The following is a 111,802-nucleotide window of genomic DNA, read 5'->3' on the forward strand; positions in this document are numbered from 1 at the left end:
CTGTTCGGTCTGAGCGGCGCACTGATGGCGGGCGACGGCGCGCTGGCGGTGAAGTACGCCGACCACGCCGAACGCACCTTCCCCAAGGCCGCGCCCGAGCGCAGCAAGGTGTTGTCGCGCGCCCGCAGCCTCGTGGCCCTCGCCCGTTTCGACCCCGACCGCGCGCTGGCGGTGGGCGCCGCCAAGGACGAGCCGCGCATGCTCGCCATCTATCGCCACTACGCCCGCGGCGAAGCGCTGGCGGCGAAGCGGGACGCCACGGGCGTTCGACATGAGGCGGCCGCCATCGCCGCGCTCGGCGCCCACGGCGCTACGCCGGCGGATCTCGGGGGCGAGGTGGAGATCGCCGAGATCTCCCAAGGCGTGCTGCTGGGGCGCGCCGCGATGATCGCGCGCAAGCCGGGTGAGGCGGTGGGCCACTTCGAACGCGCCGCCCTGGCCCAGGAGAAGGCCTTCCCCGTCCCGAAGAACTTCGACCCACCGCCCTGGTGGTATCCGGTGCGCCGCAGCCTGGCCGCCGCCTACCTGAAGGCCGGCAAGCCGACCGAGGCCGCCGCCGCCGCGCGCGCCAGCCTCGCCGAGTGGCCGCACGACGCCCTGGCCCTGCGCATCCTGGCCCAGGCCGACAAGGCCAAGGCGGGCGAGTATCGCGCCGAGGCCAGGAGGGCGTATCGCGGGGACTTGGCGAAGGTCCCGCTCGACCTCACCTAGTCGGCATGATCCTGCGCAGATGGACCGGCCGCATCCGCACGGCCGATGAAGCGGAGTACCGCGACTACATCGTCGGCACCGGCGGCAACGACTACACGTCGACGCCCGGCAATCTCGGCTGGCAGATGCTGTTCCGCGACCTGGGAGACGGCACCAGCGAAGTGACCACCCTCTCCTGGTGGAGCGACCTCGAAGTGATCCGCGGCTTCGCGGGCGAGGACTACGGGCGCGCCCGCTACTATCCGGAGGACGATCGCTTCCTGCTCGACCGCCCGCTGAACGTGGACCACTTCCGCGTCGCCGACGGGTCGCTGTTCGGCTAGTCGACCCGCGTCAGCACGCCCTTCGCGCCGGAATAGGTGGCGGTGTAGGCCAGCGCGCCCTCGGGCGTTTCGCGGAAGACCTCGCCTGCCCCGGGGGAGCAGGCGGCGGCGCTGCCGGCCTCGAACCTGTCGACGCTGAACTCCGCGCCCTCGGGTCGGACCGCCGCTAGGGTGATGTCGCCGACGCAGGGCACGTGCGGGACGCGGATTGTGCCGCAAGCCTTGCCCTCCCCACACCCCGCCGTGATCGTCAGCTCGATCCGTCGGCGCTCGCCGCCGTCCTGGAACGAGCCGACCCACGACCCGGCCCACCGCGCGGGATCGGGCAGCGTCGGCATCTCCGCCTTGGCGGGCGCCGCCTCCGCGTCGGGCTGCGCCTGCGCGGCGGGAACCTGGGCCTTGGCCGGCGCGTGCTGCCACCAGTTGGTCGTCAGGGTGACCACAGCGCCGATCGTCGCGACGGCGATCGCGCTGACGGCGGCCCAGGCGGCGGGACTCATGCCGCCACGCGGCGGGTCTCCAGGCGTGTCGGGCATCGCCGCCTCCTGCTTCCCCGCCACAGCACCACGATCGCGCGCCGCTCGCAACGTGAAGTGGCGCCGCCTCAACCCACCGTCGCCCGTTCGACGACGTAACCCGCCCGCAAGCCTTCGTTACACATCCCTCACTTGCCGCTCGCGGCGTCGCGGGGCAGCTTCCCACGCAGGGACGGGGGTGGAAGTCAGAGGGTCATGCTTTCCATCAAGGGTTTGACGCACGTCTATCCGAACGGGACGCGCGCGCTGGACGGCGTCGATCTTGAGATCGGCAAGGGCATGTTCGGGCTGCTGGGTCCCAACGGCGCCGGCAAGTCCACGCTGATGCGCGCCATCGCCACGCTGCAGACGCCGACGTCGGGTCAGATCCAATTCGGCGACATCGACGTGATCGCCCAGCCCGAGGCGCTCCGGCGCACGCTGGGCTACCTGCCGCAGGACTTCGGCGTCTATCCGCGGGTCTCGGCGCTCGACCTTCTCGACCACATGGCCGTGCTCAAGGGCATCGCCTCCAAGGGCGAGCGTAAGGACACGGTCGAGACCCTGCTGTCCCAGGTAAACCTGTGGGAGGTGCGCAAGAAGGCCGTCGCCGGCTATTCCGGCGGCATGCGCCAGCGCTTCGGCATCGCCCAGGCGCTGATCGGCCGGCCCAGCCTGATCATCGTCGACGAGCCCACCGCCGGCCTCGACCCCGAGGAGCGCAACCGCTTCCTGAACCTGCTGGCCGAGATCGGCGAGAACGTGGTGGTGATCCTGTCCACCCACATCGTCGATGACGTCTCCGATCTTTGCCCGCGCATGGCCGTCCTGGCCGGCGGCCGGATCCTACGCGAGGGCGCTCCCGCCGACCTGGTCCAGGGGTTGTCGGGCAAGGTGTGGAAAAAGATCATCGACCGCGCCGAGCTGGACGTCGAGCGCGAGCGCAACCAGGTGATCTCCACGCGCCTGGCCGGCGGCCGCACCGTCATCCACGTCCTGGCCGACCATGCTCCGGGCGACGGCTTCGAGCCCGTCCAGGGTGGGCTGGAGGACGTCTACTTCTCCACCCTCGCCGCCTCGCGCCGCGCGGCCTGACCGGAAGGCCCGCGGCATGTTCGGCAAGATCGCAGCCTTCGAGCTGCGCTACCAGCTTCGCCAGCCGATCTTCTGGATCGCCGGCCTGATCTTCTTCCTGCTGGTCTTCGGCGCCGTCGGCATCGACCGCGTCCAGATCGGCTCGGGCGGCAACGTCCACAAGAACTCGCCCCAGGCCATCGGCCAGATCGTCATGGTCATGACGGTCTTCTTCATGTTCGTCTCGACCGCCTTCGTCGCCAACGTGATCGTGCGCGACGAGGAGACCGGGTTCGGCCCGATCATCCGATCCACGCGCATCGACAAGTTCGACTATCTGTTCGGCCGGTTTACCGGCGCATTCGGCGCGGTCGCCCTGGCGTTCCTGTTCATCCCGGCGGCGATCCTGGTCGGTTCGCTGATGCCCTGGGTCGATCCGGAGACCATGGGCCCCAACCGCCTGGTCGACTACGCCTTCGCCTATGTCTGGTTGGCGCTGCCCGGCCTGCTGCTGACCAGCGCCATGTTCTTCACCCTCGCCACGGTCACCCGCTCGATGATGGGCGCCTACCTGGGCGTCGCGGGTTTCCTGGTGCTCTACATCGCCATGAACGTGGCCCTGCGGGATCCCGACCAGTTGCGGCTGGCCTCGCTGGTCGATCCCTTTGGTCTCGCCGCGTGGGAACTGTCGACGCGCTACTTCACGGCGGCCGAGTCCAACGCCCGCATGCCAGACCTGGTCGGCCCCCTGCTCTGGAATCGGCTGATCTGGATCCCGATCGCCATCGCGTTCCTTGGCCTGGCCTGGTTCACCTTCCGCTTCGAAGCCAAGGCGGCCCCCGTCCGCAGGGCCCACTCGCGCCCGGCGGAGACCGCCCCGCCCCCTCCCGCGCGCCGCCTGCCCGCGCCGCGCAGGGGCTTGGACGTGGCCTGGGCGCAGCTCGTCAAGCGGACCCGCTTCGAGATGGGTCAGGTCTTCAAGAGCCCGGCCTTCATCGTCCTCTTGCTGCTCGGCCTGTTCAACGGCCTGGGCGGGCTGATCTTCGGCGGCGAGCTCAGCGGCGCCGAGCTCTACCCCGTGACGCGGTGGGTCATCGACACCCTGAACGGCAACTTCAACTTCCTGGTGGTCATCGTCGCCGTCTACTACGCGGGCGAACTTGTCTGGCGCGAACGCGAGCGCAAGACGCACGAGATCGTCGACGCCACCGCGGTCCCGGACTGGGCCTTCGTGGTTCCGAAGACCCTGGCGATCGTGCTGGTCCTGGTCGCCATGTTGCTGGTCAGCTCGCTGGCTGGCGTGGCGGTGCAGCTCGGCAAGGGCTTCTTCGCCATCCAGCTGGAAAAGTACCTGTTCTGGTACATCCTGCCGAGCGCCGCGGACTGGGCGCTGATCGCCGTGCTGGCGGTCTTCTTCCAGGCCATCTCGCCCCACAAGTTCGTGGGCTGGGGCCTGATGCTGCTCTACCTGATCGCCACGCTCAGCCTCCCGACGCTCGGGTTCGAGCATAATCTGTATCTCTACGGCGGCCGGCCGGGCACGCCGCTCAGCGACATGAACGGCCAGGGCGACTTCGCTGGCTTCGCGGCCTGGTTCCGCGCCTACTGGACGGCGTTCGCCACGATCCTCTTGGTGCTGGCCTACGGCCTGTGGCGACGCGGGACCGAGACCCGTCTGCTGCCGCGCCTGAAGCGCCTGCCGCGTCGACTGCTCAGCCCCGCCGGCGTCATCGCCGCCGTTGCGATCGCCGCCTGGATCGGCCTCGGCGCCTTCATCTATCAGAACACCAACGTCGAGAACGAATATCGGACCAGCGTCGGCAACGAGAAGTGGCTGGCCGACTACGAAAAGGCCTTCCTCAAGTTCGAGACGCTGCCGCAGCCGTCGGTGACCGACGTCGAACTCGACCTCGACCTGCACCCGACCCAACCCAAGCTGGTCACCGAGGGCGTCTATCGCCTGGTCAACGACAGCGGGGTCCCGATCCGAGAGCTGCACGTGCGGCTCGACCGCGACACCAAGGCCCTGCAGATGACCGTGAACGGGGCCTCGAAGGTCCGCGCGTTCAACCGTTTCAACTACCGCATCTTCACCTTCGACCGGCCGCTGATGCCCGGCGAGCGCACCGCCCTGTCGTTCCAGACCGTCATGGGCCAGTGGGGCTTCAAGAATTCCGGCAACATGACCCGGATCGTCGACAACGGGACCTTCGTCGACAACTTCGAGTTCGCCCCCACCGTCGGCATGAACCGGGCGCGCCTGCTGCAAGACCGCGCCAAGCGCCGCAAGTACGGCCTGCCGCCCCAGCTCCGCCCGCCGAAGCTGGAGGACCGCGCGGCCCAGGCCCGGAACTATCTGATGAACGCCGACTGGGTGAATGCCGACATCCGCATCACCACCGACGCCGACCAGACGCCCGTGGCGCCCGGCTATCGCATCTCCGATCAGACCAAGGGCGGGCGGCGCACCATCCGTTTCCGCACCGACGCCCCCGTGCTTAACTTCTTCTCGGTGCAGTCGGCCCGCTACGCGATCAAGCGCGACGTCTACAAGGGCGTGGAGCTGGCGATCTATTACGACGCTCAGCACCCGTGGAATGTCGACCGGATGGTGAAGGCGCTGAAGACCGGCCTCGACTACTACCAGGCCAATTTCAGCCCCTACCAGTTCCATCAGGCCCGCATCGTCGAGTTTCCCGACTACGAGGCCTTCGCCCAGGCGTTCGCCAACACCATGCCCTACTCCGAGGGCATCGGGTTCATCACCGACAACACCAAGCCCGACAAGATCGATTACGTGACCTACGTCACCGCCCACGAGCTGGCGCACCAGTGGTGGGCCCACCAGATCATCGGCGCCGACATGCAGGGCGCGACCAGCCTGTCCGAGACCCTCGCCCAGTACTCCGCCCTTATCGTCATGGAGAAGACCTACGGCCAGGACGCGATCCGCAAGTTCCTGAAGTACGAGCTGGACCGATACCTACGCTCGCGCGGGGGAGAGCTGGTCGAGGAACTGCCGCTGATCCGGGTCGAGAACCAGCCCTACATCCATTACCGCAAGGGCTCGCTTGTCATGTACCTGCTGCGCGACCGGATGGGCGAGGCCAAGGTCAACGCCGCGCTCCGCCGCCTGCTGGCGCAGTACGCCTTCAAGGGCGCGCCCTACCCACGCTCGCAGGACCTGGTCGACGCCCTGCGCGTGGAGGCCGGGAACGATCCCGCGATGCAACAGCTCATCACCGACCTGTTCGAGAAGATCACCGTCTACGACCTCGCCACCAAGACGGCGTCCGTGAAGATGCGCGCCGATGGCCGCTATGACGTCGTCCTGACGGTTGAGGCGAAAAAGGCTTACGCCGACGGCAAGGGCAAGGAGACCCCGGTTGCGATTCCCGCCGGCGAGGTCTTCGACGTCGGCGTGTTCGACGCCGAACCGGGCAAGCCCGGATTTGGGCGCAGGAATGTCCTGGCGTTCCGCGCGACCACGCTGAAGTCGGGGCCGCAAACGATCACGCTCACGGTCGACAAGCCGCCGACGTTCGCCGGCGTCGATCCCTACAACAAGCAGATCGACCGCAACTCGGACGACAACGCAATCAGGGTCGGAAGCTGACCGCGCGAGCCCTTCAACGCGCGCTCATGCCGTCGCGGCCCGCGCGCAGCATCACGCCCAGGCCTCCGATGCCGAGCAGCATCAGCAGCCACGACACCGGCTCCGGGGTGCTGCGGCCGACGTCGGGTTCGCGCTTGGCGGCATAGGCCGCAGCGCCCATGTCCGGCCGGTCGCCCGGTGCGGCCGAGGTGGCGGCGCGCGCCGGGGCCGAAACCAGGATCGCCACGACGGCGGCGGCAGCGGCCAGCACGCCGGCGATGGTGCCCATCTTCATCCGAAAATCCCCCGATCCATTGCCGCGAGGATGCCTCGGCGCGGCCGTCCCAGCCTCCCCCGATCGGGGGCGCCTGTCGGGCTCCGGCGCCGTACGTTACGGCGATTTAAATTGCGGCCGGGGTCCGGCAGGCCCGACCTGTCCGCATGCGTACGCCAAGTATCCAGGCTCTCGCGGCGAGCTTCGCCCTGTTGCTTTCGTCGCCCGTTCACGCAACGCCCGCCGACTGCCACGTCGGGGCCTACCGGCTGTCCGACGGCCGGGTCATTGATGTGGCCCCGGCCGAGGACAAGCTGCGCTGGCGCGGCTTCGACGGATCGACCGGCCTGCTGACCCAGGGCCCGGACGGCGCATGGTCCAGCACTCTGGGCTGGACCGGCCGTCCCGATGGGGTCGCGGTGACCTTCTCGGACTGCGCGGCCGGCCAGATCGGCTTTGCGGGCGTCCGGGGCCAGCGCATCCCCTTCGACGTCACCGACACGAAGTTTCAAGGCAAGGGCGTCGAACTCGCCGGCCGCCTGATCCTGCCCAAGGGCGCCGGCCCCGTGCCGATCGTGGTGCTGGTGCATGGGGCGGAGCGCGACTCCGCCCTGGACGGATACGCCCTGCAAAGGCTGTTCCCGGCCGAGGGCGTCGGCGTCTTCGTCTACGACAAGCGGGGCACTGGCGTCTCGGGCGGCAAGTACAGCCAGGACTTCTGGCTCCTGGCCGACGACGCCGTGGCCGCCATGCGCGAAGCCCGCCGCCTCGCCGGACCGCGCGCGGGCCGCGTCGGCTACCAGGGCGGCAGCCAGGGCGGGTGGGTGGTCCCGATCGCCACGACGAAGGCCCCCGTCGATTTCGCCATCGTCAGCTTCGGCCTCGCGGTCTCGGTGATCGACGAGGACCAGCAGCAGGTGGCCCTGGAGATGGGCCTGAAGGACCACAGCGCCGCCGACACCGCCAAGGCGCTCGAAGTCGCCAAGGCCGCCGAGACCTATATCGCCAGCGGGTTCAGGCAGGGCTACGCCGAGTTCGACGCCCTGCGCGCCAAATACCGGGCCGAGCCCTGGTACAAGGACCTGCACGGCAACTTCACCTGGCTTGCGCTGCCCCACGACGAGGCCACGCTGCAGGCCATGGCCAAGGACTACGACTGGGGCACGCCCTGGCGCTACGATCCCATGCCCACCCTGCGGACCGTCACGACGCCCCAACTGTGGATCCTGGGCGAGAGCGACCTGGAGGCGCCCAGCGCCGAGACGAGCCGCCGGCTGAAATCCCTCATCGCCCAAGGCAAGGCGATCACGCTCGTCCTCAACCCGGGCGCCGAACACGGCATGACCGAGTTCGAGACCAAGCCCGATGGCGAACGGCTCTCCACCCGCTTCTCGCCCGGCTACTTCGCCATGATGCGCGACTTCATACGCAACGGCCGGATCGGCGCCTCTTACGGCCGCGCGGTGATCACCCGGCCGAAATAGGCAAGCGCGGCCTTGCCAATCCGGAACAATTACGGAACATTGGCCCGCCATGGACCGCCGCTTCTCCGTCGGGGACGTCTCCGCCCAGCCTGATCTCTGGCGCGCAAAGCCCGCGCCCTCGCCCAAGCCGCACTACGCCGGCCACCGCGAGCGGCTGCGGGAGCGCGCCGCGGCCGGCGGCCTTCCCGCCGTACCCGATTACGAGTTGCTCGAGCTGTTCCTCTTCCGCTCGATCCCACGCGGTGACGTCAAGCCGCTGGCGAAACAACTCCTTGCCCGCTTCGGCTCGCTCGGCGGCGTCCTGGGCGCCACGGCCGAGGAGCTGCGCACGGTCGCCGGGATCGGCGACGCGGTGGCCCTGGACCTCAAGCTGCTGCACGAGGCCACCCTGCGCACGGCGAAGGAACAGGTGGCGCGCCGGCCGGTGATCTCGTCGTGGAGCGCGCTGCTCGCCTATGTGAAGACCGCCATGTCGCACGAGACGCGCGAGCAATTCCGCGTCCTCTTCCTCGACAAGAAGAACCAGCTGATCGCCGACGAGGTGATGAACCGCGGCACCGTCGACCATGCGCCGGTTTACCCGCGCGAAGTGGTCCGCCGCGCCCTCGAGCTCTCCGCCAGCTCGCTGATCCTGCTACACAACCACCCATCGGGCGACCCGACCCCGTCCTCGGCCGACGTCGACATGACGAAGCAGATCGTCGACGCGGCCCGTCCCATGCGCATCGCCGTGCACGACCATCTCGTCGTCGGCCGCGACGGGACGGCCAGTTTCAAGGCGCTGGGCCTGATCTAGCGTCGGCGCTCCCGACACCGGCCCTGCATGGCGCGGACGGCGCGCCCTATTTGAACGCCGGTCCCGGCTTCACGCCCAACTTCTTGAAGATCATCGCCGCGGGGCAGAAGCCGGTGAAGGCCGCCTGGATCATGTTCACGCCCGCGAAGACGCTCAGCAGGATCCACCAGGGGTTCACGTATTGCGCCAGGGCGACGCCGGCCAGGATCACCAGCCCAGCAAAGACGAAGACAGCGCGATCGATCGTCATGGACATCTCCTTGCGGCTCAGTTCTTCAGCTTCCTGGCGCCCATCAGGTCGAGGGCCAGCTTCTCGAAATAGGTCTCGCTCTCGCCCCGCTTCACCTTCGCGAGGAAGTACTTCTCGAAGCCGACCTTCGCGAGATGGACCCAGCGGCCCTCGGCCGACCAGTTGACGTTGCGGGGCGGGATCTGAGGCTGGGCGATGAAGGCGACGCCACCGTCGCCGAAGTCGGCCAGGCAGATCGCGTTCCAGGTGGCCTCGTGCGTCGCCGGCTGGCCGTCCAGCAGGGCCTTCAGGTTCTGGGCCACGGCCGTGACCATGCTCTCGATCATGAACCCCGTCTTGGGCACGCCGACCGGCACAGGCGTCTTGCCGGCCGGGGGGATGGCGACGGCGACGCCCAGGCCGAACACGTTCTGGAAGGTCGGATTGCGCTGGTTCTTGTCGACGAGGATGAAGCCGCGGGGATTGGTCAGCCCGTCGATCCCCCGCACGGCCTCCACGCCACGGAACGCCGGCAGCATCATGCAGAACCCGAACGGCAGTTCATGGTGCGCCTTGACCGCGCCGTCCTCGGCGATCTCCTCCACATCGATCACGCCTGCCTCGGCCTTCGCGACCTTGGCGTTGGTGATCCATTTGATGTGGCGGTTGCGCAGCTCGCTCTCGAGCAGGCCCTTGGTGTCGCCGACCCCGTCCAGGCCCAGGTGGCCGATGTAGGGCTCCGACGTCACGAACGTCATCGGCACCCGGTCGCGCAGCTTGCGGCGGCGCAGCTCGGTGTCGAGGATCATCGCGAACTCGTACGCGGGCCCGAAGCAGGACGCGCCCTGGACGGCGCCCACCACGATCGGACCGGGGGTCTTGGCGAAGGCTTCGAACGCGGCCTGCGCCTTCTCCGCATGGTCCACATGACAGATCGACTGGGTGAAGCCGTCGGGCCCCAGGCCTTCGATCTCGTCGAAGGCGAGTTCCGGCCCGGTCGCGATGACCAGATAGTCGTAGCTCAGGCTGCGGCCGTCGTTCAGCTCGATCCGGCTCTCGGCGGGAACGACCCGCCGCGCGCCGGCGCCTTCATAGCCGATGCCCTTGCGGGCCATCACCTGAGGCAGTCTCACCTCGATGGCGTCGCGGCTTCGCCACCCAACCGCAACCCACGGATTCGAGGGTGTGAAGTGGAAGGTGTCGCCCTTGTTCACGACGACCACCTCGGCGTTGGAGCCGACCGCAGCCTTTATCTCATAGGCCGCGATGGTCCCGCCCAGACCAGCTCCCAGGACGGCGATTGCGGGCTTGCTCATGCGTTAACTGTGACCTTCCCGACGAATTCGGCCTTGCGTTGAGTCAAGGCAGCGGAACGGCGTCTCACCTATCGAACAGAGGCTTGAACGCAGCTTGTTATTTCATATATGCGCACTTACGCATATATAATGATGTGACGCCGCTCAAGCTCGAAGGAGACCTCACGATGTCCGCCCTGCACCCGATCCATGACATGACCGCCACCGAGGTGCGCGACGGCCTGGAGGCCGGCGACATCCTGCTCATCGACGTGCGTGAGCCTGCCGAATACGCCGCCGAGCGCATCCATGGCGCGTTGAACTACCCCCTGAGCACCTTCGACGCGGCCGCGCTGCCCGACCATGCGGGGCGCCGCGTCGTGCTGCAGTGCGGGTCCGGCAAGCGCTCGGCGATGGCCATCGGCCGCTGCCGCCAAGCGGGGCTTCGCATCGACAGCCATCTGGCCGGCGGGATCGCCGCCTGGCGCGCGGCCGGGCTGCCGACCATCGCCTTCGACCCCGCGACCGGCGCCGTCAGCGACGCGCGCTGATCACGCCATTCGTTCCTATGCGCCTGCCCTGGACCCTTCCCAGCCTCCTCGCCGCCCTCGCCCTCTCCGCGTGCGGCGGCGAGCCGCCCGTGCAGCCTAAGGCGGCGCCGGTCGCCGGAGAACGCCTCGTCATCCGCGCCGCGCCGACCCCGGACATCAAGGTTGTCGCCGCGACGGTCGGCACGCGGGACATGGCCGAGGCCCGCGCTCGGATCGGCGGCACGCTGGAGTCGCTCACGGTCCGCGAGGGCGATACGGTCCGCAAGGGTCAGCTGATCGCCCGCGTGGTCGACCGGCGCCTCAACTTCGAGATCAGCGCCGCGGGCGCCCAGGCCGCCGCCGCCGAGGCCGAGGCGAACCGCGCCCAGGCCGAGCTGACGCGCACCAAATATCTCTACGACCAGGGCGTCTACGCCAAGGCGCGCCTGGAACAGGCGGAGGCGGCTGCCCGCTCGGCCCAGGGCCTGGCCGCCGCCGCCCGCGCGCAGCGCAGCGCCAGCGCGGAGATGAGCGGCCAGGGCGCCATCCTCGCGCCGAGCGATGGCCGCGTCCTGCGCGCCGACGTGCCTGCGGGATCGGTCGTGGGCCAGGGCCAGTCGATCGCCACCCTGACCTCGGGACCTCTCGTGCTGCGACTGGAAATCCCAGAGGCCAGCGCGGGGCAATTGAGCGTGGGCGCGCCCGTTTCGGTCGTCGCCGACGATCTCCCCGGGGCCGGCGCCGCCTCCATCGTCCAGATCTATCCGGCGGTGACCGCCGGGCGGGTGACGGTGGACGTGACGGTGGCGGGCCTCACGGCCGAGCGCGTGGGCCAGCGCGTCCGCGTGCGGGTCCCGGTGGGCCAGCGCACGGCCATCGTGGTCCCGGTCCGGTTCGTCTCCCACCGCTACGGGCTCGACTTCGTGCGCGTGCTCGACCGTGCGGGACGAGCCAGCGACGTCGCCGTCCAGCTGGCGCCGGCCGCGGAGCCCGGCAAGGCAGAGGTGCTGTCGGGGCTCGCGAACGGCGACGTGATCCTGGCGGCGGCGCCGGCCGCATGAAGGGTCTCGGCCTTTCCGGCCGGCTGGCCCAGGCGACCATCGCCTCGCCGCTGACGCCGCTTTTCCTGCTCGCCGCCATCCTGGTGGGACTGCTCGCGGTCGCCACCATTCCGCGCGAGGAGGAGCCGCAAATCAGCGTGCCCATGGTCGACATCATTGTGGGCGCTCCCGGCTTGAAGGCGGAAGACGCCGCCGAACTGGTCGCCAAGCCCCTCGAGACGATCGTGAAGAGCATCGACGCCGTCGACCACGTCTACACCCAAGCCAACGACGACCAGGTGATGGTCACCGCGCGCTTCAAGGTGGGCCAGGACGCGGACTCGGCCGCCGTGCGCGTGCACGAGAAGGTCCGCGGCAACATGGACAAGATCCCGGTCGGGATTCCCGAGCCGCTGATCGTGACCCGCGGCATCAACGACGTGCCGATCGTCGTCCTCACGCTGTCTCCGAAGCCGGGAGCCGCCCGGCGATGGAGCGATCAGGCGCTCTACGACGTCGCCACAAAGCTTCGGACCGAAGTGGCCAAGGTGGACGAGGTGGGCCTCACGTTCGTCGTCGGCGGTCGCCCCGACGAGATCCGGGTGGAGCCCGATCCCGAGCGGCTGAACCTGCGAGGCGTGCCACTGGGCGCGGTTGTGGAGGCGGTCCGCCAGGCCAACCGCAGTTTCCCGGCCGGCTCGATCCGCGACCAAAGGCGCGCCCTGGACGTGGCGGCCGGGCGAACGCTGTCGTCGGCGGCCGACGTGGGCCTGCTGACCGTCACCTCGGTCAGCGGCGCGCCGGTCTACCTGAAGGACGTCGCCAATGTGATCCAGGCGCCACGCCAGGACCAGGCGGTGGTCCAGCGCTACGCCCGCGACGGTGGGACCTGGTCGCGGACACCCGCGGTCAGCCTCGCGGTGGCCAAGCGCGCCGGCGCCAACGCCGTGGTGGTCTCGGAAGCGATCCTGCAGCGCGTCGAGCAGCTCGAGGGCTCGCTCGTGCCAGACAGCCTCGATGTGACCGTGACCCGCAACTACGGCGAGACGGCGAACGAGAAGGCGAACGAGCTCCTGTTCCACCTGGCGCTCGCCACGGCCACCATCGTGATCCTCATCGGATTCGCCATCGGCTGGCGCGAGGCTGGCGTCACGGCGGTCGTCATCCCGACCACCATCCTCCTCACCCTCTTCGCGTCGAAGATGATGGGCTACACGGTCAACCGGGTCAGCCTCTTCGCCCTGATCTTCTCGATCGGGATCCTCGTCGACGACGCCATCGTGATGATCGAGAACATCGCCCGCCACTGGGCCATGAACGATGGGCGCACCCGCGCCACGGCGGCCGTCGAGGCGGTGGCGGAGGTCGGCAATCCCACGGTGGTGGCGACGCTGACCGTGGTCGCGGCCCTGTTGCCCATGCTGTTCGTCTCAGGGCTGATGGGTCCCTACATGGCGCCGATCCCGGTGAACGCGTCGGCGGCGATGGTCTTCTCGTTCTTCGTCGCGGTGGTGATCGCGCCGTGGCTGATGATCCGGTTCGCGCGCAAGACGCTCGCCGCCGGCCACGGCGACGGCGAGGGCGCGCTTGGCCGGCTCTATCGCCGCGTCGCAGGTCGGGTGATCGCCACCCGCCGCAGCGCCTGGCTGTTCCTGGGCGCGGTCGGGGTGGCGACCGTGGTGGCCTGCGCCATGTTCGCGACCAAGACCGTGACGGTGAAGCTGCTCCCCTTCGACAACAAGTCGGAGCTGCAGGTCGTGGCCGACCTGCCCGAAGGCGCAAGCCTGGAGACAACCCAGCGCGTGCTCGCCGCTGCGGCCGAGGCGGCACGCGGCCTTCCGGAGGTCGTTTCGCTGGAGAGCTACGCCGGAACCGCATCGCCCTTCAATTTCAACGGGCTGGTCCGCCACTACTTCCTGCGCGCGCGGCCCGAGATGGGCGATCTTGCGATCACCCTGAAGCCCAAGGGCGAGCGGAAGCGGGCCAGCCACGCCGTCGCGCTCGACCTGCGCCGACGGTTGGCCGCCCTGCCCCTCCCGCCGGGGACCTCCCTGAAGGTCGTCGAGGCGCCGCCGGGCCCGCCGGTGCTGGCGACCCTGATCGCCGAGGTCTACGGCCCCACGCCGGAGGTCCGGCGCGCGGTGGCGGCCGAGATCCAGAAGCTGTTCGCGCAGGTTCCCTACCTGGTGGATGTCGACAACAGCTTCGGCGAGCCGCGACCGAAGCTGCGGCTGGCGCCCGACCGCGAGCAGCTGGAATACTTCGGGCTCTCGGAGCGCGACGTCTTCGATTCGATCGGCACGGTGATGGACGGGGCGACCGTGGGCTATGCGCCGCGTGGGGGCGGCCGCCTGCCGCTCGAGATCGCGGTCCGACTCCCGCAGTCCGACCGCAGCTGGGGCGAGCGCCTAGCCTCCACGCCCGTCGCCGTCACCCAGGCCGGCGGGGCGCCGCGACTTGTGGAACTGGGCGAGATAGTGAGCGCGAAGTCGGAAGTGGGGTCCTATCCGATCTACCGTCGCGACGGCCGCGACGCCGAGATGGTCACCGCCGAGCTGGCGGGGCAGTACGAGGCGCCGATCTACGGCATGCTCGCCGTGGACAAGGCGATCCGCGAGCACGACTGGAAAGGCCTTCCGCAGCCGGCGATCCGACTGCACGGCCAGCCGCAGGACGAGAGTCGCCCGACGGTCCTGTGGGACGGCGAATGGGAGATCACCTGGGTCACCTTCCGCGACATGGGGGCGGCGTTCGGTGTGGCGCTCCTCGGGATCTACGTGCTCGTCGTCGCCCAGTTCAAAAGCTTCCGCCTGCCGCTGGTCATCCTGACCCCTATCCCGCTGACCCTGGTGGGCATCGTGCTGGGGCACGTCATCTTCCGCGCGCCGTTCACCGCGACCTCGATGATCGGGTTCATCGCGCTTGCGGGAATCATCGTCCGCAACTCCATCCTGCTCGTCGACTTCATCCGCCACAGCCAGGCCGCGGACCGGCCGCTGCGCGACATCCTGCTGGAGGCCGGGGCCATCCGCTTCAAGCCCATCCTGCTCACCGCGCTGGCGGCCATGATCGGCGCGGCCGTGATCCTCTTCGACCCGATATTCCAGGGCCTGGCGATCTCGCTCCTGTTCGGCCTGGCGTCCTCGACCCTGCTGACCGTGCTGGTGATCCCGGCCATATATGTGGTGCTGCGCGACGACGGCCGACCCGCGACGTCGCCCGCGGCCCCTCGCGGTTGAAATCACCTGCGCATATTCTACATCGAGCAGATATGAGCGCCCCCCTACCGCACGCGTCCCAAGCCAGCGTCCTGCAGGACTGCGCCGAGAGCGCCGCGCGCCTGCTCAAACTGCTCGCCAGCGAACCGCGGCTGTTGCTGCTGTGCCGGTTGCTCGAGGGCGAGAGTTCGGTGGGCGACCTGGCGGAGCATGCGCGGCTGGCGCCGTCCGCGGCGTCGCAGCACCTGGCGAAGATGCGGGCCGAGGGGCTGGTCCGCACGCGGCGGGAGGCACAGACGATCCACTACAGCCTCGACGACCCCGCAGCGGTGCGGATCCTGGCCACCCTCGCTGAGATCTATCGCAACGCGCCCGTGAGCGACTGACGGACGCACAGTCCCGCCAGGCGGACGGTCCTAGACCACTGCGCCGAAGGCCTTGCCGATCAAGGCCGTGGCGGCCAGGGCCAGCGCGCCCCAGAACGTGACCCGCAGCGTCGGCCGCCAGGGATCGGCGCCTCCGGTCCGCGCCCCCACCCAGCCGAGCACCGCCAGGAAAGCCAGGGCGGCGGCCGAGACGGCCGGGATCATCGCCTGCAGCGGCGCCATGACCACGACCGCGAGCGGCAGCGCGGCACCCACCGAGAAGGTCAACGCCGAGGTCAGCGCCGCCTGCACGGGGCGGGCCTGCGTATGCTCGGAAATCCCGAGTTCGTCGCGGGCGTGGGCGGCGAGCGCGTCGCCGGCATTGAGCTGCTCCGCCACCTGGCGGGCCAGGGCTGGCGTCAGGCCGCGGGCCACGTAGATGGCGGTCATCTCGTCCAGCTCCTGCTCGGGCGCGGTGGCGAGCTCCACCCGCTCGCGCGCGAGATCGGCGGCCTCGCTGTCGGCCTGCGAGCTGACCGAGACATATTCGCCGGCCGCCATGGACATCGCGCCTGCCACCAGTCCCGCGAGGCCGGTGAGGATGAGCCCGCCGCGGGCGGTCTCCGCCGCCGCCACGCCGACGATCAGGCTCGCCGTCGAGACGATCCCGTCGTTCGCGCCCAGCACGGCCGCGCGCAGCCAGCCGATCCGCGCAACCGCATGCCGTTCGACGTGCGTCTTCAACCGAGCCATTGCGCCTCCAAGGGGTCGGGCCGCCATCCGCGCAGGAAATCTCGCACGCGGCCGGACGGCAATCCGGCCCGAGCATGTCGCACCGCGCGCGCCAGCCCAACCGAAACCTGGCCGTGACGAACGCTATTCATCCTCGTCCTCGCGCCGCCCCCGGCCCTCGTGTTCGCCGTCCTCACCGTCGGCTCCCCGGTGGCAGCGGACGCAATTGTCGATGTCGCGGATGCCCTCCTCCCGGTGCTCGGCCGCCGTCCCCGCGGGCGTGTGGGCATGGCAACCGAAGCAACTGTAGCTCTGATAGCTGCGGTCCACATGACAGGTGGCGCACGGCGCATCGTGAGGCGGCGCCAGGCTGAAGTAGCGGCTGTGATCGAAGGTCGCCGGCGTCCAGCCACGCGTGCTGTGACACTGCGCGCAGGATGAGCCGGCCTCGCGATGGAACGGGTCCGTCGGCGCGGCGTGGCAATCCGCGCAGCGGGTCCTCAGATCCTGCCGCAGCAGCGCGTGGTCGAAGCGCGGCGCGAGGTTGCGGGTCAACCTCGGGCGGGGATGGTCCGTGTGGCAGGTCGCGCAGTCGCGGGTGGTCAGCGCGGCATGGAACGGCGGCCGGCTCCAGTGGATCGGCGCGCCCTTGGTCGTGCGTCGGCCGATGTCCCCGATGGTGTGACAGCGCTGGCAGCGCTCGCTCGCGACTCCGCGGAACGGCGCATGACAGGCGAAGCAGTCCTGCTGCAACGTGGCATGCGCCGGGATCAGGTCCCCAGGGCTGACCATTTGGTGCGGCAAGGCGAACACCAGCGCGATCACGATCGCGAGCGCCGCCCCGACGGCGAACCAGGCCCAGCGCGGCGTCAATGCCACCCCCAGAAGACGAAGACCGCGATGATGTGGGCGGTCGCGAGAACGGCGAAGGCCAGGGCGATCGGCAGGTGGACCTTGCGCCACTGACGGACGACGTCGACCGTCATGCTGTCCCAATGCAGCCGGGCCTGAATTTCCGCCTCGGTCGCGCCCGCCGTCTTGAGTTCGGCCCGGGCCGCCTTGAGGCGCTGCTGGGCGCGCTTGAGCAGGTATTTGCCCGTCAGGCCGCTGCCGACATTGATCAGCATCGCCGCTACGGCCAACCACGCAAGCAAGGCGTTGAAATGAACCCCGGCGTGGACGAGCACCAGGAAGGAGCCCGCCCAGGCGATCCGTTCGTGCAGGCGCAGCAGGCCGACGGGGTTTCCGGCCTGGATCACCCCTCGCTTGCGCAGGGAGTGAGCGAAGGACCCGAGGATCAGCACGACGCCGGGGATTCCGAGATATCGGCCGATCCAGACAAGGTTCAGCAGGTGGAGGACGCCGTCGGCCAGCAGCGCCGCGCCGACCAGGGCCGCAAAGCCCGCGAGGAACGGCAGCACCTCGCGGGCGAGTACGCCGGACCGTGACTCGGCGGGGGCGGCCAAGGCGCGCCGGCTACGACTTGCGGCTCTCGACCCAGAGCATCCGCTTGAGGGTCGCGTCGCGGTCGATGACCAGGTGCTTCAAGGCGCCGGCCACGTGCAGCGCGATGAGGGGCCAGAACAGCTTGGAGGCCGCGCCGTGCACTTCCTCGGCGAACTCGTGCAGCGCCGGCGCGCGCTGCGGGAACGGCGACGGCAGCGAGAAGAGGTCGAACACCTCGATCGCCCGGCCGGTGGACCAAACCGACAGCGGGCCGGTGACGATGAGGACGGCGATCATCAGCAGGAAGAGAACCTGCACCGTGGCGGCAACGAGCCGAAGGAGGCGCTGTCTCTCCAGCGGCGACGGCTTCGGCTGGCCGGCGCTCCACAGCAGCCGCGCCGCCAGGAACGTGAACAGCAGCACGCCCACCGAGACGTGCAGGTCCTGCGCGGCGATCTTCGCCGCACGGTCCGGCGCCTCTTCCATGCGCTCTCCGAGGAGATAGAGGGCGACCACGCCGCCCGCGCTGATCCAATGCAGGGCGATGGCGGCCCAGCCGTAGGCTTGGCGCGTGTTGGTGATGCTCATGACGGAGAAGTCTGGGGCGTAGGACCAAGCGGCGCCTTGATTGAGCGCAAAGCGCCGGTCGCGCTCCTATCGTCTCTGGAGGATCGCCGCCGAATAGAGGACCCGCGCCGTTGGGTCGCGGAACTGCAGCTCCAGCGCTTCAGGATGGAGCCGGAAGGCGGCGAAGCCGGGCTGGCCGAGGCAGAAGCGGGTCCCCGGGATCGGTCGCACCCTACCGCCCTCCGACCCAGCCCCCGAGCAGATGTAGTCGACCGCGCCGCGGCGGATGTGCTGCAGGTCGTGGTCGTGCCCGTGGAGATAGGCCTGCACGCCGAAAGCCTCGAGCAGCGGCGCGACCCGGGCGATGAGGACCGGTGAATCCCCGTGCGCGCCGGAGTAGATCGGATGGTGGCCCACCACGATCTTCCAGCGCGCCGTGGACCGCGCCAGCGCGTTGCGCAGCCAGGCGAGCTGGGGCTCGCTCTCCTCTTGCCACCAGTGCCCGCGGCACAGCTGCTGGACCCGCTCGTCGACGTTCAGGCCGTCGACCAGCGGCGACGTGTCGATCACGAAGAGATCGAGGTCGGGGACGCCCAGCACCGGCCCCGGCACGCGATAGTAGCGGTGCGGCATCCGCCAGCGGCGGCTGAACCGCGTGTAGGCCACCTGGGCGTCCGGCGCGCCGCGGTAATCGTGGTTGCCCAGTGCGGCATACCACGGCGTCTGCAGCGCGCGGTCGACGTAGACGGCCTCGAAGGAGTCCTTCCAGTGCGGGTCCCGCACCGACTCCACGCCGCCCGGATAGAAGTTGTCGCCCGCGGCGACGACGAAGCGACTGCGCACTTCGCCAGCCGCCGTCGCCAATCCGCGAGCGACGGTGGATTGCACGACATCCCCGCGCCGGCCCCAGTCGCCTAGGGCCACGAAGCCGCACGCCTCGGCGACACGGGCCGCCGCGAACGCGGGCGCGGCCCCCAGCGCGGTCAGCCCGCCCAGCAGGGCGCGGCGCGCGATCGGCGCGTTGCCGAACCCTAGCGGCGCCGCTAGGGCTGGCGCATGGCCAAGGACATCTGGCGCATTGGCGTAGGCAAGCTTGGCATCCAGGCGTGCGGGGGCAGTCAGGCCCTCGCCGCGGCCGAGATCCGGTGGCTCGATTCCGGCCCGCCGTTCACCTTCCTCGCCGACCCCTTCGGCCTTTGGCGGGACGGCGAACTGCACCTGTTCGCCGAGGCGTACGACTATCGCACCCGTCACGGAGTGATCGATCACCTGCGGCTCGACGCCGACCTGAACGTGCTGCATCGCGCGACCGTCCTGGCCGAGCCGTGGCACCTCTCCTACCCCTATGTCTTCGAGGCCGAGGGCGAGACATGGATGGCCCCCGAGGCCCACCGCTCCGGGGCGTTCACTCTCTACAGGGCCCGTCGTTTTCCCGAGCTGTGGGAGCCGGCCGGCCGCTTCGAGCTCGACAGCCCGGCCATCGACCCGACGCTCTTCCGTCACGAAGGCCTGTGGTGGATGGCCTATGCGCCGGTCGGCTCGCAGGCCGAGAAGCAGGGCCGGCTGCACCTCGCCTTCGCCGAGCGGCTCACCGGTCCCTGGACACCGCATGCCGGCAACCCGGTTCGCATCGATCGGTCGAGCAGCCGCCCGGGCGGGACGCCGTTCGAGCTCGATGGCCAACTCACCCTTCCGGTCCAGGATTGCGCGGCCACCTACGGCGGCGCCATCCGGTTCCTGCGGATCGAGGCGCTCACGCCCGACCGCTTCGTCTCCGCTGCGGGCGACGCCTTGCGCGCGCCGCCATCCGCCGCCCCGTTCCAAGATGGACTGCATACCCTGTCCTCCTGTGGGCCCTTCACCCTGCTCGACGCGAAGCGGGTAGATCGGTCGCCCGCCGGGCTTGCGATCGACGCGATGCGGCGGCTTGGCCGCTGGCGGCGGGCAAGCGCGCCATGACCTGAGCGCCGGCCTGGGCGAACGCCTCCGGCCCGAAGCGGTCCAGCACGCGAGCGCGCGCGCTTGCCCCCATCGTGGTCAGTCGTTCCGGCCGCTGGAGCAGCCAGATCAGGGCCTGAGCCAGCGCTTCGGGATCGTCGGGCGGGACGACCAGCCCCGTCTCCCCGTCCCGCACGCTGTGCGGCATCTCCCCCACGGCGCTCACCAGGGTCGGCAGCCCTGCCTGCATCGCCTCATGCACGGCGATGCAGAGACCTTCCGAGCGGGACGGGTGCACGTAGAGGTGCAGGCCGGCCAGGAAGTCCTGCGGGCGCTCGGCGAACCCCGCCAGGGTTACGCCCCGCAGGCCCAGGTCCGCGATCTGCGCCTCCAGCGCCGCGCGTTCGGCCCCCTCACCCGCGATCGCCACGTCGAACCTGGGGAGGTTGCAGATGCCCTGCGCCTGCACGCGGGCAAGGGCCGCCAACAGGACGTCATGACCTTTCACCGGATGCAGGCGGCCCAGCGTTCCGACGCGGATGGGCTCGCCCGACCGCCAGGATCGCGCCTGGCGCGCGTCGGCCTGCGCGGCGAACAGCGGCCAGATCGCCAGGCGATCCGGCGGCACGCCCAGGCGCTCCGCCGTGAGCTCGGCCACGCAGTGCGAGTCCGCGATCCACAGCGCCGAGCGCCGCTGCATCGCGCGGAGCAGGATCCGATTTGCGGGCTTCAGGAAGGCCGCGTGCTGCCAGCTCACCACCGGCACGCCCAGGGCGCCGCCCACGATCTGTCCCAGCAGGGTCGCGCGGGTCAGCGAGGTCCAGACCAGGTCTGGCCGCCAGTCCCGCAGGCGGTCCCGCAGCCAGCGGAAGGCCGCCAGGTGGTCCTTTTCGCCCCCGGGCCTCACGTGCACGGTCAGTCCCGATCGCTGCATCGCCTCGATCGCCCGCCCGTCGCGGCGGGTGAGCGCGAAGACCTCGACCTGGGCGCCGTGGTCGCGCATCAGGCGGGTGACTGCGGGAACCGGCAGGGCGGCCCCGCCCCCCTCCACCGAGTTGATCACATAGGCGATGCGCATCATGCCTCCGCGGTCTGGGGCCGGACTTCCGGGCCTTCCGTCGCCTGGACGAGCACCAGGGTCAGGAGGCCGACGATCAGCACCGCCTGCCCAAACGCCTGCGCGCCGGCTCCCGCCAGGCCGAAGATGTCGAGGAGCACGGGCAGAACCAGCACCATCGCCAGGCCCGCCACCGTGTTCGCCCAGGCCGACAGGCCCGGCCGCCCCAGCGCGGTGAGCGCCGCGCTGATCGGTGGCGCGGCGAGCTGGATCACGCGGGCGAGCGCCAGCCAAGCCATGATCGCGCCCGCCGCGGCGAAGGCCGGGCCGCCGATCAGGACGGCGACCTGCGCCCCGAAGGCCGCCAGGACGAGGCAAACCGGCGCCGCCGCCGCGACGGCGGTGAGGATCGCGCGCAGGACGACCCTCCGGACCTGATCGCCCGACGCGCCCGCGGCGACGACGTGCGCCAGCTCGGCGAAGGCGGCCTGCCCGAGAAGCTGCGCCGGCTGGGCGATCACGGCCGTCGCTCGCTGGGCGATGGCGTAGAGGCCGGTGGCCGCGGGCCCCAGCACCCAGCCGATGGCTAGCGGGGTCAGCCGGCCGGCGAGCTCGGAGAGGGTGACGTCGGCGTTCGCCCCAAGCATGAAGCGCCAGAGCCCCGCGTTCTCCGCCGGCACGTGGGCCAGGCCGCCGCGCAGGTGGCGGCGGGAGTGCCGCCCGCGAGCCGCCGCTAGACCCAGGCCCCACATGCTGACCCACTCTGCCAGGGCGGCGACCAGCCAGGCGACCAGGAAGCCGCGCAGGCCCGCATGGGCTATCGCGGCGGTCCCCGCGCCGACCAGGCGGACCAAGGGCGCCACGAGGCTGTGCGCGCCCAGGAGGTCGAAGCGCCCCTTGAGCTGAAGATAGCCCGCGGGCGTCGCCCGGACCGTCGCCAGGGCCGCCAGGCTGTAGGGCAACGCAAACACCACCGTGTCCCGCGGCCAACCGAGCTGCGGCCCGACCAGCGGCGCCAGGGCTGCGGCCGCCACGACGGCCAACGCCCCGCATGCAAGTTCGACCCCGCCCGCATAGGCCATGAGGCGTGTGAGGCGCGGCGCCTCGCCCCGCGCTTCGGCGTCGGCCCCGTAGCGCACCACCGCGTGCCAGCCCGGGAATTCCACGATTCCGGCCACCGTCATCACATAGGCATGGACCAGGATCAGCACGCCGTAGTCGGCGCGTCCCAGCGCGCGGGCGGCGATCACCATGTAGACCAGGCTGATCAGCCCCGCGGCCGCCTTGCCGCCGAGCAGTCGCGCCAGGTTGGCGTAGATGCGCTGCACGACGTTCGCGGGCTCAACCATGCGCCACGCGCAGCGCCGGCGCGGACGCCGCCCCTTCTTCCGCCCGCAGGCCGCAGAAACGCGCCACGGCGCGGGCGGCGCGGACGGACGAAGGCTCGTCGGTCAGGTCGAAGCTTTCTTCGACCATCGCCTGCTGGATCGCACGGTGGCGGAAGGCGTGGTCGGCCTGGGCGTTGGCGATCGCGTCGCCGAGCTCGCCCACCTCGCGGATCACCCGCCCAGCCCGCCAGTGCGCGAAGTTGGGGTCATCTTCCCAGGCCAGGCCGCGCGGGTTCAGGAAGATGCAGGGCCGCGGCGAGGCCAGGAATTCGTAGACCTGGCTCGAGGCGTCGCCGAGGTAGATGTCCGCCCGGTTCGTGTAGGCCATCGTGGTCGAGGCCCGGCTGCCCAGGTCGATGTGGATGTTGGGCGCGCGCAGATAGCGCTCGTCGATATGGCCCGGGCGATCGATCCGCAGCTTGTCGATGCTGAGGACGACACGTCGCTCGAACAGCATGACGTGCGGGGCGAAGATCAGGTGGTGGTCGTCGTGCTCCACGAACCAGTCGAGCACCTGCCGCCCGACACTGAACCACGAGGATAGATGCGGCGAGAGGTGAGGATTGTAGAGCACCACCGGCCGCCCATCCTCGATCAGCGGGTGGACGCCGCGCCCCGGCGCCGCGTCGAACTTGGGATAGCCGACGATCGAGATGGTCGTCGGATCGACGCCCGCTTCACCCACGAGTCGGTCGAAGATTTTCCGGCCCGAGACAAGCACGTGATCGAAGCCGGCGCTGGCCTTGTCGAAGCCCACCGCACGGTCGCCGGCGCCGTGCCGCGTATGCACGATCTTGAGGTCCTTCAGGCCCAGGCGGGTCTTCAGGATCAGCGAGGTCTTCTCGGCGACGACCAGCACGTCAAGGCTGCGGAAGAAGTCGAGGTTGTCGCCATAGACCAGCAGCTTGGTCGCTGGCAGCGCGCCTTCCAGCGCCACGCGGGCGAACCGGCTCAGCCGCCGTCGCAGGCCGAGCTCGACCAGCCGGATGCGCGGGCCGATGAGGCCCTCGCCCAGCCGGATCACCTCGGCGCTGAGGCGGGGGTTGGTGGTGGCGACCACGATCTCGGCGTCCACCCCGCTGCGCGCGAGCGCCAGGGCGATGGGCAGGCTATGCGCGACCTGGTGGACCTGGTCGTGGTTGAAGAGAAAGCCGATCCTCATGATCTACCGACGACGCGGCCGGCCCATCGCCTCAATCGCAGGCGACGGGCCGCCTCACGCTCAGCCCCTCTTCGCGCGGACCTGGGCGAGCAGCGCCGCCGCCTCGGCCCGGCGGCCTCGGTCCGACACCTCACGCCCAGGACGCGACGGCGCCGCCAGCGCCCGCTGCAGCGCCTTCTCGGCCTCGGCGTATTGGCCCTGGCGGAAGAGGAAGTCGCCGTAGAAGTAGTTGGGATCGAGGCCGGCGGGGTTCTGCGCCAGTCCCTTCTTCAGATAGGTCTGGGCCTTGCCCTTATCGCCGAAGCCCACCGGGAAGCCGGGCACCTGATAATAGAGCGAACCCAGGCTGGTGTAGATCGAGCCGTCTCCCAGGGCGTTGGGGTTGAGCTTCTCTGCCTGCTCAAGCGTGGCCCTCGCTTCCTTGGCGAGCGCCAGGCCGCCGAGGCCGCCCTTGGCGCCGGCCTCGGTGCTGAGCGCGATGGCTTTCCACACCAGCGGCTCGGCCCGCCCGGGGAATTGGCGCGCCACCGCGTCGGCCTGCGTCGCCAGAGCGGCGGCCTGGTCAGCCTTGGCCGGACCCCGCACCTCGTAGTTCACGTGATCCCAGCCGCGGGCGAGCGTCTCGACCCGTGTGGCAAGGTCGCCCGCCTGGGCGAAGGCGCCGCCAGCGCAGAACAGGCCGGCGGACAGGGCGAGCGCGGCGGACAGGCCGGTGAGTTTACGCATGGGGAGATCCTTCATTCGAAGAGCGCCGCCACCCGGCGGTCGCTGGAGGCGAGCGCCCGGTCGACGAGTCGCGGGGCGATGGCGTTGAGGCGCACGAACAGGGCTTCGGGAAAGCCCAGGTAGACGTCCTGCTTTCGGGCGGCGATGGCGTCGACGATCCGGCCGGCGACCCGGTCGGGATCGTCCATGGCCATCTTGGTCAGGGCCGCGAACTTCAGCACCTTGTCGGAGTTGAAGCCCGTCTTGACCGCTCGCGGCGCGACGTAGGCGACGTCGATGCCGCTGCCGCTCAGCTCCCGCCGCAGCGCTTGGCTGTAGGCGCGCAAGCCCGCCTTGGAACTGGAGTAGCTGGCGAAGTGCGCGAAGTTGATCGAGCCGAAGATCGAGCCCACGAACGCGATCTGCCCGCGCCGCCGCCGCCGCATGGCCGGCAACACGGCCTGCGAAAGCCGCATGGGCGCCAGCAGGTTGATGTTGAGCGTCCGCTCCAGCTGCTCCGGCGGCTCGGCCTCGGCGGGCCCAAAGTACTGCACGCCGGCGAGGTGGATCAGCCGGTCGCACGGCAGACGTTCCAGCTCGCGCGCCGCGGCGTCGGCGCCTTCGGGCGTGGACAGGTCGCAGGCCAGGAAGCGGACGCCCGCCTGAGCCGGGGCCTGGCGGTCGAGGACCGTGACGTCGGCGCCCTCGGCCCGCAGACGCGCCGCGATGCGGCCGCCGAGTTCGCCAGAGCCACCGGTGATGGCGACGCTTTCCCCGTCAAACCGCATGGGCGAGCTCCGGGGTGTGGGGGATCGACCGGAACATGTCGGCGAAGAGGCCGAAGACCCGCTTGGCCACATGGACGATCGCGGCCTGGTCCTTCGGGTCTTCCACGGTGTCCATGAGCTTGGCGAAGAAGGCCATGTGCTCCTGGTCCAGCGACCCGTGCGAGGTGAGGTACGAGAAGCACTCCGGCCCCAGGCCCAGCGAGGTGGCGACGGCGGACGCGCCGGCCGTCGCCAGGGCGATGCTGGTGCCTTCCAGCACATAGACCATCCCGAACATGCCCATCGGGTTCACCCGCGCGACGTAGTCGTAGGCGAACGCGACCATCAGCTCCGTCGATGGGGCCGGCGGGCCGGTGCGCACCGCCTCGGCGTCGCCGCCTGCGCGGGCGATGTCGTTCAGGATCCACGCCTCGTGCCCCGTTTCCTCGGCGATGTATTCGTCGAGCGCGCCGCGAAACGCGGCGTGGGCGCCGTCCATCCCGTCGCGCGCGCAGGTGAGCAGCGGCACGGTGTGGCTGACGTGGTGATAGGCCTGAGCGAGGTAGGCGAGGTAGGTCTCGCGGGTGATGCGGCCGCGGACGCCGTCGACCAGCTGGCGGACGCTGTACAAGGCCGTGCGCTCGTCGGCGGTCGCCCGCTCGAGCTCTTGGAAGAATGACATCGGGGATAGCCTCAAACGGGTTGTTCGATGAAGTCGCGGTGGGCGGCGTGCAGGACGTTCCGGCGCGGCCGGCCATTGGCCGTCACCTCGTCCCGGTCGCGGTCGAAGGGGGGTGTCGCGCGCCAGCGGCCGACCCGGGCATAGTCCGGCAGCCGGGCGTTCACCCGGGCCACCGCCTGGTCGATCGCCTCGGACGGCAGGCCGGCCCTCGACGGCGCCAGCAGCGCGCAAAGGCTGGTGGCCGCCTCGCCGAACACGGCAGCCTGGCCGATCTCCGGCTCGGCGAGCAGTTCGCTCTCCACCCACTCCGGCGCGACGTTGCGGCCGTAGGCGGTGATCAGGACGTTGGACTTGCGTCCGGTGATCCTGAGCCAGCCGTCGGCGTCCAGCTGGCCAAGGTCGCCCGTGGCGTAGGGACCTTGCTGCGGCGGCCCGCCCACGTAGCCCAGGAACGGCTGCGGCCCGACCACGATCTCGCCGTCCGCGGTCAGTCGGACCTCGAGATGCGGCAGGACCCTGCCGACGCTGCCGGCGCGATCGGCGTGCGGCGTGTTCAGCGCCACCACCGACCCGCACTCGCTGAGGCCGTAGCCTTCATAGGCCGGCAGGCCCATGCCGCGCGCGCCGGCGATCAGCTGGGGCGCCACCTTGGCTCCGCCCACCGCCACGAGCTTCAGGGCGGGAAGCTTTCGACCGCTCAGGAACAGCGTCAGCATCAGGCCGCGCAACAGCTCGGGCACCAGGATCAAGCTGGTGGCCTCCGCGCCGGCCGCAACATCGACGAGCCGCAGCAGGTCCGGTCTTTCACCGCCCCCGAAGCCCAGCTCGGCCAGCGGCCTCACGTCGTAGCAGCCGCCCGCCAGGATCGTCGGATAGAAGCCCGCCACGTTCTCCAGCAGCACGCCCAGCGGCAGCACCGCGAGATGACGGCCGGCGAAGTCCGCCCCGATCACCTCCACCAGCGACACCGCTACGTCCTCCAGCTGACGCTGCGACAGGCACACGCCCTTGGGCGTCCCGGTCGAGCCGGAGGTGTAGGTGATCTTAGCCGTGCCCCCGTGCAGGGCCCGCGGCGGCAGGTCCAGCCGCTGCAGCGCCAGCGCCTGCCCCACCACGGTCGCGATGGGGGCTGCGGCCGTGGCGGGGGCGCCGACCAGCAGGCATGCGCCCGCGTCGGCCAGCGCGTGGCGCCGCTGATCCGCCGTGAAGAACGGCGGGAGCGGAAGGCAGGCCCGGCTTAGCTTGGCGAGCGCTAGGTCGAGCACCACCCAGGCCGGGGAATTGTCCAGAGCGAGCGCGACCGGCGCGCCGGGGGAACAGTCCGCAAGCGCGTCCGCGAGCCGATCGGCGGCCGACGCGATTTCGCGGTCGAGATCGGCGCAGGTGAGGGTCATCCGGCCGTCGGTCAGCGCGGGGGCGGAGGGCGTCGTCCGTGCGCGCTGCGTGACGGCGTCGAGCACGCGGCTCATGCGGACGCCCTCGCCGCGCGGCGCGCCTGGCGCTCCATGCTTCGCGCGCGCAGCCGGTCCCGCAGCAGGGCCAGGGTCTCGCCGCCACCGACGCGGCCGGCGTACACCTTGGGCGCGCCGCTGTAGTAGCTGCCCCACGCGGCCGCGTCGTCGCCGAGGCGAGCCGGGTCGGCGTCAGCGATCTCGCGCAGTTCGAAGCCCGCCCGGCGGAGCGTCCGGGCCAGTTCGGGGCGCAACGTGGCCACCGCGAACCGCCGGCCCGCGGCGGCGGCCAACCAGGGCGGCAGGGCCTCGAAGAGCTGGATCGACCACGACGGATGGCTTGAGGCGAACGCGCCGATCTCGACGATGCCGTCACGCTCGGCCGGCCACCCCAGCGCCTCGCTCACGCCGGCCTCGACCGGCCCGTCCAGATAGCTTTCGAGGAACAGCGGGCCTTCCTCCGCGAACCGCAAGCCGCATGCCGCAAGGATCTCCCCGTCGGGCGCCAGCAGCCCGGCGATCATCGGATAGGTCGCGGCGATCCGGGCCCCGTACGCTTCGGCGAACCGCATGGCGACGAACGCCTCGAACGCCTGGCGCTGAACCGGATCAGCGCCCGCGCCCGCCAGCACGACGCGCGGCTTGGGTTGGGGCAAATGCACGACGTTCCCACCCGTTTCGCGGCGACAGCAAAGCTCACTCAACATCGGACCTCCGGTTGGCCGCCCCTTGCCAACCTGACGACACCCGCCGCCGACCTCCTCAATCGCCGTCGATGTTTTTGACGTCGCGCCCAGCGCGTGGGTTGCGCGGCGGCGGCGAATACCGGAACAGTCACGCTCCGACCGACCGGAGCCCCACGCCTCGCCATGGCCGATCCGCCGCCGCTGATCGCCGCCTATCTGCGGAAGCGGGCGGACCTCGTGCGCTTCTTCACCTTGCGCACCGGATCGGCCGCCGTGGCCGAGGACATCGTCCAGGACCTCTACGTGAAGCTCAGCGAGACCGAGGCGCCGGTCGACCTGCGCAGCCCTGAGGCGTTCCTCTATCGGATGGGCTCGAACCTGATGCTCGACCGGGCCAAGGCGCAGCGGCGCTCGGCCGCGCGCGACCACGCCTGGAGCGGCGCCGGCGATGGCCTCGAACCCGTCGCCCAGGAACCGCCGGCCGACGAGGCAGTGGCGTCACGCCAGCGCCTGCAGCGCCTGCTGGCCGCCCTCGACCGCCTGCCGCCGCAGATGGCTGCGGCCTTCCGGCTGCACAAATTCGACGGCCTCAGCCACGCCGAGGTGGCCGCGCGCATGGGCGTGTCCCGCAGCTCGGTCGAGAAATACATTATGGCCGCCCTGAAGGCGCTTTCTGCGGAGACCGAGCGATGAATTGCGGTTCCGCACCCGCAGTGTCGTCTATGGGCCAGGAGGTTCCCGTCACGCCATGAGCGACACGTCAGACACGACGCCGATCCCGGAGGCTGCGCGCGAGCGCGCGGCGTTCTGGCACGTGCGCCTGGCGTCCGACGAGGCGCAGGAAGCCGACTGGCTGGACTTCGAGGCCTGGCTTGCCGAAGCGCCCTCCCATCAGCGCGCCTATGCGGCGATCGAACAGGTCTGGAGCGATCTCGACGGGGCGCCCGCATCGGCCGCCACCAATGTCGCCGCCCTGCCTGCGCGTCCGCAGCGGCGCGCCTTCCTGCGGGTGGGAGCGCTGGCCGCCGGGTTCGCCGCCGCAGCCGTGATCGGCGTGACATATTGGGCGGACAGGCCGGACACCCAGGTCTTCGACACCGCCCCCGGACAGCGGCAGGTGGTGGCGCTGGCCGACGGAACGCGGATCACGATCAATGGGGGCTCGCACCTCACGGCCACGCTCGGCCGGCGAGAACGGCGGGTCGTCATGGCCGACGCCGAGGCGGTCTTCGACGTGGCCAAGGATCCCGACCGGCCCTTCTACATCGATGCCGGAGAGCGCGAGATCCGGGTGGTCGGCACCGAGTTCAACGTGGTTCACCACAAGGGCGATGTCTCCGTCGCCGTACGTCGGGGCATCGTCGAGGTGCGGCCGGCGGGCTCGCCCGGCGCCAAGCCCGTGGCCCGCCTGACCAAGGGCCAGGCCCTCGTCCACCGCAGCGGCCGGCCGGACGACGTGGTGCGCCCGGTGGATCCCGACGCCGCGCTCGCATGGACCACCGGCCGGCTGGTCTTCCAGGACGAACCGCTCGGCGACGTCGCCGAGACGCTCAGCCGCTACGTCGGGCGCCCGGTCTTGGTGGCCCCGGACGCGCGGGCCCTGCGCGTCACCGCCGTCCTCAACATCGGCCCCGAGGACGCCATGCTGGGCAGCCTCTCCGAGTTCCTTCCCGTGCGGGTCGAGCGCCAAGCCGGTAGTGTGCGACTCAGCCTGCGTCGCTAGACGCGCCGGACGTCGGGATCGCCATGAGGGGAAGGCCGCCGCGAGGGCGGATCGTCGGGCTCGCGGCCGCTGCGGGCCTTGGCCTGCCTGCCGCCGCGCAGGCGGCGGACGTCGCCTTCACGATCCCCGAGCAACCCCGGGAGGCCGCCCTACTGGCCCTGGCCCGCCAGGCCGGCCTGTCGCTGGGCTTCGCGCCGGAGGCCCATTGCGGCGGTCGGGTGGGCCTCAGCGGCCGCATGAGCGTCGACGCCGCCCTTGGTCGGCTGCTCGCGGGGTCCCCCTGCGTCGCCCGCCGGCCCGACGCGCGCACCATAGTGATCCGCGCGGCGCCCGCCATGGCCCCACACGCCGCGCCGGTCGCGGCGTCCGGGCCTGCGCCCGTGCGCGCCGCGGTCGACCTGTCCGAGCTGGTCGTCACCGCCGACAAGACCGAGCAACTCCTGTCGCAGGCGCCCGCCGCGCTGACCGCCGCGAGCGGAGCCGAGCTGGCCCGGGCCGGGGTGGCCGACGTCCGCGACCTCTCGCTGCTCGCCGCCGGCGTCACCGTCACCAACCTCGGCCCAGGCCGCGACAAGGTGATCCTGCGCGGCCTTTCGGACGGTCCGCTCACCGGCCACACCCAGTCCACCGTCGGGCTCTACCTCGGTGACTTGCGTCTCACCTACAACGCGCCGGATCCCGACCTGCCGCTGGCGGACATCGCCCGCGTGGAGATCCTTCGTGGGCCGCAGGGCTCGCTCTATGGCGCCGGCTCTATCGGCGGCGTCCTGCACATCGTGCCCAACGCGCCCGATCCGTCCGCCCGCCGCGCGGCCCTCACCGCGACCCTCGCCGGCACGGCGCACGGCGCCGCGTCGCACGAGCTGGAGGGCGTCTTCAACCAGCCTTTCGCCGACGGGGCGGCGGCGGTCCGCGCCGTGGCCTGGTCGGAGGAGAGCGGCGGCGTGATCGACGACGCCCGGCGTGGGCTGCGCGACATCGATCGGACGCGTCGCAAGGGCGTGCGTGTGGGCCTCCTGTGGCGGCCCGCGCCTGACCTCGACCTCGACGCGGTGGTGATCAACCAGAACATCGACACCCGCGACGCCCACTGGGCCGATCCCGCCGTAGGCCCGCTGTCGCGGGCCTCGGCCGTGGCCCAGCCGCACGACAACGACTTCCTCGCCGGGGCCCTGGGCGTGCACTGGTCCCCGGCGTGGGGAAAGGTGACCCTCTCCCTCGGCGCGCTGGACCACGACGTCGGCACCACCTACGACGCGGCCAGCGCGCCGCCCGAGCTGGCGCAGGCCGGCGCCCAGCCGCGCGCGTTCGCCGACCGCAACGAGATCCGCGCCCTGGTCGCCGAAGGCCGCGCGGCCTCGGTGGGATCGGGCCGATGGCAGTGGAAGGCGGGATTGTTCGCCTCGCGCGGCGATCAGCGGCTGGAGGGCCGGCTGGCCACGGTGGAAGGCTTCCCGGGCTACGCGGAGGATCGTCGTGACAGACTGAGCGAGGCCGCGGCGTTCGGCGAGGTGTCGTACGATCTGGCGCCGGAGCTCACCCTGACGGCCGGCGGTCGTCTGTTCCAGTCGCGGCTGCGCACCCGCTCCGAGATCACCTTGGGCGCGCCGGTCCGAGCCTTCCGTGGCGCGACCCGCTACAACGGCTTCGCCCCGCGCTTCGTCCTCGCCTACCGGCCGTGGCCGGGCCTCACCTTGTACGCCCAGGCGGCCGAGGGGTACCGGACGCCCGGCTTCAACACGAGCGGACCCGCCGGACAGGCGTTCGGCGAACCGGGCGGCGCTCAGCCGCTGCGCCGCTACGCCGGGGACGAGCTCTGGAGCTACGAGGCCGGCGGCCGCTGGCGCGCGCCGGGTCTGGGTCTCGCCCTGCGCCTGGCGGCCTTCCGCGCCGACTGGACCGACATCCAGGCCGACGTGTTGCTGCCCTCCGGCCTGCCGTTCACGGCCAACCTCGGCGACGGAAGCAGCCGCGGCGTTGAGGCCGAGGGCGCCTGGCGTCGCGGCCCGTTCGACCTGACCGGCAACCTCGTCTGGCAGGAGCCCGAACTCCGCAGCGCCGCGCCCGGACTGCCGGGGCGGAGCGACACCGGGCTGCCTGGCGTCCCGAAGCTGTCCTACGCCGCCTCCGGGGGCTACGTCGCCACGGTCGCCGAGAGGTGGACGCTCTCCCTGCGCGCCACCTACGCCTATGTCGGCCGCTCGCGCCTTGCCTTCGACACGGTCACGGCGCCCGAGATGGGCGGCTACGGCGACCTCCGCCTTTCCGCCACCCTGTCCGGCGCGAACCTCAGCGCCCGGGTCTTCGCCGACAACCTGCTGAACCGCCGCGGTGATACCCTTGCCTTCGGCAATCCCTTCCTGTTGCGCACGACCACCGTTTCGACGCCGCAGCGGCCGAGAACCGTGGGGCTCACTCTCTCCCGCACGTTCTGACCCGCGGCGCCTGCGGTTTCACCGCCGCGAGAAGGCTCCGCCTCACCGCCGCCCCAACCCTTGCGCAAAGCGGCGCGGCAGAGCCTGCTCGAACCCGCCAGGAGCGCCCCCGATGCCGACCGCGCCGATCACCGCCGACAGATGCGACCGCGTCCTGGTGCTCCAGGGCGGCGGGGCGCTGGGGTCGTACCAGGCGGGCGTGGGGCAGGGCCTGGCCGAAGCCGGCCTCATGCCCGGCTGGGTGGCCGGCATCTCGATCGGCGCCATCAACGCCGCCATCATCGCGGGCAATCCCATGGAGAAGCGGCACGAGAAACTCGAGGCGTTCTGGCGCCTCGCCTCCTCGGCCGCCCCCGTCACCCACGCTCCGGCCAACGAGCAGATCCGCGCCTACTGGAACGAGGTGGCGGCGGGCTGGGTCGCCGCCTTCGGCGTGCCGGGCTTCTTCACTCCCCGCGTCCCGCCCGCCTTCCTCTACCCGCCCGGCGCGCCCCAGGCGATCAGCCTCTACGACACCGCCCCTTTGCGGCAGACGCTGCTGGAGCTGGTGGATTTCGAGCGCCTGAACTCGCAGGAGATGCGCTTCAGCGTCGGCGCGGTGAACGTGCGCACCGGCAACTTCGCCTACTTCGACAACACCAAGCAGACGATCCGGCCCGAGCACATCATGGCCTCGGGCGCCCTGCCGCCCGGCTTTCCGCCCATCGAGATCGACGGCGAGCACTATTGGGACGGCGGCATCGTCTCGAACACGCCCCTGCAGTACGTCCTCGACGAGGCGGGCGAGCGCAATCTGCTGATCTTCCAGGTCGACCTGTTCAGCGCCCGCGGCGACATGCCCAGGACCCTGCTGGAAGCCGCCGAGCGCGAGAAGGACATCCGCTTCTCGAGCCGAACCCGGCTGAACACCGATGTCTACAAGCGCCTGCAGGACGCGCGCGCCGCGCTGCAAAACCTGATCGGACGCCTGCCGCCGGATTTCGACGGCGGCGACGACCTGAAACTGCTCAGCGCCTTTTCCCAGGAAAGCGCCATCGCCATCGTCCAGCTCATCTACCGCGCCAAGCTCTACGAAGGCAGCTCCAAGGACTACGAGTTCTCGCGCGTCACCATGGAAGAGCACTGGAAGGCGGGCCTCTCCGACGTGCGCCGCACCCTGCGCCACGACGGGTGGCTGACCCTGCCCATGAAGCCCGGGGTGATCACCTACGACCTGACGGGCGATGGACGGATCGACGTAAATCCGCCATGAGGCGATGGTGCACTGCACAATAACATCACCGGAGCCTCCCCCATGTCCCTGAAAGGCAAGACCGCCGTCGTCACCGGCTCGACCAGCGGCATTGGTCTGGCCATCGCCCGCGCCCTCGCCCAACAGGGCGCCAACGTGGTCATCAACGGCTTCGGCGACGCGGCGGCCATCGAGGCCGAACGCGCGAAGATCGAGGCGGATTTCGGGGTCAGGGCCGCCTACGACGGGGCGGACATGACCGACGGCGACGCCATCGCCGCCATGATCGCCAAGGCCGAGACCGACTTCGGATCCGTGGACATCCTGGTCAACAACGCCGGCATCCAGCACGTCTCGCCGATCGACGAGTTCCCGGTCGACAAGTGGAACCAGATCCTGGCCATCAACCTGTCGTCGGCCTTCCACGGCATGCGCGCCGCCATCCCGGGCATGAAGGCGCGCAAGTGGGGTCGGATCATCTCCACCGCCTCGGCCCACAGCCTGGTCGCTTCGCCGTTCAAGTCGGCCTATGTCGCCGCCAAGCACGGCATCGCCGGCCTGACCAAGACCGCCGCGCTGGAAGTCGCCACCCACGGCGTCACCGTGAACTGCATCAGCCCCGGCTACGTCTGGACGCCGCTGGTCGAGAAGCAGATCCCCGACACCATGGCCGCCCGCGGCATGACCAAGGAGCAGGTGATCAGCGACGTGCTGCTGGAAGCCCAGCCGACCAAACAGTTCGTCACCGTCGACCAAGTGGCCTCCCTGGCCGTCTACCTGTGCTCCGACGCCGCCAGCCAGATCACCGGCGCCAACCTCTCCATCGACGGCGGCTGGACGGCTGAATAGGCGTCAGCGCGCCGGCGGCCGGGCCTCGTAGACATAGAGCGTCCCGCGCCCGTCCTCGGGCAGAAGCCAGCCCCGCACGCCGCCGGGCGCGGCCTCGAACCAGGCCGGGTTGGAGGTCATGACCACGCCGGCTGCGCTCCGCGCCTGCACCGGCGCCTGCCAGAGCGGCCGCAGGTCCTTGAGGTCGATCAGTTCCATCCCGCCCAGCGTGGCCGGCGGATGTCCCGACCAGCCTCGGTAGTCGGCCAGGCCCGCGCACAGCATCCGGCCGCGACCCGCCCCGTGACAGTCCTGATAGTCGACGTAGTGCGCGCGATTGGGCATCGGGCCCCGGGTTCGCCGCGGGGTCAGCCCGTTTGCGCCGACCGTCCACTGGTAAAATGCCCGCCCGCCCCAGTTCGCCCCGGTCAGGCCACGCGCCGCCGGATCCCACGCGAGCGCCCCGATATGGTCGGAGACGCGGAACGCCTCGGTGGCGGTCATGGTCTTGGGATCGACGCGATAGACGATGGAGGGCCCGCCCGGCCGGTATTCCGCGACCGGGACCCAGAGAAAGCGGCCGTCGAAGTCCAGGCCGCCGGGGTGGTAGATCGCCCCCTCGCCCAGTTTCAGGCTCGCCAGCAGTTCGCCCTTGGCGTTCATCCGGAACAGCCAGCCCTGCCCCTTGCCCTGATCGCGGTCGAAGCCGCCCTGGGGCTGGGCGTAGCGGCGGCTGCGCTCCAGGATCTCGACCGAACTGACGAAGAACTCGTCCCCCACCCGCACCATCCCCTGGGCATGCTGCGAGTCGAAACCGATCGGGGTGGCCGAGACCTGGGTCCAGACGGCGTCACGGCCCAGGGCCATCACCGCCTCGCCGACCGCCGCGCGCGGGTCCGGACCGGCGGCGAGCGCCGGTCCCACCGCCAGCCAGCCGGCGACGGCGAGCAGGATGGGACGCAACCGGCTCACTCCGCGGTGAACGTCAGCCCCGCGTGCTGTTGCAGCCGGTCGACCAGCCGCCCTTGCAGCGCCGCCCCGGGCGTCCAGACGCCGCCCTTCACGTCCGGCGCCCGGATCAGAGCGATGGCAGTCTCGGCCAGCATCTTCGATGTGGAGCCGTAGCCCGGGTCCTTGTCGCCCTTCACAGAGGTGCGCACCGTGCGCCCGTCGGCGGCCACGCCCACGAACAGGACGTCGTAGTAGCCGGCCTCGCGCTCCTCCTTGGTCGGTCCCTCGCCCGGCTTCGGCCCGCCGCCGGGCAGGCTGCCCAGGTCGGTGAAGCCCGGCCCGCCCGAGCCCGGCGCGCCCATCACCATCTCGTCGTAGACGAAGTCCTTGCCGTACGGATGACCCATCAGCAGATTCGAGCGGTGGACGTTCTTGGTGTTGATCACCGCCATCATAAACGGCGCCACCGGCCCCACGTCCGGGTCTTCCTCGGGCTGATTGCCCGGCGGCTGGGGCGGACCCTCGAAGCCGGGCGTCAGCCCGAACGGGCTCATCATGATCGCCAGCAGCGACGGGTCCTTCTGGATCGCCGCCATGGTCGCGGCCCCGCTGGCCGCTGTGCCGCCCGACAGCCCGCCGCGCATGTCGCGCACCCGGCCCTTCACCCGCGGGACCACGCCGCCCAGCTTCGCCTTGGCGGTCTCCTGATTGAAGTAGACGCCCAGCTCGAACGGGATCGAGTCGAAGCCGCACGAGTGCAGGATGCGCGCGCCCGATGCCTTCGCCTCGGCGTCGTGGGCGTCGATCATCTGCCGCATCCAGTTCGGCTCGCCGGACAGGTCCAGGCAGTCCGTGCCCGCCTTCGCGCATGCCGCCACCAGTTCGGAGCCGTAGAGCTGATAGGGGCCGACCGTCGTGATGATGGCCTTCGCCCGTTTCACCATCGCCTCGAGCTGCGCGGGGTCGGCGGCGTCGGCGACCACCAGCGGCGTGTCCTTCGGCGCCCCGATCTCGTCGCGCACCTGCGCCAGCTTGTCGGCAGACCGCCCGGCCATGGCCCACTTCACCTCGCCGCCCACGCCGTAACGGCCGGCCAGGTGCTCGGCCACCAGCCGGCCCGTATAGCCGGTGGCGCCATAGACGATGATGTCGAACTCGGCGTTGGGGTTCATGGGCGCGTCCTCACTTTGCTGGGGCGGACCTTACAAATTTACATCGTTATCGCAACCGCCTCCGGTATGCAGACATACATGACACCCGAGCTCGGCATCATCGAGGGCTTCTTCGGCCGACCGTATTCCTGGGACGAGCGGGCCGACATGGTCCGCGCGCTCCAGCCGGTCGGCTACGGCTTCTATCTCTATGCGCCGAAGGCCGACGCCCACCTGCGCCGCCGCTGGCGCGAGCCCTATCCCGACACCGAACTGGACGCGCTCGCGGCCTTCGCGCAGATCTGCCGCGACACCGGCGTCCGCTTCGGCGTCGGTCTCAGCCCCTATGAGTTGTTCCTGGGCTTCGACGGTCCCGCCAAGGAGGCGCTGGCCACCAAGCTGGCGCAGCTCGACAGCCTGGGCCTCGACGACCTTGGCGTCTTCTTCGACGACATGAAGGGCGACCTGCCCGAACTGGCCGAACGGCAGGTCGAGATTGTCCACTGGATCGCCGAGCGTACCGCCGCGGGCCGCCTGATCGCCTGTCCCAGCTACTATACAGACGACCCCGTGCTGGACCGCGTGTTCGGCCAGCGGCCCGCGAACTACCTGGAAGACCTCGGCGCCGGACTCGACCCGAAGATCGAGCTCATGTGGACCGGCGAGGAAGTCTGCGCCCGCGAGTTCTCCCCCGGCCACCTGGCGCGCGTGGGCGAGCAGATGCGCAGGAAGCCGTTCCTCTGGGACAACTATCCGGTCAACGACGGCCCGCGCATGAGCCCGCACCTGCACCTGCGAGCCTTCACCGGCCGGCCGGCGTCGATCGCACCGCACATCGCCGCCCACGGCGTCAACACGGCCTCCCAGGCCGTGCTGTCGCGTATCCCGGCGCTGAGCCTGGCCGAGAGCTATCGCGACGGCGAGGCCTATCAGTACCTGGCCGCCTTCCGCCGCGCCGCCCAGGCGGTGCTGGGCCCCGAGCTCGCCGACGGCGTGGAACGCACCCTGCTCCTGCTGGAAGACACCGGCCGCGACGGCCTGAGCGAAGACCAGACGTCCCGCCTGCGCACCCGCTTCGGGGCCTTCGACCATCCGGCGGCCCGCGAGATCCTCGCCTGGCTCGACGGCCTCTACGCCGCCGGCGACGAGTTGCAGACGCAGTAGTGGCAGCCTTGGGGACGACACGGCGCACGCTGCTCGTCCGCCTCGGCCTGCTGGCGGCCGCGGGCGGAACGCTTTTCATGGTGCGCGACCGCCTGCCCTGGCCGCCGCTTGAGCTAAATTTCGCCAACGGCCGCGACACGCCCTGGCTCCCCCTGCCCGAGCGCGGCGGGCTGATCGACATCGCCGTGCAGGTGAACGGCGCGCCGATCCGCGCGGTGGTCGATTCCGGCGCCCAGTTCTCCGCCATCGACCGCGGCCTCGCCGAGAAGCTGGCCCTGCCCCGAACCGTGGCCGCCCCGATCCTCGCCTACGGCGTCAGCGGCGCGCCCAGCCTCACCCACACCGCCCGGCTCGACCTGGCTCTGCCCGGCCTGTCCATCCCGGGCCTGCGCGCCGCGGCCCTCGACCTGGCCTCGATTTCCACAGCCACGGGCCGCGACTTTCAGCTCCTGTTGGGTCGCGACGTGCTCCGTGGCCTGGTGGTGGAGGCGGACTTCCCCCGCGCCCGCGCCCGCTTTCTCACCCGCGAAGCTTGGCGGCCGCCTCGCGACGCCATCCACATCCCCCTGTCCAGCAAGGGCGGCGCGCCCATGGTCGCCATCCAGATCGAGGATCGCCCCCCCTTCGAGGTGCTGGTCGACACCGGGGCCAGCGGCGTCCTGGCCCTTTCCGCCAGCGCCGCCGAGCAGCACGGCCTGCTCGCGCCGGGCCGGCGTGTGACCTCGACCCATTCGGTCAGCCTCGGGGGCCTCAGCCTCGATCGCCTGGTGACGGCGCGGACCGTCCGCGTCGGCGGCATGACGCTTCATGACGCCGACGTGCAGGTCTACACGCCCACGGCCAACGCCCCGGCGCCCTCCGGCCTGCTGGGCGCGGGGCTCTTCCAACAGTTCCGCATGGGCCTGGATCTGGCCGGCGGCCGGCTCGCCCTCGTGCGGCCCGGCCTTATCATTGTACCGATGCCGGAACCCGCCGCCTGACCGTTCGTTGGGCTCCCCACAGCCTCAAGGGAGAGCCTCAATGAAACGCGCCTTTATGTTCGCCGCAGCCGCGGTCGCCGCCCTGTCCATGGCCGCTTGCCAGAAGAAGGACTCGACGGCCAATCCGGCGGAACCCGGCACATCGAACGAGGCCGTCAACGCCGCCCAGGACGCGACATCCGCCGCGGTCGGCGCCACCTCGGCGGCGACAGTGGGCCAACTGTCGACCGACGCCTTCGTCACCAACGCGGCGATCAGCGACATGTACGAGATTCAGGCCGGCCAGATCGCCCAGAAGAAGGGCCAGTCTGCCGGCGTAAAGGACTTCGGCAAGATGATGGTCACCGACCACACCGCCATGTCCAACGAGATGAAGCCGCTCGTCACCGCCGCCGGCAAGACGCCGCCGACCGGCCTCGACGAACGCCGCAAGGGCATGATCGACAACCTGAACGCCGCCTCGCCCGCCGACTTCGACGGCGTCTACCTCTCGCAGCAGGAGGCCGCCCACAACGAGGCGCTCTCGCTGATGCAGGGCTATGCCGACAACGGCGACGATGCGGGCCTCAAGGCCGCCGCCGGCAAGGCCGTGCCGAAGATCCAGGCGCACCTCGACCATGTGAAGAAGCTGCAGGCGGCGCCCGCCGCCCCGGCCAAGAAGTAACCGCGTCACCCTTGACGCAAGGCTTTGAACGCCCGTCGGCCCAGCCGGCGGGCGTTCGGCTATCCCGGCGCATCCCTGGGATGTAAGCCTCCGGCGTGGCGCACGCAGAACCCGAGTCTCCCGCTGAGCGCGTGTCGGCCGCCGCCGTGCCGGTTCTCTTGCTGCTCGTGTTCCTCAGCCTGATCGGCTGGGGCATCGTCATCCCCCTTCTGCCGTTCTTCGCCACCGCCTTCGACGCCAAGCCGTGGCACGTCACGCTGTTGTTCGCACTCTACTCGGCCGGCCAGTTCCTGGGCGAGCTGTTCTGGGGCCGGCTCTCCGATCGGATCGGCCGGCGGCCCGTGCTGCTGCTCACTGTGGTCGGCTCGGCGCTGGGCTACCTGGCGCTGGCCTATTCGCCGAACATCTGGGCGGCCATGGTCATCCGCACCGCCGCCGGCTTCTTCTCCGGCAACATGTCGGCGATCCAGGGCTACATGGTCGACGTCTCTCCGCCTGAAAAACTGGCGGGCCGGCTGGGCCTGATCGGTTCGGCCTTCGGCATCGGCTTCGTGGTCGGCCCGGCCCTGGGCGGCCTGCTCGCGCGGCCGGAGCTGGGCGCCGCGGGCTTCCAGCCACCGCTGCTGCTGGCGTTCGGGCTCTGCCTGATGGCCACCCTCGGCATCCTGGCCTTCGTGCGCGAGAGCCGGCGCCTGGGCGGCGCGCCGCCCGAGCGCGGCAATCCCTTCGCTGCCCTGGGCGAGTCGTTGCGCCATCCTGTCCTGGCCAGCGCGTTCGGCGTGATCGCGGTGGGCTTCTTCGCCTCGTCCGCCCTCTGGTCGGTGCTGGGGCTCTGGATGGACGCAAGGTTCGGCTGGGGACCGCGGCAGGTGGGGCTGGTTATGGCCGTGACGGGCGTGGCCTCGGCGCTGACCCAGGGCGTGTTCGCGGGGGTCGCCGTCCGCCGGCTGGGACCGGGACCGACGATGGTGGGCGGCCTGCTCTTCGCCTCGGTCTGCCTCATGGCGATGGCGGCCTCGCCTGCTGGCGGGTTCGCCGCGATCACCCTCACGCTGTCGATCCTGGGCCACGCGCTATGGCAGCCGGCCGCCACGGCGATCGTAAGCCGCGCCACCGATCCCGACCGGCAAGGCGCCGTGCTGGGCGCGGCCAGCGCCTCGGGATCTCTGGCGCGCGTGCTGGGCCCCATCTTCAGCGGGGCCCTGTTCTCGGGCGTCGGCCCCTGGGCGCCCATCGTCTTCGCCGCCACCTTCATGCTGCCCGCCGCCTGGCTGGCGCGCCGGGGCGTGCGCGCGCTGCAACAGCGCGAGCAGGCTGCCGCCGAGGTCGACGCCGCGCGCGATTAGTGCCTATCCTCCGCCCATGCCGGCGTTCGAAGAACCGGTTTGCTGGAGGAAACGGAAGATGACCCGCACGCTCGCGGCCGCCCTCGCCTTCACGGCGCTCACGGCCCTCGCCGCCATCCCGGCCGCCGCCCAGGCCCAGACCAGCCCGGCCTCCCTAGCCAAGGGTTACAAGGCGCCCCGCAACCATTGGGGCCAGCCCGATCTGTCCGGCAACTGGACCAACGCCACGATCACGCCCTTCGAGCGTAATGCGAAGCTGGGCGAGCGCCTGGCCTTGACGCCCGGCGAGGCGGCCGCGCTCGAGGGCGCCAACGCCAAGCTGAACGAGGACGGGGCCAAGCCGACCGACCCGAACCTCAAGGTCACGGACCTGCCTCAGGAATGCGGCCGCGGCTTCCGCGGCGTCGACTGCGGCTACAACAATTTCTGGGTCGATCCGGGCACCAAGCTGATCCGCTTCAACGGCGAGGCACGCGCCTCCGTGATCGTGGAGCCGAAAAACGGCCGGATGCCGGCGCTGACGCCCGCCGCCCAGAAGGCCGTCCAGGCCCGGCTCGGCAACGCCCGGGTGGGCAACTTCGACGGACCCGAGCGCCGGCCGCTGGGGGAGCGCTGCATCATGTCGTTCGGCTCGTCGGCCGGCCCGCCGATGCTGCCCAGCCTCTACAACAACAACTACGCCATCATTCAGAATGGCGACACGGTGATGATCCAGGTCGAGATGGTCCACGACACCCGACTGGTCCGCCTGAACGCCGAGCACGACAAGTCCGGGGTGCGCAGGTGGATGGGCGACAGCGTCGGGCGCTGGGAAGGCGAAACCCTGGTCGTCGACACCATCAACATGCGGCCCGAACAGACCCTGAGGGGCGGCGGCGGGGCCGGCAACCTGCACGTGGTCGAGCGTTTCACGCGGATCTCACCGCAGCAGATCCTCTACCAGTTCGAGCTGAACGACCCGGCGACCTACACGGCCCCGATTAAGGGCGAAGTGGCCTTCAACGCCACCAAGGGGCCGATCTACGAATACGCCTGCCACGAGGGCAACTACGCCTTGCCCGGCATCCTCGCCGGGGCGCGGGCCGAGGAGAAGCAGGGCCGCGAGATGGAAGGCAGCCGTGGCGCCGTCAAGGAAGAAGGCGCCGAGGGCGGCTAACCCCCGACGCCTTCTGATCCCGATCCGACGACGGCGCTTAGTGCGCCGCGCCGCCCAGTTCGTCCTTCACCGTGCGGGCCCCGGCCTCGGCGATGGCCGAGGCCTTCTCGCGCAGGGTCGCGCCCTCGCCGGCGGGGCCGGTCTGGCGATGCAGTTCGTCCTTCACCTGGCCATAGGCGCGCTGGGCCACGTCCTTGACGTCGTCCAGCGAGGCCTTCGCCCGGTCCGCCACCTTCGACCGCGCCGGGCCGAAGTAGCGACGCTCGGCCGTGGTCGACGGCAGGGCCGCGCCGATCGCCGCGCCCACCGCCAAGCCGATGGCGCCGATCACCAGCGGCTCGGTCTCCAGCGTGTCGTCGAAGCGCTGCCGCGCGACGCGTCCGTACTCACCAGCCTTCTCCTGCGCCAGGTGGGCATATTCGCCCGCCTTGCCGCGCAGGCCCGTGACGCCGTCGGCGGCCTGGTGCTGCGCATCCGACAGCTTGGCCTTGGCCTTCTCAGCGGTGTCGGCGAGCTTGGCCTTGGCGGCCTCCGCCTTGGCCTTCACCCGGGCGCGCAGGGTCTCTTCCTCGTCGTAACCCTCATAGGTCGGGTAGTAGCCCGAGCCCCGATAGCCATCGGCGGAGGGCCCGTGGCGACGCGTCTGGCTGATGGCCAGCCAGGCCACGCCCAGGCCGATCAGCGCGATCGGGATCGGGTTCTCACGGAGTTGCTCCACCGCCGTCGTCAGCACCTTGTTGCTCGCGCCGCCCATCATCCTCGTCGCCTCGTCGAACATTTCCTTGGGTTGCATCTTGTCCTTCAGGGCCTCGACCGTCTGGTCGATGCGCCCGCGGGCGTCTTCCACTTCGCGCTCCAGCTCTGCGGAGGTCTTGGTCATCGGGTGTTCCCCTTCATGAGTTCGGCGTCTTTCTTGAGCTGGCGGGTGGTGCGGTCCGGCTTCAGGCCGCCTAGCGAGATGGCCTTCATCCCGGCGCGGACGAGCAGGTAGCCGACCGCCGCCACACCCAGCCCCACGATCAATGCGGCCCAGATCGGATCCATGAACTTCGCCAGCGCCAGCACCAGCGCCTGCAACAGAACCAGCAGGGCTGCGATCAGCAGCAGGCCGCCGGCCGCGATGTCGCCCACCGCCTTTCCGGCGGCGTTCAGCTTCTCCGACACCTCGGCCCGGACCAGTTCCGATTCCTTCCGGACCAGGGCGGCCATGTCGCCGCCCAGCTGCGCGATCAGATCGGTCAGGCCTCGCGCCTCCCTGGGGGGTTCGGCGCCGTCCATGGCCTAACGGCTCCCGGTGTAGGGCGAGGTGATGGCGTCGGACTCGCCGATCCCCGAGGTCCCGTCATCGACCACGCCCGTCGGCGAAGCGTCGCTCGGCACGTCTTCCAGCGCGCCCAGGTTGGCGGTGATCGAGCTGTCGACCCCGGCGTCCTCAGGCGCGGCGGCTGGGCCGTCGTAGCTTTCGGCGTCGTCCTCGCCGAAGGTCATCGGCGCGCCGCTCAATGGCGTTTCCATCGCCGGTTCCGACGCCCGCGCGAAGCGGCCGATCGCCAGGCCCACCAAAACCGCGCCGCCGATGAAGGCCGCCGGGTTCTTCCGCCCGAAATCGCGGACCGCGTTCACCAGGTCGCCGGGCTCCTTGTCCGCCAGGTTGCGCGACAGGCTTTCCAGGCCGTCGGCCGCCTGCTGTACCAGCCGCGAGGCCGGGCTCTGGTCGGCGCCCGCCAGTTCGTCGCCCGCGCGGCGCACGGCGTTGGCGAAATCGCCCAGGGTCTTGGCGCCCGCCTGCGTCCCCTTCTGGGCCTCGGCCTTCACCCGCTCCTGGGCGGCGCTGGCGAAGGACTGCGCCTCCGCCTTCAGCGCGTGGCCGGCTTGGCCCACGAGTTCCTTCGCCTGGTCCTTGCGGCTGGTGGTGTCGCCGATCCCGGCTCCGAGGTCGCTCATGTTTCTCTCCGCATGCAGGCAAGCGGCGACCCGCTCGGGCCACCCGTTCGGGGCCTAAACGCAGCAGAGGCCGTTCGGTGGCGTACCGAAGGCGCGAAACCTCAGTTTTCCAACAAGATGTCGGGCGCCCGACTTTATTTGCGCCCGCGCCGCCACATCAGCGCGACGCCGATCGCGACGCCGACCGCCAGACCCGCGACGCCCATCGTCAGGGCTTCGCGATCCATGGCCGCGGCCAGGCGCTGGCGGGTGCGGCGCGTTAGCGTGCGAAGGCGGCCGCGGCCGTCGTCGTCGTAGCCTTCGTAGATGGCGTAGTGGCCAGCCAGGCCTTCGGGCTTCACATAGCGGTCGCCGGCCAGCTTCCGCGTGGAATCGTCGAACACACCCATCCGTCGCACCCTATCGTTCGGCGGCGTCTTAGAGCGCCACGCGCTGTCCTTGTCACCCGCCCATCGTGTCAAACCGAAGGCGGGCGCCGGAAATCCACTCTATACGGGATGTATGACGCGTACCTTTACCAGCCTAGCCCTCACCCTCTCATTCTTCGCGGGTTCTGCTGCGGCCCAGGAGATTTCCGCCCAGCGCCTGTCGGACATCACCCGCGAGCTGGCTTCGCCGGAGTACTTCGGCCGCGGGCCGGGCGGGCCGGGCGAGCCCAAGACGGTCGACTTCATCGTCGCGCAATTCAAGGCGCTGGGCCTCACCCCGGCGGGCGACAATGGCGGGTGGACCCAGGATGTGCCGCTCTATCGCTACCAGACCCAGCCTGGCGGAACCTACACCCTCGCCACGGCGCAGGGGTCGAAGTCGCTGCACGAGCAGACCGACCTGAGGATCGAGACCCAGCAGCCCGTCGAGCGCGTCCAGATCAAGTCCGCGCCCCTGGTCTTCGTCGGCTATGGCGTCACCGCGCCCGAACGGGGCTGGGACGACTTCAAGGGCGTGGACCTCAAGGGCAAGATCGCCCTGGTCCTGATCAACGACCCGGACTTCGAGGCGGCGCCCGCCGACGCCGTGGCCGGCAAGTTCGGCGGCAAGGCGGCCACCTTCTACGCACGGTGGGTCTACAAGTACGAGGAGGCGGTCCGACGCGGCGCTCTCGGCGCCCTGATCGTCCACGAGACCGCCGGCGCCGCCTACGGCTGGAACACGGTCGTGGCGTCGAACGGCGAAAGCTATGACGTGGTGCGTCCCGATCCCGCCAAGGACAAGCTGCTGCTTCAGGGCTGGATCCAGCGCGACCTCACGTTGCAGCTTTTCAAGGACGCCGGCCTGGACTTCGAGGCCGAGAAGGCCCGCGCCAAGACGGCCGCCTTCAAGCCCGTCCAGCTAAGGGGCGCGAGTTTCTCGGCGGACTATCGGAACAGCTTCACGCGCCTGAAGAGCCAGAACGTCCTGGCCAAGATCCCCGGCGCGAGGCGGCCGGCCGAGAGCATCCTCTACGCCGCGCACTGGGACGCCTATGGCGTCGATCCGGCCGACCTGACTGGCAAGGTGATCCGTCCGGGCGCCGTGGACGACGCCGTCGGGGTGGCGGGCGTGATCGAGACCGCGCGCGCCTTCAAGGCCAGCCCCGCGCCAGACCGCACAATCCTCTTCGCCGCATGGACCGGCGAGGAACGCGGCCTGCTGGGCAGCGAGTACTACGCCCAGCGCCACGAGACCGACCTCGCGAAGATGGTCGCCAACTATACGTTCGACGTCCTGCAGACCGCCGGACCCGCGCGCGACGTGGTCCTGGTCGGTTCCGGCCAGAACGAGCTGGAGGCGCACCTCGCCCAGGTCGCCGCCCGGCACGATCGCACCATCACCCCCGACCCCCGGCCCGAACGCGCCCTCTTCTACCGCGCCGACCACTTCTCGGTCGCCAAGCGCGGCGTGCCGACGCTGCTCTTCATGGGCATGAGCGGTGGCGCCGACCTGGTGAACGGCGGCAAGGCGGCCGGCGACAAGTGGGTCGAGGACTACACCGCCCGCTGCTATCACCAGACCTGCGACGTGTGGGCGTCCGACCAGGACTACCGGGGCGCGGCCGACGACGTCCAGCTCGCCTTCGAGGCCGGCCGCGATCTCGCCAATTCCAAGCGTTGGCCCGACTGGAACCCGACCTCGGAGTTCAAACCGATCCGAGCGAAGACAGTGAAGCAGCGGAAGTAGGGCTCCGCCAACCTGAAGCCTCCGTTCAGGCACGGTTCAGCCGCCCAGGCGTTAATCGAACCCGAATGGAGGCCAATATGCGTAAGCTTCTCACCACCGCCCTTGCCGCCGTGACGGCCGCGGGCGCCGTCCTGGCGACCGCCGCGCCGGCCGAGGCGCAGCGCTATCGTCACTACCGTCATCACAAGGACAACGACGACGCCGTCGCCGCCGCCGTCCTGGGCGGTGTCGCGGGCTTGGCGCTGGGCGCCGCGCTCTCGAACGGCGGCAGCCGCAGCCGCAGCTATTCCAGCGGCTACTATTCCTACGACCCGCGCTACGACAGCTACCGCGGCGGCTACTACGGCGATCGCGGCCACTACGGCAGGCCCTACGCCTACTCCGACCGCTCGTACCGGACCTGCATCAGCCGCGACCGGGTCTACGACCCCTACATCGGCCGCCGGGTGACGATCGAGCGCCGCTACGCCTGCTAGCCGACCACCACCCGCTCCTGCCCCCACCACAGCGGTGAGCGCGGCAGGTCGATAAACCGCCGCTCGTCCTCGAGCAGCATCGCGGCCGCCGCCTGGGCCTCCGGGCGGCGGCCGTTTTCGCCCATGGCCTCCAGGCTGTCGAACCACAGCTCGGCCACGCCGTCGAACTCGGGCGGCGCGTCGCGGCTAGCCCGCAGCCCCGCGCTGGCCTCGGCGGGCAGGCTGTGCATCTGCACGTAGCGGCGGATGCCCAGCGTTTCGGCCACGCTTGCGACCAGCGGCGCATGGGTCCCGTACCAATATTCCTGGAATTCCTGTCGGTTGAACGACGGAAGCCGAACCAGGCAGAACGTAAGCTTGATCATGGCGAAGCGCCTCCCGACGCAACCCTAGCAGGCGAACGGCGCTCGCCAGACTCCGCGGCTCAGGCTAGGTTCGCGCCACGTCGGGGCATGGCTGGAGGTCGGGGCGCGGACGATGTCCGAACAGCTCAAGAGTGAAAATGCGCGCCTGGCGGCTCGCGTGGCCGAGCTGGAAGCTCAGCTCGCGGACAAGCCCCCTATCGATCGCGCCAGCCTGTATCGTATGACCGACAACGCGCCGTGGGGCGTGATGGCGCTCAACGCCAACGGCGGCATCGACTATGCGAACCCGGCCATGCAGCGCTGGCTGACCAAGCCGGTCCCCGCCGTGGGCGAACCTCAATCCGAGACCATTGGCCCGACCCTCTTCGCGGTCATCGAGGAACCCCTGGCCCAGGCCCTGGCGGGCCAGGCGCGCGAGACGGAGCTGTCGATCCGCGACGTTGCGGGTCAGTCCCGCGACGTCCGGGTGTTCGTCGTGCCCCGCGGCGGCGGCGCGGCGGCGATCACCGGCGCCGTGGTCAGCATCTACGACATCACCGAAACCCAGGCGCTGGACCGTTCGGTCCGGGAAAACGAAGCGCGCCTGCGCCACGTCAACGCGGTCTCGCCGACCGCCAACTACATTTACGACTTCCAGGCCGGCCGCCCCATCTGGGTGGGGGGGCGCACGGAGCGGGTCTATGGCTACACGGCCGAAGAGCTGGAGGCCGGCGGCGGCGAACTCATCCGCGCCATGATCCACCCGGACGACTTTCCCAAGGTGGCCGAGCGCCTCAAGCAGCTCACGGCCGCGCCGGACGGCGACGTGCGCGAGTTCGAGCTGCGCATCCGCCGCCGCGACGGCAGTCCCGGCTGGCGCTGGGTCCTCGACCGCGCGGTGGCCTTCGAGCGCAACGCCGAGGGCCGGGTCACCGCGACCCTCAGCGCCGCCCTCGACATCGACGAGCGCAAGCGCGCCGAGGAGCGGCGCACCCTGCTCATCAACGAGCTGAACCACCGGGTGAAGAACACCCTGGCCTCGGTCCAATCGATCGCCCGTCAGACCCTGCGCTCGGGCCGCTCGGCCGAGGAGATGAGCGATATACTCACCGGCCGACTGATCGCGCTGGCGGGCGCCCATGACGTGCTGACGCGCGAGAACTGGGAGGGCGCGGGCCTGCGCAAGATCGTGTCGGTGGCGATGGCGCCCTTCGACGTGGCGCGGATCGCCACGTCCGGCCCGGATGCGCGGCTTGACGCGCGCGCAGCCCTGGCCCTCGGCATGGCCCTGCACGAACTGGCCACCAACGCCTCCAAGTACGGCGCCCTGTCGAACGAGACCGGCCAGATCACCCTCGCCTGGCGCCTGATGGAAGACCCTGATCGAGGGGTTCCGGCGTTGGAGCTCGAATGGCGTGAGACCGGCGGTCCACCGGTCGCGGCCCCGCGCCGCCGCGGCTTCGGCTCGCGCTTGCTGACGCAGGGCGTGCGCAGCGAGCTCAACGGCGCCGCCGAGATGGAGTTCACTCCCGAGGGCCTGGTCTGCCGGATTTTCGCGCGCCTCGAGGTCACCCCCTTCCTCGCCCTGGCCTGACGCGGCCGAACCACCAAAAACAAGGTTGACGCGCGCGAATCCAGTAATTACTAAACATACAACAACTGGACTTCACGAGACCTCGCCACCCGGAGGGCCCAGCGGCCGCCCCAGCCGCTTTCCGCCTCTTCCGCGACCCAAACCCTCCCCCCCCCTGAGTGCGGAGTTCCGGGTGGCGAGCCCCCAAACCTTTCTGGGTCAGACGCCCCAGAAAAGCTCCACTTCGAAAGTTTAGAGCGCGTCGCACGGGTTAGCCGGCTTCTGGGCAGACCTGGCGCGCTCAAGGGCCGGAGAACGACAATGCGCGTGCGGTACGCCATCCGCTGGTCGCGTCTCACCGAGACGGTGGCCATGGCCGCATCGGCGGCCGGCCTGATCGCGGTGATCGCGGGCCTGCTCTAGGTCGGCTAAGCAACCGCACCGGGACCGCACAGCATTTAACTACGGTAGTCTGGCGGGTGCGAGGCGAATTGCGGCTTCAAAGCTTGCGGAGACGCCGCGTGGCGATCCGGATTCCAGCGCCGCCCGCGGATGTTCACACGGTAAACGCAGGATTCAGTACGTCTGTCAGTCTTACCTTAAAGCCCTAAGCGACAGATTCGGGGTGAAACGGGCGCGTACTCCCCGCGCCGTCCCGTGGAGCCAAGCCGTGCCGGACAATCCGGGCGATACCAGCAGGCCTCTGAAGGTGCTGCACGTCGACGACGACCCGATGAACTTGCGCGTCGTTCAGGAGATCCTGGGCGCGTTCGGTCACCAGGCGGTCATGGCCTGCTCTGGCGCCGAGGCCCTGGAACGCCTGGCCCTCGAGCACTTCGACCTGATGCTGCTGGACATTCACATGCCCGGCATGACGGGCATCGACGTGATCGAGCGCCTACGCAGCTCGGACGGTCCCGAGCGCAATGTTCCCGTGATCGCGCTGACTGCCGACGTCTATTCGCGCCGCCCGGCCGAGTATGTCGCGCTGGGCTTCAACGACTTCGTCTCCAAGCCCATCCTGGTGGCCGGCCTGATGGCCACCATCAAGCGCTGCACCGCCGCCGCGCCCGCCGCCCCGCTGCTCAGCCGCGCCAGCTAGTCGCTGTCCGCCTCCAGCGGGGTCGCCGCCAGCGGCTTGGGAGGCCCGCTCAGCGCGGCCGCGAGCTTTTCGCGGTCGAGCTGGCCTTCCCAGCGCGAGACCACCAGCGTCGCCACCGCGTTGCCGATGAAGTTGGTCAGCGCGCGGCACTCGCTCATGAACCGGTCCACGCCCAGGATCAGGGCCATGCCCGCCACCGGCAGGCTGGGGACCACCTGCAGCGTTGCGGCCAGGGTGATGAAGCCTGCGCCGGTCACCCCCGCGGCGCCCTTCGAGCTGAGCATCGCCACGCCCAGCAGGAGCAGCTGTTCCTCCAGCGCCAGATGAATGCCCAGCGCCTGGGCGATGAACAGCGCCGCCAGGGTCATGTAGATGTTGGTGCCGTCGAGGTTGAAGCTGTAGCCCGTGGGCACCACCAGCCCGACCACCGACTTCGCCGCCCCCGCCCGCTCCATCTTTTCCAGCAGCGACGGCAGCGCCGCCTCGGAGGAACTGGTCCCCAGGACGAGCAGCAGCTCCTCCTTCAGGTATCGGATCAGCTTCAGGATGGAGAAGCCGTTCAGGGCCCCGACCGCCCCCAGCACCACCAGCACGAACAGGATCGAGGTGCCGTAGAAGGTGGCCACCAGAGCCGCCAGGCTGGCGATGCTGGCGATCCCGTACTTGCCCACCGTGAACGCAAAGGCGCCGAACGCCCCGATCGGCGCGGCGCGCATGAAGATCGCCACCAGCCTGAAGAAGGCCTCGGCCAGGGAGTTCAGCACCGCCAGCGCCGGCTCGCCCCGCTCCCCGATCATCGCCAGCGCCAGCCCGAAGGGGATGGAGAAGAACAGCACCTGCAGGATGTTGCCGCCGACGAACGCCCCCGCCACCGTCTCGGGGATCACGTCCATCAGGAAGCCCACGACGGTCATGTCGTGCGACTTGGCCGCGTAGGACTTCACCGCCTCAGCGTCGAGCGTGGCCGGGTCGATGTTCATGCCCGCGCCCGGCTGCACCACGTTGGCCACGATCAGGCCCACCACCAGGGCGAAGCTCGACACGGTGATGAAATAGGCGAAGGCCTTTGCGGCGACCCCACCGACCTTGCCGATGTCGCGCATGCCGGCGATGCCGGTGACCACCGTCAGAAAGATCACCGGGGCGATGATCATCTTCACCAGCTTGATGAAGGCGTCGCCCAGCGGCTTCAGCGCCTCGCCCGTCGCCGGCCAGACGTGGCCGATGAAGGCGCCCAGCGCGATGGCGACCAGCACCTGCACATAGAGTTGCGTCCAGAGGGGCCGCTTCACCGGCGCCTCGATCGTCCTGATGCCGGCCACCCGACTCCCCCGCTAGGTCTCGCCCCAACCTAGCGGGCGGCGCGCTCGGAAACATCCCCGCAAAACGAGTGGTCCACCTTTCGAAAACAGGGGATGTTGCCCCTGCGGAGTCCGCATCAGACGGACCCAGATGGGGAAGAGACCATGACCACGTTCGATCGGCGCAGCCTGCTGCTCGGGGCCGCCGCGGCGCTGACCGCCCTGCCCGCTTTCGCGAAGATCGCGGTCCAGCCGCCCGCGTCAGCGGGCTTCACCGCTGCGGGCGTCGCCGACCTGAACGCCCAGATGCACGCGCTCGTCGACCAGCAGAAACTGGCGGGCGTCGTCACCCTGCTGGCGCGCAAGGGCAAGGTCGTGAACCTGGATGCCTATGGGAAGCAGGACGCCGGCGCGCCCACGCCCATGGCCGTCGACTCGATCTTCCGCATCGCCTCGATGACCAAGCCCATTACCGGGGTGGCGATGATGCAGCTCTGGGAACAGGGCAAGTGGAAGCTCGACGATCCGGTCGCCCGGCACATCCCCGAATTCGCCAACCTCAAGGTCAAGACCGCCGCCGGCTTGGTCGACCAGACGAAACCCATGACCATGGCCCAGTTGATGAGCCACACGGCGGGCTTCGGGACCAGCGGGGTCTACGAGGCGGCTAAGGTCAACCTGCGCGAGACCGATCTCCAGGGCATGGTCGACAAGCTGGCCGCCCTGCCGCTCGTGAGCCAGCCCGGCACGGACTGGGCCTACGGTCCCTGCGTCGACCTGCAGGGCTATGTCATCCAGAAGCTGTCGGGCAAGTCGCTGGACCGGTACTTCCAGGATCACATCTTCAGTCCGCTCAAGATGCCCGACACCCAGTTCTGGGCCGATCCGTCGAAGACCGCGCGTGTGGTCCGTATCCACACCTACGACGCCGCGGGCAAGATCATCCCTGCCGACAGCCGCGTTCTCACCGCCCCGCCCCGGTTCCTGGCCGGCGGCGGCGGGCTCTACTCCACCGCGCCGGACTACTACCGCTTCTGCCAGGCCCTGCTGCAGGGCGGCGAGCTGGAGGGGGCCCGCGTCCTCAAGCCCGAGACCGTGAAGCTGATGCGAAAGTCGGTTCTGCAGCCCGGCGTCGGCGTCGACCTCTACGGGCCGGTGCAGAAGGGCCTGGGGTTCGGGATGGACTTCGCCGTCCACGAGCGGCCGGCCGAGAGCGGCCTGCCCCAGGGGCAGGACAGCTACTGGTGGGGTGGCGCGTTCGGCACTTGGTTCTGGATCGATCCCACCAACGACATCGTCTTCGTCGGCATGATCCAAAACGTGCGCGGCTCGGTGCCGGGCGGCGGCACGCCAGACGTGCGCTCCATCTCGCCCAAGGCCGTCTACTCCGCCCTCAGCGCGAAGGCGTGAGCGTCATGCGCCAGCTTCTCGCCGCCCTCGCTCTAGCCGCGCTGGCCACCTCCGCCATCGCCGCCGACACCTACAAGGCGTCCCGCAACGCCTTCGGCCAGCCCGACCTTGAGGGCGTCTGGACCAACGCCTCGCTTACCGGCCTCGAGCGCGGGCCTCAGTTCAAGACGCTGACCATCACCGACGCCCAAGCCCGCCAGGTCGAGCAGATGCGCGCGAAGATGATGGACGCCCAGAGCAGGCCCACCGACCCCAACGCGCCGCCGCCCAAGGCGGGGGACGACCCCGGCGGCTACAACGCCTTCTGGACCGACGCGGGCAGCCGCATGGGCCGGATCGGCGGCGAGGTCCGCACGTCGTGGCTGATCGATCCGGCCGACGGCAAGCTGCCCTACCGTCCCGAGGGATGGAAGCTCTACCAAGCGACCCTGGAAAAGGCTCGCAACACCTTCGACGGGCCCGAGGCGCGGCCCTTGGGCGAGCGCTGCATCCTAGGCTTCGGCTCCACGGCCGGCCCGCCGATGCTGAACGTGCTCTACAACAACCACTACCAGTTCCAGCAGGCCAAGGATCACGTGGTCATCGTGGTCGAGATGAACCACGACGCCCGCATCATCCGCCTCGCCGACAAGCGCCGGCCGCCGGCGCACATCCGCACCTGGATGGGCGACTCCATCGGCCGGTGGGAGGGCGACACCCTCGTCGTCGAAACCGTGGGCTTCAATCCCGGCGAGAGCCTGCGCCCCTACTTCGGCGCCAGCCTCTACCTGTCGCCGGACGCCAAGGTGACAGAGCGCTTCACCCGCATCGCCAAGGACCAGATCCTCTACGCCTTCGAGGTAGACGACCCGGCCGTCTACACCAAGGTCTGGAAGGCTGAGATGGCCCTGAACGCCGCGCCCGGTCCGGTCTACGAATACGCCTGCCACGAGGGCAACTACTCCCTGCCCGGCATCCTGGCCGGCGCCCGCAAGGCCGAGGCCGAGGGCCGCGCGCCCGAGGCGGTGGATCTGTCCGAGCACTAAAGCCAGTCCAGGTCGACGCGCCGGCCGCCGGCGCTGACGCCCTTGAGCCGCGCCTTGCCGTCGGCGCCGACCGAGACCACCGCGTAGCCGGTGGCCGGCCCATCGCGGGTCATCAGCATGATCTTCTGGATCGCCTCGGCCTGCTCCTGGTCGGCGTGCAGCCGTTCGGGTCCGAGGTTCAGGATTACCCAGGTGGTCTCCGGGGCGCCGCGGGCCAGGCAGTCGAGGTCGCCGCGCACCGCGATCTCCCCCAGTTTCAGCGCCCCCGCCCGGCTCAGCGCCGCGCCCGTCGCCTCGTGGTGGTCGCCGCGCCGGGTCAGGGCCACCCAGGCGTTTCCCCGCCGCAGGTAACCGCCCTGCCCCGGCGGGCACGGCGTCCCGGGGGGATACTCCGAGCGGAACTGGAAGCGGACATAGTGGCCGGTCAGCAGCTCGCGCGGGTCATAGCCGGTGATCGGCAGGACCACCTCCTGCCCGCCGTCGCGCGCCATGCCCTCGTGCACCACCAGGCCCACCAGGCCCAGCGCCAGCACGCCGGCGGCGGCCAGGATTCGTACGGGAAGTCCGGGCAGCCTCATGCCGCCTTCCTCCGCCGCATCGCCCACGCCACGCCCAGCGCCGCCAGCGCCGCCCCGCCGAACACCGCCGCCGAGGTCATCAGGCCGACGCCGAGGTTGAATAGCAGCGTCGCGCCGGCCGCGATCAGGCCGACCACGCCCGCCGCCGTGACGGGCGCGTGCCGGTCGTGGCGGCCCAACGCCACGATCCCGGCGGACACCGCCAGCCAGGCGATCGAATGGCCGACACCCTTGAGGCTGTCGCCAAAACCCGAGGCTCCGAACCAGGTCAGGGCTCCCCACGCGAACCAGCCATAGAGCACAGCCGCGGGGGCCTCGAACCGGTCGCGCAGGACGCGCGCCGCGGCCGCGCCGGCCGCCAGCACCGCCGACGCGCCGAGAAACAGTTGCTCCGGATGGCCGCGCATCGCGCCGTCGAAGGTCAGCACCGCCAGCACGCAAGCGATTCCGCTCACGTGCGCCAACGTCTGCGAGCGCCACCACAGCGCCAGGCCGGCGGCGAGCGGCGCCGCCGCGACCAGCCATCCGAACCGCCACGGCTCCACGCCTCGCCCTCCGCCGTCGGCGAAATCCCCGAAGCCGAGCAGCACCACGCCCACCGCTGCGGCCCATGGCGAGCGTCCAGCGACGGCCAGCAACGCCGCAGCCAGCCCCGCCGAACGCAGCGCCGCCTGCGGCTCGCCCACGATGTCGAAGATCTGCCCCGTCAAGCCGATGGCGGCGGCGAAGATCAGCGCCGCCACCGCCAGCATCACCTGCCGGGTCACGTCCCGCCCGCGCGCGGCGGCCCAGGCCGCTCCGCTCGCGGCGCCCAGAAAAGCCGCCAGGACCAGGATGAACCGGGCGATCCGCGGGATGTCGGACCAGTTCGCCGCGACGAAGACGATCACCGCGACGCCCGCCAGCAGGCCGCCCACGATGGCCAAGGAGGTCGCAGCGTCCAGCCGGCGACCGTCGCCGACCGTTTCGAGGATGGCCGCGCGGCTCTCGACCGGCACGAGGCCCCGGCCGATCCAGTCGTCAAGGTCGCGTTCCAGTCGCCGCCGGTAGCTCGCCATCACGCCTCCCGCGGGACGTAGAGTGGCCGGTGCGCCGTGCGGCGCCTAGTCCTTGCGGCCCTGGCCGCGGCCATGGTCGGGACCGCCGCCTCGTTCGCGCGCCGCGGCCGGCTGGGCATGTTGCCCCGCCGCGCGGGCCTGCTGCTGCGCCTGGCGCTGCTGGTGCGCCTGCTGTTCGCGTCGCGCCTGCCGCTGCCCGCGCTGCTGCTGGGCCATCTGCTGGCGCTGGGCCTGCTGACGCTGCTCATGTTGCGCGCGCTGCTGCTCGGCCGCCTGCTGCCGCATGTGCTGGCGTTGCGCCTGCTCGGCTTGCTGACGCTGCTGCTGCGCCTGTTGCCGCTGGGCGGCCTGCTGGTGCGCCTGCTCCGCCCTCGCCTGTTCGCGGCGCGTCTGCTCGCCTTGCTTGCGCGCTTGCTCGTGCTGCGTCCGCTGCTGCTGGGCGACCTTCTGGCGCTGCTCCTGCTGCGCCCGAACCTGCTGACGCTGCTGCAGCTCGGCGCGCTGGCGGATCTCGTCCCGCGGCTGGCGCTGCGCCTGCTGACGCTGTTGGCGCTGGGCCTGCGCCTGCTCGGCGAACCGCCGGCGCTGATCCCGCTGCTCGTCCGCCCGCACGGACGGACGCCGCCGCTCGTCCTCCTGCGCCTGACGCTGCCAGCCGCGCTCCGGCGCCTGGATGGCGGCGACCTCGCGGTGGTCGCCATCGCCGCGCCAACCCCGCGCGCGTTGGTCGCGTCGTTCGGCCTCGCGCTGGAACCGGCGCAGTTCGCGGTCCTGGTCGCGCTCGCGCCAGGCCCGCCAGGCGCGGTCTTCGCGCGCGGCCCGCATCCAGGGGTCGGCCGTGCGGATCAGCTGCGGCGCGCGCTGCGCCCACACCTGCTGGCTCACGGGCGCCCGCCGCGAGCGGCCCGCCGCCGCGCGCAGGTCGTGGCCACGCATCCAGTAGCGCCCGGCGGCAGGGGCGAAACGACGCGCGTCGTCCGCCGGCAGGTATCGTCCGCCAGAATCGAACACTGCGATTAGGATCCCGCCGGCGTCGTAGGCGTAGCCATAGCCGCCGTCGCGGACGAAGTACGGATAGTCGACCCCCGGCTCGTAATAGTAGTAGCGGTATCCGTCGTCCCAGGGCTCGGCGTACATCGCCCAGTCGTCCTCGGTCTCCCAGGCCAACGGCTCGATCCCGTCGTATTCGAAACCGTAGTCCGGCGGCGTGTCATAGACCGCGCGCTGCAGCCCATAGGCGCGCTCGGCCCAGGCGTAGCTCTCGTCCGGCGCGCGGTAGTCCACGCGCGCGGGCTCGGCATAGGGCAACTCGCCGGCCGCCGACAGCTCGGCCAGCGACGGCGGCTCGGGCGCGTCGACGCGACCGCCACGGTCGTCACAGGCCGCCAGCGTCAGGGCCATGGCGCCGGCGGCGGCCAGGCGCGCCTTGGATCCAAAGCGGGTCATAGGAGGCGTCTCCTCATTCCTCAGGATTCGCCAGCCTGTCCCTCGGGGGCTGAACGAGGTGATGAGCGGAAACGTCAGCGACGGTTCAGGGTTGCGGCCGCCATGCGGCGCAGCGCTGCTTTGGCGCGGGGGATTCCTTCGTACTCTACCAAACCGTTGCTTCGGAAATACACCGCGTTCGAAAAGCGACGGTATATGTAACCGGGCTTATTGACGTGACGTCCGCCATGCCGGACATTCGAATCCAAGCGCCACAAAGGCGCTGTTCAAAACGGGCTTGGGGGAAACATCAGAATGCTATCCAGCAAGAGCATGCTGCTGTCCTGCGTTTGCGCAGCGACAATCGTCAGTGGTTTGGCCGTTTCGACCGCGGCATACGCACAGGTCGCCGAAATCGAAGAGCTGGTGGTCACCGCGGAAAAGCGCGAGCAGTCCCTGCAGGACGTGCCCGTCGCCGTGTCGGCCTTCACCGACGAACGCCGCGAACTGGTCGGCATCAACTCGGTGCAGGACCTGACCAACTTCACGCCGGGTCTGGCCTATTCGACCAACAACGACCGCATCAACATGCGCGGCATCGGTCGCTTCACGAACAACCGCTCTTCCGAGGGCGGCGTGGCCATGTACTCGGACGGCGTCTACACCTCGTCGGTCACCCAGTTCGCCAAGTCCACGCTGTTCATCGACCGGACGGAAGTCCTGCGGGGCCCGCAGGGCACCCTCTACGGCCGCAACTCCATCGGCGGCGCGATGAACATCATCTCGAAGCGTCCGACCGACGACTTCCAGGCCGAGGTCCGGGGCAGCATCGGCAACTACGACACCTGGGCGACGGAAGCCGCCATCTCGGGCCCGCTGTTCGGCAACATCAAGGGCCGCTTGGCCGGCACCTACAGCTCGCAGGGCGACGGTTACTTCAAGAACCTCAATCCGAACGGCAAGGATGAGGGCGGCGTCGGCGACCAGTGGCAGATCGAAGCCCAGCTCCAGGGCGAGCTGGGTGACGGCAAGCTGGAATGGTGGGCGAAGGCCGAGACCGTCGAGTGGCACAATCTGGGCCGCGGCCCCGGCGGCCGCACGACCGCCCAGTACGGCATCCGCGACAACACCTCGCCGATCCAGGCCACCCTGACGCCGAACGCGGCCGGCTTCGGCCTGCCCCTGGCCCTGCCGGGCAACACCTGCCAGTTCTGCTTCGACACGGACGACGGCAACTACATCAATCTCGAGAGCAACACCTACGCCGCCAACGTCACGCTGCACCTCGACAATTTCGACATCAAATACATCACCGGCTTCACCTACTACGACTACCGGCTGCAGACCGACCTCGACGGCACCTCGCGCGCAGCGCCCTTCCAGCTGCCAGGCATCACGCCGTTGTACTATCCGCGGCGCAACAACCAGTACCAGGAAGAGGTCTGGTGGTTCTCGAACGAGCTGAACTTCGCGTCGACCTGGGATGGACCGTTCCAAGCCATCCTCGGCCTGTACCAGTTCCGCGAAGGTTCGAACTACACGCTGTCGGACGCCCGCTACGTCGACAATCCGCTTTTCAGTAACCCGACTCTGTTCACGACGAACCCTTCGCTTGCGGCCCAGCTTACGCCTGCGGCCCCGAACCCTCTGAACCGCTACGGCTACGGCAGTTCGGAGAACGTCAGTGAATCGTATGCCGTCTTCGGCCAAGCTGATTACCAGCTCACCGAAGAGCTGAAAGTGACGGCCGGGCTGCGCTACACCTACGACCGCAAGCGGTCGTTCGAGAGCGCGCGCCTGATGTGCCTTTACGGGGCCGCGTGCCCGATCAGCCGCGTCACCGGCCGGCCGGTGGATGTCACCGCAGTCGCCGCTCCGGGCGTCAGCTCCGACCCGTCCGTCTATCTGCCCGCCTACACCGACCCCACCACGGGCCTGCGCCACCGGGGGCTCAAGAACAACTGGAGCGGGATCACCGGCTCGCTGGGCCTGGACTGGCAGCCCGACCCCGACACCCTGGCCTATGCGAAGTACACGCGCGGCTACAAGGCTGGCGGCTTCAACTCGGGCACCACCACCCTGACGCCGAACGTCACGACGGAAGAAGAGACGATCGACGCCTACGAGGTCGGCCTCAAGAAGACCTTCGGCGGCCGCTTCCAGGCGAACGCCTCGGCCTACTACTACGACTACCAGGACATCCAGATCCCGATCTCCGGCCGCGATCCCGACACGGGCCTGACCGTCACCCGCTTCTTCAACATGCCGAAGGCGCGGATCGTCGGCTTCGAGCTCGAGACCATCTGGCAGCCGATCGAGAACCTCCAGCTGCTGGCGAACTACTCCTACCTCAACGCCGAGCTGCGGAAGGCCTGCTGCTTCCTCGATCCGGATGACCCGCAGGGCAGCGCCGCGTCCCAGGCCCAGGACCTGAAGGGCTCCAAGCTGCCCTCCTCCACGCCTCACCGCGTCACGGTGAACGCCAACTACACCTGGAATCTGGAGCCGGGCGACGTGTCGGCCTCGCTGACCTACGTCTGGAAGGACGCGACCTACTACTCGATCTTCAACGAGTACTATAACCGCGCCAAGGCCTGGGAGCAGGTCGACGCCCGGGTGCTCTTCAACGACAAGGACGACCGCTTCACGGTGATCGCCTACGTGAAGAACCTGTTCAAGTCCGAGGGCGTCAGCGGCATCGACGGCGACCGCCTCGATACCGGCCCGAACGGTCTCCGCCCCGGTGGCGACGCGTTCGTGAACCAGACGGTGTCCTACGTTCCCCCGCGGACGTACGGGCTAGAACTGCAGTACCGCTTCTAACCGCTCCTCGCGGTCGATCTGCGAACGCCCCGGCCTCACCGCCGGGGCGTTTTGCCGTGTGGGTCGCCGCGCCACCTGAAACAGTCGCGTAACGGCGCCGCAACAAGACGGCCCCGCGCCCTGCCTACCCGTCGCTCATCGCATCGCAGCAACGAGGGACGCATGCACGACGACGATCACGACCGGGGCCTGGCATTCGATCTCGAGGCTTTGCAGCGCCAGATGCTGGCGCGCCGGCGCATGCTGGGCCTCCTGGCTGTCGGGGGCGGCGCGCTCCTGCTCGATGCGTGCGGCGGCTCAGGCGAGGCGGACACGACGACGACGGCCACACCAACCACCACCACCACCACCACCACGGGAACCGGCGCGACGGGCACGGGCGCGACGGGCGGCTCCAGCTGCGCCGCCACACCTTCCGAAACCAACGGCCCGTACCCCGCCGACGGCTCCAACATGGCCAACGGCGTCCTGTCCAACATTCTCAACACCAGCGGCGTGGTCCGCGGCGACATCCGCGCCAGCTTCGCCGGCCTGTCGGGCGCGGCGGCGGGCGTGCAGCTCACGCTCACCATCAACCTCGTGAACACCAACGCCGCCTGCGCCGCCCTGTCGGACTACGCGATCTACCTCTGGCATTGCGACCAGAACGGCCAGTACTCGATCTACGACCTGCCGCAGCAGAACTATCTACGCGGCGTCCAGGCCACGAACTCGAGCGGCCAGGCGACCTTCACCACGATCTTCCCGGGCTGCTACTCCGGGCGCTATCCGCACATCCACTTCGAAGTCTACCGCTCGCTGAGCGCGGCCACGAACTACGCGAACCGCCTGCTCGTCTCGCAGTTCGCCATGCCGGCGGCCGCCTGCACGACCGTCTACGCTGCGGGCGGATACCCCAACAGCGCGTCGCGTTTTGCCCAGACCACCACGTCGAACGACAATGTGTTCGGCGACAACACCTCGGCCCAGATCGCCGCGATGACCCCGGCCCTCACGGGCAGTCCGACCGCCGGTTACGCGGGCTCGGTCACCGTCGGCCTCGCCGTCTAGCGGCAGCCCGCCACCACGCGCTCCAGGTCCTCCAGCCGCTCCTGGCGCAGGATCCGGCCGGCCGCCATCAGCTGATAGCGGTCGGCGGCGCCCGGCGCCTTGCGCAGCGCCGCGTCGGTGTCGGGATAGCGCGGCGGGCCCGGCAGCGTCTTCGGGACGCAACTCCTCGGGGCCGGCGGCGGCGGGGGCGGCGGCGGCGGCGGCGGCGGCTTCGGCACGACGACCACGGGGGCGGGAACCACAGGCGGCGGGGCGGGCGTCGGCTTCTCGCGGCGCAGCGTCTGGCAGCCGGCCAGCGCCACCGCCACGCCGGCCGCGGCCAGGGCCACCGCTTTTCGTCTCATGCGACTCATTTCTTCAAGTTCGATAGCACCGCGCGGTCGGCGCTTTCCATGCGCGCGCAGGCGTCGAAGCCTTCGGGCTGCTGCTCAAGCAGCCGCCGCGCACCCTCGGGCGTCTCGCCCGCCGCGGCGACCTGGGTCTCCGGCGCCCGCCTCGCCTCGCCGACCGCCTGACACGAGGCCAACTCCATGCGGAAGCTCGCCTCGGCCTTCTCTGACGCGTGCGTCAGTTCGGCGATCCGGGTCTCATAGCGGGTCCGCTCGGCGTTCCAGCCGGCCGCGGCGATACCGAGCGTCACGGCGAGCGCCAGCGCCGTCGCGATCGCGACGGCGCCCGTAAGGGGGCTCACGAGGATATGCCTCAGTCCTGCCAGCATGCTCCGTCCTCAAGCTCGGCTGCCCACCATTACGCAGCGTCGCTGTGGCCATTTCACGGCTGATAGAACCCGAGCCGCGTCCCCGCGTGGCCGGATCGTGCGTCACCATAACACAATCCGAGGTTTGTAATTCATGACTGGACGAGGTTTCGCCGAAGCTCGGAACATCCTTGGGCGCCGCCCATTGTTAAGCTCATGGGAAAATGGATCGCCATCCTGCTCGCCGCCATGGTCGGCCTTGCCGTTCTGGGCTTCCTGGTCGACGCGGCGCGCGTCATCGCCGGTGTGCTCTTCGTCGGCTGCCTGATCGTGCTCGCCGCCCGCTTCTTCATCCGCAAGCGCGGCTAGCGCGCCTCGGCCCGGCGCGCTGACTCCGACGAGCCCGGTCAGCCTGGTCGATTGGCCCGCACGAAGCAGCCCCGCCCGGCGGCCTTCAACGCCGCGCAGAACCGGGATGCGTCCGCGCCGTCGGCGAATCCCCCGACGACTGCGCGTCGCCAGGTCTTGCCGCCCACCTGCGCCGTCTCGATCCACGCCTTGCGGCCCGCCAGGCTGGGCTTGAGCGCCGCGAGCAGGCTCTTGATCTCGGTCTCGGACGGCGAGGCGCCGACCTGCACCACCGGACCGCCCCCGGACTCTGCCGCCGCCTGGGCTGGCCGCGTGGGCTTTGCCGGCTGGGCGGGGGCATGGGCCGTCTGCGCCGCCGGCGCGTCGAAGGGCCCCTTGAAGTCGGCTTGGCATGCGGCGCGCCAAGCCGCCTCCAGCGCGGTGCCCGCCTCGGGCGTCCGCCAGTCGGTCTCGGCCGGACGCAGCAGCTTGCGGTCGCCGAGCAGGTTGCGTTCCTGATAGCCCGTCGTCTCGCCCAACCGCACGCGGTGGCTCTCGCAATCGGCGTTCATCGAGACGTTCCACGACAAGGCCCCGGTGTGCGCCAGCGTCTCTGCGCTCAGCGCTTCCGCGCGGATCACGATCCGCGGTCCGGCCCCCGCCTCGGCGGGAAAGCTGGAGACCACCGACGTCAGGGCCTGCGGCGTCACCGCCACCACGCGGTCGGGCTGGATGTCGGTCTCGCCCTGCAGCCAGGCCAGCAGCGGCTCACGATCGAGCGAGGCTGGGAATTCGGCCGGCTCCTGCGCGGCCGCCGCGCCGCCGCTCGCCAGCCACACGACCGCCGCCACGGCCGGAACTACCCTGACCCTCATCGCCCTGATCCCCGAAGCAGTACTGGGGGCAAACTGTTCGCGAACCATGGCCGACACAAGGCCAGGGCATGCCCCGCGGATCACATAACGTTGCTATTCGAAACGTGCCGCCCGCCGGGCGCTCGCGGTGGAAAAGCCCCAAAATGGGTAAACAACTCTTGCCGTCCGCCGCGCAAACCCCAGCCGGGCCTCGAATCGGCGGAGTCTGGTTAACGGTTGCACAGCACGATCTGCTTCTCGCGACGAAACGGCTCCTCCCCCTCCCTGGCCGCTTCGCGCATGGGGAATTGAGGACGTGGGCAAGGGCTCGGACAGAACCTATCGGAGTCTACGCGGTCTGGAGAAGACGGCGTCCACCAGTCGCGTCTTGAACCTGGCCGCGCTGTCGGCGCGCAACGCGGGCAATCCTGAGCACGAGGCCTCGCCGTTCTTCGTCGCCTCCAGCCTCAACGGCGCGGTGATCGTGCGCCACCGGCTGCGCGACCAGGAGCGCGAGGCGTTCGACCGCATCCGCTACACCGCCACCAAGCTGATCATCCCGTTCGAGCGGTCCGACCTCGGCCTCGGCGGCCGTTCGGTGTTCGTCTCGGAACGCGGCTGGCTCGACGCCTTCGAGGAACTCCGCGGCGAGGCCCCCGATTTCCCGCGCGACGTGGCGGTGCTGGAAGCCATCGACGAGCTGCCCTCGCTCGACCCGTTCCTGCTGCGCGAGCACATGAAGCGCCGCGGCTTCGACATCAGCCCCACGCACTTCGAGATCTCCGCGCCCGACCTGGCCCGCATGCAGCGGTTCGTCGGCTCCGAGATCGCCAAGCTGATCGAGCTCGCCTACCGCGACACCGAGGGCCAGGAGGCCAACATCGCCCGTCTCGTCGAAGCGCTGCTGTCGGCGCGCACGGACGAGCGGCTCGAGCCGCTGCGGCTCACGCTGCGGCTGGAAAAGGAGAACTACAAGGAGGGCATCTTCGCCTGGAAGGGCTTCCTCTATTACAAGTGGGTGCTGAACACGCTCTGGGGCAACGTCCGCGACGTCTTCAGCGAACTGGGCCGCGTCCGGGTCATCGGCCCCATCGATTCCGAGACCGCCTCCGAACTCGAAGCCCTGAAGGTCCGCCTGCGGCAGAAGATGGAGCGGCAGGTGAAGTCGGTGATGCACCATCTCGGCGTCTACGACGACGTGTTCCAGCAGCTTACCGTCGAAGGCAACGCGCTGGCGTTCCGCGACTTCCTGCTGAAGTCGCCCGAGATGTTCCTGTCCCTGGGCGACGGCTGCGGCCTGGTCAGCCACATCGCCACCTACTGGCGCTATCAATTCCCGCGCGGCCGCCCCCTGGCCGCGAACGTGGTCCAACTCGTTGACACCCTCCAGGACTTCGAGCTCAGCCTGGGCTCCGATCTGCACGACGCCCAGGCGGCCTAAGCCAATCGACATTCCCTCCGTTCACCGCGCCTCGCGTTGAATGTCGGTGTCCTAGTCCCCCAGGGCCGCCTCCACGCGGCAGACCAAGCCTTCGGGTAGGAATTCCAGCCGCACGCTGCCGCCCAGTTCCTCGGCTAGGCCCTGTTCAAGCAAGCGCACGCCGAAGCCGCGTCGCCGGGGCGGCAGAACCGCCGGCCCGCCCATCTCGCGCCAAGTTAGGTCCAGCAGGCCGCCCGCCGTCGTCCAACGCACCTCGACCCGGCCGGCCGAGGTGGACAGCGCCCCGTGCTTCACCGCGTTGGTGGCCAGTTCGTGCATCGCCAGACCCAGGGCGACCGCCGTCTTGGGCTCAAGGTCCACCGATGGGCCTTCGACGGTCAGCCTGCCGTCGCCGCCGTGATGAGGCGCGACCGCCTCCGCGACGATCACGCCGATGGCAGCGGCTTCCCAGCTCTGTCGCGTCAAGACATCGTGCGCCGCGGACAAGGCAGCGAGCCGTCCTTCGAAGGCCTCGACCGCGTCCCTTGGCGTGGCGTTGGGTCGGAACGACTGCCGGGCGATGGCCTGCACGATGGCGAGGGTATTCTTCACCCTGTGGTTCAGCTCGTTGATCAGCAAGCGCTGGCGCGCCTCGGCCACCTTCCGCTCGGTGACATCCATGTTCGTGCCCACCATCCGGTTGGGCGCGCCGTCCGGCCGGTACAGGAACCGCGCCGCGCCCTCGACCCAGCGCACCGCCCCGTCCGTCCGTCGGATACGGAAGGCAAAGTCCATGGTCTCCTGGCGCGCCGCCATGGCCGCGTTCATCTCAAGCTCCATCCGCGACAGGTCGTCGGGAAGGACGTGCCCGCGCCATTCGGCGATGTCGCCCCCGAAGCTGCCCGCCGGCAGGCCGAAGACCACCTCCTCCTCGCGGCTCCAGACCACCTTCCCGCTGGGGATGTGCCAATCGAAGATGCCGATGCCGTGCGCCTCCACCGCCAGGTCCAGGCGCTGCTGGCTACGGCGCATGGCTCGCTCCGCGTCGGCCCGCTCGGTGATATCGTCGATGGCGACGCCGATGCCTTCGTCCGCCAGGGGCGCGATCCGCACCTCCACAGTCCGGCCTTCGCGCAGCGCCGAGGGGGCAGTGAGCCGACCCGGCCGGCGTTCGTTCATGGCCCGCTGGAGCAGCCGGCCGAACTCGCTGTCGCGATGCGGGAACAACGACCAGAAGTCGCGCCCCAGGATGTCCGCCCGGGTCATGCCGAAGAACTCCTCGGCCGCACGGTTGAAGAGGATCAGCCGCCACTCGCGATCCACGGCGTAATAGACGTCGCTGATGCTCTCCAGCACCGCTGCCAGCCGCGCGTCCGCCTGGGGGTCTGGCTTGGCTTTGCTCAAGGTCTTCTACGCCCGTCTGAAACTCGGCGCCGATCAAGCCACACCGCGATCCCTCCGTCACGACGTAACCTGGAGGGGCTTGTGGCCTTGCCTCCCGAGCGCCCATGATCGACTGTCAGGCGCAGTCGCCTTGAGGGTTTAGAGTCATTTCGGAATCTCCGGCGCGTCGTCAGGCGGCCCTCGACCGTCAGATGGCCGAGCTGCTCGACAGCATCGGCGATGGCTTCATGGCCTTCGACTTCGACTGGCGCGTCACCTACTGCAACCGCAGCGCCGAGGCGCATTACGGCCTGCGCCGCGAGGATGCGGTCGGCCGAATCGCCTGGAGCCTGGTGCAGCTTGGCGCGGACTCCGAGATGCGCAGCTTCCTTGAGCGCGCCATGGGGGCGCGCATCGAGGTCGAGGCCGAGGCCGAGTCCGAACTGCGGGCTGGCGTCTGGTTTCATCTGCGGGCGTTTCCCATTGAGGACGGCCTGGGCGTCACCTTCCGCGACATCACCGAACGCCGCGAGCGCGTGCGTCGCGAGCGCGAGCAGGCCGCGCGACTGGAACTGGCGCTGGCCACCTCGGGCTTTGGCGACTGGCGCTGGGACCTGGAGACCGACCTCACCGACATGTCCCCGCGCGCCGCGGAGTTGGTGGGCCTGGAGCCCGGCCCCACGATGACCTGGTCCGAGATGCTCGCCCACGTGCATCCCGACGACCGCGAGCCGGCGCGCCTGGCCGTCATCCAGGCCCTACAAAACCGCACGCCGTACGAGATCGAATACCGCGTCGTCCGGCCTACCGACGGGGTTGAGCGCTGGATCCGCATCCGTGCCCGGGTGCAGTTCGACGACCGCGGCGAACTGGCCGGCATGCTGGGGGTGCTGGCCGATATCACCGAGGCCAAGCTCGAGGACGCCCGCATCCGCGCCGACCGCGCGCGCCTGGCCGAGAGCGAAGCGCGGCAGCGGCTGCTCATCAACGAGCTGAACCACCGCGTGAAGAACACCCTCGCCACGATCCAGTCGCTGGCCCGGCAGACGCTGCGCCAGGGCGTGTCCATGGGCGAGGCCCGCGAGCGGCTGACCGAGCGGCTGCTCGCCCTCTCCGCGGCCCATAACGTCCTGACCCGCGAGAACTGGGAAAGCGCCGAGATCACCGAGATCGCCCGTGAGGCGGTGCGCCCCTACAACGAACCTGACGCGCCGCGCATCCACGCGGAGGGACCGCGCACCCGCGTCGCGCCCAACGTGGCCCTGGCGATCTCGATGGCGCTGCACGAGCTGGCCACCAACGCCCAGAAATACGGGGCGCTGTCGGCGACTCAGGGGCGCGTGACGCTGCGATGGACGGTCGACCCGTCCCTCGACACGGTCATCCTGGAGTGGCGCGAGGAAGGCGGTCCGCCTGTCTGCCCCCCAGTGTCGCATGGATTCGGCACCCGGCTGTTGTCCAGCCTCAACGCCGAGCTGGGCGCTGCCGCGGTCATCGAATACGCGCCAAGCGGCGTCGTCTGCCGCCTGCGGGCCCCCGTGGCCTAGATCGCCGCCCTGGGGCGGGCCAGCAACCGGCCCACGCGCTGCAGGAGCTGGGCGTGGTTGAACGGCTTGGACAGATAGTCGCGGGCGCCGAGTTGCACGGCCTTCGCCACGTCGCCGGCGTTGTTGCGGGCGGTCAGCACCATGGTCGGCGTCTTGCCCGTGAGCCCCTGGGCCTTCATGTGGGCCAGCAAGCCGAAGCCGTCCAGCACCGGCATGTTGATGTCCAGGATCATCGCCTCCGGACGGAATTCCGCCAGGGCGTGGATCGCCTCATTGCCGTTGCGCGCCGTGCGCGTCTCGAGCCCGGCGATGTTCAGTCGGGTCGTGATCAATTCCAGGATGTGCGCGTCGTCGTCGACGACCAGGACGCGGCGTGCGCGTTCAGCCATTTGCATGCGCGGATCCTCTTGCGGCCGCCCTCGCCCCTCCGTCGAACTGGGCGAGCGCGCTCGTAAGACGGGACATTCAGGCCACGCCCCATTGCGCGACGTCGGGCTCCGGCGCCCACTGCGTCGCAAGGGCGATGGCGGAGTACAGTTCCATCGGCTGGATCGGCTTGCGGACCAGCCCGTCGAAGCCGTCAAGATCGCCCTCGCCCTCCAGGTCGGCGTCGGCCGTGAAGGCCAGCACCGGCACGTCTTGGTTTGGCCCTGAAGTCTGGCGCAGTCCCTTCAACGCCGCGCGGCCATCCATCACCGGCATCCGCAGGTCCATCAGCACCACGTCGACCGGCAGCAGGTTCAGCTGGGCCAGCGCCGCGGCGCCGTCGCACGCATCCGACACCTCGGCCCCCGCGGCCTCCAAGATGCGCCGGCTGAGTTCGCGGTTCGCCGGGTTGTCGTCCACCACGAACACTCGGATGCCTTCGATGGACATCGCCGTGTCGTCCTCGACAGACAGTTCCGGCAGGTCGGCGGGCGGGGCCGGCAGCACCACGCGGAACGTCGCCCCCTCCCCCGGCGCCGAACTCACGCCGATCGAGCCGCCCATGGCCTCGGCGATCCCACGGCTGATCGCCAGGCCCAGGCCCGTACCCCCATGCTGGCGGGTCATGCCGTCGTCCACCTGGCTGAAGCGCTGGAACAACAGCGACTGGGCCTCGGCGTCCACCCCCGGGCCGGTGTCGACCACCTCGATCACCATCGTCCCGGCGCCTGCCGGGCCGGCGCGCAGCGTCACGCCGCCCTGGTCCGTGAACTTGATGGCGTTGCCGATCAGGTTGATCAGCAACTGCCGGAGCCGGTCGCCGTCGAGCATGGTCGCGTGCGGCAGACCGGGGGCCACATCCAGGGCCAGGGACAGGCCTTTGGCCTCCGCCTGTGTCGAGAAGAGATGCAGCGTCTCCTCGAACACCTCCGCCGGCCGCGTCGGCCGCGGCCGGATCTCGAACTTGCCGGCCTCCAGCTTCGAGAAGTCCAGGATATCGTTGACGATCGCCAGCAGCGCGTTGCCCGCGCCAGCGATCCGGCGCACGTAGCCGGCCGCCGAGTCCGCGAGCTCCATCTCCCGGAGGAGGTTTGTGAAGCCGAGCACGGCGGTCAGCGGCGTGCGGATCTCGTGGCTCATGTTGGCCAGGAACTGCGACTTGGCCGCGGCGCCTGCCTCGGCGGCGGCGCGGGCGACGGCCACCGTCTCCTCCTGCTCGACCTGCACGCTGATGTTGCGGATGACGTCCAGGAAGCCGGTGGGCTCGCCCGTGCCCGGGTCGCGCACCAGGCTGGCGTTGGACTCCAGCCACATCCAGCCGCCGGTGGCGGCGTTGTGGCCCCGCCAGCGCACGCGGGTGGTCCCGCCCTCGGCCAGCAGTTTGCGGAACGCCCGGAACACCCCGCGCGAGTCGTCGGGATGCACGCTGTAGGCGAACGACCTGCCCTCGAGGTCTTCGGGCGTCACGCCCGCTTGCCGCACGCTGGGGCTGGCGTAGATCGTCTTGCCGGTCAGGTCGGTCATGGTGATCATGTCCGAGGTGTTCTCGGCGATCAGGCGGTAGCGGCCTTCGCTCTCGCGCAGCGCTTCCTCTGCGGCCACCCGTTCCGACTGGTCCTCCACCTGGGCCACGTAGTGCTTCGGCGCCCCGTCGGCGTCGCGCACCATCGAGACGGCCAGCCGCGCCCACACCAGTTGGCCGTCCGCGCGCACATAGCGCTTGTCCATCCGATAGCTGTCGATCTCACCCGCAGTGAGCTGCTTCAGGAGCTCCAGGTCCGCATCCAGGTCCTCCGGGTGGGTGATCGCTTGGAAGTCGCGCTTCAGCAGCTCGGAGGCCGCAAAGCCGACCAGCCGGCAAAAGGCGGGGTTCAACCGCAGGAAGCGGCCGTCGATCCCGACCAGGGCCATGCCGATGGCCGCATGCTGGAACGCCTGCTCGAACTGCTCGGCCTGGGCGCGGGCTTCGGCTTCCAGCTGAACGCGGTGGGTCACATCCCGGAAGATGTTGATGATCTCGATCACCTGCCGCTGGTCGCCGAAGACGATCTGCGGGTTGCCTTCGAACCACGCCCAGTCGCCTCCGGCCGTCCGGAACCGATGCTGTCGCTTCGCCGTCGGGTCGAGCCGTCCCGCCCGCAGTTCGGCGTTGTTGTGGATCAGGGCCTCCCGATCGTCGGGATGCACCAGTTCGATCTCGCTCCGCCCGATGAGGTGCGCGGGCTCATAGCCGTAGCGGCGCGCCGCCGGCGAGACATAGGTCATCAGCCCCTGCGCGTCGGAACGCACGATCACGTCGCTGGTCTGTTCGGCGATGAAGGCGAAGGCCCCTTCGGCGCCCGATACGCGGCTGTTCAACTCTGTTCCCTCTAGCGGCGCGACAGCGCCCCACGAGAGGGTAGACCGGAGAGCGCTTTCGACGCGGTGAACGCGGCCGCGGGACCGCCCCCGCCGGTGGCATTCCCGCTGCGGCGCTTCGCCGCACCGCGCGACCGCGGGCCGGGCGCGGTCGCGGGCGGCGATCTCGCAAGGCTACTTCGGGGCTTCGCTCACGGGCGGCGTGGCGGGCGCGGTTGCGGGCTGGTCGGCGGGGGTGTCGGCCCGCGGGGTGGGCGAGCCGTCGACCGGAACCGCGCCCGTCGCCCCGGCGTCCGGGGCGGTCATGGCGGCGTTGTCGGCCCGCGGCTGGGTGGTGTCGGGCATGGCGGCGCCCACCTGCGAACCCTCGGCGCCCGAGCCGGTCTTGCGGCCGCAGGCGCTGAGGCTGAGCGAAGAGGCGGCGAGCGCGGCCATGGCCGCGATGGTGATGACGGTCTTCAACGGACATCCCTCCTTGCAGAAGCGCCGCCGTCAAACGCATCGGGCCGGGGATCGCTCCCCGGCCCGCGCGACACTCGACTGCGGAAAGGCGTCAGTCGCCCGTCTTCGTCGAACTCTTCTTGCCCTTAGTCGCCTTGGCCGCAGCGGCCGCGTCGGCTTCGGCCTTCTCGGCGGCGGCCTTCTTCGCGGCCTCGGCCTTCTCGGCCTCCTCGGCCCGCGCCCCCGCCAGGATCCCCGGCAGGGCGTAGTTCCCCTCGTGGCAGGCGTATTCGTAGATCCGGCCCTCCAGGGGCGAGAACTCGTATTCGCCGCCCCACGGCTTGTCCCAGGTGTCCGGATCGTCGACCGTGAACTGGTAGTGCAGCCGGTGCTTGCCGACGCGGGTGAATTTCTCGGTGATCTTCAGGTTCTTCCAGGCGCCCATGAAGTGCTGGGCCTGCGGCAGGTTGGTGGTCTCGACAACCAGCGTGTCGCCCTCGTACCAGCCGATCGAGTCACCCATCCAAGGCCGCACGCCATCGGTGCGATGCTTCGCGTTCAAGGGGATGATCCGCAGGTCGTGGATCATCTCGACCTCGATCAGCACCGAGTCCTTGGTCTGAATGAACTGGTAGTTGTTGTTGTAGAAGCCGTTGGGGAACATCGGCGGGCCGGCGTTGCGGCCGAACGACATGATGCAGCGTTCGCCGAGCGAACGGGTTTCATAGCTGTCGAACGAGCCCATGCCGCCGCCGAAGCGCGGGGCCGGCGCCGCGCCGGCCTTGCGCGGCGGGACCTGGCCGTTCGGCGTGGTGATCAGCGAGGTGCGCGGCTCGCCGTTGACCCGCATCACGTGGCTGCCCGGATCCAGCCAGCCGCGGTTGTAGCCGCCCACGTCCCCGCCCGCGGCGGCGAACTCGGGACGGATGTTGGCGCCCGGCGGCGTCTTGGGCGCCTCGGCCGGCGCGTTCGGGTCGGTGTCCTGGTTGCCCTCCTCCACCTCGGCGGCGGCGCTGGACTCCATCTCCTTCACCTGCTCGGGCGTATAGACGAGCTGATCCTTGAATTGCGGCCGGCGGGTCATCGGCGTCAGGGTGGCGTTGCTCCAGAAGCCGGAGAGGTCCGGCTGGCCGAACGCATTGCGCTCAAGCTTCCACGGCGCCTCGGCCCTGGCCGCGGGCTTGGCGTCCGCGGCCGCCGCCGTGAGCGGCGCGGCGGCGACGCCGGCCAGCAGAAGGGTCCCAAGCGCTGCGATGACGACCTTTTGCACGGCCTCTACTCCCCATCTCTTCGCCGGGCTCTTCGGACCCCGCGTTTCGTATCGATTCTAAGAGCGCAAACCCTTGCGGGCGATGCGCATGGCCAGCCCCCTTGACCGCCAGTGTCTGCCCTATAGCCCGCGCATTGCAGCCCTGTTTCAAAAATTGAAGATTTGGTACGGCGACCGTCAGCCGCAGGCGGCCGCGCGGCGTTCGAGGAAGCTGCGCTCCTGCGTGTTGCCGGCCAGGTCCGCAGCTCGAAGGAACTCCGCCCGCGCCTCGTCGGGCCGCCCCAACTTCAGCAACAGGTCGCCGCGCGCGCTCGGCAGCAGGTGATAGCGCGCCAGCGCCTCGCCCAGGGTGTCCAGGATCGCGAGCCCCGCCGCCGGCCCCTCGGCGAATCCTACGGCGATCGCCCGGTTCAGCTCGACCACCGGTGAAGGCCAGCGCCGCGCGAGGCTGGCGTACAGCTCGGCGATCCGCGCCCAGTCGGTCTGTTCGGTGACCTGCGCCCGCACGTGGCAGGCGACGATGGCGGCCTGCAGCGCATGGAACCCGCCGCCTCCGCCCAACGCCTGCGCTCGCGACAAGGCCAGCAGCCCACGGCGGATCTGCGCCCAGTCCCACAGGTCGCGGTTCTGATCGGTCAGCAGGATCGGCGCGCCGTCCGGCCCGCTCCGCGCCCCCTGCCGCGAGGCGTTCAGTTCCATCAGCGACAGCAGGGCATGCGGCTCGGGCTCGTCGGGCAGGATCGCCGTCAGGATCCGCCCCAGCCGCAGGCCCTCGTGCATCAGCTGCGGTCGCATCCAGGCGTCGCCGCGCGTGGCGGCATAGCCCTCGTTGAAGATCAGGTAGACGACCTCCAGCACCGAGCCCAGCCGCGCCGCCCGTTCGTCGCCGCGCGGCGTCTCGTAGGCCAGTCCAGACTCCGACAGAGTCCGCTTGGCGCGGGTGATCCGCTGCCCTACCGCCACTTCGGTCTGCAGGAAGGCGCGCGCGATCTCCTCGGTGGTCAGGCCGCAGATCATCCGCAGCGTCAGCGCCGCTCGCGCCTCGCGACTGAGCACGGGATGGCAGGCGGTGAAGATCAGCCGCAGCCGCTCGTCGCCGATGTCGTCGTCCAGCGTCGCATCCAGGTTGGGCGCCTGCTGCTGCTCGGCCTCCAGGTCGGCGGCCAGCGTCTCGTGTTTGCGCCCCAACATTCGGCGGCGACGCAGCTGGTCCAGCGCGCGGCGTCGCGCCGTCGCCATCAGCCAGGCGCCGGGCCGCTCGGGCGTACCGGTCCGGGGCCAGGTCTCCAGGGCCGCGACCAGCGCCTCCTGCACCAGTTCCTCGGCCAGCGGGACGTCGCGCAGCATCCGGGCCAGGCCGGCGATCAGCCGAGGCTGCTCGATCCGCCAGACCGCCAGGATCGCCCGCTGCGCGTCGTCGCCGCTCACGCCTAGCCTTGCGCCGCGGCCGCCGATCCGGCGCAGGCCGGGTCTTCCATCTCGACCCCGTGCACGGCCATCGCGCGCATTTCACAGACGCCTTCCCAGCCGGGCATGTGCTGGCGGTGCAGCTCCATGAACTTCTGCGCCGAGGCGATGGCCTCCTCCTTCGCCGGGAAGTCGAAGATGGCGTAACCGCCGACGATCTCCTTGGACTCCATGAACGGCCCGTCCACCACCGACACCCTGCCGCCCTTCAACGAGATCTCGGCGCCCATGGCGACCGGCATCAACCCGCCCTGGTCGATCATCCGCCCCGCCCGGATTTCCTCGGCGGCCAGTTCGTTCATGGCCTCCATCAGCTCGGGCGACGGCGGGCCCTGGTCGGCCGAGCGGACGATGAACATGTAGCGCATGGGGATCTCCTTGGTTGAGCGGGGCCTTCCGGGCCCGACACCCACTCGACGAACCAGCGTGGAGCAGTCCGACAGCGCCTCGCAAGAAACTTGCGTCCCGCCGGTGGATTGCGAGCCACTCTCAACAGGCGCCAAAGCCAGGTTCGCACGTTCCAACCTCGCGGGTCATGCGAGGGACGATCATGCACAACGAGGAAGCACTCCCCGTGTCGCGCCGGGGGATCCTGGCGGGCGGGGCGGCCACGGCGACGGTCGCGGCCCATCCCGCCGCGGCGCAGCCGCCGCCCGAGGGGTCACCGCCCACCGCCACCGCCGTGCTCAAGGTCAACGGCAAGTCGATGACCTTCAAGCTCGACACCCGCACGACCCTCCTCGACGCCCTGCGGGAGCACGCTCACCTGACAGGTTCGAAAAAGGGTTGCGACCACGGCCAGTGCGGCGCCTGTACGGTTCTGGTCAACGGTCGGCGGATCAACGCCTGTCTCACCCTGGCCGCCATGCATGACGGCGACGAAATCACCACCATCGAGGGCCTGGGCCGCCCCGGCGACCTCCACCCGCTGCAAGCCGCGTTCGTCGCCCACGACGGCTACCAGTGCGGCTACTGCACGCCCGGCCAGATCTGTTCGGCGGCCGGCGCGCTTGCCGAGCTCAAGGCCGGTGTGCCCAGCCACGTCAGTCCCGACCTCGACGACCCCAAGGCCACCCGCGACGAGATCCAGGAGCGGATGAGCGGCAACATCTGCCGCTGCGGGGCCTACTCCAACATCATCGACGCCATCGCCGACGCGGGAGGGATCAAACTGTGAAGCCCTTCACCTATGAGCGCGTCGCCGCCCCCGCCGAGGCGGCCGCCGCGGCCCTGAAGAACCCCAAGGCGCGCTTCGTCGCCGGCGGCACCAACCTGCTCGACCTCATGAAGCTGGAGATCGAGACGCCCCCACACCTGATCGACATCAACCGCCTGGGCCTGGACGCCATCCAGGAGACCGACGACGGCGGCCTGCGCATCGGCGCCCTCGTCCGAAACACCGATCTCGCCGCCGACAAGCGGGTCCGCAAGGACTACGCCGTCCTCACCCGCGCCCTGCTGGCCGGGGCCTCGGGCCAGCTCCGCAACAAGGCGACCACCGGCGGCAACCTGCTCCAGCGCACCCGCTGCCCCTACTTCTACGACACGACCAAGCCCTGCAATAAGCGCGACCCCGGCTCGGGCTGTTCGGCCATCGGCGGCTTCAGCCGCAACCTCGCTGTCGTGGGCGTCAGCGACCAGTGTATCGCCACCCATCCCAGCGACATGGCCGTCGCCATGAGGGCGCTGGACGCCACGGTGGAGACCGTCCATGCCGACGGCCGCACCCGGGCGATCTCCATCGCCGACTTCCACCGTCTGCCCGGCGCCACGCCGCACGTCGAGACCGACCTGGCGCCCGGCGAACTGATCACCGCCGTGGTCCTGCCGAAGCCGGTCAAGGGCGTACACGTCTACCGCAAGGTCCGCGACCGGACCTCCTATGCCTTCGCCCTGGTTTCGGTCGCCGCGGTGCTGCCCAAGGACGGGCCCGCCCGGCTGGCCTTCGGCGGCCTGGCCCACAAGCCGTGGCGCGTCGCCGAGGCCGAGCAGCGCCTGGCCCAAGGCCCGAAGGCCGTCGTCCAGGCCGCCCTGGCCGGCGCGAAGACCACGCCGCAGAACGCCTTCAAGGTTCCGCTCCTGGAACGGACGCTGGCCGGCGTTCTCGACCAAGCCCAGCAGATGGGGGCCTGACCATGAAGTTCGACGCGCCCGCCGCCCCGAACCCCATCGACCGCGGCAAGGTGATCGGCAAGCCGGTCGACCGTATCGACGGTCCGCTCAAGACCACGGGGACCGCCCCCTATGCCTACGAGCGCCACGACGTCGCCCCCAACGCCGCGTACGGCTACATCCTGGGCGCGGCCGTCGCGAAAGGCCGCATCACCGCCATCGACGACAGTGACGCCCTGCGCGCGCCTGGCGTCATCGCCGTGGTCACCCACCGAAACGCGGGCAAGCTGGGCAAGGCCAAGGCCATCACCGCCCGCCTCCTCGCCGGCCCCGACGTCCAGCACTTCGACCAGGCCGTCGCCATCGTCGTCGCCGAGACCTTCGAACAGGCCCGCGACGCCTCGCGGCGCATCAAGGTGCGCTACGCCAAGACCCCCGGCGCCTACGACCTCGCGGCCGCCAAGGACTCCGCGAAGAAGCCCGAGGCGAATCCCGACGCCGGTCTCGACAAGCCTGACACCGCCGTCGGCGACTTCCCCGGCGCTTTCGCGAAGTCCCCGGTGAAGGTCGACGCCACCTACACCACCCCCGACCATTGCCACGCCATGATGGAGCCGCACGCCAGCACCGCGGCCTGGGATGGCGGCAAGCTCACGCTCTGGACCTCCAATCAGATGATCGCCTGGGCGGTTCGAGACCTCTCCGAGACCCTGCTCATCCCCAAGGAGAACATCCGGGTCGTATCGCCCTACATCGGTGGCGGCTTCGGCTCGAAACTGTGGATCCGCTCGGACGCCGTCATGGCCGCCCTGGGCTCGCGCGCCGCCGGTGGCCGGCCTGTCAAGGTGACGCTCGCGAGGCCACAGGTGTTCAACAACACCACCCACCGCCCCGCCACCATCCAGCGCATCCGCCTGGGCGCCGACCGCGACGGCAAGATCCTGGCGATCGGCCATGAGAGTTGGTCCGGCGACCTACCCGGCGGCGGGCCCGAGACGGCGGCGAACCAGACCCGCCTGCTCTATGCCGGCGCGAACCGCATGACCGCCCACCGCCTTGCCGTGCTCGACCTGCCCGAAGGCAACGCCATGCGCGCGCCCGGCGAGGCGCCCGGCATGATGGCGCTCGAGATCGCCATCGACGAGCTGGCCGAGAAGCTCGGCATGGATCCGGTCGAGCTGCGTATTCGCAACGACGTCCAGTACGACCCCGAGGCCGGACCTAAGCGCCCGTTCTCCCACCGCGACCTCGTCGGCTGCCTGCGCGCCGGCGCCCAGCGCTTCGGCTGGGACCGGCGCAACCCCACGCCGGGCAAGGTGCGCGACGGCCGCTGGCTGGTGGGCATGGGCGTCGCCGCGGCCTTCCGCAACAACCTGACCATGAAGTCCGCCGCTCGCGTCGGGGTGGACCGGAAAGGCGTGATCACCGTCGCCACCGACATGACCGACATCGGAACCGGCAGCTACACGGTCATCGCGCAGACGGCCGCCGAGATGATGGGCGTCGACCTCGACAAGGTGGTCGTGCTGCTGGGCGATTCGAGCTTCCCCGAGTCCGCCGGCTCGGGCGGCCAGTGGGGCGGGAACAGTTCCTCGTCGGGCGTCTACGCCGCCTGCGTGAAGCTGCGCGAAGCCCTGGCCCGCAAGGCCGGCTTCGATCCCGCCGACGCCGTCTTCGACGACGGCAAGGTCCGCTCCGGGAACAAGAGCGTGTCGCTCGCCGAACTGGCCGGAGACGCCGGCGTCTCCGCCGAGGACGCCATCGAGTTCGAGGGCCTCGACAAGGCCTACGCCCAATCCACCTTCGGCGCCCACTTCGTCGAGGCCGGCGTCGACGCTCACACGGGCGAGGTGCGCGTGCGGCGGATGGGCGGCGTGTTCGGCGCCGGCCGGATCCTCAACCCCAAGTCCGCCCGCAGTCAGGTGATCGGCGCCATGACCATGGGCGTGGGCGCGGCGCTGATGGAGGAGGCGGTGGTCGACGTGCGCCACGGCTGCTTCATCAACCACGACCTGGCCGAATACGCCGTGCCGGTGCACGCCGACATCCCACACCAGGACGTGGTGTTCCTCGACGAGGTCGACGACAAGTCCTCGCCGCTGAAGGCCAAGGGCGTGGGCGAACTCGGCATCTGCGGGGCGGCGGCGGCGGTGGCCAACGCCGTCTACAACGCCTGCGGCGTCCGCGTGCGGGACTACCCGATCACCCTCGACAAGATCCTGGCCGGCTGGACGAGGGCCTGAGGCCCGCGATGCATGCGCCGCTCCTCGTCGGCGTTACCGCCGCAGCGGTGATGCTGACCGCCTGCGGGCCGCCGCGATCTCCGCCGACGGTGCTGCTCCAGGGCGTCCAGGTGAATCACGACAGCCAGGACGCCACCCCCGTCCGCCGCCGCCTGCTGTCTCGCTTCCCATTGGGCTCGCCCGAGGCCGGCCTTTCCGCCTACCTGCGCGACCAGGGTTTCCAGATCCGGCGCCTCACCGACGTGGGCGAGACGGGCGATCAGGTCTATGGCGAGGCCAGTCGGCGGTGGGGCAACCCCCTCAACGGCCGGCGCGCTCGCGTGTTTTGGCGCGCCAGCAAGGAGGGCGTCCTCATCGAACTGGGCGTCATCGTCGAGGCGACCGGTCTGCTAGGCGAACTCGGGAACCTCTAGGCCACCGCGCGTCGATACAGGTGCCAGGTCGCATGGCCCAGCACCGGCACCGCCACGATCAGGCCGACCAGCGCCGGGATCGAACCCAGCACCAGGCTGCCGGCCACGATCAGGCCCCAGGTCGCCATGGTCACGGGGTTGGCCAACACGACCTTGACCGAGGTCTTGATCGCCACGTCCAGGTCCACGTGCTTGTCCAGCAGCAGCGGGAACGACACGACGCTGATCGCCAGGGCCACCACCGCGAACAGGAAGCCGACGCCGATACCGATGATCGCCATCGTCTGGCCGCCGCCCGTGGCGAACACTCGGTTGACGAAGATCTCGGCCGTTGGCGGCGCCCCGTTCGCGAACGCCAGCAGGCTGATCTCGTAGGCCGTGGCCATCCACAGCGCGAACAGCCCGATCAGGATCAGGCCCATGCCGACGATCGAGCCGATCGCCGGCGAGCCGAACACCCGCGCGGCGTCCATCCAGCTCACCTGTTCGCCCCGCTCGCGGCGGCGGCTGATCTCGTAAAGGCCCACCGCGGCCAGCGGCCCCACCAGGGCGAAGCCCGACAGCAACGGAAACACCATGGGCAGCAGCTCGTAGCGCATGGCCAGGGCGGCGAGCACAAGCCCCGCCAGCGGATAGATGATCGCGATGAACACCACGTCGTCGCGCGCCGCGCCGAAGTCGCCGAAGCCCTTCTTCAGCGAGGAGGTGAGGTCGGCCATCCCGATCTTGCGGATCTGCGGCTCCAGCCGCGCCGCCGCCCGCTCGGCCGCGGTCGCGTGGCGCCTGGGCGCCGTGAAGGCGTCGATCAGATGCTTGATGGCATATTCGAAGGGGTTCTCAACGTGATTGCCGACCGCCATGCGCTTCCTCCGGCCTGTTGGGGTCGGTGGTCCGCGCTGGGCTCCCGCCGGTGTGCAGCGGGCGTCTGGCGCAAATCGCCGGCCCGGAAAACACGATCCCGAAGTCTAACACGCTCGTCCCAAGCCGGCCACCGCCCCCGACGGCGGCCCGGTGGTTACAGTCAAGCTGCGCCCGAAAACGGCCTACATCGGGCCCGATTGAAAGGTTGTTCAAAGCTTAACGACGGTCGGGGGGGACCATCGGAACGGAGAGACTTGAATATGATCCACTCGACCTCGAAAGTGTTGATCGCGGGGGCGGCGTTACTGGGTGTTGTCAGCCTCGGCGGCTGCGCCACCAAGAAGTTCGTGCGTGAAGAAGTGGCCGTGGTCGGCGCCAAGACCGATGCGGTCAGCGGCCGCGTCGACACGGTCGAGACCCGCGTCGTGGCGGTCGAGGGCACGGCTAAGGATGCGCTGGACCGCGCCACCGCGGCCGGCAAGCTGGCCGAGGGCAAGTTCCTCTATTCCGAGGTGCTGCAGGACGACGGCTTCAAGTTCGGCGTCTCCAAGGCGACGCTGACGCCCGAGATGCAGGCCCGCCTCGACCAGTTCGCCGAGAAGCTCAAGACCGACAACCGCAACGTCTACGTCGAAGTCCAGGGCCACACCGACGCCACCGGCGCCAAGGAGTTCAACTACAAGCTGGGCGAAGAACGGGCCGAGGTCGTGCGCCGTTACCTCAACCAGCATGGCGTGCCGCTCAACCGCATCAGCACCATCTCGTATGGTCCTGACGCCCCGACGGCGCCCAACAACGACCGGGCCGGCCGCCAGGCCAACCGCCGCGTTGTGCTGATCGTCCTCAGCTAGGCAGCGAGATCTCCTCGCAGGCCCCGTGACGCAGGATCGCCGCCCGTCTGATACGAGACGTCGCCTGGTCACGGGGATGCTTAGCCTTGCGGGGCACGTCGCGGCGGTGCTGGTCGTCTTGCACGCCCAGCCCCGGCCGCCGCCCTCGCCCGTGGCGCCCCCCGTCCAGGTCCAGCTCGTCCAGTTCGCACCCGAACCGCCCAAGCCGCCGGCCCCGCCTGACCCGGCGCCCGAGCCCAAGGTCGCGCCGCCGAAGCCCGCGCCGCCCAAGCTCGAGAAGAAGAAGCCCACTCCGCCCAAGCGCGCCATCGCGCGCCCTACTCCTGCGCCGCGCGAACCCTCGCCGCTGGTGGCCGAGACGGCGCCTGTGGTCGACCGCTCGTCCGAGGTCAGCGACGCCGAACTCGCTTCGGCCACCACCGCGGGTTCGGGCGGTGGCGGGGGCGGCGGCGGCCAGTGCGACATGGCCGGCTGGCTGCAGGCCAAGCTGCGCAAGGATCGCCGCGTCCAGGCCGCCCTGGCCCAGGCGCAAAAGGGCCAGGCCATCCGCGTCTGGAACGGCGACTGGATTACCCACCCCGGCCAGGACGGCAAGGGCCTCGCCGCCGTCCGCGAAGCCATCATGTGGGAAGTCGCCTTCGCCCCCGAAGCCTGCCGCAAGCAGCGCGTGCGCGGCCTGATTCTCCTGTCCCTGAACGACGGCGCCGCCCCCGCCCGCGTCGTGATCGGCGCCGGCGACTGGCGCTGGTCCGACGTGCTCTGGGCTGCCGGCTCGCCCCGGCGCGGCGGTTAGCGCCGCCGGCGTATTCGTCGACCGGGCGAGGTTTGACTTTTACCGACGCGGGCCCCATCTTCTGGACACCATGTGTAAATCCGCTGCATTCGCGCGCCGACAGCACCATGCTGGTCGCCTGGTCGCAGGCTACTAGCCCCGAGGGCCGTAAGCACAAAAGCTTCGGACTCGGGGGACACCCCTATTTTGCTTCCGTCAACTTGAAAGACGTCAGCATTTTCAGCTGACCTCGGTGACGAAGGCGAACCCTATACACAAGGGAATTTCCGGGCGGGCCTAGGCCCGAGTGGAGAACCCTGCGCGCTCAGGTCCTGGAACGGCGGAAATCCTCCCTTCCCGGCGCCCGCGCGCATCCCCTCAACACACAATTCCGCCGCCGCCGCACGCCGCGGCGACGCATCGCAAAGGAGCCGAAGATGTCTCTTCGCAGCCACCAATTCCGCAAGCCGTCCATCTACGTGACCGAGTCCGAGTACGAGCGCCTCTGGAACCTCGCCGAAGCCAACAGCTCGCGCGGCGCCGCCCTGCTGGGCGACGAGCTGGCCCGGGCGATCGTGCTCAAGGACGACGAATATCCCCGCGAGTTCGTCCGCCTGAACTCGGTCGTCGAGTTCACCGACCTGATGACCGGTCGTCGTCGCCGCGTGCAGATCGTCCTGCCGGACGCCGCGGATATCGACCAGGACCGCATGTCGGTCGTCACCCCCGTGGGTGCGTCCCTGCTCGGCCTGACGCCGGGGGATTCGATCAGCCTGAGCACCGACGACGGCCGCTCGCACGTCCTTCAGGTCGCAAGCATCGAGAGCGTCCGCGAGGCCGCCTGAACGGGCGGGTCATCTGCGGCGGCCTGCGCGCCGCGCGACGGCCCGGCCGGTCGCGTTACGCCGCCAGCAGGTCGGCCAGCTTGCCCACCGTGTTCCAGTTCCGCGCCGTGCCCCGCACCTTGAGCCGGCGCTCGATCACCACGTTGCTCAGCTTCGACGTCCCCGCTCCGTTGGGGAACCGGATGTACAGGCAGCCGGGCCCGGTCCGGACCTCCTCGCCCGCCACGCAGGCGCTCTCCAGCACGTCCAGGCCGGCGGCCGGCTCGCCCGTCAGGAACATGGCCATCAACCGGTTCGGCTCGTCCTTCGCCGCCTTCGGAAACGGATTGGCCGCGATCACCGCCTCCAGCTGGTCGAGGTCACGCACCATCACGTCGGTAGCCAGGCCCAGGTCCTTCAGGATCGCCGCCTCCAGCGCCTTCTCCGCGGCGGCCGGCGTCAGGGTCGTCCCGAACAGTACGTTGCCGCTGGCCAGCAGCGTGGCAGGCGCCTCGAATCCCGCCTCGGCGGCGACCCGCTTCAGGTCGGCCATCAACAGCTTCCGGCCCCCGACGTTCACCGCCCGCAGCAGGCCCGCGACCCGCTTCACCGCGACGCGGCTTCCCATTCCAGGAACTCCGGCTGCTCCAGCAACCGCTGGCAGTATTCCCCGGCCGGTCCAGCGTCGCCGTAGTCCGACAGCTTGACCCCATAGGTGCGGAATCGCGTCGCGACGGGCGTGTAGAAGGCATCGGCGATCGACCACTCACCCGCCAGGAACGGCCCGCCGAACCGGTGCAGCATCTCGTTCCAGACCGTAGCGATGCGCCGGATGTCCTTCTGGGTGGCCGGCGATAGCTCCACGGGCCTCGGCTCGGCCTCCAGCGCCATCGGGCATTCGCCGCGCAACGAGGAGAAGCCCGAGTGCATCTCCGCCGCCGCCGCGCGCGCCAGCGCGCGCGCCGCCGGATCCTTCGGCCACAGGCCCGGCGCCTTCTCGGCCACATATTCGCAGATCGCCAGGCTGTCCCAGACCACCAGCCCGTCGGCCTTCAGCACCGGCACAAGACCCGAGGGGGAATGCGCCCGGATCTCGACCTCGCTCATGTTGTTCTCCCGGCGAAGCTCCACCAGGGTTTCGGTGAACGGCAGGCCCGAGCGCTTCAGCGCCAGCCAGGGCCTCAGCGACCAGGTGGACCACCTCTTCGTGCCGATCACCAGTTCCATCGCCGTCGCTCCATACTGCTGATTTGAAACACTTGAACGGTTGCGGGCCGGGCCCTGGCGCCATCTAGTTCGAGGCAATCAGAAAAGAAACCGAGGAACGCCTCCCCATGACCGAAGCCGTGTCGCCCGCCGCCGACCCCAAGGCCGAGAACGCTGCGCCCGCAGCGCCCGCCGAGGGCTCGCCGTTCTCGGTGGGCTACACCCGCTACGCCATGTGGCTGCTGCTCGGCATCTACGTCATCAACTTCCTCGACCGCCAGGTGATCAACATCCTGGCCGAGCCTATCAAGAACGACCTGGGCCTCGCCGACTGGCAGCTGGGCTTGATGAGCGGCCTGGCCTTCGCCGTGTTCTACACCTTCCTCGGCATCCCGATCGCCCGCCTGGCCGAGCGCAAGAACCGCGCGGTGATCATCGGCACGGCCACGGCGGTCTGGAGCGGCTTCACCGCCCTTTGCGCCACCGCCGGCAACTTCGCCCAGCTCATCGTCTATCGAATCGGCGTCGGCGTCGGCGAGGCCGGCTGCACCCCGCCCGCCCACTCGTTGATCGTCGACTACACGCCCCGGGAAAAGCGCGCCTCGGCGCTGGCCTTCTATTCCATGGGCACGCCCATCGGCGGCCTCCTGGGATTGGTGATGGGCGGCCTGATCGCCGACATGCACGGCTGGCGCACCGCGTTCCTGGTGGCCGGCGTCCCGGGGGTGATCTTCGCGCTGCTGGCCTTCTTCACCCTGAAGGAGCCCCGGCGCCTCATGCGCGAGCATGCCGAGAAGGTGGCCGCCAACTCCGCGACCTTCAGCCAGACCATGGCCTATCTCGCCACGCGCCGGACGTTCTGGTTCATCGCCTTCGCCGCCGCCATCAAGGCCTTCATCGGTTACGGCCACGCGCCCTTCACCGCCTCGTTCTTCCTGCGCAACCACGCCGAAGAGATCGCCCAGCTCGCGGACGGCTTCGGATTGAAATCGGTGGGCTTCCTGGGCCTGGCCCTCGGCCTGATCAGCGGCACCGCGGGCGCCATCGGCTCGTGGGTGGGCGGCTGGATCGCCGACAAGTACGGGCGCAAGGACCTGCGCGCCTACATGGTCGCGCCCGCCATCGCCAGCATCGTCACCATCCCGGTCTACATCACCGCGGTCAGCATCGATTCGGCGGCCATCGCCCTCTTCGTCCTCGCCATCAACGCCTTCCTGGGCACGCTCTGGTACGGCCCCGTGTACGGCACCGGCCAATCGGTCGTCCCGCCGCACATGCGCGCCACCGCCGCGGCCATCCTGCTGTTCATCATCAACCTGATCGGCTTGGGCCTCGGCCCGCTGGCCGTGGGCATCCTGTCGGATTGGTTCAACAAGGGCCTCGGCATGGGGCCCGGGGAAGGCGTGCGCTGGGCCCTGATCGTCTCGGCCTCGTTCGGGCTGGTGGCCTTCACCTGCTTCTGGCTGGCCCGCCGCACGATCCGCGAGGACACCGTCAGCTAGCTTGAGCACGGCGGCGGCCCATCCTACCTAAACCTCGATGACCGAGGTCGCCGCCGACATCCTGCTGCAGACGCCGGCGCTCACGGTTCGCGATATTCGTTGCCGCGGAACCTGTCGCCACGCCAGCCCGGAGGAATGCGCCTCGGCCACCGAGCTCGTCTTCCCTTACCGCGGCGTCTACACGCGCCACGTCGGCGCGGACCAGGCGGTGGCCGAGGCCGGCCAGGTGCTGTTCTTCAACGCCGACGAGGGCTACCGCATCGCCCATCCGGTGGCCGGCGGCGATGCCTGCCTGTCGTTCGCGCTCAGCCCCGACCTGCTGCTGGAACTCGCGCCGCAGCCGCTGCTGCGCCGCTCTGGCCGACCGGCCTTCGAGGGCCAGCGCCGCCGCCTCGATCCGCGCACCCATGCCGTGGCCGCCCAGCTTCGCCACGGCCTGCGCACCGCGACCCTGGAGCCGCTGGCCGCCGAGGACCTGGCGCTGAGCCTCGTTCGCCGCGCGCTCGGGCCCCGCACCAGCCGCGCGCCGGTCGGCACGGCGGGCCGCCGCCGCCTCGTGGACCGCGCCAAGCTGGTCCTGGCCTCCGATCCCGCCCGCCGCTGGACGCTCGCCGAGATCGCCGCCGAGACCGGCGGCTCGCCCGTCTACCTCACCCAGGTGTTTCAGGCCGTGGAGGGCGTGCCGCTCTACCGCCACCAGCTCCGCCTGCGCCTGGCCCAGGCGCTGGACCGCCTGCCAGACGCGCCCGACCTGACGGCGCTGGCCCTCGACCTGGGCTTCTCCAGCCACAGCCATTTCACCGCCGCCTTCCGCGACGCGTACGGCCGGCCGCCCTCGGGTTTCAGGGTGCGCTGAGTCCAAACGTCAGGCTGGAGAAGGTCGTCTCGAAATCGGCGTCCTCGTCAGGCTCCAGCGGCTTGGTCCACACCACCGCCAGTCGCCAGTCGCCCTTCGCCGGCATCGCGAACACCGCCTCGCCGCCCGCGTCGGTCCGCACCTCCGCTGGCGGCTTCGCGTCGTCCGCCAGGTCGGTCAACTTCACCAGCGCGCCCGCCAGCGGCCTCCCCTCGTAGGTCACGCGCACCGGCAGCCGGTCGGGGCGCGCATAGGGGTTGGCCAGCGGCGTGATCTCCAGCGGCAGACCCACCGCCTGCATCGCCGCATCCCCGCCCCCCTCGCCCGCCAGCACCAGCGCCTTCGCCGCCCGGCCATAGCGCTCGTCGCCGTCGCGTCCCGCCTGGCCGGCCTTCGCCCGCGCCTCGATGGCCGGCGTCAGGCCCTCGTCGCGCAGATAGGCCTCGAACTTCGCCGCCGGCAGCCGGCTGCGCCCGCCCGCGTCCGTCGCCAGCACCAGCACGTGAACCCCGTCGCCCGCCAGCTTCACCGCTCCGTCCGCCGCCGCGCCGCCCAGGTCCAGCGACGCCTTCGCGTCACGCGCCGCGCCGTCCGGCCCCACGACGTCGAAGCGGATGATCCGCCGCAGCGGGAGCGCCGAGCGGCTTCGGTCCGGCCCGTCGCCCACCTGCAGCGTCAGCGGAACCTCCGCCCCCGCCGTCGCGCGGAACGCCCGCGGCTGGATCCAGAAGTCGTGCGCCCGCGCCGGGCCGGCCATGCAGAGCGCCGCCGCCATGAACATTGCCGCCCGCATCACGGCGTCGCCAGGAACGGGAACACGCTCGCCGAATGCTCGCGCTCGTCCCGGTCCACCCCGTCGCTCACCGCCGTCAGCGTCCCCCCCACCAGCAGCGAGCGATAGGTGTCCACCGCGTCGTCGTTCGGCGTCCGCCCGCCGCAGGACCCCGCCCGCGTGCGGTCGCCCGACAGCGCCGCCAGCTCCACCGCGAACAGCCCGTCGCACCGCCCCGACGCCCCGTTCACCCACAGCCGGTCGTCGGCCAGCAGGATCGCCAGCGGCAGGTAGCGCGACGGCCCCGCCAGCGGCTCGGCCAGCCAGGCGTTGCCGCACCGCCCGTCGAAGCCGTCGTACAGCGCCAGCCCCTTCTCGATCTCGCCCACGAACCGCCCGCCGTCGCTCGGGACCGTTCGATTGTACGTTTCCTTCAGCGCGTCCGAGACCTCGTCCGGCCCCGTCGTCGCCAGCAGCGCATTGCCGGTCAGCGGCCGGCCCATCCGGTCGATCCGCCCCTTGGCCGAGGCCGTTTCGCCCCACACCGCCAGCATCTTCCCGCCCCTGGCCACGACGCCCATGTCCAGCGAGATCACCAGCGATGCGGGCGTCCAGCCCTTCAGCAGGTTCTGCGCCGGCCCGCCGGCCGTGTGCTTCCAGGCGTCCAGCATCCGGCTCGACAGCTCGGCCCCGAACGCCGGGCAGCCCGCCCCGTCCGTGGCGATCTTCCCCGCCAGCAGCGGCTCGAACACCAGGTTGTAGGCCTCCCGCGTGCCCCGGACGTTGTTGAAGAACGGGTCTTCGCGCGGGCCGGCGAACACCCGCATCCGGCCGCTGGCGCTCGTGATCCCCTTCGGGTCCGAAGCGTCGCCGCGCACCTGCTCCGCCTCGCCCGCCCGGCAGTCGGCCCCGCCGGCCTCGAACCGACAGGTCACGTCCACCGTGGCCGTCGTCTTCCCGAAGGCTTTCCCGCTGTCGACGTGGAACGTGTAGCTGTGCCGTTCTGCGAACCCGTGGCCCACGATCGTCATCGCCAGGTTCAGACGCTTCGCGTCGGGCGAGGTCCAGGCGAAGATGTCGCCGATATCCACCGCCGGGTCGGCGATCACGCTGGGACTGTCCTTATGGTCCGAGGCGTGCGCCACGCCTGCGCCGGCCAACGCCAAGCTCCCCAGCACCGCGCCGAATAGACGCCGCCTCAAGTCACATCCGATAGTCATCACGCGGCCCCGCCGGTTGCTGATCCGGCCATCCTGTTAGGCCGCCGGGCCGCCCCACCGCTGTCAGGATCTTTAGTGATCGCCGCCCCCGCTTCGTTCCCCTACCGCCCGTTCGAAACCCCCGCTAACGTCGCACGCAACGACCACAACAGAGTCCCCGCGTCGGGGGCCACGGGGAGCGTACCGCCAGATGCCGCCAGCCAACGCCGCGCCGGGAGCGCCCGCCTACTCCACGGCCTATCGCAACAGCGTGCTCTGGCTCCTGGTAATGGCCTACACCTTCAATTTCATCGACCGGACGATCATCTCGACGATCGGCCAGGCGATCAAAGTCGACCTCAAGCTGTCGGACCAGCAGCTCGGGTGGCTGGGCGGCCTGTCCTTCGCCCTGCTCTACACCGCCCTCGGCATCCCGATCGCGCGCCTCGCCGAGCGGGTCAGCCGGGTCAACATCATCTCGATCGCCATCGTCATCTGGTCGGCCTTCACCGCCCTCTGCGGCACGGCCACCTCCTTCGTCCACCTGCTGCTGTTCCGTGTCGGCGTGGGCGTCGGCGAGGCGGGCCTGTCGCCGCCGGCCCACAGCCTGATCAGCGACTATTTCGAGCCGAAGAAGCGGGCGACGGCGCTGTCGATCTACTCGTTCGGCATCCCGCTTGGCACCATGTTCGGCGCCATGGCCGGCGGCTGGATCGCAGAGCACCTCTCCTGGCAGGCGGCCTTCATGGTGGTGGGGATCCCAGGCGTGCTCGTCGCCATGGCCATCAAGCTTTTCGTCAAGGAGCCGCCCCGCGGCTGGTCCGACAGGCAATTGGCCATGGCCGAAGAAACGCCCGGCGCCCTGGGCCGCGAGGCCTCCGAGGCCGGAGCCCCCGCGGAGGGTCCGGCCACCACGGCCGAGCCGCCGCCCTCCATCATCTCAGTGGCCAGGCGCCTGTTCGGCACTTGGGGCATGTTCCACATGGCCGCCGGCATCACCATGGCCAGCTTCGCGGGCTACGGCACCGGCAACTACGCCCCCGCCTACTTCATCCGCGAGTTCGGCCTGGGCCTGGGCGTGGTGGGCCTCGCCATCGGGCTGATCGCCGGCCTCTCGAACGGCGCCGGCACCCTGCTGGGCGGCTTCCTCACCGACTGGGCCTCGAAGAAGAGCGTGCGCTGGTACGCCCTCGTGCCGGCCATCGGCCTGATCCTGGCCACGCCGATCTACATCTTCGCCTACACGCGTGAGAGCTATCAGCTCGCCTGGGCGATCCTGCTGATCCCCGGCGTCCTGCACTACACCTACCTCGGCCCGACGTTCGGCGTGGTCCAGAACGTGATGGACGTGCGCATGCGCGCCACCGCCGTGGCCGTCCTGTTCTTCGTGCTCAACCTGATCGCCCTGGGCTTCGGCCCGCCCTTCACCGGCTGGTGCATCGACCAGTTCGCCCGCCACGCCTTCACCAACCTGGGCATGGCCGGCGACTTCCTCGAGGTCTGCAAGGGCGGCGTCGCCGCCGCGGGGGCCGCCGCCGACGTGGCCGCGGCCTGCAAGACGGCGATGAACGAGGGCACCCGCTCGGGCATCGTCTCGAACCTGCTGATCTACGCCTGGGCCGGCGTTCACTACCTGCTGGCCGCCATCACCCTGCCCAAGGACATCGAGAAGGCGAAGGCCAGCTGAGGCCGGACGGAGACTTTACGGCGATGCGACGTTGGATGATCCCGGCCCTGGCCGCCTCGGCCCTGGTCGCCAGTTGGACGACCCTTTCGGCGCAGCCCGCGGGGACGGAAGCTGCGCCCGCGCGCGCCGCGCCGACGGGCGGCTACCTCCCGCGCGGCGGGGCGCCGAACAGCCTCGGCCTCGTGCCGCCGCCGCCCGTGGCCGGTTCGGCCGCCCAGGCCCGGGACGATGACGCCGCCAAGGCGGCGGTAGCGGTCCACGGATCGCCGCGCTGGGACCTGGCGACCCAGGACGCCGACCTCAGCTTCCCGAACGTGGCGGGCACGTTCTCCTGCGCCCTCGGCGTGCCCATCACCGAGGCCGACACGCCCAAGCTCTACCAACTGCTGCGCCGCACGCTGGGCGACTTCGGCCTCTCCACCTATCCCACCAAGACCAAGTACCAGCGCCCGCGGCCCTTCACGGTCAACGGCGCGCCGATGTGCACGCCGGCGTTGGACGTGGTGCTCCGCAAGGACGGGTCGTACCCCTCGGGTCACGTGGCGATCGGCTGGGGCTGGGCCCTGGTCCTGGCCGAGGTCGACCCCGATCGCGCGGAAGCGATCCTCGCCCGGGGCCGCGCCTTCGGGGAAAGCCGGATGATCTGCAACGTGCACTGGGCCAGCGACGTCGAGGAGGGCCGCACCATGGCCGCGGCGACGGCGGCGCGCCTGCATGCCCAGCCCGAGTTCCGCGCCGACCTGGACGCCGCGCGCAGCGAGGTCGCCGCCCTGCGGACCAGGGCCCTGCCCCCCAGCCGCGACTGCGCCAAGGAAGCGGCCCAGCTGGGCCGATAGCCGCTCCCGTAACGGACGCTGCGGGTCGGGGGGCGGCGCCTCCTTACCCCCTCGCTTCGCGGAGGAGAGGAGATCGGAGCGACAACGCCCTCGGCGGGTCGTTGGACGCCTGCGCCGCGCCGGCGGGCGCACTCCTGGGAGCCTCTGCTAAACAGGTCGCGCGGCTACCAGCAGCCCACTTTCGAGACGCCCGAGCACGCACCACCTAGGGTTATGGTTAATTTTCCCCTCACGCGGGAATCGTATTCCCTCTTGAGGCGCGAGGGCTTGCGATTCTACCGAGAGATGAGTCATTTATGGTGTACGGAGTTCATGGGGCTGAAGATGCGTAACGTCCAGGCGGCAGTATCGGCGATCGCCGCAGCACTCGCGCTGTCGGGGGCCTCTGCCCAGGCCGCGACGATCCTGGACGTCGGCAAGAACGATGGCTGTGGCAAGTCCAGCTGCTTCGGCGATGACGGCGTCTTCACCAAGACCTGGTCCGCCAAGGACGCCATCGGCCCGATGACCGTGGGCAAGTTCCTGCTGGACCGCGGCGTGCTGGGCAGCCTGGACGGCTCCACCTTCCGCATCAGCTTCCAGGTCGGCGGCCAGGAGCTCGGCTCCTGGGGCCGCTACAACATGGGTGGCATCGCCGGCGACGAGCTGTCGTTCGACGGCTTCGACTTCGTCTGGAACCCCGAGGACGGCGACCTGACCCTGGTGCTCGAGATCGACAAGCCCAAGGTCGGAACCGGCGGCGGCCTGTTCAGCTCCGGCGGCGGCTCCAACTTCCAGGCGCTGCGGGTCAACGAACCCGATCTGCCTCAGTACGGCGGCGTCGAGTTCGAGGGCATTGGCGGGAGCCCGATCTCGGCCGCGCCCGAGCCGTCCGCCTGGGCGCTGATGATCGCGGGATTCGGCATGGCCGGCGCCACGATCCGCCAACGCCGGCGAGTTGTGGCTTAGCTGCAACCCAAGCGGTAAAACTGCGCCCGACGTGCGTGTTGCTGGATTGACACGACTCGTTGCTGAAATGGTCATCTCTCCGTCATGAAGCGGCCGGCGCACGCCGGTCGTGGGGAGATCTTTTCATGCGAAATCAGTTTGCTCAGGCCGCCTCTTGGGCGGTCCTGATCGCCTTGGGCGCGGGCGCGGGAGCCGCTTCCGCCCAAACCGGGAACTCCGTCGAGGAGATCGTGGTCACCGGGTCGCGCATCCGCACCAGCCCGCTCGACCAGGCCCAGCCGGTCGTCCAGATCGACGAGGCGCTCGTCGCCAAGCAGGGCCTCACCTCCACGGTCGACGTCCTGCAGCGCATCCCGTCCGCCGCCGGCGGCCTGAACTCGAAGTTCAACAACTCGGGCAACCTGGGCAATCCGCCTGACGGCGGCGGCGTCGGCGCCGGCTCCGCCGAGATCGACCTCCGCTATCTCTCCAGCCGCCGCGTGCTGGTGCTGGTCGACGGCCTGCGCTGGGTGCCGGGCGCCGCGGCCTCGGGCGTCCCGGGCTCGGTCGACCTCAACACCATTCCAAGCGCGATGATCAGCCGGATGGAGGTCCTGCAGGAGGGCGCCTCGCCGATCTACGGCTCCGACGCCATCGCCGGCGTGGTCAACATCATCACCAAGGATCGCCAGGAAGGCTTCACGGCCTCCGCCCAGGTCGGGACCACCGACCACAGCGACGGCTTCAACCAGGAGTACAACGTCTCTTGGGGCGTGGGCTCGGGCTCGACCCACATCGTCGTCGGTGGCGGCTACTTCAAGCAGGATCCGGTGTTCGCCGCCGACCGCAAGATCAGCCGCTTCCCCGCCCCCTTCGGCACGGCCTGCGACGGCGGCTGCTCGTCCGGCACCCCGCTGGGCCGCTTCATCGTCAGCGACCCGAACACCGGCCAGGACCTGAACCTCACGCTGAAACAGGCGCTGCAGCCCGGCCAGCGGCCGACCTACGTGCCCGGAGATCCGACCGGCGCGGCCAGCAGCTTCAAGGGCTTCACCACCGCCGACCGCTTCAACTTCCAGCCGTTCAACTACATCACCATTCCGTCCGAGCGGGTCAGCCTGTTCGGCTCGGTGGTCCAGGACATCACCGACAAGATCCAGTTCCGGGTCCGCTCCAGCTACACCCAGCGCAAGTCGGCCAACCAGGCGGCCCCGCTGCCGCTGTTCGTCGGTCCCGACGCCGGCAACGGCAACCTGCTGGACACGGTCAGCATCGACGCGACCAACCCCTTCAACCCCTTCGGCTTCTCGCTGACGAACGGCACCTACGCCTTCATCGGCCGTCGCCTGGTCGAGGCGGGTCCGCGCCACTACTCCCAGGAAGTCGACACCTGGAACGTCACTGGCATGCTCTCCGGCGCCTTCGACGTCGGTGACAGGCAGTGGAACTGGGACGTCAACGCCCTCTACTCCCGCAACCACGCCGAACAGACCTTCACCGGCAACGTGAACGCCCAGCGCGTGCAGCAGGCCCTCGGGCCCGTCGCCCAGTGCACCGGCGCCTGCACCCCGCTGAACATCTTCGGCGGCGCGGGCACCATCACCCCGGCCATGCTGGCCTTCATCGGCTTCACCCAGCACGACGTGTCGCAGCAGAAGCTGACCGACTTCTCCGCCAACCTGACCGGCGACCTGTTCGACCTTCCGGCCGGTCCGCTGGCGTTCGCCGTGGGCCTCGAACGCCGCAAGAACGAGGGCTATTTCACGCCCGACGCCATCGTCGCGGCGGGCCTCTCGTCCGACATCCCGGCCCAGCCGGCCAGCGGCGAGATCACCGTCAAGGAAGCCTATGGCGAACTGCGCATCCCGTTGCTGGCGGACATGCCGTTCTTCAACCGCCTCGACGCCTCGGTCGCCGGCCGCTGGTTCGACTACTCCACCTCGGGAACGGACTCGACCTTCAAGGCCGGCCTGTCGTGGAAGCCGGTCGAGGACGTGCTGTTCCGCGGTTCGTACGGCGAGGGCTTCCGCAGCCCCTCGATCGGCGAGCTGTTCGGCAGCGCCTCGCGCTTCGACCAGGTGGTCGTCGACCCCTGCTCGGGCTTCAGCGCCGCGACGCCGGCCAACGTCCGGGCCAACTGCATCGCCGCGGGCGTGCCCGCCAACGGCAGCTACACCCAGCTCAACGCCCAGATCGGCGTGATCACCTCGGGCAACGTCAACCTCAAGCCCGAGACCAGCAAGAGCTGGAACTTCAGCGGCGTGTGGGCGCCGTCCTGGCTGAAGGAGCAGCGCTGGGCCAGCGGCGGCTCGATCGAGGTCGCCTACTCGCGCATCCGTCTCGACGACGCCATCCAGGCGCAGAACGGCCAGTCCCTGCTGGACCGCTGCGCCCAGACCGCCGACGCCCTGTCGTGCGCCACGATTACCCGGAGCTCTTCCGGCCAGGTCATCGGCATCGCCAATCCGCTGATCAACATCGGCGGCATCAAGACCCGGTCGGTGGACTTCAACGTCGTCTGGGCCTCGCCCCAATGGGATATCGGCCAGTTCGGCATCCACTGGTACTCCAGCCGCCTGCTCGAGTTCACCGAGTACGTCCCGGCGTCTAGCGGCCTGATCCCCATCGAACGGGAAGGCACCGAGCGCGGCAGCCCCGACCAGGCCTACCCGAAGTGGAAGTCCAACTTCATGGTCGACTGGGACCGCGGCGACTTCGGCGCCACGGTCAGCGCCCGCTACATCTCCTCGGTCCAGGAGGCCGGCGATCCCAACAAGCTGGAATCGCGGCTTTACGCCGACGCCCAGATCCGCTGGACGCCCGGCTTCATCGATGACGGCCTCTCGCTCGCGGTGGGCGTCAACAACCTGTTCGACAAGGACCCGCCGGGCTGCGTCACCTGCAGCCTCAACAACTACGACCCGAACGCCTACGACGCGCCGGGCCGCTATATGTACTTCCGGCTCTCGTACCGCCACTAAACAACATTGACTCCGGGCGGGGTGTCGTCAGACACCCCGCCCATGATCCCTCGTTACGCCCGCAAGGAAGCCGCCGCGATCTGGGAGCCCCAGACGCGCTTCAAGATCATGTTCGAGATCGAGGCCCACGCCGCCGACGCCATGGCGGACCTGGGCGTGATCCCGAAAGAGGCCGCCCGCGTGATCTGGGAAAAGGGGCGCGACGCCATCTGGGACGCCGACCGCATCGACGCCATCGAGCGCGAGGTGAAGCACGACGTCATCGCCTTCCTCACCCACGTCACCGAGATCGTGGGTCCCGAGGCCCGCTTCCTCCACCAGGGCATGACCTCGTCCGACGTCAACGACACCACCCTCGCCGTCCAGCTCGTCCGCGCCACCGACCTGTTGATCGAGGACGTCGACATGGTGCTGACAGCGCTGAAGAAGCGCGCCTACGAACACCGTCTGACGCCCACCGTCGGCCGCAGCCACGGGATCCACGCCGAGCCCACCACCTTCGGCCTCAAGCTCGCCGGCCACTACGCCGAGTTCCAGCGCGCCAAGGAGCGCCTGGCCATGGCCAAGTTCGAGATCGCCACCTGCGCGGTCTCCGGCGCCGTCGGCACCTTCGCCAACGTGGCCCCCGAGGTCGAAGCCTACGTCGCCGACAAGATGGGCCTCGCCGTCGAGCCCGTCTCGACCCAGGTGATCCCCCGCGACCGGCACGCCGCCTACTTCGCCGCCCTGGCGGTCGTGGCGAGCTCCATCGAAAGGCTGGCGGTCGAAATCCGCCACCTGCAGCGCACCGAGGTGCTGGAGGCCGAGGAGCCGTTCGACGTCGGCCAGAAGGGCTCGTCGGCCATGCCGCACAAGCGCAACCCGATCCTCACCGAGAACCTGACGGGCCTGGCCCGCCTGGTCCGCTCGGCGGTGGTTCCGGCCATGGAGAACGTCGCCCTCTGGCACGAGCGCGACATCAGCCATTCGTCGGTCGAGCGCGGCATCTGCCCCGACGCGACCGTCCACCTCGACTTCGCGCTGCGCCGCCTGGCCGGCGTGATCGAGCGGCTGGTGATCTACCCGGAGAACATGGCGAAGAACCTCGACCGCCTGGGCGGCCTGGTCCACTCGCAGCGCGTCCTGCTGGGCCTCACCCAGAAGGGCCTAAGCCGCGAGGCCAGCTACGCCGCGGTTCAGCGCAACGCCATGAAGGTCTGGCGCGGCGAAGGGAACTTCCTCGACTTCCTGAAGGCCGACCCGGAGATCACCCTCTCGGACGCCGAGCTCGAACAGCTCTTCGACCTCGGCTACCACTTCAAGAACGTCGACACCGTCTTCGCCCGCGTCTTCGGCCAGGACGCACACGCCAAGGCCGCCGCGGAATAGGCGCACGCCGGAGGAGGCCAGGTCATCGCCACCACGATCCATGACCTCCGCCGCCTCGCCCTGGCCCTCCCCGGCGCCCACGAGGTGACCTACCGCGGCAACCCGTGGTTCAACGTGGGCAAGAAGACCTTCGCGCTGGAGATCGACGGCCGCGCGATCCTGAAGCTCGAGAAGGGCCACCAGGAGCTGTTGTTCGAGATTCGTCCCGAGACCTTCAGCAAATGTCCGGTGGCGACGGTCTACTGGAGCTACGTCGACCTCGACCACCTCGACGAGGCGGAACTCGACGCCCTCGTCCTCGAAGCCTGGACCCAGATCGTGCCCAGGAAGGTCAGCCGGCCCTATCTCGAAGAGCTTGACCGCCGCCGCGTCACGTAATCGCCTCTCCTCCGACAACGGGAGGGACTACCCATGGACATGCAAGGCATCCTGGCGCGCCAGAAGGCGGCCCACCTGCGCGACGGCGCACCGACCGCCGAGCAGCGCATCGACCGGATCGAACGCTGCATCGGCCTCCTGGTCGATCACCGCGGCCAGATCGAGGACGCGCTCCACCAGGACTTCGGCTCCCGCTCGCGGGAGGCCACCGCCTTCACCGACGTCGCCGGCTCCATCGGCCCGCTGAAGCACGCCCGCGACAACCTCAAGGCCTGGATGAAGCCCGAGAAGCGCAAGACCACGCCCGCCATCCTGGGCCTGTTCGGCGCCAAGGCCGAGGTGCGGTTCCAGCCCAAGGGCGTCGTGGGGGTGATCAGCCCCTGGAACTTCCCGGTGAACCTCACCTTCGCGCCGCTGGCCGGCATCCTGGCCGCCGGCAACCGGGCGATGATCAAGCCGTCGGAATACACCCCCGCCACCTCCGAGCTGATGAAGGTCATGTTCGGCAAGGTGTTCTCCGAGGAGGAGATCGCCGTGGTCACCGGCGGCCCCGAGGTGGGCGAGCAGTTCACCCGCCTCGCGTTCGACCACCTGATCTTCACCGGCGCCACCTCGATCGCCCGCCACGTCATGCGCGCCGCCGCCGAGAACCTGGTGCCCCTCACCCTGGAGCTGGGCGGCAAGAGCCCGGTGATCGTGGGCAAGTCCGCCGACCTCGGCGTCGCCGCCGCCCGCATCATGAACGGCAAGACGCTGAACGCCGGCCAGATCTGCCTGGCCCCCGACTACGTGCTGGCCCCGCAGGAGAGCGTCGAGGGCTTCGTCGAGGCCGCCCGGGCCTCGGTCGCCAAGATGTTCCCCACCATCAAGGACAACCCCGACTACACCTCGATCGTCGCCCAGCGGCACTACGAGCGCATCACCGGCTACATCGACGACGCCCGCGCCAAGGGCGCCCGCATCGTCGAGCTCAAGCCCGACGGCGAGGACCTGACCCAGCAGGAGCATCGCAAGATCGCCCCGACCCTGATCCTGGAGCCCACCGACGACATGAAGGTGATGCAGGAGGAGATCTTCGGCCCCGTCCTGCCGGTGAAGAGCTATCGCACCGTCGACGAGGCCATCGGCTATGTGAACGGCCACGACCGGCCGCTGGGGCTCTACTACTTCGGCGACGACGCGTCCGAGCGCGAGAAGGTGCTGGCCTCCACCACGCCGGGCGGGGTCACCGTCAACGACGTGATCATGCACGTGGCCCAGGAGGAGCTGCCGTTCGGCGGCGTGGGGCCGTCCGGCATGGGCAGCTACCACGGCCACGACGGGTTCCGGGAGTTCAGCCACCGCAAGGCGATCTACACCCAGATCAAGAAGGACATCGGCCCGCTCCAGGCGCTGCGTCCCCCCTACGGCGCCGGCATCCGCAAGATGCTGGCGGCGCAGATGAAGCGCTAGGACCGACCACGAACGAAAAAGGCGCGGCCGACCGGCCGCGCCTCTTTGAAATCCTTCGGGAGCTCGCCTTCGCGAAACCGGGCCCTAGTTCCCGCTGCGCACGCCTTCGCGGGCCTGGGCCAGCAGCTCGGCCATCTTCATGCGGACCTCGCCCTCGGACACGCTCACGCCCGAGCCCTTCAGGTCCTCGAACACCTTGCGGAACACGTCCTCATCGCCGGGCAGCTCGAAGTCCGACTTCACGACCGCCTTGGCGTATTCGTCCACATGGGCGCCTTCCAGGCCCATCAGGCCGGCCGCCCATTGGCCGAGCGCGCGGTTGCGACGCGCATGGGCCTTGAACTCCTGCTCCTGGTCGAGGGCGAACTTCTTCTCGAAGCCTTGTTCGCGTTCGTCGAAAGTCGTCATCGTATCCTGGGGGCAAACTTCTTGGAGCGGGCGATCCCATATCGTGTGCCGATCAGGCCCGCAATGGAAAGAGGCTCCGGCGTCGCGAGTTTGCGCCGCAGCGTCGCACACGCTATTTTTGTCGCGCCTGAATGGGGCGAGAGGCCGAGTCGGACCCGCGCGCGAGGATCACAGCCGCGCGCGTTTTTCGTTTTCCCGACCGGAGTAAGTCCTCGCCAATGGAGAAGGCCAAGAGATGACCCGCCGTAAGAAGATCTACGAGGGGAAGGCCAAGATCCTCTATGAGGGCCCGGAACCCGGTACGCTGATCCAGTACTTCAAGGACGACACCACCGCATTCGACGCGACCAAAAAGGCCGTGCTCGAGGGCAAGGGGGTGATCAACAACCGCATCAGCGAATACATCATGACGAAGCTGAACTCGATCGGAGTTCAGAACCACTTCATCAAGCGGCTGAACCTGCGCGAACAGCTCATCAAGGAAGTGGAGATCATCCCCCTCGAGGTGGTGTGCCGCAACGTCGCGGCCGGCTCGCTCAGCACCCGCTACGGCCTGCCTGAGGGTCAGCCCCTGCCCCGCTCGATCATCGAGTTCTACCTGAAGGACGACAAGCTTCACGACCCGATGGTCTCGGAGGAGCACATCACCGCCTTCAATTGGGCCTCGACCCAGGAGATCGACGACATGATGGCGCTCACCCTGCGGGTGAACGACTTCCTGACCGGGCTGTTCAGCGGCGTCGGCATCACCCTGGTCGATTTCAAGATCGAGTTCGGCCGGGTCTATGAGAACGATTTCGCCCGCATCATCCTGGCCGACGAGATCAGCCCCGACTCCTGCCGCCTGTGGGACAGCCAGACCAACGAGAAGCTGGACAAGGACCGGTTCCGCCGCGACCTGGGCAACGTGATCGAGAGCTACACCGAGGTTGCGCGCCGGCTCGGGATCATGAAGGAGATGCCCACCGTGATTCAGGGGGGCCTCCACTAGTGCGCGCGAAAGTTCATGTCTTCCTGAAGCCGGGCGTCCTCGACGTCCAGGGCAAGGCGGTCGAGCAGGCGCTGCACGGCCTGGGCTGGGGCGGCGTCGAGCACGTTCGCGTCGGCAAGACCATCGAGTTCGACCTCGCCTCCGCCGACAAGGCCGCCGCCGAGGCCGAGGTGAAGGCGATGTGCGAGAAGCTGCTCGCGAACACGGTCATCGAGAGCTACCGGGTGGAGTTGGCGTGAAGCGCTGGGCGGTTCTTCCCGCCCTCCTCACGCTCGGAGCCTGCTCGAAGCCGGCCGAAGCTCCCGTCACCTACCTCGGCCTCGACTGCGCCCAGCCGTTCGAGGCCCAGGCCGCGGCGATCCGCGCCCAGCCGCACATGGTCCCGGCCCCCGACGATCCCGCCGAACCCTACAGCTTCACCAGTAGCGCCGACGGCAAGACCTCCTATCTGATCACCAAGACGGGGGCGCCGGGGCATCCAGCGATCATGATGCAGAAGGCCAAGGGCTCCGACGTCGTCACCACGGGCTGCCCCTATGGCGACAGGAAGGGCTACGACCAGCTCCACGCATACCTGGACAGCCTGAAGCATTGGACGCGCGAGAAATGACCGGCTTCCACCTCGCCGAGATCAACGTCGGCCGCCTGCTGCAGCCGGTCGACCACCCCCAGATCGCCGACTTCAAGAACAACCTTGACCGCATCAACGCCCTGGCCGAGGCCACGCCCGGCTTCGTCTGGCGCCTGGTGGGCGAGGGCAACAACGCCACCGACATCCAGCCCAGGCCGGACGATCCGCTGTTCGCCGTGAACATGAGCGTGTGGACCGGCATGGACGCCCTGGCCGGTTACGGCTATCGGAGCGCCCATCGCGACATCATGCGCCGCCGGCGCGAGTGGTTCGAGGCCATGCAGATCTACATGGCCCTCTGGTGGATCCCCGCCGGCCACACGCCTTCCGTCGAGGAGGGCCTGGCCAAGCTGGAGATCCTGGAGCGTCTCGGCCCCTCGCCTGCGGCGTTCACGTTCCGCGAGCCGTTCCCCGCGCCCGACGCCACGCCGGTCGCGCCCGTTTTGGACAAGTGCGCCTGAGGTCCTGATGAAAGCCGCCGTCATCGTCTTCCCGGGTTCCAACTGCGACCGCGACTGCAAGGTGGCGATCGAGCGCTCGACGGGCGCCCAGGTGGAGATGGTCTGGCACGCAGAGACCGCCCTGCCCGAGGGCCTGGACCTGATCGTCCTGCCCGGCGGCTTCTCCTACGGCGACTACCTGCGCTGCGGGGCCATGGCGGCCCTCTCGCCGGTGATGTCCGAGGTCAAGGCGGCCGCCGAGCGCGGCGTGGCCACCGTCGGCATCTGCAACGGCTTCCAGGTGCTGTGCGAGATGGGGATGCTGCCCGGCGCCCTGCTGCGCAACGAGAAGCTGAAGTACGTCTGCAAGGCGGTCGATCTGGAGGTCACCAACGCCCAGACACGCTTCACCGCCGGCTACCAGGGCCGCCGGCAGGCGACGATGACCGTCGGCAACGGCGAGGGCAACTTCTTCGCCGACGAGAACACCCTCGACCGTCTGGAAGGCGAAGGCCGCGTCGTCTTCCGCTACCTGAACAATCCCAACGGCTCGGCGCGCGACATCGCCGGCATCGTCAACGCTACGGGCAACGTCCTGGGCCTGATGCCCCACCCCGACCGCGCGTTCGAAGCCGAACTCGGCAGCGCCGACGGCGCCATCCTCTTCCAAAGCGCCCTCGCCAGCGCCTAGCGTCTCCGCCCCCGTCCCCTCGGGCTGCGCCCCGGGGGAGGGAAGGCGTTACGGCGCCTTCTTCTCCTTCTGGAACGCGACCGGCATCGGGTCGCGGCCGCCTTCGGCGATGAACTGGTCGATGCGGGCCTGCAGCACCGGCAAAGGCACGCTCCCCAGGCTCAGCACCGTGTCGTGGAAGGCGCGGATGTCGAACTTCGGCCCCAGCGCCTTCTCGGCCCGGGCCCGCGCGTCCTTGATCGCCAGCATCCCCAGGTAATAGCTCACCGCCTGGCCCGGCCAAGAGATGTACCGGTCCACCTCGATCTCGATGTCGTGGTCCGACAGCGCGGTGTTGTCGTGCAGGAACTGGATGGCCTGGGCGCGTGTCCAGCCCTTGTGGTGGATCCCGGTGTCCACCACCAGCCGCGCCGCCCGCCACATCTGGAACGTCAGGTAGCCGAACCGGTCGTAGGGGGTGTCGTACATCCCCATCTCCAGGCCCAGGTACTCGCAGTAGAGCGCCCAGCCCTCGCCGAAGGCCGAGATGTAGACGTAGCGGCGGAAGTCCGGCAGCCCCTCCTGCTCCTCGGCCAGGCCGCCCTGGAACGAGTGGCCCGGCGCGCTCTCGTGCAGCGTCAGCGCCGTCATGTTGTAGAGCGGCCGCGACGGCAGGTTGTAGGTGTTGATCAGGTAGGCGGTCTTGCCGCCGCGCGCCGAAGTGTAGAACGGCGCCATGTCCGGCGGCACCGGGATGATCGTGAAGCGGCTGCGCGGCAGCCAGCCGAAATAGGCCCCCAGCTTGCCGTCCACCCGCTTGGCGATCCAGGCGCCCGTGTTCAGCAGCTCCTGCTCGGTCTTGGGATAGAACTTCGGGTCGGTCCGCAGGTAGGCGAAGAACGCCGGCAGATCGCCCTGGAAGCCCGTCTCCTTGCGCACCTCCTCCATCTGCGCCCGGATCTTCGCCACCTCGCTCAGCCCCAGCTGGTGGATCTGCTCCGGCGTCATGTCGACGGTGGCGAACTCCTTGATCTGCGCCTGGTAGTAGGCCTTGCCGTCCGGCAGCTTCTCGGCCGCCAGGGTGTCGGTCGTCTTCGGGATGTAGTCGTCGCGCAGGAAGGTCAGCAGCGTGGCGTAGGCCGGCTGCACGTCGCCTTCGATAACCTTCTTGGCCTCGGCCTTCAGCGCAGCCTGGCGGTCTGCAGGGATCGACGCCGGCATCGACTTGAACGGCTGCCAGAACAGCGTGTCCTCGGCGGCCTTCGCATCCACCGTCGCCGAGACCGAGACCTCGCGGCCCACCAGGGTGGCCTTCGGCGGCGTCCAGCCCCGCTTCAGGCCGGCGCGCATGTTCGCCTTGGACTCCTCGAAATAGCGAGGGATGTCGCGTAGTTGCGAAATGTAGTTCTCGTAGTCCTCCGCGGTCACGAACGTCCGGCGGGCTTTGTAGTTGAAGTTCGACCAGAACGAGCTGTCGGAGTTGAACGGCTTCTCGTACTCGCGGAACTTCTGCTGGTTGATCAGCACGTCGATCTGGTCGCGATAGACCTGATAGTTCACCTGCTGCTCGGGCGAGAGGTCGGCCAGCTTGATCGCGTCGAGCTGCTTCCTCACGTCCTGCCAGTAGGCCAGCCGCTTGGCTTGGCTGGCGGGGTCCACGTGCGGCAGGCGCGGCGCCAGGGTGTCGTCCTCGGGGCCGTCGCTGCGCGCCAGCTCCTCCTGCCGCCAGGCCCACTCCTTCTCGTAGAGGGTCTTGAAGGTCCCATCGGCCGACCCCACGGCCGCCAGCGCCGAGCTCGCCACCGAGACCAGCAGGCCGGCCATCAGCAACCCGGCCACATTCCGTCCACGCATCGCCCGACGCCCTCCACAGCCTGTCGCGAACCCATCCGCGTCTTGCTACGGTCGGAGCATGAATCTGTCACGCTCGCTAGCGGCCGGCTGCGCCGCCCTCGCCCTTTCGCTGGTCTCGGCCCCGATTTCCGCCGCCGAGACGCCCACGATGACCCCGGACATCGCGAAGGACTTCCAGTGGCCGACGGCGTCGTACGACTACGTCAAGCGCGTGGAGATGATCCCCATGCGCGACGGCGTGAAGCTGTACACGGTGATGATCATCCCCAAGGGGGCCAAGGACGCGCCGATCCTGCTGACGCGCACGCCCTACAACGCCAAGAAGTCGGCCGGCCGGGCGCTGTCGCCCCACGCCGCCGCCACCGGCGCCCAGGTGGACGAGCCCTTCCTCGCCGACGGCTATATCCGCGTCTACCAGGACGTCCGCGGCAAGTACGGGTCCGAGGGCGACTACGTTCTGAACCGTCCGCTGCGCGGCCCGCTCAACTCCAGCGAGGTCGACCACGCCACCGACGCCTACGACACCATCGACTGGCTGGTGAAGCACGTGAAGGAGAGCAACGGCCGCGTGGGGATCACCGGTTCGTCCTACCCGGGCTTCACCTCGGCCATGGCCCTGATCAATCCGCACCCGGCGCTGAAGGCCGCCGTGCCGCAGAGCCCGATGGTCGACGGCTGGATGGGCGACGACTGGTTCCAGAACGGCGCGTTCCGGATGATCAACTTCGACTGGTTCACCAGCCAGATGACCGCGAAGGGCGAGGGCGACGACATCCCGCGCCAGTCGTTCGACGACTACGACAACTTCTTGCGCGCAGGCTCGGCGGGCGACTTCGCCAAGGCCGCGGGCCTCGACCAGATCCCCGCTTGGCGCAAGATCAGCGAACACCCCTCGTACGACGCCTGGTGGCAGGGCCAGGCCCTGGACAAGATCCTGGCGAAGCAGCCGCTGAAGGTGCCCACCCTCTGGGTCGGCGCTCTGTGGGACCAGGAAGACATCTACGGCGCCATCCACGCCTACGAGGCCACCGAGGCCAAGGACGCCAACAACGACATGAACTTCCTGGCGCTGGGCCCCTGGCGCCACTCCGGCGTCAACTACGAGCAGCGCCAGCTCGGCCCGAACCTGAAGCTCCCCGGCGATACGGCCACCGAGTTCCGCACCAAGGTAATGAAGCCGTTCCTGGACCAATACCTGAAGACGAACGCGCCCAAGGCCGACATCCCGCCGGTGTTCATCTTCGACAGCGGATCGATGGAGTGGAACAAGCTCCAGAAATACCCGCAGGCCTGCGAGAGCGGCTGCGCGGCGACGATGAAGCCGATCTACCTGACGCCCGGCCTGGGCCTCTCCTTCGACAAGCCCACCTCCGGCGCCGCGTTCGAGGAATACGTTTCCGACCCCGCCAAGCCCGTGCCCTACGTCCGCCGCCCGGTCCGCTGGGACGACCCGGACCAGTGGCGCTACTGGCTCTCGTCCGACCAGCGCCACGCGGACGGCCGCCCCGACGTGCTCACCTTCGTCACCGAGCCGCTCACCGCGCCGATGAAGATCTCGGGCGAGCCCGTCGTGAACCTGTTCGCCTCCACCAGCGGCACCGACAGCGACTGGGTGGTGAAGCTGATCGACGTCTACCCGGACGCGGTGCCCTCGGACGCGCCGATGGGCGGCTACGAGCTGGGCGTGGCCATGGAGATCTTCCGCGGCCGCTACCGTGAGAGCTTCGAGAAGCCCTCGCCCATCCCAGCCGGCAAGGTCCAGAAGTACCGCTACGAACTGCCGCCCACGAACCACGTGTTCAAGCCGGGCCACCGGATCATGGTCCAGGTCCAGTCGAGCTGGTTCCCGCTCTACGACCGCAACCCGCAGACCTATGTGCCGAACGTCTTCTTCGCCAAGCCGTCCGACTACAAGAAGGCCACCCAGCGCATCTACCTGACCGGCGACACCGCCTCGTCGATCGAGCTGCCGGTTGTTCCGGTCCAGTAGGCAGGGGCTCCTCTCCCTCGGGCTTCGTCTCGTGGGAGAGGAAACATAACGCCGTGCGGTAACGCTTGCCTAAGCCTGCCGAGGCAAAGTCGGCGTGGGGCAGAATGTCCCACGGCCTCAGGGCCGGCTGGTGAAACCTGGGTCGCGTGATGCCGTACAACAGCATCAATACGAACGTGGGCGCGATGGCCGCCATCGCGACGTTCAACGCGATTAATGCCGAGATGGCTGAAGTGCAGATGCGCATCACCACCGGCAAGAAGGTCAACAGCGCCAAGGACAATCCCGCCATCTGGGCCATCGCCCAGAACCAGCGCGCCGAGCTGCGCGGCCTCGACGCCGTGACGTCGTCGCTCCAGCGGGGCATGTCCGTGGTCGACACCGCGATCAGCGCCGCCGAGACGGTCTCCGACCTGCTCAACCAGATGAAGGAGCTGGCGGTCTCCGCCGCCGACTATCCTGCGTCCGACCCGGCTCGCGTTGCGATCAACGAGAACTACCTCGCGCTGCGCAAGCAGATCGACAATGCCGTCTCCAACGCCGGCTTCGGCGGGCTGAACCTGCTGGCCGGCGGCGGATCCACCGACCAGGTCCGGGCGCTCGCCAACACCAGCGCCACCTCCACCATCGACGTCGGCCACTTCGACATGTCGACCGGCGGCTCGCTGATGGCCGGCCTGCCCGCCGACCTGATGGCTGGCTTCACCGCCACCTCGGTCAGCGACATCGCGACCGTCACCACCAACGTAAACAACGCCATCTCGCGCCTGGGCACAGGCTCCAAGTCGCTGGAAAGCCACCTGAAGTTCGTCGGCAAGCAGCAGGACGCCATCGAAGCCGGCATCGGCAATCTGGTCGACGCCGACCTCGCCAAGGAAAGCGCCCGGTGGCAGGCGCTCCAGGTCCGCCAGCAGCTCGCGATCTACGCGATGCGCATCGCCAACCAACAGCCGAACTACCTGCTGCAGCTCTTCCAGTAGGGCCGCGCCACGCTGCGCCGTGCAACGGCGTCACCCCACGCATTGAACCGCCCCGGCAAACCCTGCCAGATGGATGGATGCCTCGCACCCGCCTCGACCTGTTTCGGCTCTTCCTCGGCCTCGTGCTGGCCGCCTTCTATCTTGCCGCTGGCCTGCTCCACCTGCGCGCGCCGGGCGGCTTCCTGCGGATCATGCCACCCATCATTCCCTTCCCGGAGGCCGTCATCGCGATCACCGGCGTCTGCGAGGTCTTCGGCGCCGTGGGCCTGCTGATCCCGCAAACCCGCCGCTGGGCCGGGCGGATGCTCGCGCTCTACGCCCTCTGCGTCTGGCCGGCGAACATCTACCACGCGCTGTGGGGCATTCATGTCGCGTCGCTGCCGGACAGCTGGTGGTACCATGGCCCGCGCCTGGCCTTTCAGCCCGTCCTCATCTGGTGGGCGCTCTTCGCCGGCGGCGTGGTGAACTGGCCGTTCCGGCGGCCAAGCGAGGCGATCTCCGCCAACGGTTGAATGCCCCGGCGGCAAGGTCACACTGTGCCGTCCATGACCGTGACCGCCACAGATCCGCCCGTCCGCGACGTCGTCGAGAAGCACCGCTTCGACGAGGCCAAACTCCACGCCTGGCTGCGAAAGGCCGTGCCCGAGGTCGGCGACGCCCTGCGGGTCCAGCAGTTCCAGGGCGGGGCGTCCAACCCCACCTTCCTGCTCACCAACGGTGAGGGCCGCCGCTACGTCCTGCGTAAGAAGCCGCCGGGCCAACTGCTCTCCAGCGCCCACCAGGTCGACCGCGAGTACCGGGTGATGAAGGCCCTCGACGGCCACATCCCCGTGCCGAAGATGCGCGCGCTCTGCGAGGACCCCGAGGTCATAGGCACCGCTTTCTACGTGATGGACTATCTGTCGGGGCGCATCTTCCGCGACGCCGCCCTGCCCGGCATGGCGCCCGCCGAGCGCGCCGCGATCTATGACGACCTGAACGCCACCCTGGCCAAGCTGCACCAGGTCGACTTCGAAGCGGTGGGCCTCGGCGACTACGGCCGCCCCGGCAACTATTTCGAGCGTCAGGTGGCCCGCTGGACGCGCCAGTACCGCGACGCCGCCACCGAGACGATCCCGGCCATGGACGCCCTGATCGAGAAGCTGCCGGCCCGCATCCCGGCCGACCAGTCGGTCTCCATCGCCCACGGCGACTACCGGCTCGAGAACGTCATGTATCACCCGACCGAGCCGCGGATCATCGCGGTGCTGGACTGGGAGCTCTCCACCATCGGCCATCCGCTGGCCGACATCGCCTACAACGCCTTCATCTGGCGCTCGCACTCGCCGGGCTGGGGCAGCCTGGACGGCGTCGACCTGGCCGCCAGCGGCATCCCCACCGAGGCCCAGTACGTCGCCCGCTACTGCCAACGCACCGGCCGGGGCGAGATCCCCGACTGGCCGTTCCTGATGGCCTTCTCGATCTTCCGCCTGGCCTCCATCTCGCAAGGCGTCTACGCCCGCACCCTGGCCGGCGTCCTGGCCAGCGAGCGCGAAGCCGTCAACGGCTGCCCGCCGCTGGCCGAACAAGCGCTGGCGATCCTCGAAGGCCGCGAATAGGAGCCCCCATGCACCTGCAGCTCGACGGCAAGGTCATCTTCGTCGCCGGCGCCAGCCGCGGCATCGGGCTGGGCATCGTGGAAGCCTGCCTGGCCGAGGGCGCCAAGGTGGCCATCACCGCCCGCGGCGCCGAAACCCTCGAGGCCGAGCGCGCCCGCCTGGCCGAGGCCTATGGCGCGGATCGCCTGTTCGCCCTCTCCGGCGACATGCGCGACACCAAGGTCATCGAGAACGCCGTCGAACGCACCGAGGCCGAGTTCGGTCCCATCTACGGCGCCGTCGCCAATGTGGGCCTCTATCCCTGCCCGCCCGGCTTCGAGGTGGACGACGAGACCTGGGACGCCGGCTTCACCCAGAACCTCGATTCCGCCTGGCGCCTTGCCCGCGCCGCGCTCCGCCGCATGACCCCGCGCGGCGAGGGCTCGGTCCTGACCATCAGCTCCATCGCGGGCCTGGGCGCGCTGGGCACGGCCCTGACCTACGGCACCGCCAAGGCCGCCATGAACCACCTGACCAAGGAACTCGCCCGCATCGCCGGCCCAACCGGCGTGCGCGTCAACGCCATCGCGCCTGGCAACATCATCTTCCCGGGCGGGAGCTGGGAGGCCAACGCCACCGGCCCCCGCGCCGAGGCCTGGTCGCGCTGGATCAAGCGCGAAGTGCCGCTGAACCGCTTCGGCCGCCCCGAGGAGATCGGCGCCGTCGCCGCCTTCCTGCTCAGCCCGCTCGCCAGCTTCGTCACCGGCGCCGTGGTGCCCGTGGATGGCGGCCAGACGCGTTGAGGCCTCAGGCGGTCGCGATCCGCTCGCGCCGCGACCGCAGCCCCGCCCCCACAAGGCCGAAGCCCGAAAGCATCAGCGCCCAGGTCGCGGGCTCTGGGACCGTGGCGGCGGCGAGTTCGCCGGTAAGGCTGTAGTAGTTGCCCTCCCCGGTCATGTACTGGACGTAGCCGAGCCGCGGCGTCGTGCGCAGGTTGAAGATCGAGATGCCATAATCGCCCGGTGCAGCGATCGAGAACCCTCCGCCCGCGTTGGGACTGGAGCCGATGTCGAGCACGCCATCATCGACGGCTGGGAGATATGTGTAGGTGAACTTCACGGTCGCATGGGCGATATTGAGGCTCGTGAAATCGATCCCGACGTCCGTCGGCGCCTGCGTGGCCTCAGGGTCGTAGGTGATGAAGATCACGCCTGTCACCGGATCGGTCGGCGCCGGCAGAGGCCCGGAATAGACGGCAAAGTCCGTCGCCGTGAACTCGAACCGCTGGGTGATGACGGCGGCCGACGCCGGCGCAACTAGTCCCAGGAACACAGAAGCCGCCGCGACAGACAGACCAACTCTCATTCATTACCCCCAAGCTGATCGTCCATCGGTAGCGCGAGACTCAAGTCGCCCGCAATGGATGTGACGACCCGGCGGGCGGCCCCCCTCGCCCTCTCGGGAGAGTCCGGCTATAGGCGCGCCATGAGCGCCCAGCCCTCCAAGACCATGGCCGAGAAGGCCGCCGAATATGGCCTGAAGGCCGACGAATACGACGTCATCCTCAAGCGCCTGAACCGCGAGCCGAACGACGTCGAGCTGGGCGTCTTCTCGGTGATGTGGTCCGAGCACTGCTCGTACAAGTCGTCGAAGAAACACCTGGTGAAGTTCCCCACCACGGGCCCCAAGGTGATCTGCGGTCCGGGCGAGAACGCGGGCGTCATCGACATCGGCGACGGCCAGGCCTGCATCTTCAAGATGGAGAGCCACAACCACCCGTCCTACATCGAGCCCTACCAGGGCGCGGCCACCGGCGTCGGCGGCATCATGCGCGACGTCTTCACCATGGGCGCCCGGCCCATCGCGCTGCTGAACGCCCTGCGCTTCGGCGATCCCAGCCATCCCAAGACCAGGCGCCTGGTCTCCGGCGTGGTCAGCGGCATCGGCGGCTACGGCAACTGCGTCGGCGTGCCCACCGTGGCCGGCGAGACCAACTTCCACCGCGGCTACGACGGCAACATCCTGGTCAACGCCATGTGCGTGGGCCTGGCCGACGCGGACAAGATCTTCTACTCGGCCGCCCCTGCCGCAGGCTTCAGCGTGGTCTATTTCGGCTCCAAGACCGGCCGCGACGGCATCCACGGCGCCACCATGGCCAGCCAGGAATTCGACGACGCCTCGGAAGAGAAGCGCCCGACCGTCCAGGTCGGCGATCCCTTCGCCGAGAAGCTGCTGATCGAAGCCACCCTCGAACTCATGGCCTCGGGCGCCGTGGCCGCCATCCAGGACATGGGCGCGGCCGGCCTCACCTCCTCGTCGGTCGAGATGGCCGGCAAGGGCGGCGTCGGCATCGAGCTCGACCTCGACGCCGTGCCCCAGCGCGAAGAGGGCATGACCGCCTACGAGATGATGCTCTCGGAGAGCCAGGAGCGCATGCTGGCGGTCCTGAAGCCCGGCCGCGAGCGCGACGGCCACGCGATCTTCGAGAAGTGGGGCCTGGACGCGGCTGTCATCGGCGTCACCACCGACACCGGCCACCTCGTGCTGAAGCACAAGGGCGAGACGGTCTGCGACGTGCCGCTGGCGCCGCTGTTCGACGACGCGCCGCTTTACGACCGCCCCTGGACCGCCCCGGCGCCCCAGCCGCGCCTGGCCGTCGCCGACCTGCCGACCCCCGGCGACCTCAAGGCCGCCGTGCTCAAGCTGATGAGCGCCCCCGACATGGCCTCCAAGCGCTGGCTCTGGGAGCAGTACGACCGCCACGTCATGGCCGACACCCTGGAGGACTCGTCCACGGGCGCCGACGCCGGGATCGTCCGCGTCCACGGCACGAAGAAGGCCCTGGCCGTCACCTCCGACGTGACGCCGCGCTACGTGCAGAACGACCCTTACGAGGGCGGCAAGCAGGCCGTGGCCGAGGCCTGGCGCAACCTCACCGCGGTCGGCGCCACCCCCATCGCCATCACCGACAACCTGAACTTCGGCAATCCGGAACGCCCGGAGATCATGGGCCAGATCGTCCGCGCCATCGAAGGCATGGCCGAGGCCTGCCGCGAGCTCGACTTCCCGGTCGTGAGCGGCAACGTCAGCCTCTACAACGAGACCAACGGCGCCGCCATTCCGCCTACCCCCGCCGTGGGCGGCGTGGGCCTTCTGGCCGACTCCGCCAGGCGGGCGGATTTCAGCAACCTGAAGGCGGGCGACGTCCTGGTGCTGATCGGCGCCACCGCCGGCGAGCTCGGCGCGTCGATGTACCTGCGCGAGGTGGCCGGCCGTGAGGATGGCGCCCCGCCGCCCGTCGACCTGGCCCTGGAACGCAAGACCGGCGACGTGGTCCGCAAGCTGGTCGAAGCCGGAACTCTCAAGACCGTCCACGACCTCTCGGACGGCGGCCTGGCCGCGGCGCTCTGCGAGATGTGCCTGGCCTCGAACGTCGGCGCCGACCTACGTCTGGAAGGCGAGCCTTGGGTGGCCCTCTTCGCCGAGGACCAGGCCCGCTACCTCGTGGCCCTGAACGACCCGACGCCCATCCTGCAGGCTTGCCGCGCGGCCGGCGTCCCGGCGGCGATCCTGGGCGAGGCCGGCGGCGAGGCGATCAAGGTCCAAGGCGGCCTCGACCTGCCCCTCTCCGAACTCCGCGCCGCCCACGAAGGCTGGATGCCGGCCTTCATGGGCGACTGAGGGTTCAGGCCCCCAGGAAACTCCCCCGCACCACCTTGCGGAACGCCGCGATCCCGTCCTTCAGCCGCATGCCGTAGTAGCTCTTGGCGTCGGCGCCTGAGACATAGGTCACTTGGTCGGCGTCGTCGTTCACGGCCGCCCAGACGTCCGCCGCCACCTGCTCGGCCGTCGAGCCGTTCGCCCGGCGATCCGGGTCGCGGAAGACGCCCATCACCTTTTCGATGGCGTCCATGTAGGCCGGATGCGGCGAGAACACGATCGAGCGGCTGGCGAAGTCGGTGGCGATGCCGCCGGGCGCCACGGTCTTCACCTTGATGCCGAACGGCTCCAGCTCGTAGGCCAGGCTCTCGCTCCAGCCCTCCAGCCCCCACTTGGTGGCGTGGTAGACAGAGTTGAACGGGAACGCGACCAGCCCGCCGATCGAGGTGGTCGTGATGATCGTGCCCTGACCCCGCTCGCGCATCGCCGGCAGGAACGCCTGGGTCACCCGCATGACGCCCAGCAGGTTGGTGTCCAGCTCATCGCGGAGCTGCTCGTCGGTCGCGCCCTCGAAGGCGCCCGCCAGGCCGTAGCCCGCGTTGTTGAACAGCACGTCGACCGGGCCCAGCGCCAGCGCCGCCTTGGCGGTCTCCCCGATCTGCTTCGGGTCGCGCACGTCCAGCGGCAGCACGGTGATCCCGGCCACCTTCTGCAGCTCGGTCTCGGCCGCCGGATTGCGCATCGTGGCGATCACCTTCCAGCCCTTCTCGGCGAACAGCAGCGCGGTCGCGCGGCCCAGGCCCGTGGAGCTGCCGGTGATGAAGATCGTCTTGGTCATGTGTTGGTCCCTCCCTGGCCCATAGAACCACGGTCGCCGGGTCCGCCACTACCCCAGCCTCGTGCCCATTCCTCTCAGATCGTCATGGCCCGGCTTGTCCGAGCCACCGATGATCTCCGACGATCCGCAGGTCGCGCCGGGATCGCCGTGGACGCCCCGCGCCATCCGGTGTTCATGGGTGGCCCGGACAAGCCGGGCCATGACGAGTGGGGGTTTAGTTGGGTATCGACGACATCCGCGACCGCCTCGGCGCCTTGGCCGACAAGCCGCATGTGGCGGCCGCCCTCGCCCTCCTCGGGCAGCCCGGCTCCATCCACGCGATCCCGACCCCCGCCGCCGTCCTCGACCTCGACGCCTTCGACCGCAACGTGGCGAAGATGGCTGGCCGCGCTCGCGCCGCCGGCCTCGCGCTGCGCCCCCACTTCAAGTCGCACAAGACCGCCGCCCTCGTCCGCCGCCAGCTCGACGCCGGCGCCGTCGGCGTCTGCTGCGCCAAGCTGGCCGAGGCCGAGGCCCTGGCCGCCGAGGGGATCGGCCAGATCCTGGTCACTTCGCCCATCGCCGGCGCCGCCAACGCCGCGCGCGCGGCGGCGCTGGCCGCCGCCCAGCCCGACTTCCGCATCGTGCTGGACCACCCCGACGCCGCCGCCGAACTGGGCGCCGCCGCGCAGGGCCCGATCCAAGTGCTGGTCGACGTGGACGTCGGCATGGGCCGCACCGGCTGCCACGACGCCGACCAGGCCGCGGCCGTCGCGCGCGCGGTGCTGGCCCAGCCGAAGCTGAGGCTCCTCGGCGTCCAGGGCTACGGTGGCGCCTGGCAGCACATCGAAGGCGCCAACGCCCGCGCGGCCGCCGCGGCCGAAGGCATGAAGGCCCTGACCGCGGCCATCGCGGCGATCCGCGCCGTCGGCGGAACAGCGGACGTCGTCACCGGCGGCGGCACCGGCACCTTCACCGCCGACGCCGCGCAGGGAGTCCTCAACGAGGTCCAGCCCGGCTCCTATGCCTTCATGGACAAGGAATACCGCGACGCGCTGAAGGAGGACCCCGACGGCGCCTTCGAACAGGCCGCCACGATCCATTCCACCGTGATCAGCGCCAACCACCCCAAGTGGGTCACCCTCGACGCCGGGCTGAAGGCCTTCTCCACAGAAGGCCCGATGCCCCAGCCCCTCACCGAACCGTTCACGGCCTGCAAGTACCGCTTCTTCGGCGACGAGCACGGCATGCTGATGCGCCCCGAAGGCGCGCCCGTCGCCCGCGGCGACCGCCTGGCGTTGGCCCCCGGCCACATCGACCCCACCCTCGACCGCTACGACCTGATGCACCTCGTCCAGGGCGACGTCCTGATCGACATCGTCCGCATCGACGCCCGTGGAGCCTCGCAATGAGCCCGCCCATGAACCGCTACTGGACCCTCGCCGCCGATCCGGTCCCCGCCTGGCCGCGACCCGACACCTTCGAGCTGCGCGAGGGCCCGATCCCCACGCCCGGCCCGGGCCAGGCGCTGACGCGGACCATCTACGTCAGCCTCGATCCCTACCAGTGGGGTTACAAGCGCCGCGGCGTGGAGCCCAAGGGCGCACCGTGCCACGCGCGCACCGTCTCGCATGTGGTCGAGAGCCACATCCCTGGCCTCGCCCCCGGCGACTTCGTGTTCGGCACCAACGGCTGGTCGGAATATGGCCTGATGGGCGAAGGCGTCGCGCGGCCCGGCTATATGGTCCCGCGCAAGCTCGATCCGGCGAAGGGCAAGCTCTCCCACGCCGTGGGCGTCCTGGGCATGCTGGGCCTCACGGCCTACGCCGGCATGATCCTGCAGGGCGACCCGAAACCCGGCGAGACCGTCGTCGTCTCGGCCGCCTCGGGCGGCGTCGGCCAGATCGCGGGCCAGCTCGCCAGGCTGAGGGGCGCCCGCGTGGTCGGCATCGCCGGCAAGCCCGAGAAGTGCGCCTACGTCACCGACGAACTCGGCTTCGACGCCTGCGTCAGCCACCTCAGCCCCACCCTCCCCGCCGACCTCGCGGCGGCCTGCCCGGATGGGATCGACGTCTATTTCGAGAACGTCGGCGGCGCCGTCTTCCGCGCGGTGCTGCCCCTGTTCAATCCCGGCGCCCGCATGACCATCTGCGGCCTCATCGCCCACTACGGCGACGCCCCTGACACCAACGCCGGCGCCGAGGAGAAGGCCGCGGCCGCGGCCCGCGGCGTCCACGTCGAGAACCTGTTCGTCGGCGACTATGTGGAAGGCCACCACGACGCCTTCCTGGCGGAGGTCGGCCCGGCGGTCGCCGCGGGCAAGGTCCGCTACCGCGAGGACATCCGCGAGGGGCTGGAGACCTTGCCGGCCGCCTTCGCCGAGATGCTCCGAGGCGGCAACTTCGGCA

109 protein-coding genes (2 of these 109 running past the window's edge) are annotated in these 111,802 nt (G+C 69.8%); 61 read left to right on the top strand and 48 right to left on the bottom strand.

Annotated elements, in window-relative coordinates:
• Together ACODSY_RS06175 and ACODSY_RS06180 are read left to right on the top strand one after the other, a co-directional pair.
• Positions 1–711 carry the 3' end of a hypothetical protein gene (locus ACODSY_RS06175; RefSeq protein WP_488950788.1) on the top strand. It extends 927 nt beyond the left edge of the window, so the window shows 711 of its 1,638 coding nt (coding positions 928–1,638); its start codon lies off the left edge, out of view; it ends in the stop codon at positions 709–711.
• 5 nt (positions 712–716) lie between these two features.
• Positions 717–1,034 (top strand): hypothetical protein, encoded by a 318-nt coding sequence (locus ACODSY_RS06180; RefSeq protein WP_488950789.1) that lies wholly within the window; start codon positions 717–719, stop codon positions 1,032–1,034.
• Here ACODSY_RS06180 and ACODSY_RS06185 read toward each other — a convergent pair.
• Positions 1,031–1,570: a hypothetical protein gene (locus ACODSY_RS06185; RefSeq protein WP_488950790.1), complete on the bottom strand. Its 540-nt coding sequence runs from the start codon at positions 1,568–1,570 to the stop codon at positions 1,031–1,033. The two genes, ACODSY_RS06180 and ACODSY_RS06185, sit on opposite strands and share 4 nt — an antisense overlap.
• A 195-nt stretch (positions 1,571–1,765) precedes the next feature.
• Between ACODSY_RS06185 and ACODSY_RS06190 the strand changes: the two genes are divergently transcribed.
• Together ACODSY_RS06190 and ACODSY_RS06195 are read left to right on the top strand one after the other, a co-directional pair.
• Complete coding sequence (locus ACODSY_RS06190) at positions 1,766–2,644, top strand: ABC transporter ATP-binding protein (RefSeq protein ID WP_488950791.1); 879 nt, start codon at positions 1,766–1,768, stop codon at positions 2,642–2,644.
• Between the two features lie 16 nt (positions 2,645–2,660).
• Positions 2,661–6,239 carry an ABC transporter permease/M1 family aminopeptidase gene (locus tag ACODSY_RS06195; RefSeq protein ID WP_488950792.1) on the top strand — a complete coding sequence of 1,193 codons (3,579 nt, stop codon included), beginning with the start codon at positions 2,661–2,663 and terminating at the stop codon, positions 6,237–6,239.
• A 13-nt stretch (positions 6,240–6,252) separates the two neighbouring features.
• On the opposite strand, the gene ACODSY_RS06200 is transcribed toward ACODSY_RS06195, so the two are convergent.
• The gene (locus ACODSY_RS06200) at positions 6,253–6,513 is read right to left on the bottom strand and encodes a PEP-CTERM sorting domain-containing protein (RefSeq protein ID WP_488950793.1); all 261 of its coding nucleotides are present in this window, start codon (positions 6,511–6,513) and stop codon (positions 6,253–6,255) included.
• Between the two features lie 146 nt (positions 6,514–6,659).
• Between ACODSY_RS06200 and ACODSY_RS06205 the strand changes: the two genes are divergently transcribed.
• Together ACODSY_RS06205 and radC are read left to right on the top strand one after the other, a co-directional pair.
• Positions 6,660–7,976 carry an alpha/beta hydrolase family protein gene (locus tag ACODSY_RS06205; RefSeq protein ID WP_488950794.1) on the top strand — a complete coding sequence of 439 codons (1,317 nt, stop codon included), beginning with the start codon at positions 6,660–6,662 and terminating at the stop codon, positions 7,974–7,976.
• Between the two features lie 49 nt (positions 7,977–8,025).
• Entirely contained in the window at positions 8,026–8,772 is a 747-nt protein-coding gene (gene radC, locus ACODSY_RS06210; RefSeq protein ID WP_488950795.1) for a RadC family protein, read from the top strand.
• Between the two features lie 46 nt (positions 8,773–8,818).
• Here radC and ACODSY_RS06215 read toward each other — a convergent pair whose 3' ends face one another.
• Both ACODSY_RS06215 and ACODSY_RS06220 read right to left on the bottom strand, forming a co-directional pair.
• Positions 8,819–9,022, bottom strand: coding sequence for a YgaP family membrane protein (locus ACODSY_RS06215; RefSeq protein WP_488950796.1), 204 nt, complete (start codon positions 9,020–9,022; stop codon positions 8,819–8,821).
• Between the two features lie 17 nt (positions 9,023–9,039).
• The gene (locus ACODSY_RS06220; protein WP_488950797.1) at positions 9,040–10,317 is read right to left on the bottom strand and encodes an NAD(P)/FAD-dependent oxidoreductase; all 1,278 of its coding nucleotides are present in this window, start codon (positions 10,315–10,317) and stop codon (positions 9,040–9,042) included.
• Between the two features lie 167 nt (positions 10,318–10,484).
• On the opposite strand from ACODSY_RS06220, the gene ACODSY_RS06225 reads away from it, so the two are divergent.
• Genes ACODSY_RS06225 through ACODSY_RS06240 form a run of 4 tightly spaced genes read left to right on the top strand, consistent with a single transcriptional unit; the run spans position 10,485 to position 15,470 of the window.
• Positions 10,485–10,847, top strand: a complete 363-nt coding sequence (locus ACODSY_RS06225) for a rhodanese-like domain-containing protein (RefSeq protein ID WP_488950798.1) — start codon at positions 10,485–10,487, stop codon at positions 10,845–10,847.
• A gap of 17 nt (positions 10,848–10,864) precedes the next feature.
• Complete coding sequence (locus ACODSY_RS06230) at positions 10,865–11,887, top strand: efflux RND transporter periplasmic adaptor subunit (protein ID WP_488950799.1); 1,023 nt, start codon at positions 10,865–10,867, stop codon at positions 11,885–11,887.
• Entirely contained in the window at positions 11,884–15,105 is a 3,222-nt protein-coding gene (locus ACODSY_RS06235) for an efflux RND transporter permease subunit (RefSeq protein WP_488950800.1), read from the top strand. The genes ACODSY_RS06230 and ACODSY_RS06235 overlap by 4 nt, the downstream gene beginning before the upstream one ends.
• Before the next feature lie 32 nt (positions 15,106–15,137).
• Positions 15,138–15,470 carry an ArsR/SmtB family transcription factor gene (locus tag ACODSY_RS06240; RefSeq protein WP_488950801.1) on the top strand — a complete coding sequence of 111 codons (333 nt, stop codon included), beginning with the start codon at positions 15,138–15,140 and terminating at the stop codon, positions 15,468–15,470.
• Between the two features lie 30 nt (positions 15,471–15,500).
• On the opposite strand, the gene ACODSY_RS06245 is transcribed toward ACODSY_RS06240, so the two are convergent.
• From ACODSY_RS06245 to ACODSY_RS06265, 5 genes are all read right to left on the bottom strand, one after another.
• Positions 15,501–16,202, bottom strand: a complete 702-nt coding sequence (locus ACODSY_RS06245; protein ID WP_488950802.1) for a VIT1/CCC1 transporter family protein — start codon at positions 16,200–16,202, stop codon at positions 15,501–15,503.
• A 123-nt stretch (positions 16,203–16,325) separates the two neighbouring features.
• Complete coding sequence (locus tag ACODSY_RS06250) at positions 16,326–17,054, bottom strand: hypothetical protein (protein ID WP_488950803.1); 729 nt, start codon at positions 17,052–17,054, stop codon at positions 16,326–16,328.
• Entirely contained in the window at positions 17,051–17,602 is a 552-nt protein-coding gene (locus ACODSY_RS06255) for a hypothetical protein (protein WP_488950804.1), read from the bottom strand. Before ACODSY_RS06255 ends, ACODSY_RS06250 begins: the two co-directional genes overlap by 4 nt.
• Positions 17,603–17,657: 55 nt before the next feature.
• On the bottom strand, positions 17,658–18,215 hold the full coding sequence (locus tag ACODSY_RS06260) for a cytochrome b (protein ID WP_488950805.1): 558 nt from the start codon (positions 18,213–18,215) through the stop codon (positions 17,658–17,660).
• Positions 18,216–18,281: 66 nt separating this feature from the next.
• Entirely contained in the window at positions 18,282–19,082 is an 801-nt protein-coding gene (locus ACODSY_RS06265) for a metallophosphoesterase (RefSeq protein ID WP_488950806.1), read from the bottom strand.
• Between the two features lie 168 nt (positions 19,083–19,250).
• Between ACODSY_RS06265 and ACODSY_RS06270 the strand changes: the two genes are divergently transcribed.
• Positions 19,251–20,153, top strand: coding sequence for a glucosamine inositolphosphorylceramide transferase family protein (locus ACODSY_RS06270; protein WP_488950807.1), 903 nt, complete (start codon positions 19,251–19,253; stop codon positions 20,151–20,153).
• Here ACODSY_RS06270 and ACODSY_RS06275 read toward each other — a convergent pair.
• The 8 genes from ACODSY_RS06275 to ACODSY_RS06310 are packed head-to-tail and all read right to left on the bottom strand — an operon-like array spanning position 20,053 to position 28,006.
• A complete protein-coding gene (locus ACODSY_RS06275) occupies positions 20,053–21,213 on the bottom strand; it encodes a glycosyltransferase family 4 protein (protein ID WP_488950808.1) in 1,161 nt (386 codons plus the stop codon). The genes ACODSY_RS06270 and ACODSY_RS06275 overlap by 101 nt on opposite strands.
• Positions 21,210–22,538, bottom strand: coding sequence for a lipopolysaccharide biosynthesis protein (locus ACODSY_RS06280; RefSeq protein ID WP_488950809.1), 1,329 nt, complete (start codon positions 22,536–22,538; stop codon positions 21,210–21,212). Before ACODSY_RS06280 ends, ACODSY_RS06275 begins: the two co-directional genes overlap by 4 nt.
• Positions 22,531–23,739, bottom strand: coding sequence for a hypothetical protein (locus tag ACODSY_RS06285; RefSeq protein WP_488950811.1), 1,209 nt, complete (start codon positions 23,737–23,739; stop codon positions 22,531–22,533). Before ACODSY_RS06285 ends, ACODSY_RS06280 begins: the two co-directional genes overlap by 8 nt.
• A gap of 60 nt (positions 23,740–23,799) precedes the next feature.
• Positions 23,800–24,465, bottom strand: coding sequence for a tetratricopeptide repeat protein (locus ACODSY_RS06290; RefSeq protein WP_488950812.1), 666 nt, complete (start codon positions 24,463–24,465; stop codon positions 23,800–23,802).
• Between the two features lie 11 nt (positions 24,466–24,476).
• Positions 24,477–25,232, bottom strand: coding sequence for an SDR family NAD(P)-dependent oxidoreductase (locus ACODSY_RS06295; RefSeq protein ID WP_488950814.1), 756 nt, complete (start codon positions 25,230–25,232; stop codon positions 24,477–24,479).
• Positions 25,222–25,893, bottom strand: a complete 672-nt coding sequence (locus ACODSY_RS06300; RefSeq protein ID WP_488950815.1) for an iron-containing redox enzyme family protein — start codon at positions 25,891–25,893, stop codon at positions 25,222–25,224. Before ACODSY_RS06300 ends, ACODSY_RS06295 begins: the two co-directional genes overlap by 11 nt.
• Positions 25,894–25,904: 11 nt before the next feature.
• Entirely contained in the window at positions 25,905–27,362 is a 1,458-nt protein-coding gene (locus ACODSY_RS06305; protein ID WP_488950817.1) for an AMP-binding protein, read from the bottom strand.
• The gene (locus ACODSY_RS06310; RefSeq protein WP_488950818.1) at positions 27,359–28,006 is read right to left on the bottom strand and encodes a thermostable hemolysin; all 648 of its coding nucleotides are present in this window, start codon (positions 28,004–28,006) and stop codon (positions 27,359–27,361) included. Before ACODSY_RS06310 ends, ACODSY_RS06305 begins: the two co-directional genes overlap by 4 nt.
• A 207-nt stretch (positions 28,007–28,213) precedes the next feature.
• Between ACODSY_RS06310 and ACODSY_RS06315 the strand changes: the two genes are divergently transcribed.
• The 5 genes from ACODSY_RS06315 to ACODSY_RS06335 all read left to right on the top strand — a co-directional run bounded on the left by ACODSY_RS06315 (position 28,214) and on the right by ACODSY_RS06335 (position 34,268).
• Positions 28,214–28,723, top strand: coding sequence for an RNA polymerase sigma factor (locus ACODSY_RS06315; protein ID WP_488950820.1), 510 nt, complete (start codon positions 28,214–28,216; stop codon positions 28,721–28,723).
• A gap of 55 nt (positions 28,724–28,778) precedes the next feature.
• Complete coding sequence (locus ACODSY_RS06320) at positions 28,779–29,753, top strand: FecR family protein (RefSeq protein WP_488950822.1); 975 nt, start codon at positions 28,779–28,781, stop codon at positions 29,751–29,753.
• A gap of 23 nt (positions 29,754–29,776) precedes the next feature.
• Entirely contained in the window at positions 29,777–32,188 is a 2,412-nt protein-coding gene (locus tag ACODSY_RS06325; RefSeq protein ID WP_488950824.1) for a TonB-dependent receptor, read from the top strand.
• A 112-nt stretch (positions 32,189–32,300) separates the two neighbouring features.
• Positions 32,301–33,440, top strand: coding sequence for a DUF3734 domain-containing protein (locus tag ACODSY_RS06330; RefSeq protein ID WP_488950826.1), 1,140 nt, complete (start codon positions 32,301–32,303; stop codon positions 33,438–33,440).
• Positions 33,441–33,482: 42 nt separating this feature from the next.
• Positions 33,483–34,268, top strand: coding sequence for a 3-hydroxybutyrate dehydrogenase (locus tag ACODSY_RS06335; protein WP_488950828.1), 786 nt, complete (start codon positions 33,483–33,485; stop codon positions 34,266–34,268).
• Positions 34,269–34,271: 3 nt separating this feature from the next.
• Here ACODSY_RS06335 and ACODSY_RS06340 read toward each other — a convergent pair whose 3' ends face one another.
• Positions 34,272–35,210: a DUF6454 family protein gene (locus tag ACODSY_RS06340; RefSeq protein WP_488950830.1), complete on the bottom strand. Its 939-nt coding sequence runs from the start codon at positions 35,208–35,210 to the stop codon at positions 34,272–34,274.
• A gap of 5 nt (positions 35,211–35,215) precedes the next feature.
• A complete protein-coding gene (locus ACODSY_RS06345; protein WP_488950831.1) occupies positions 35,216–36,370 on the bottom strand; it encodes a saccharopine dehydrogenase family protein in 1,155 nt (384 codons plus the stop codon).
• A 66-nt stretch (positions 36,371–36,436) separates the two neighbouring features.
• Between ACODSY_RS06345 and ACODSY_RS06350 the strand changes: the two genes are divergently transcribed.
• The 5 genes from ACODSY_RS06350 (at position 36,437) to ACODSY_RS06370 (ending at position 41,659) form a co-directional block, all read left to right on the top strand.
• The gene (locus tag ACODSY_RS06350; RefSeq protein WP_488950832.1) at positions 36,437–37,513 is read left to right on the top strand and encodes a beta-N-acetylglucosaminidase domain-containing protein; all 1,077 of its coding nucleotides are present in this window, start codon (positions 36,437–36,439) and stop codon (positions 37,511–37,513) included.
• An 8-nt stretch (positions 37,514–37,521) separates the two neighbouring features.
• Positions 37,522–38,493: an aspartyl protease family protein gene (locus tag ACODSY_RS06355; protein ID WP_488950834.1), complete on the top strand. Its 972-nt coding sequence runs from the start codon at positions 37,522–37,524 to the stop codon at positions 38,491–38,493.
• Positions 38,494–38,533: 40 nt separating this feature from the next.
• The gene (locus tag ACODSY_RS06360; protein WP_488950836.1) at positions 38,534–39,157 is read left to right on the top strand and encodes a DUF4142 domain-containing protein; all 624 of its coding nucleotides are present in this window, start codon (positions 38,534–38,536) and stop codon (positions 39,155–39,157) included.
• Positions 39,158–39,252: 95 nt separating this feature from the next.
• Positions 39,253–40,503 carry an MFS transporter gene (locus ACODSY_RS06365; RefSeq protein WP_488950837.1) on the top strand — a complete coding sequence of 417 codons (1,251 nt, stop codon included), beginning with the start codon at positions 39,253–39,255 and terminating at the stop codon, positions 40,501–40,503.
• Between the two features lie 58 nt (positions 40,504–40,561).
• The gene (locus ACODSY_RS06370; protein ID WP_488950839.1) at positions 40,562–41,659 is read left to right on the top strand and encodes a hypothetical protein; all 1,098 of its coding nucleotides are present in this window, start codon (positions 40,562–40,564) and stop codon (positions 41,657–41,659) included.
• A 37-nt stretch (positions 41,660–41,696) separates the two neighbouring features.
• Here ACODSY_RS06370 and ACODSY_RS06375 read toward each other — a convergent pair whose 3' ends face one another.
• From ACODSY_RS06375 to ACODSY_RS06390, 4 genes are all read right to left on the bottom strand, one after another.
• Positions 41,697–42,539 (bottom strand): DUF3618 domain-containing protein, encoded by an 843-nt coding sequence (locus ACODSY_RS06375; RefSeq protein WP_488950840.1) that lies wholly within the window; start codon positions 42,537–42,539, stop codon positions 41,697–41,699.
• Complete coding sequence (locus tag ACODSY_RS06380; protein WP_488950841.1) at positions 42,536–42,937, bottom strand: phage holin family protein; 402 nt, start codon at positions 42,935–42,937, stop codon at positions 42,536–42,538. The genes ACODSY_RS06375 and ACODSY_RS06380 overlap by 4 nt, the downstream gene beginning before the upstream one ends.
• A gap of 3 nt (positions 42,938–42,940) precedes the next feature.
• The gene (locus ACODSY_RS06385; protein ID WP_488950843.1) at positions 42,941–43,603 is read right to left on the bottom strand and encodes a hypothetical protein; all 663 of its coding nucleotides are present in this window, start codon (positions 43,601–43,603) and stop codon (positions 42,941–42,943) included.
• 134 nt (positions 43,604–43,737) lie between these two features.
• A complete protein-coding gene (locus ACODSY_RS06390) occupies positions 43,738–43,992 on the bottom strand; it encodes a hypothetical protein (RefSeq protein ID WP_488950844.1) in 255 nt (84 codons plus the stop codon).
• A 112-nt stretch (positions 43,993–44,104) separates the two neighbouring features.
• On the opposite strand from ACODSY_RS06390, the gene ACODSY_RS06395 reads away from it, so the two are divergent.
• Complete coding sequence (locus tag ACODSY_RS06395; protein ID WP_488950845.1) at positions 44,105–45,760, top strand: M28 family metallopeptidase; 1,656 nt, start codon at positions 44,105–44,107, stop codon at positions 45,758–45,760.
• 77 nt (positions 45,761–45,837) lie between these two features.
• Entirely contained in the window at positions 45,838–46,236 is a 399-nt protein-coding gene (locus ACODSY_RS06400) for a hypothetical protein (protein WP_488950846.1), read from the top strand.
• On the opposite strand, the gene ACODSY_RS06405 is transcribed toward ACODSY_RS06400, so the two are convergent.
• On the bottom strand, positions 46,233–46,601 hold the full coding sequence (locus tag ACODSY_RS06405; protein WP_488950848.1) for an EthD domain-containing protein: 369 nt from the start codon (positions 46,599–46,601) through the stop codon (positions 46,233–46,235). The two genes, ACODSY_RS06400 and ACODSY_RS06405, sit on opposite strands and share 4 nt — an antisense overlap.
• Positions 46,602–46,713: 112 nt before the next feature.
• Between ACODSY_RS06405 and ACODSY_RS06410 the strand changes: the two genes are divergently transcribed.
• Together ACODSY_RS06410 and ACODSY_RS06415 are read left to right on the top strand one after the other, a co-directional pair.
• Positions 46,714–48,174, top strand: a complete 1,461-nt coding sequence (locus ACODSY_RS06410) for a sensor histidine kinase (RefSeq protein WP_488950849.1) — start codon at positions 46,714–46,716, stop codon at positions 48,172–48,174.
• Between the two features lie 649 nt (positions 48,175–48,823).
• Positions 48,824–49,255 carry a response regulator gene (locus tag ACODSY_RS06415; protein WP_488950851.1) on the top strand — a complete coding sequence of 144 codons (432 nt, stop codon included), beginning with the start codon at positions 48,824–48,826 and terminating at the stop codon, positions 49,253–49,255.
• Here the strand turns inward: ACODSY_RS06415 and ACODSY_RS06420 are convergent.
• On the bottom strand, positions 49,252–50,577 hold the full coding sequence (locus ACODSY_RS06420; RefSeq protein WP_488950852.1) for a dicarboxylate/amino acid:cation symporter: 1,326 nt from the start codon (positions 50,575–50,577) through the stop codon (positions 49,252–49,254). The genes ACODSY_RS06415 and ACODSY_RS06420 overlap by 4 nt on opposite strands.
• Before the next feature lie 144 nt (positions 50,578–50,721).
• Here ACODSY_RS06420 and ACODSY_RS06425 point away from each other — a divergent pair, with 144 nt between their 5' ends.
• Both ACODSY_RS06425 and ACODSY_RS06430 read left to right on the top strand, forming a co-directional pair.
• Positions 50,722–51,966, top strand: a complete 1,245-nt coding sequence (locus ACODSY_RS06425; RefSeq protein WP_488950853.1) for a serine hydrolase domain-containing protein — start codon at positions 50,722–50,724, stop codon at positions 51,964–51,966.
• 5 nt (positions 51,967–51,971) lie between these two features.
• Positions 51,972–52,991, top strand: a complete 1,020-nt coding sequence (locus ACODSY_RS06430) for a hypothetical protein (RefSeq protein ID WP_488950854.1) — start codon at positions 51,972–51,974, stop codon at positions 52,989–52,991.
• On the opposite strand, the gene ACODSY_RS06435 is transcribed toward ACODSY_RS06430, so the two are convergent.
• Genes ACODSY_RS06435 through ACODSY_RS06445 form a run of 3 tightly spaced genes read right to left on the bottom strand, consistent with a single transcriptional unit; the run spans position 52,988 to position 56,073 of the window.
• Positions 52,988–53,569: a GDYXXLXY domain-containing protein gene (locus ACODSY_RS06435; protein WP_488950856.1), complete on the bottom strand. Its 582-nt coding sequence runs from the start codon at positions 53,567–53,569 to the stop codon at positions 52,988–52,990. The genes ACODSY_RS06430 and ACODSY_RS06435 overlap by 4 nt on opposite strands.
• Positions 53,566–54,627 (bottom strand): DUF2157 domain-containing protein, encoded by a 1,062-nt coding sequence (locus ACODSY_RS06440; protein WP_488950858.1) that lies wholly within the window; start codon positions 54,625–54,627, stop codon positions 53,566–53,568. Before ACODSY_RS06440 ends, ACODSY_RS06435 begins: the two co-directional genes overlap by 4 nt.
• A 45-nt stretch (positions 54,628–54,672) precedes the next feature.
• A complete protein-coding gene (locus ACODSY_RS06445) occupies positions 54,673–56,073 on the bottom strand; it encodes a hypothetical protein (protein ID WP_488950859.1) in 1,401 nt (466 codons plus the stop codon).
• A 354-nt stretch (positions 56,074–56,427) separates the two neighbouring features.
• On the opposite strand from ACODSY_RS06445, the gene ACODSY_RS06450 reads away from it, so the two are divergent.
• Together ACODSY_RS06450 and ACODSY_RS06455 are read left to right on the top strand one after the other, a co-directional pair.
• Positions 56,428–58,875 carry a TonB-dependent receptor gene (locus ACODSY_RS06450; protein WP_488950861.1) on the top strand — a complete coding sequence of 816 codons (2,448 nt, stop codon included), beginning with the start codon at positions 56,428–56,430 and terminating at the stop codon, positions 58,873–58,875.
• A 162-nt stretch (positions 58,876–59,037) separates the two neighbouring features.
• Positions 59,038–59,925 (top strand): peptidase associated/transthyretin-like domain-containing protein, encoded by an 888-nt coding sequence (locus ACODSY_RS06455; RefSeq protein WP_488950863.1) that lies wholly within the window; start codon positions 59,038–59,040, stop codon positions 59,923–59,925.
• Here ACODSY_RS06455 and ACODSY_RS06460 read toward each other — a convergent pair.
• Together ACODSY_RS06460 and ACODSY_RS06465 are read right to left on the bottom strand one after the other, a co-directional pair.
• Entirely contained in the window at positions 59,922–60,269 is a 348-nt protein-coding gene (locus ACODSY_RS06460; protein ID WP_488950864.1) for a hypothetical protein, read from the bottom strand. The two genes, ACODSY_RS06455 and ACODSY_RS06460, sit on opposite strands and share 4 nt — an antisense overlap.
• Before the next feature lie 5 nt (positions 60,270–60,274).
• Positions 60,275–60,616 (bottom strand): hypothetical protein, encoded by a 342-nt coding sequence (locus ACODSY_RS06465; protein ID WP_488950865.1) that lies wholly within the window; start codon positions 60,614–60,616, stop codon positions 60,275–60,277.
• 222 nt (positions 60,617–60,838) lie between these two features.
• Between ACODSY_RS06465 and ACODSY_RS06470 the strand changes: the two genes are divergently transcribed.
• Positions 60,839–60,991, top strand: a complete 153-nt coding sequence (locus ACODSY_RS06470) for a hypothetical protein (protein WP_488950867.1) — start codon at positions 60,839–60,841, stop codon at positions 60,989–60,991.
• 38 nt (positions 60,992–61,029) lie between these two features.
• Here the strand turns inward: ACODSY_RS06470 and ACODSY_RS06475 are convergent, their stop codons facing one another.
• Positions 61,030–61,845 carry an SPOR domain-containing protein gene (locus ACODSY_RS06475; RefSeq protein ID WP_488950868.1) on the bottom strand — a complete coding sequence of 272 codons (816 nt, stop codon included), beginning with the start codon at positions 61,843–61,845 and terminating at the stop codon, positions 61,030–61,032.
• 367 nt (positions 61,846–62,212) lie between these two features.
• Here ACODSY_RS06475 and ACODSY_RS06480 point away from each other — a divergent pair, with 367 nt between their 5' ends.
• On the top strand, positions 62,213–63,265 hold the full coding sequence (locus tag ACODSY_RS06480) for a hypothetical protein (protein ID WP_488950870.1): 1,053 nt from the start codon (positions 62,213–62,215) through the stop codon (positions 63,263–63,265).
• 51 nt (positions 63,266–63,316) lie between these two features.
• Here ACODSY_RS06480 and ACODSY_RS06485 read toward each other — a convergent pair whose 3' ends face one another.
• Positions 63,317–64,648: a sensor histidine kinase gene (locus ACODSY_RS06485; protein WP_488950871.1), complete on the bottom strand. Its 1,332-nt coding sequence runs from the start codon at positions 64,646–64,648 to the stop codon at positions 63,317–63,319.
• A 191-nt stretch (positions 64,649–64,839) separates the two neighbouring features.
• Between ACODSY_RS06485 and ACODSY_RS06490 the strand changes: the two genes are divergently transcribed.
• Positions 64,840–66,174 carry a sensor histidine kinase gene (locus ACODSY_RS06490; RefSeq protein WP_488950872.1) on the top strand — a complete coding sequence of 445 codons (1,335 nt, stop codon included), beginning with the start codon at positions 64,840–64,842 and terminating at the stop codon, positions 66,172–66,174.
• Here ACODSY_RS06490 and ACODSY_RS06495 read toward each other — a convergent pair.
• From ACODSY_RS06495 to ACODSY_RS06520, 6 genes are all read right to left on the bottom strand, one after another.
• Positions 66,171–66,569, bottom strand: a complete 399-nt coding sequence (locus ACODSY_RS06495) for a response regulator (protein WP_488950874.1) — start codon at positions 66,567–66,569, stop codon at positions 66,171–66,173. The two genes, ACODSY_RS06490 and ACODSY_RS06495, sit on opposite strands and share 4 nt — an antisense overlap.
• Before the next feature lie 70 nt (positions 66,570–66,639).
• Positions 66,640–68,958: a PAS domain-containing hybrid sensor histidine kinase/response regulator gene (locus tag ACODSY_RS06500; protein ID WP_488950876.1), complete on the bottom strand. Its 2,319-nt coding sequence runs from the start codon at positions 68,956–68,958 to the stop codon at positions 66,640–66,642.
• A 174-nt stretch (positions 68,959–69,132) separates the two neighbouring features.
• Positions 69,133–69,420 carry a hypothetical protein gene (locus ACODSY_RS06505; protein WP_488950877.1) on the bottom strand — a complete coding sequence of 96 codons (288 nt, stop codon included), beginning with the start codon at positions 69,418–69,420 and terminating at the stop codon, positions 69,133–69,135.
• A gap of 91 nt (positions 69,421–69,511) precedes the next feature.
• A complete protein-coding gene (locus tag ACODSY_RS06510) occupies positions 69,512–70,669 on the bottom strand; it encodes a hypothetical protein (protein ID WP_488950879.1) in 1,158 nt (385 codons plus the stop codon).
• A gap of 177 nt (positions 70,670–70,846) precedes the next feature.
• Positions 70,847–72,097: an RNA polymerase sigma factor gene (locus tag ACODSY_RS06515; RefSeq protein ID WP_488950880.1), complete on the bottom strand. Its 1,251-nt coding sequence runs from the start codon at positions 72,095–72,097 to the stop codon at positions 70,847–70,849.
• A gap of 2 nt (positions 72,098–72,099) precedes the next feature.
• The gene (locus ACODSY_RS06520; protein WP_488950881.1) at positions 72,100–72,504 is read right to left on the bottom strand and encodes a YciI family protein; all 405 of its coding nucleotides are present in this window, start codon (positions 72,502–72,504) and stop codon (positions 72,100–72,102) included.
• Positions 72,505–72,671: 167 nt separating this feature from the next.
• Between ACODSY_RS06520 and paoA the strand changes: the two genes are divergently transcribed.
• Genes paoA through ACODSY_RS06540 form a run of 4 tightly spaced genes read left to right on the top strand, consistent with a single transcriptional unit; the run spans position 72,672 to position 76,904 of the window.
• Positions 72,672–73,313 (top strand): aldehyde dehydrogenase iron-sulfur subunit PaoA, encoded by a 642-nt coding sequence (gene paoA / locus ACODSY_RS06525; RefSeq protein WP_488950882.1) that lies wholly within the window; start codon positions 72,672–72,674, stop codon positions 73,311–73,313.
• Complete coding sequence (locus tag ACODSY_RS06530; protein ID WP_488950883.1) at positions 73,310–74,269, top strand: FAD binding domain-containing protein; 960 nt, start codon at positions 73,310–73,312, stop codon at positions 74,267–74,269. The genes paoA and ACODSY_RS06530 overlap by 4 nt, the downstream gene beginning before the upstream one ends.
• Positions 74,270–74,271: 2 nt before the next feature.
• Positions 74,272–76,491, top strand: a complete 2,220-nt coding sequence (gene paoC, locus ACODSY_RS06535) for an aldehyde oxidoreductase molybdenum-binding subunit PaoC (protein WP_488950884.1) — start codon at positions 74,272–74,274, stop codon at positions 76,489–76,491.
• A gap of 8 nt (positions 76,492–76,499) precedes the next feature.
• On the top strand, positions 76,500–76,904 hold the full coding sequence (locus tag ACODSY_RS06540; RefSeq protein WP_488950886.1) for a hypothetical protein: 405 nt from the start codon (positions 76,500–76,502) through the stop codon (positions 76,902–76,904).
• On the opposite strand, the gene ACODSY_RS06545 is transcribed toward ACODSY_RS06540, so the two are convergent.
• Positions 76,901–77,764 carry a DUF2189 domain-containing protein gene (locus ACODSY_RS06545; RefSeq protein WP_488950887.1) on the bottom strand — a complete coding sequence of 288 codons (864 nt, stop codon included), beginning with the start codon at positions 77,762–77,764 and terminating at the stop codon, positions 76,901–76,903. The two genes, ACODSY_RS06540 and ACODSY_RS06545, sit on opposite strands and share 4 nt — an antisense overlap.
• Before the next feature lie 261 nt (positions 77,765–78,025).
• Here ACODSY_RS06545 and ACODSY_RS06550 point away from each other — a divergent pair, with 261 nt between their 5' ends.
• From ACODSY_RS06550 to ACODSY_RS06560, 3 genes are all read left to right on the top strand, one after another.
• Entirely contained in the window at positions 78,026–78,616 is a 591-nt protein-coding gene (locus tag ACODSY_RS06550; RefSeq protein ID WP_488950888.1) for an OmpA family protein, read from the top strand.
• Between the two features lie 76 nt (positions 78,617–78,692).
• Complete coding sequence (locus ACODSY_RS06555) at positions 78,693–79,409, top strand: hypothetical protein (RefSeq protein WP_488950889.1); 717 nt, start codon at positions 78,693–78,695, stop codon at positions 79,407–79,409.
• A 416-nt stretch (positions 79,410–79,825) separates the two neighbouring features.
• The gene (locus tag ACODSY_RS06560; RefSeq protein ID WP_488950890.1) at positions 79,826–80,233 is read left to right on the top strand and encodes a GreA/GreB family elongation factor; all 408 of its coding nucleotides are present in this window, start codon (positions 79,826–79,828) and stop codon (positions 80,231–80,233) included.
• Positions 80,234–80,288: 55 nt separating this feature from the next.
• On the opposite strand, the gene ACODSY_RS06565 is transcribed toward ACODSY_RS06560, so the two are convergent.
• On the bottom strand, positions 80,289–80,840 hold the full coding sequence (locus ACODSY_RS06565) for a DUF1697 domain-containing protein (protein ID WP_488950891.1): 552 nt from the start codon (positions 80,838–80,840) through the stop codon (positions 80,289–80,291).
• The gene (locus ACODSY_RS06570) at positions 80,819–81,439 is read right to left on the bottom strand and encodes a glutathione S-transferase family protein (RefSeq protein WP_488950892.1); all 621 of its coding nucleotides are present in this window, start codon (positions 81,437–81,439) and stop codon (positions 80,819–80,821) included. The genes ACODSY_RS06565 and ACODSY_RS06570 overlap by 22 nt, the downstream gene beginning before the upstream one ends.
• Positions 81,440–81,546: 107 nt before the next feature.
• Here ACODSY_RS06570 and ACODSY_RS06575 point away from each other — a divergent pair, with 107 nt between their 5' ends.
• Together ACODSY_RS06575 and ACODSY_RS06580 are read left to right on the top strand one after the other, a co-directional pair.
• On the top strand, positions 81,547–82,920 hold the full coding sequence (locus tag ACODSY_RS06575) for a spinster family MFS transporter (RefSeq protein ID WP_488950893.1): 1,374 nt from the start codon (positions 81,547–81,549) through the stop codon (positions 82,918–82,920).
• A 37-nt stretch (positions 82,921–82,957) separates the two neighbouring features.
• Positions 82,958–83,776, top strand: a complete 819-nt coding sequence (locus ACODSY_RS06580; protein ID WP_488950894.1) for a helix-turn-helix transcriptional regulator — start codon at positions 82,958–82,960, stop codon at positions 83,774–83,776.
• Here the strand turns inward: ACODSY_RS06580 and ACODSY_RS06585 are convergent.
• On the bottom strand, positions 83,763–84,569 hold the full coding sequence (locus tag ACODSY_RS06585) for a DUF4198 domain-containing protein (protein ID WP_488950895.1): 807 nt from the start codon (positions 84,567–84,569) through the stop codon (positions 83,763–83,765). The genes ACODSY_RS06580 and ACODSY_RS06585 overlap by 14 nt on opposite strands.
• Positions 84,569–85,726, bottom strand: coding sequence for a hypothetical protein (locus ACODSY_RS06590; RefSeq protein WP_488950896.1), 1,158 nt, complete (start codon positions 85,724–85,726; stop codon positions 84,569–84,571). The genes ACODSY_RS06585 and ACODSY_RS06590 overlap by 1 nt, the downstream gene beginning before the upstream one ends.
• Positions 85,727–85,958: 232 nt before the next feature.
• Between ACODSY_RS06590 and ACODSY_RS06595 the strand changes: the two genes are divergently transcribed.
• The 7 genes from ACODSY_RS06595 (at position 85,959) to ACODSY_RS06625 (ending at position 95,376) form a co-directional block, all read left to right on the top strand.
• Positions 85,959–87,434, top strand: coding sequence for a spinster family MFS transporter (locus ACODSY_RS06595; protein WP_488950897.1), 1,476 nt, complete (start codon positions 85,959–85,961; stop codon positions 87,432–87,434).
• A gap of 23 nt (positions 87,435–87,457) precedes the next feature.
• On the top strand, positions 87,458–88,270 hold the full coding sequence (locus ACODSY_RS06600) for an acid phosphatase (protein WP_488950898.1): 813 nt from the start codon (positions 87,458–87,460) through the stop codon (positions 88,268–88,270).
• 312 nt (positions 88,271–88,582) lie between these two features.
• Positions 88,583–89,218: a PEPxxWA-CTERM sorting domain-containing protein gene (locus ACODSY_RS06605; RefSeq protein ID WP_488950899.1), complete on the top strand. Its 636-nt coding sequence runs from the start codon at positions 88,583–88,585 to the stop codon at positions 89,216–89,218.
• A gap of 125 nt (positions 89,219–89,343) precedes the next feature.
• Positions 89,344–92,178: a TonB-dependent receptor domain-containing protein gene (locus ACODSY_RS06610; protein WP_488950900.1), complete on the top strand. Its 2,835-nt coding sequence runs from the start codon at positions 89,344–89,346 to the stop codon at positions 92,176–92,178.
• 42 nt (positions 92,179–92,220) lie between these two features.
• Complete coding sequence (purB, locus tag ACODSY_RS06615) at positions 92,221–93,546, top strand: adenylosuccinate lyase (protein ID WP_488950901.1); 1,326 nt, start codon at positions 92,221–92,223, stop codon at positions 93,544–93,546.
• Between the two features lie 60 nt (positions 93,547–93,606).
• Entirely contained in the window at positions 93,607–93,924 is a 318-nt protein-coding gene (locus tag ACODSY_RS06620; protein ID WP_488951084.1) for an MmcQ/YjbR family DNA-binding protein, read from the top strand.
• A 33-nt stretch (positions 93,925–93,957) separates the two neighbouring features.
• Positions 93,958–95,376 (top strand): coniferyl aldehyde dehydrogenase, encoded by a 1,419-nt coding sequence (locus ACODSY_RS06625; RefSeq protein ID WP_488950902.1) that lies wholly within the window; start codon positions 93,958–93,960, stop codon positions 95,374–95,376.
• Positions 95,377–95,460: 84 nt separating this feature from the next.
• Here the strand turns inward: ACODSY_RS06625 and ACODSY_RS06630 are convergent, their stop codons facing one another.
• Positions 95,461–95,784 (bottom strand): DUF1476 domain-containing protein, encoded by a 324-nt coding sequence (locus ACODSY_RS06630; protein WP_488950903.1) that lies wholly within the window; start codon positions 95,782–95,784, stop codon positions 95,461–95,463.
• 235 nt (positions 95,785–96,019) lie between these two features.
• Between ACODSY_RS06630 and purC the strand changes: the two genes are divergently transcribed.
• The 5 genes from purC to purQ are packed head-to-tail and all read left to right on the top strand — an operon-like array spanning position 96,020 to position 98,537.
• The gene (gene purC / locus ACODSY_RS06635; RefSeq protein ID WP_488950904.1) at positions 96,020–96,775 is read left to right on the top strand and encodes a phosphoribosylaminoimidazolesuccinocarboxamide synthase; all 756 of its coding nucleotides are present in this window, start codon (positions 96,020–96,022) and stop codon (positions 96,773–96,775) included.
• Entirely contained in the window at positions 96,775–97,014 is a 240-nt protein-coding gene (gene purS / locus ACODSY_RS06640; protein ID WP_488950905.1) for a phosphoribosylformylglycinamidine synthase subunit PurS, read from the top strand. The genes purC and purS overlap by 1 nt, the downstream gene beginning before the upstream one ends.
• On the top strand, positions 97,011–97,385 hold the full coding sequence (locus ACODSY_RS06645) for a hypothetical protein (RefSeq protein ID WP_488950906.1): 375 nt from the start codon (positions 97,011–97,013) through the stop codon (positions 97,383–97,385). The genes purS and ACODSY_RS06645 overlap by 4 nt, the downstream gene beginning before the upstream one ends.
• Positions 97,382–97,867: a DUF3291 domain-containing protein gene (locus ACODSY_RS06650; protein ID WP_488950907.1), complete on the top strand. Its 486-nt coding sequence runs from the start codon at positions 97,382–97,384 to the stop codon at positions 97,865–97,867. The genes ACODSY_RS06645 and ACODSY_RS06650 overlap by 4 nt, the downstream gene beginning before the upstream one ends.
• 7 nt (positions 97,868–97,874) lie before the next feature.
• Positions 97,875–98,537, top strand: coding sequence for a phosphoribosylformylglycinamidine synthase subunit PurQ (gene purQ, locus ACODSY_RS06655; protein WP_488950908.1), 663 nt, complete (start codon positions 97,875–97,877; stop codon positions 98,535–98,537).
• Positions 98,538–98,585: 48 nt separating this feature from the next.
• On the opposite strand, the gene ACODSY_RS06660 is transcribed toward purQ, so the two are convergent.
• Positions 98,586–100,370: a DUF885 domain-containing protein gene (locus ACODSY_RS06660; protein WP_488950909.1), complete on the bottom strand. Its 1,785-nt coding sequence runs from the start codon at positions 100,368–100,370 to the stop codon at positions 98,586–98,588.
• A gap of 58 nt (positions 100,371–100,428) precedes the next feature.
• Between ACODSY_RS06660 and ACODSY_RS06665 the strand changes: the two genes are divergently transcribed.
• The 5 genes from ACODSY_RS06665 to ACODSY_RS06685 all read left to right on the top strand — a co-directional run bounded on the left by ACODSY_RS06665 (position 100,429) and on the right by ACODSY_RS06685 (position 105,720).
• Positions 100,429–102,360, top strand: coding sequence for a CocE/NonD family hydrolase (locus tag ACODSY_RS06665; protein ID WP_488950910.1), 1,932 nt, complete (start codon positions 100,429–100,431; stop codon positions 102,358–102,360).
• A 149-nt stretch (positions 102,361–102,509) separates the two neighbouring features.
• Positions 102,510–103,340, top strand: a complete 831-nt coding sequence (locus ACODSY_RS06670) for a flagellin (protein ID WP_488950911.1) — start codon at positions 102,510–102,512, stop codon at positions 103,338–103,340.
• Between the two features lie 77 nt (positions 103,341–103,417).
• Complete coding sequence (locus ACODSY_RS06675) at positions 103,418–103,852, top strand: DoxX family protein (protein WP_488950912.1); 435 nt, start codon at positions 103,418–103,420, stop codon at positions 103,850–103,852.
• A gap of 33 nt (positions 103,853–103,885) precedes the next feature.
• Positions 103,886–104,938 carry a phosphotransferase family protein gene (locus ACODSY_RS06680; RefSeq protein ID WP_488950913.1) on the top strand — a complete coding sequence of 351 codons (1,053 nt, stop codon included), beginning with the start codon at positions 103,886–103,888 and terminating at the stop codon, positions 104,936–104,938.
• 8 nt (positions 104,939–104,946) lie between these two features.
• Entirely contained in the window at positions 104,947–105,720 is a 774-nt protein-coding gene (locus ACODSY_RS06685) for an SDR family NAD(P)-dependent oxidoreductase (protein WP_488950914.1), read from the top strand.
• 4 nt (positions 105,721–105,724) lie between these two features.
• On the opposite strand, the gene ACODSY_RS06690 is transcribed toward ACODSY_RS06685, so the two are convergent.
• Complete coding sequence (locus tag ACODSY_RS06690; RefSeq protein ID WP_488950915.1) at positions 105,725–106,282, bottom strand: PEPxxWA-CTERM sorting domain-containing protein; 558 nt, start codon at positions 106,280–106,282, stop codon at positions 105,725–105,727.
• Between the two features lie 120 nt (positions 106,283–106,402).
• Here ACODSY_RS06690 and purL point away from each other — a divergent pair, with 120 nt between their 5' ends.
• Positions 106,403–108,598, top strand: coding sequence for a phosphoribosylformylglycinamidine synthase subunit PurL (gene purL / locus ACODSY_RS06695; protein ID WP_488950916.1), 2,196 nt, complete (start codon positions 106,403–106,405; stop codon positions 108,596–108,598).
• A gap of 4 nt (positions 108,599–108,602) precedes the next feature.
• Here purL and ACODSY_RS06700 read toward each other — a convergent pair whose 3' ends face one another.
• Both ACODSY_RS06700 and ACODSY_RS06705 read right to left on the bottom strand, forming a co-directional pair.
• Positions 108,603–109,415, bottom strand: coding sequence for an SDR family oxidoreductase (locus ACODSY_RS06700; protein ID WP_488950917.1), 813 nt, complete (start codon positions 109,413–109,415; stop codon positions 108,603–108,605).
• A 48-nt stretch (positions 109,416–109,463) separates the two neighbouring features.
• Complete coding sequence (locus tag ACODSY_RS06705; RefSeq protein ID WP_488950918.1) at positions 109,464–109,616, bottom strand: hypothetical protein; 153 nt, start codon at positions 109,614–109,616, stop codon at positions 109,464–109,466.
• Positions 109,617–109,633: 17 nt separating this feature from the next.
• Here ACODSY_RS06705 and ACODSY_RS06710 point away from each other — a divergent pair, with 17 nt between their 5' ends.
• Positions 109,634–110,806 (top strand): alanine racemase, encoded by a 1,173-nt coding sequence (locus tag ACODSY_RS06710; RefSeq protein ID WP_488950919.1) that lies wholly within the window; start codon positions 109,634–109,636, stop codon positions 110,804–110,806.
• Positions 110,803–111,802: the 5' portion of an NADP-dependent oxidoreductase gene (locus ACODSY_RS06715; RefSeq protein ID WP_488950920.1), read on the top strand. It continues 38 nt past the right edge of the window; 1,000 of the gene's 1,038 nt are visible here — the first part of the coding sequence; its start codon is at positions 110,803–110,805; the stop codon falls past the right edge of the window. Before ACODSY_RS06710 ends, ACODSY_RS06715 begins: the two co-directional genes overlap by 4 nt.

The sequence above is a fragment of the Phenylobacterium sp. FG114 genome, from assembly GCF_057809855.1.

Coding starts and splice junctions, on each gene's coding strand:
- paoC (WP_488950884.1), top strand. CDS start 74,272: ATGAAGTTCGACGCGCCCGCCGCCCCGAACCCCATCGACCGCGGCAAG.
- ACODSY_RS06570 (WP_488950892.1), bottom strand. CDS start 81,439: ATGGAACTGGTGATCGGCACGAAGAGGTGGTCCACCTGGTCGCTGAGG.
- ACODSY_RS06520 (WP_488950881.1), bottom strand. CDS start 72,504: ATGCGCTACATGTTCATCGTCCGCTCGGCCGACCAGGGCCCGCCGTCG.
- ACODSY_RS06315 (WP_488950820.1), top strand. CDS start 28,214: ATGGCCGATCCGCCGCCGCTGATCGCCGCCTATCTGCGGAAGCGGGCG.
- ACODSY_RS06565 (WP_488950891.1), bottom strand. CDS start 80,840: ATGGGAAGCCGCGTCGCGGTGAAGCGGGTCGCGGGCCTGCTGCGGGCG.
- ACODSY_RS06490 (WP_488950872.1), top strand. CDS start 64,840: ATGGCCGAGCTGCTCGACAGCATCGGCGATGGCTTCATGGCCTTCGAC.
- ACODSY_RS06220 (WP_488950797.1), bottom strand. CDS start 10,317: ATGAGCAAGCCCGCAATCGCCGTCCTGGGAGCTGGTCTGGGCGGGACC.
- ACODSY_RS06320 (WP_488950822.1), top strand. CDS start 28,779: ATGAGCGACACGTCAGACACGACGCCGATCCCGGAGGCTGCGCGCGAG.
- ACODSY_RS06300 (WP_488950815.1), bottom strand. CDS start 25,893: ATGTCATTCTTCCAAGAGCTCGAGCGGGCGACCGCCGACGAGCGCACG.
- ACODSY_RS06235 (WP_488950800.1), top strand. CDS start 11,884: ATGAAGGGTCTCGGCCTTTCCGGCCGGCTGGCCCAGGCGACCATCGCC.
- ACODSY_RS06685 (WP_488950914.1), top strand. CDS start 104,947: ATGCACCTGCAGCTCGACGGCAAGGTCATCTTCGTCGCCGGCGCCAGC.
- purB (WP_488950901.1), top strand. CDS start 92,221: ATGATCCCTCGTTACGCCCGCAAGGAAGCCGCCGCGATCTGGGAGCCC.
- radC (WP_488950795.1), top strand. CDS start 8,026: ATGGACCGCCGCTTCTCCGTCGGGGACGTCTCCGCCCAGCCTGATCTC.
- ACODSY_RS06225 (WP_488950798.1), top strand. CDS start 10,485: ATGTCCGCCCTGCACCCGATCCATGACATGACCGCCACCGAGGTGCGC.
- ACODSY_RS06545 (WP_488950887.1), bottom strand. CDS start 77,764: ATGGCGGTCGGCAATCACGTTGAGAACCCCTTCGAATATGCCATCAAG.
- ACODSY_RS06385 (WP_488950843.1), bottom strand. CDS start 43,603: ATGAGCGACCTCGGAGCCGGGATCGGCGACACCACCAGCCGCAAGGAC.
- ACODSY_RS06475 (WP_488950868.1), bottom strand. CDS start 61,845: ATGAGGGTCAGGGTAGTTCCGGCCGTGGCGGCGGTCGTGTGGCTGGCG.
- ACODSY_RS06670 (WP_488950911.1), top strand. CDS start 102,510: ATGCCGTACAACAGCATCAATACGAACGTGGGCGCGATGGCCGCCATC.
- ACODSY_RS06290 (WP_488950812.1), bottom strand. CDS start 24,465: ATGCGTAAACTCACCGGCCTGTCCGCCGCGCTCGCCCTGTCCGCCGGC.
- ACODSY_RS06215 (WP_488950796.1), bottom strand. CDS start 9,022: ATGACGATCGATCGCGCTGTCTTCGTCTTTGCTGGGCTGGTGATCCTG.
- ACODSY_RS06395 (WP_488950845.1), top strand. CDS start 44,105: ATGACGCGTACCTTTACCAGCCTAGCCCTCACCCTCTCATTCTTCGCG.
- ACODSY_RS06560 (WP_488950890.1), top strand. CDS start 79,826: ATGTCTCTTCGCAGCCACCAATTCCGCAAGCCGTCCATCTACGTGACC.
- purC (WP_488950904.1), top strand. CDS start 96,020: ATGACCCGCCGTAAGAAGATCTACGAGGGGAAGGCCAAGATCCTCTAT.
- ACODSY_RS06605 (WP_488950899.1), top strand. CDS start 88,583: ATGGGGCTGAAGATGCGTAACGTCCAGGCGGCAGTATCGGCGATCGCC.
- ACODSY_RS06455 (WP_488950863.1), top strand. CDS start 59,038: ATGCACGACGACGATCACGACCGGGGCCTGGCATTCGATCTCGAGGCT.
- ACODSY_RS06700 (WP_488950917.1), bottom strand. CDS start 109,415: ATGACCAAGACGATCTTCATCACCGGCAGCTCCACGGGCCTGGGCCGC.
- ACODSY_RS06580 (WP_488950894.1), top strand. CDS start 82,958: ATGACCGAGGTCGCCGCCGACATCCTGCTGCAGACGCCGGCGCTCACG.
- ACODSY_RS06690 (WP_488950915.1), bottom strand. CDS start 106,282: ATGAGAGTTGGTCTGTCTGTCGCGGCGGCTTCTGTGTTCCTGGGACTA.
- ACODSY_RS06675 (WP_488950912.1), top strand. CDS start 103,418: ATGCCTCGCACCCGCCTCGACCTGTTTCGGCTCTTCCTCGGCCTCGTG.
- ACODSY_RS06680 (WP_488950913.1), top strand. CDS start 103,886: ATGACCGTGACCGCCACAGATCCGCCCGTCCGCGACGTCGTCGAGAAG.
- ACODSY_RS06350 (WP_488950832.1), top strand. CDS start 36,437: ATGCAGACATACATGACACCCGAGCTCGGCATCATCGAGGGCTTCTTC.
- ACODSY_RS06435 (WP_488950856.1), bottom strand. CDS start 53,569: ATGAGGCTGCCCGGACTTCCCGTACGAATCCTGGCCGCCGCCGGCGTG.
- ACODSY_RS06425 (WP_488950853.1), top strand. CDS start 50,722: ATGACCACGTTCGATCGGCGCAGCCTGCTGCTCGGGGCCGCCGCGGCG.
- ACODSY_RS06460 (WP_488950864.1), bottom strand. CDS start 60,269: ATGAGACGAAAAGCGGTGGCCCTGGCCGCGGCCGGCGTGGCGGTGGCG.
- ACODSY_RS06575 (WP_488950893.1), top strand. CDS start 81,547: ATGACCGAAGCCGTGTCGCCCGCCGCCGACCCCAAGGCCGAGAACGCT.
- ACODSY_RS06470 (WP_488950867.1), top strand. CDS start 60,839: ATGGGAAAATGGATCGCCATCCTGCTCGCCGCCATGGTCGGCCTTGCC.
- ACODSY_RS06390 (WP_488950844.1), bottom strand. CDS start 43,992: ATGGGTGTGTTCGACGATTCCACGCGGAAGCTGGCCGGCGACCGCTAT.
- ACODSY_RS06600 (WP_488950898.1), top strand. CDS start 87,458: ATGCGACGTTGGATGATCCCGGCCCTGGCCGCCTCGGCCCTGGTCGCC.
- ACODSY_RS06270 (WP_488950807.1), top strand. CDS start 19,251: ATGGCCAAGGACATCTGGCGCATTGGCGTAGGCAAGCTTGGCATCCAG.
- ACODSY_RS06285 (WP_488950811.1), bottom strand. CDS start 23,739: ATGAGGATCGGCTTTCTCTTCAACCACGACCAGGTCCACCAGGTCGCG.
- ACODSY_RS06260 (WP_488950805.1), bottom strand. CDS start 18,215: ATGAGCATCACCAACACGCGCCAAGCCTACGGCTGGGCCGCCATCGCC.
- ACODSY_RS06240 (WP_488950801.1), top strand. CDS start 15,138: ATGAGCGCCCCCCTACCGCACGCGTCCCAAGCCAGCGTCCTGCAGGAC.
- paoA (WP_488950882.1), top strand. CDS start 72,672: ATGCGAGGGACGATCATGCACAACGAGGAAGCACTCCCCGTGTCGCGC.
- ACODSY_RS06200 (WP_488950793.1), bottom strand. CDS start 6,513: ATGAAGATGGGCACCATCGCCGGCGTGCTGGCCGCTGCCGCCGCCGTC.
- ACODSY_RS06595 (WP_488950897.1), top strand. CDS start 85,959: ATGCCGCCAGCCAACGCCGCGCCGGGAGCGCCCGCCTACTCCACGGCC.
- ACODSY_RS06180 (WP_488950789.1), top strand. CDS start 717: ATGATCCTGCGCAGATGGACCGGCCGCATCCGCACGGCCGATGAAGCG.
- ACODSY_RS06360 (WP_488950836.1), top strand. CDS start 38,534: ATGAAACGCGCCTTTATGTTCGCCGCAGCCGCGGTCGCCGCCCTGTCC.
- ACODSY_RS06330 (WP_488950826.1), top strand. CDS start 32,301: ATGCCGACCGCGCCGATCACCGCCGACAGATGCGACCGCGTCCTGGTG.
- ACODSY_RS06325 (WP_488950824.1), top strand. CDS start 29,777: ATGAGGGGAAGGCCGCCGCGAGGGCGGATCGTCGGGCTCGCGGCCGCT.
- ACODSY_RS06375 (WP_488950840.1), bottom strand. CDS start 42,539: ATGACCAAGACCTCCGCAGAGCTGGAGCGCGAAGTGGAAGACGCCCGC.
- ACODSY_RS06665 (WP_488950910.1), top strand. CDS start 100,429: ATGAATCTGTCACGCTCGCTAGCGGCCGGCTGCGCCGCCCTCGCCCTT.
- ACODSY_RS06445 (WP_488950859.1), bottom strand. CDS start 56,073: ATGACCCGCTTTGGATCCAAGGCGCGCCTGGCCGCCGCCGGCGCCATG.
- ACODSY_RS06380 (WP_488950841.1), bottom strand. CDS start 42,937: ATGGACGGCGCCGAACCCCCCAGGGAGGCGCGAGGCCTGACCGATCTG.
- ACODSY_RS06540 (WP_488950886.1), top strand. CDS start 76,500: ATGCATGCGCCGCTCCTCGTCGGCGTTACCGCCGCAGCGGTGATGCTG.
- ACODSY_RS06185 (WP_488950790.1), bottom strand. CDS start 1,570: ATGCCCGACACGCCTGGAGACCCGCCGCGTGGCGGCATGAGTCCCGCC.
- purQ (WP_488950908.1), top strand. CDS start 97,875: ATGAAAGCCGCCGTCATCGTCTTCCCGGGTTCCAACTGCGACCGCGAC.
- ACODSY_RS06705 (WP_488950918.1), bottom strand. CDS start 109,616: ATGGCCCGGCTTGTCCGGGCCACCCATGAACACCGGATGGCGCGGGGC.
- ACODSY_RS06430 (WP_488950854.1), top strand. CDS start 51,972: ATGCGCCAGCTTCTCGCCGCCCTCGCTCTAGCCGCGCTGGCCACCTCC.
- ACODSY_RS06195 (WP_488950792.1), top strand. CDS start 2,661: ATGTTCGGCAAGATCGCAGCCTTCGAGCTGCGCTACCAGCTTCGCCAG.
- ACODSY_RS06440 (WP_488950858.1), bottom strand. CDS start 54,627: ATGGCGAGCTACCGGCGGCGACTGGAACGCGACCTTGACGACTGGATC.
- ACODSY_RS06305 (WP_488950817.1), bottom strand. CDS start 27,362: ATGAGCCGCGTGCTCGACGCCGTCACGCAGCGCGCACGGACGACGCCC.
- ACODSY_RS06370 (WP_488950839.1), top strand. CDS start 40,562: ATGACCCGCACGCTCGCGGCCGCCCTCGCCTTCACGGCGCTCACGGCC.
- ACODSY_RS06335 (WP_488950828.1), top strand. CDS start 33,483: ATGTCCCTGAAAGGCAAGACCGCCGTCGTCACCGGCTCGACCAGCGGC.
- ACODSY_RS06555 (WP_488950889.1), top strand. CDS start 78,693: ATGCTTAGCCTTGCGGGGCACGTCGCGGCGGTGCTGGTCGTCTTGCAC.
- ACODSY_RS06550 (WP_488950888.1), top strand. CDS start 78,026: ATGATCCACTCGACCTCGAAAGTGTTGATCGCGGGGGCGGCGTTACTG.
- ACODSY_RS06190 (WP_488950791.1), top strand. CDS start 1,766: ATGCTTTCCATCAAGGGTTTGACGCACGTCTATCCGAACGGGACGCGC.
- ACODSY_RS06280 (WP_488950809.1), bottom strand. CDS start 22,538: ATGGTTGAGCCCGCGAACGTCGTGCAGCGCATCTACGCCAACCTGGCG.
- ACODSY_RS06245 (WP_488950802.1), bottom strand. CDS start 16,202: ATGGCTCGGTTGAAGACGCACGTCGAACGGCATGCGGTTGCGCGGATC.
- ACODSY_RS06610 (WP_488950900.1), top strand. CDS start 89,344: ATGCGAAATCAGTTTGCTCAGGCCGCCTCTTGGGCGGTCCTGATCGCC.
- ACODSY_RS06495 (WP_488950874.1), bottom strand. CDS start 66,569: ATGCAAATGGCTGAACGCGCACGCCGCGTCCTGGTCGTCGACGACGAC.
- ACODSY_RS06630 (WP_488950903.1), bottom strand. CDS start 95,784: ATGACGACTTTCGACGAACGCGAACAAGGCTTCGAGAAGAAGTTCGCC.
- ACODSY_RS06405 (WP_488950848.1), bottom strand. CDS start 46,601: ATGATCAAGCTTACGTTCTGCCTGGTTCGGCTTCCGTCGTTCAACCGA.
- purL (WP_488950916.1), top strand. CDS start 106,403: ATGAGCGCCCAGCCCTCCAAGACCATGGCCGAGAAGGCCGCCGAATAT.
- ACODSY_RS06275 (WP_488950808.1), bottom strand. CDS start 21,213: ATGATGCGCATCGCCTATGTGATCAACTCGGTGGAGGGGGGCGGGGCC.
- ACODSY_RS06650 (WP_488950907.1), top strand. CDS start 97,382: ATGACCGGCTTCCACCTCGCCGAGATCAACGTCGGCCGCCTGCTGCAG.
- ACODSY_RS06205 (WP_488950794.1), top strand. CDS start 6,660: ATGCGTACGCCAAGTATCCAGGCTCTCGCGGCGAGCTTCGCCCTGTTG.
- ACODSY_RS06400 (WP_488950846.1), top strand. CDS start 45,838: ATGCGTAAGCTTCTCACCACCGCCCTTGCCGCCGTGACGGCCGCGGGC.
- ACODSY_RS06230 (WP_488950799.1), top strand. CDS start 10,865: ATGCGCCTGCCCTGGACCCTTCCCAGCCTCCTCGCCGCCCTCGCCCTC.
- ACODSY_RS06345 (WP_488950831.1), bottom strand. CDS start 36,370: ATGAACCCCAACGCCGAGTTCGACATCATCGTCTATGGCGCCACCGGC.
- ACODSY_RS06295 (WP_488950814.1), bottom strand. CDS start 25,232: ATGCGGTTTGACGGGGAAAGCGTCGCCATCACCGGTGGCTCTGGCGAA.
- ACODSY_RS06410 (WP_488950849.1), top strand. CDS start 46,714: ATGTCCGAACAGCTCAAGAGTGAAAATGCGCGCCTGGCGGCTCGCGTG.
- ACODSY_RS06660 (WP_488950909.1), bottom strand. CDS start 100,370: ATGCGTGGACGGAATGTGGCCGGGTTGCTGATGGCCGGCCTGCTGGTC.
- ACODSY_RS06585 (WP_488950895.1), bottom strand. CDS start 84,569: ATGCGGGCGGCAATGTTCATGGCGGCGGCGCTCTGCATGGCCGGCCCG.
- ACODSY_RS06625 (WP_488950902.1), top strand. CDS start 93,958: ATGGACATGCAAGGCATCCTGGCGCGCCAGAAGGCGGCCCACCTGCGC.